General features: G+C 61.3%; 70 protein-coding genes, 2 other RNA genes and 1 pseudogene. 20 read left to right on the top strand and 53 right to left on the bottom strand.

All coding sequences use genetic code 11. The annotated features are described in order from the left end of the window. Positions 1–88: 88 nt before the first annotated feature. The 4 genes from recR to dnaX form a co-directional block, all read right to left on the bottom strand. Positions 89–691: a recombination mediator RecR gene (recR, locus tag LQ215_RS11010; protein WP_230149657.1), complete on the bottom strand. Its 603-nt coding sequence runs from the start codon at positions 689–691 to the stop codon at positions 89–91. 66 nt (positions 692–757) lie between these two features. Continuing rightward, the gene (locus LQ215_RS11015) at positions 758–1,792 is read right to left on the bottom strand and encodes an NADP-dependent oxidoreductase (protein WP_230149659.1); all 1,035 of its coding nucleotides are present in this window, start codon (positions 1,790–1,792) and stop codon (positions 758–760) included. 286 nt (positions 1,793–2,078) lie between these two features. Beyond that, the gene (locus LQ215_RS11020; RefSeq protein ID WP_003183512.1) at positions 2,079–2,417 is read right to left on the bottom strand and encodes a YbaB/EbfC family nucleoid-associated protein; all 339 of its coding nucleotides are present in this window, start codon (positions 2,415–2,417) and stop codon (positions 2,079–2,081) included. A 64-nt stretch (positions 2,418–2,481) separates the two neighbouring features. After that, on the bottom strand, positions 2,482–4,557 hold the full coding sequence (gene dnaX / locus LQ215_RS11025) for a DNA polymerase III subunit gamma/tau (protein ID WP_230149666.1): 2,076 nt from the start codon (positions 4,555–4,557) through the stop codon (positions 2,482–2,484). A gap of 143 nt (positions 4,558–4,700) precedes the next feature. Here dnaX and LQ215_RS11030 point away from each other — a divergent pair, with 143 nt between their 5' ends. Beyond that, a complete protein-coding gene (locus LQ215_RS11030; protein WP_230149668.1) occupies positions 4,701–5,471 on the top strand; it encodes a substrate-binding periplasmic protein in 771 nt (256 codons plus the stop codon). Here the strand turns inward: LQ215_RS11030 and LQ215_RS11035 are convergent. Further along, positions 5,417–7,162 carry a putative bifunctional diguanylate cyclase/phosphodiesterase gene (locus tag LQ215_RS11035; protein ID WP_230149669.1) on the bottom strand — a complete coding sequence of 582 codons (1,746 nt, stop codon included), beginning with the start codon at positions 7,160–7,162 and terminating at the stop codon, positions 5,417–5,419. The genes LQ215_RS11030 and LQ215_RS11035 overlap by 55 nt on opposite strands. Positions 7,163–7,500: 338 nt before the next feature. Between LQ215_RS11035 and LQ215_RS11040 the strand changes: the two genes are divergently transcribed. Further along, positions 7,501–7,815 carry a helix-turn-helix domain-containing protein gene (locus LQ215_RS11040; RefSeq protein ID WP_230149671.1) on the top strand — a complete coding sequence of 105 codons (315 nt, stop codon included), beginning with the start codon at positions 7,501–7,503 and terminating at the stop codon, positions 7,813–7,815. A 196-nt stretch (positions 7,816–8,011) separates the two neighbouring features. Continuing rightward, positions 8,012–8,518 (top strand): DUF4823 domain-containing protein, encoded by a 507-nt coding sequence (locus LQ215_RS11045; RefSeq protein WP_230149673.1) that lies wholly within the window; start codon positions 8,012–8,014, stop codon positions 8,516–8,518. Between the two features lie 179 nt (positions 8,519–8,697). Here LQ215_RS11045 and ffs (LQ215_RS11050) read toward each other — a convergent pair. Together ffs (LQ215_RS11050) and LQ215_RS11055 are read right to left on the bottom strand one after the other, a co-directional pair. Next, an RNA gene (gene ffs / locus LQ215_RS11050) (signal recognition particle sRNA small type) lies at positions 8,698–8,795 on the bottom strand. A gap of 9 nt (positions 8,796–8,804) precedes the next feature. Continuing rightward, positions 8,805–9,183, bottom strand: a pseudogene (locus LQ215_RS11055) (IS66 family transposase); the annotation flags it as partial. Between the two features lie 217 nt (positions 9,184–9,400). On the opposite strand from LQ215_RS11055, the gene LQ215_RS11060 reads away from it, so the two are divergent. After that, positions 9,401–10,249, top strand: coding sequence for a hypothetical protein (locus LQ215_RS11060; protein WP_230149675.1), 849 nt, complete (start codon positions 9,401–9,403; stop codon positions 10,247–10,249). Between the two features lie 145 nt (positions 10,250–10,394). Here LQ215_RS11060 and ffs (LQ215_RS11065) read toward each other — a convergent pair. The 6 genes from ffs (LQ215_RS11065) to LQ215_RS11090 all read right to left on the bottom strand — a co-directional run bounded on the left by ffs (LQ215_RS11065) (position 10,395) and on the right by LQ215_RS11090 (position 19,776). Continuing rightward, an RNA gene (ffs, locus tag LQ215_RS11065) (signal recognition particle sRNA small type) lies at positions 10,395–10,491 on the bottom strand. Positions 10,492–10,671: 180 nt separating this feature from the next. Next, the gene (locus LQ215_RS11070) at positions 10,672–11,832 is read right to left on the bottom strand and encodes a zinc-binding metallopeptidase family protein (RefSeq protein WP_230149677.1); all 1,161 of its coding nucleotides are present in this window, start codon (positions 11,830–11,832) and stop codon (positions 10,672–10,674) included. A gap of 128 nt (positions 11,833–11,960) precedes the next feature. After that, entirely contained in the window at positions 11,961–14,318 is a 2,358-nt protein-coding gene (ligA, locus tag LQ215_RS11075) for an NAD-dependent DNA ligase LigA (protein WP_230149679.1), read from the bottom strand. Positions 14,319–14,522: 204 nt separating this feature from the next. After that, positions 14,523–15,368 (bottom strand): cell division protein ZipA, encoded by an 846-nt coding sequence (gene zipA, locus LQ215_RS11080; protein ID WP_058545536.1) that lies wholly within the window; start codon positions 15,366–15,368, stop codon positions 14,523–14,525. A 257-nt stretch (positions 15,369–15,625) separates the two neighbouring features. Beyond that, positions 15,626–19,114, bottom strand: coding sequence for a chromosome segregation protein SMC (gene smc / locus LQ215_RS11085; RefSeq protein ID WP_230149681.1), 3,489 nt, complete (start codon positions 19,112–19,114; stop codon positions 15,626–15,628). 2 nt (positions 19,115–19,116) lie between these two features. Beyond that, positions 19,117–19,776 carry a GntR family transcriptional regulator gene (locus LQ215_RS11090; RefSeq protein ID WP_053186814.1) on the bottom strand — a complete coding sequence of 220 codons (660 nt, stop codon included), beginning with the start codon at positions 19,774–19,776 and terminating at the stop codon, positions 19,117–19,119. Between the two features lie 382 nt (positions 19,777–20,158). Here LQ215_RS11090 and xdhA point away from each other — a divergent pair, with 382 nt between their 5' ends. The 4 genes from xdhA to guaD all read left to right on the top strand — a co-directional run bounded on the left by xdhA (position 20,159) and on the right by guaD (position 26,450). Next, positions 20,159–21,613, top strand: coding sequence for a xanthine dehydrogenase small subunit (gene xdhA, locus LQ215_RS11095; protein WP_230149686.1), 1,455 nt, complete (start codon positions 20,159–20,161; stop codon positions 21,611–21,613). Beyond that, positions 21,606–24,005: a xanthine dehydrogenase molybdopterin binding subunit gene (gene xdhB, locus LQ215_RS11100; protein ID WP_230149687.1), complete on the top strand. Its 2,400-nt coding sequence runs from the start codon at positions 21,606–21,608 to the stop codon at positions 24,003–24,005. The genes xdhA and xdhB overlap by 8 nt, the downstream gene beginning before the upstream one ends. Positions 24,006–24,283: 278 nt before the next feature. After that, complete coding sequence (xdhC, locus tag LQ215_RS11105) at positions 24,284–25,126, top strand: xanthine dehydrogenase accessory protein XdhC (RefSeq protein WP_230149688.1); 843 nt, start codon at positions 24,284–24,286, stop codon at positions 25,124–25,126. Between the two features lie 19 nt (positions 25,127–25,145). Then, positions 25,146–26,450 (top strand): guanine deaminase, encoded by a 1,305-nt coding sequence (gene guaD / locus LQ215_RS11110; RefSeq protein WP_230149689.1) that lies wholly within the window; start codon positions 25,146–25,148, stop codon positions 26,448–26,450. A gap of 123 nt (positions 26,451–26,573) precedes the next feature. On the opposite strand, the gene LQ215_RS11115 is transcribed toward guaD, so the two are convergent. After that, complete coding sequence (locus LQ215_RS11115; protein WP_230149690.1) at positions 26,574–27,338, bottom strand: GntR family transcriptional regulator; 765 nt, start codon at positions 27,336–27,338, stop codon at positions 26,574–26,576. Between the two features lie 244 nt (positions 27,339–27,582). Here LQ215_RS11115 and LQ215_RS11120 point away from each other — a divergent pair, with 244 nt between their 5' ends. Next, complete coding sequence (locus LQ215_RS11120) at positions 27,583–28,773, top strand: benzoate/H(+) symporter BenE family transporter (RefSeq protein WP_046063834.1); 1,191 nt, start codon at positions 27,583–27,585, stop codon at positions 28,771–28,773. Between the two features lie 158 nt (positions 28,774–28,931). Here the strand turns inward: LQ215_RS11120 and LQ215_RS11125 are convergent, their stop codons facing one another. Then, entirely contained in the window at positions 28,932–29,276 is a 345-nt protein-coding gene (locus LQ215_RS11125; RefSeq protein WP_072407906.1) for a YggL family protein, read from the bottom strand. 231 nt (positions 29,277–29,507) lie between these two features. Here LQ215_RS11125 and dacB point away from each other — a divergent pair, with 231 nt between their 5' ends. Further along, positions 29,508–30,974, top strand: a complete 1,467-nt coding sequence (gene dacB, locus LQ215_RS11130) for a D-alanyl-D-alanine carboxypeptidase/D-alanyl-D-alanine endopeptidase (RefSeq protein ID WP_230149691.1) — start codon at positions 29,508–29,510, stop codon at positions 30,972–30,974. Positions 30,975–31,691: 717 nt separating this feature from the next. On the opposite strand, the gene LQ215_RS11135 is transcribed toward dacB, so the two are convergent. Then, entirely contained in the window at positions 31,692–34,076 is a 2,385-nt protein-coding gene (locus LQ215_RS11135) for a sensor domain-containing diguanylate cyclase (RefSeq protein WP_230149693.1), read from the bottom strand. A gap of 143 nt (positions 34,077–34,219) precedes the next feature. Beyond that, positions 34,220–36,490, bottom strand: a complete 2,271-nt coding sequence (rlmKL, locus tag LQ215_RS11140; RefSeq protein WP_122567895.1) for a bifunctional 23S rRNA (guanine(2069)-N(7))-methyltransferase RlmK/23S rRNA (guanine(2445)-N(2))-methyltransferase RlmL — start codon at positions 36,488–36,490, stop codon at positions 34,220–34,222. 531 nt (positions 36,491–37,021) lie between these two features. On the opposite strand from rlmKL, the gene rmf reads away from it, so the two are divergent. Then, positions 37,022–37,237 (top strand): ribosome modulation factor, encoded by a 216-nt coding sequence (rmf, locus tag LQ215_RS11145; protein ID WP_003223300.1) that lies wholly within the window; start codon positions 37,022–37,024, stop codon positions 37,235–37,237. A gap of 308 nt (positions 37,238–37,545) precedes the next feature. On the opposite strand, the gene LQ215_RS11150 is transcribed toward rmf, so the two are convergent. From LQ215_RS11150 to LQ215_RS11285, 28 genes are all read right to left on the bottom strand, one after another. Then, entirely contained in the window at positions 37,546–38,565 is a 1,020-nt protein-coding gene (locus LQ215_RS11150; RefSeq protein WP_230149695.1) for a quinone-dependent dihydroorotate dehydrogenase, read from the bottom strand. A 97-nt stretch (positions 38,566–38,662) separates the two neighbouring features. Beyond that, entirely contained in the window at positions 38,663–39,643 is a 981-nt protein-coding gene (locus LQ215_RS11155) for a hypothetical protein (RefSeq protein WP_230149697.1), read from the bottom strand. 432 nt (positions 39,644–40,075) lie between these two features. Continuing rightward, the gene (locus tag LQ215_RS11160) at positions 40,076–40,513 is read right to left on the bottom strand and encodes a hypothetical protein (protein WP_230149699.1); all 438 of its coding nucleotides are present in this window, start codon (positions 40,511–40,513) and stop codon (positions 40,076–40,078) included. Next, positions 40,503–41,219 (bottom strand): oxygen-regulated invasion protein OrgB, encoded by a 717-nt coding sequence (locus LQ215_RS11165; RefSeq protein ID WP_230149700.1) that lies wholly within the window; start codon positions 41,217–41,219, stop codon positions 40,503–40,505. The genes LQ215_RS11160 and LQ215_RS11165 overlap by 11 nt, the downstream gene beginning before the upstream one ends. Next, positions 41,191–41,757 carry a secretion system protein gene (locus LQ215_RS11170; protein ID WP_230149702.1) on the bottom strand — a complete coding sequence of 189 codons (567 nt, stop codon included), beginning with the start codon at positions 41,755–41,757 and terminating at the stop codon, positions 41,191–41,193. Before LQ215_RS11170 ends, LQ215_RS11165 begins: the two co-directional genes overlap by 29 nt. Beyond that, a complete protein-coding gene (locus tag LQ215_RS11175; RefSeq protein WP_230149704.1) occupies positions 41,744–42,466 on the bottom strand; it encodes an EscJ/YscJ/HrcJ family type III secretion inner membrane ring protein in 723 nt (240 codons plus the stop codon). The genes LQ215_RS11170 and LQ215_RS11175 overlap by 14 nt, the downstream gene beginning before the upstream one ends. Continuing rightward, positions 42,463–42,771, bottom strand: a complete 309-nt coding sequence (sctI, locus tag LQ215_RS11180; RefSeq protein ID WP_230149706.1) for a type III secretion system inner rod subunit SctI — start codon at positions 42,769–42,771, stop codon at positions 42,463–42,465. Before sctI ends, LQ215_RS11175 begins: the two co-directional genes overlap by 4 nt. Positions 42,772–42,828: 57 nt before the next feature. Beyond that, a complete protein-coding gene (gene sctF, locus LQ215_RS11185; RefSeq protein ID WP_230149708.1) occupies positions 42,829–43,089 on the bottom strand; it encodes a type III secretion system needle filament subunit SctF in 261 nt (86 codons plus the stop codon). 7 nt (positions 43,090–43,096) lie between these two features. Beyond that, positions 43,097–44,272, bottom strand: a complete 1,176-nt coding sequence (locus LQ215_RS11190) for a PrgH/EprH family type III secretion apparatus protein (RefSeq protein ID WP_230149709.1) — start codon at positions 44,270–44,272, stop codon at positions 43,097–43,099. A gap of 130 nt (positions 44,273–44,402) precedes the next feature. After that, positions 44,403–44,867: a transglycosylase SLT domain-containing protein gene (locus tag LQ215_RS11195; RefSeq protein ID WP_290369103.1), complete on the bottom strand. Its 465-nt coding sequence runs from the start codon at positions 44,865–44,867 to the stop codon at positions 44,403–44,405. Next, a complete protein-coding gene (locus LQ215_RS11200; protein WP_290369104.1) occupies positions 44,864–46,123 on the bottom strand; it encodes a winged helix-turn-helix domain-containing protein in 1,260 nt (419 codons plus the stop codon). Before LQ215_RS11200 ends, LQ215_RS11195 begins: the two co-directional genes overlap by 4 nt. A gap of 263 nt (positions 46,124–46,386) precedes the next feature. After that, entirely contained in the window at positions 46,387–46,653 is a 267-nt protein-coding gene (locus LQ215_RS11205; protein WP_230149714.1) for a phosphopantetheine-binding protein, read from the bottom strand. 81 nt (positions 46,654–46,734) lie between these two features. Next, the gene (locus tag LQ215_RS11210; RefSeq protein ID WP_230149716.1) at positions 46,735–47,832 is read right to left on the bottom strand and encodes an IpaD/SipD/SspD family type III secretion system needle tip protein; all 1,098 of its coding nucleotides are present in this window, start codon (positions 47,830–47,832) and stop codon (positions 46,735–46,737) included. A gap of 13 nt (positions 47,833–47,845) precedes the next feature. Then, entirely contained in the window at positions 47,846–48,943 is a 1,098-nt protein-coding gene (locus tag LQ215_RS11215) for a cell invasion protein (protein ID WP_230149718.1), read from the bottom strand. Between the two features lie 24 nt (positions 48,944–48,967). After that, complete coding sequence (gene sctE / locus LQ215_RS11220) at positions 48,968–50,740, bottom strand: type III secretion system translocon subunit SctE (RefSeq protein ID WP_230149720.1); 1,773 nt, start codon at positions 50,738–50,740, stop codon at positions 48,968–48,970. Between the two features lie 2 nt (positions 50,741–50,742). Then, positions 50,743–51,225 (bottom strand): type III secretion system translocator chaperone SicA, encoded by a 483-nt coding sequence (gene sicA, locus LQ215_RS11225; protein WP_230149722.1) that lies wholly within the window; start codon positions 51,223–51,225, stop codon positions 50,743–50,745. Positions 51,226–51,448: 223 nt separating this feature from the next. Then, positions 51,449–52,483: an EscU/YscU/HrcU family type III secretion system export apparatus switch protein gene (locus LQ215_RS11230; RefSeq protein ID WP_230149724.1), complete on the bottom strand. Its 1,035-nt coding sequence runs from the start codon at positions 52,481–52,483 to the stop codon at positions 51,449–51,451. Further along, complete coding sequence (gene sctT, locus LQ215_RS11235) at positions 52,458–53,261, bottom strand: type III secretion system export apparatus subunit SctT (protein WP_230149726.1); 804 nt, start codon at positions 53,259–53,261, stop codon at positions 52,458–52,460. Before sctT ends, LQ215_RS11230 begins: the two co-directional genes overlap by 26 nt. Before the next feature lie 4 nt (positions 53,262–53,265). Further along, the gene (locus tag LQ215_RS11240; RefSeq protein ID WP_014337351.1) at positions 53,266–53,520 is read right to left on the bottom strand and encodes an EscS/YscS/HrcS family type III secretion system export apparatus protein; all 255 of its coding nucleotides are present in this window, start codon (positions 53,518–53,520) and stop codon (positions 53,266–53,268) included. A gap of 8 nt (positions 53,521–53,528) precedes the next feature. Then, positions 53,529–54,188, bottom strand: coding sequence for an EscR/YscR/HrcR family type III secretion system export apparatus protein (locus LQ215_RS11245; protein ID WP_230149728.1), 660 nt, complete (start codon positions 54,186–54,188; stop codon positions 53,529–53,531). After that, on the bottom strand, positions 54,181–55,104 hold the full coding sequence (locus LQ215_RS11250; protein WP_230149730.1) for a FliM/FliN family flagellar motor switch protein: 924 nt from the start codon (positions 55,102–55,104) through the stop codon (positions 54,181–54,183). The genes LQ215_RS11245 and LQ215_RS11250 overlap by 8 nt, the downstream gene beginning before the upstream one ends. Then, positions 55,101–55,979, bottom strand: a complete 879-nt coding sequence (locus LQ215_RS11255) for a SpaN/EivJ family type III secretion system needle length determinant (protein ID WP_230149732.1) — start codon at positions 55,977–55,979, stop codon at positions 55,101–55,103. The genes LQ215_RS11250 and LQ215_RS11255 overlap by 4 nt, the downstream gene beginning before the upstream one ends. Further along, positions 55,976–56,431, bottom strand: a complete 456-nt coding sequence (locus tag LQ215_RS11260; RefSeq protein WP_230149733.1) for a type III secretion protein — start codon at positions 56,429–56,431, stop codon at positions 55,976–55,978. The genes LQ215_RS11255 and LQ215_RS11260 overlap by 4 nt, the downstream gene beginning before the upstream one ends. Then, positions 56,415–57,701, bottom strand: coding sequence for a type III secretion system ATPase SctN (sctN, locus tag LQ215_RS11265; RefSeq protein ID WP_230149735.1), 1,287 nt, complete (start codon positions 57,699–57,701; stop codon positions 56,415–56,417). The genes LQ215_RS11260 and sctN overlap by 17 nt, the downstream gene beginning before the upstream one ends. 65 nt (positions 57,702–57,766) lie before the next feature. Continuing rightward, positions 57,767–59,818, bottom strand: coding sequence for an EscV/YscV/HrcV family type III secretion system export apparatus protein (locus LQ215_RS11270; protein WP_230149742.1), 2,052 nt, complete (start codon positions 59,816–59,818; stop codon positions 57,767–57,769). 23 nt (positions 59,819–59,841) lie between these two features. Next, positions 59,842–60,948, bottom strand: a complete 1,107-nt coding sequence (gene sctW / locus LQ215_RS11275) for a type III secretion system gatekeeper subunit SctW (protein WP_230149744.1) — start codon at positions 60,946–60,948, stop codon at positions 59,842–59,844. Beyond that, entirely contained in the window at positions 60,945–62,540 is a 1,596-nt protein-coding gene (sctC, locus tag LQ215_RS11280) for a type III secretion system outer membrane ring subunit SctC (protein WP_230149746.1), read from the bottom strand. Before sctC ends, sctW begins: the two co-directional genes overlap by 4 nt. A gap of 58 nt (positions 62,541–62,598) precedes the next feature. Continuing rightward, entirely contained in the window at positions 62,599–63,336 is a 738-nt protein-coding gene (locus LQ215_RS11285) for a helix-turn-helix domain-containing protein (RefSeq protein WP_230149748.1), read from the bottom strand. A gap of 258 nt (positions 63,337–63,594) precedes the next feature. On the opposite strand from LQ215_RS11285, the gene LQ215_RS11290 reads away from it, so the two are divergent. The 8 genes from LQ215_RS11290 to cobA all read left to right on the top strand — a co-directional run bounded on the left by LQ215_RS11290 (position 63,595) and on the right by cobA (position 75,443). After that, positions 63,595–64,806: a CmpA/NrtA family ABC transporter substrate-binding protein gene (locus LQ215_RS11290; protein ID WP_230149749.1), complete on the top strand. Its 1,212-nt coding sequence runs from the start codon at positions 63,595–63,597 to the stop codon at positions 64,804–64,806. 14 nt (positions 64,807–64,820) lie between these two features. Further along, on the top strand, positions 64,821–65,396 hold the full coding sequence (locus LQ215_RS11295) for an ANTAR domain-containing response regulator (RefSeq protein WP_003199539.1): 576 nt from the start codon (positions 64,821–64,823) through the stop codon (positions 65,394–65,396). Between the two features lie 480 nt (positions 65,397–65,876). Further along, positions 65,877–67,088, top strand: coding sequence for a nitrate/nitrite transporter (locus LQ215_RS11300; protein ID WP_025212688.1), 1,212 nt, complete (start codon positions 65,877–65,879; stop codon positions 67,086–67,088). Between the two features lie 9 nt (positions 67,089–67,097). After that, entirely contained in the window at positions 67,098–68,768 is a 1,671-nt protein-coding gene (locus LQ215_RS11305; protein ID WP_230149751.1) for a bifunctional protein-serine/threonine kinase/phosphatase, read from the top strand. 424 nt (positions 68,769–69,192) lie between these two features. Next, the gene (gene nirB / locus LQ215_RS11310; RefSeq protein WP_230149753.1) at positions 69,193–71,646 is read left to right on the top strand and encodes a nitrite reductase large subunit NirB; all 2,454 of its coding nucleotides are present in this window, start codon (positions 69,193–69,195) and stop codon (positions 71,644–71,646) included. Continuing rightward, entirely contained in the window at positions 71,643–71,960 is a 318-nt protein-coding gene (gene nirD, locus LQ215_RS11315) for a nitrite reductase small subunit NirD (RefSeq protein WP_018605256.1), read from the top strand. Before nirB ends, nirD begins: the two co-directional genes overlap by 4 nt. After that, positions 71,960–74,677 carry a nitrate reductase gene (locus LQ215_RS11320; RefSeq protein ID WP_230149755.1) on the top strand — a complete coding sequence of 906 codons (2,718 nt, stop codon included), beginning with the start codon at positions 71,960–71,962 and terminating at the stop codon, positions 74,675–74,677. The genes nirD and LQ215_RS11320 overlap by 1 nt, the downstream gene beginning before the upstream one ends. Before the next feature lie 10 nt (positions 74,678–74,687). Continuing rightward, positions 74,688–75,443 (top strand): uroporphyrinogen-III C-methyltransferase, encoded by a 756-nt coding sequence (gene cobA, locus LQ215_RS11325; protein ID WP_230149757.1) that lies wholly within the window; start codon positions 74,688–74,690, stop codon positions 75,441–75,443. 829 nt (positions 75,444–76,272) lie between these two features. Here cobA and LQ215_RS11330 read toward each other — a convergent pair. The 8 genes from LQ215_RS11330 to ppsA all read right to left on the bottom strand — a co-directional run bounded on the left by LQ215_RS11330 (position 76,273) and on the right by ppsA (position 84,396). Further along, entirely contained in the window at positions 76,273–77,307 is a 1,035-nt protein-coding gene (locus LQ215_RS11330; protein WP_003199525.1) for an OmpA family protein, read from the bottom strand. 108 nt (positions 77,308–77,415) lie between these two features. Then, positions 77,416–78,006, bottom strand: coding sequence for an RNA polymerase sigma factor SigX (sigX, locus tag LQ215_RS11335; protein ID WP_025212681.1), 591 nt, complete (start codon positions 78,004–78,006; stop codon positions 77,416–77,418). A gap of 91 nt (positions 78,007–78,097) precedes the next feature. After that, positions 78,098–78,922, bottom strand: a complete 825-nt coding sequence (locus LQ215_RS11340) for a mechanosensitive ion channel family protein (RefSeq protein ID WP_003199523.1) — start codon at positions 78,920–78,922, stop codon at positions 78,098–78,100. A gap of 2 nt (positions 78,923–78,924) precedes the next feature. Next, positions 78,925–79,170, bottom strand: a complete 246-nt coding sequence (locus LQ215_RS11345; protein ID WP_214999147.1) for a CrfX protein — start codon at positions 79,168–79,170, stop codon at positions 78,925–78,927. A 63-nt stretch (positions 79,171–79,233) separates the two neighbouring features. Then, entirely contained in the window at positions 79,234–80,229 is a 996-nt protein-coding gene (locus LQ215_RS11350; protein ID WP_230149759.1) for a zinc transporter ZntB, read from the bottom strand. Between the two features lie 25 nt (positions 80,230–80,254). Further along, positions 80,255–80,746, bottom strand: coding sequence for a ribonuclease E activity regulator RraA (gene rraA, locus LQ215_RS11355; RefSeq protein ID WP_003199517.1), 492 nt, complete (start codon positions 80,744–80,746; stop codon positions 80,255–80,257). Positions 80,747–80,872: 126 nt separating this feature from the next. Next, complete coding sequence (locus tag LQ215_RS11360; protein WP_230149760.1) at positions 80,873–81,862, bottom strand: alpha/beta fold hydrolase; 990 nt, start codon at positions 81,860–81,862, stop codon at positions 80,873–80,875. Between the two features lie 158 nt (positions 81,863–82,020). Next, positions 82,021–84,396 (bottom strand): phosphoenolpyruvate synthase, encoded by a 2,376-nt coding sequence (gene ppsA / locus LQ215_RS11365; RefSeq protein WP_230149762.1) that lies wholly within the window; start codon positions 84,394–84,396, stop codon positions 82,021–82,023. A 184-nt stretch (positions 84,397–84,580) separates the two neighbouring features. Between ppsA and ppsR the strand changes: the two genes are divergently transcribed. Further along, on the top strand, positions 84,581–85,399 hold the full coding sequence (gene ppsR, locus LQ215_RS11370) for a posphoenolpyruvate synthetase regulatory kinase/phosphorylase PpsR (protein WP_230149764.1): 819 nt from the start codon (positions 84,581–84,583) through the stop codon (positions 85,397–85,399). The last annotated feature ends 92 nt before the right edge of the window (positions 85,400–85,491 follow it).

Below are 85,491 nucleotides of genomic sequence, written 5' to 3' on the forward strand. Positions count from 1 at the left end.
CGCGATAGCGGTGTGTCAGCCAACATAGATATTGGCTGGTCTACCGCTATCGCGAGCAAGCTCGCTCCCACAGGGATTTGTGCTGCTGTTACAACGCGATCGGCTTGCGCCCCGCAAACGAATGCGCCAGCGTCCCGCCATCCACCAACTCAAGCTCCCCACCCAGCGGCACGCCGTGGGCGATGCGCGAGGCGACCAGGCCTTTGTTGTTGAGCAGTTGGGCGATGTAATGGGCGGTGGCTTCGCCTTCGACCGTCGGGTTCGTAGCAAGGATGACTTCCGTGAACGTACCCGCTTCTTCGATCCGCGCGACCAACTGTGGAATGCCGATGGCTTCAGGCCCCAAGCCGTCGAGTGGTGACAGATGGCCCTTGAGCACGAAATAACGGCCACGAAAACCGGTCTGCTCCACCGCATACACATCCATTGGCCCCTCCACCACGCAGAGCAGGCTGTCGTCCCGACGCGGGTCGGCACATTGTGGGCAGAGGTCGTCTTCGGTGAGGGTGCGGCATAAACGGCAATGCCCTACGCCTTCCATGGCCTGGCTCAGGGCCTGGGCCAGGCGCGAACCGCCGCTGCGATCACGCTCGAGCAATTGCAACGCCATGCGCTGGGCAGTTTTCTGACCTACACCCGGCAACGTTCGCAGGGCATCGATCAGTTGGCGAATCAAAGGGCTGAAGCTCATGGAGGAAATGTCCGACATAACAACGAGACGCGGTTTATACCCGCGCCTCCGATTAGCGTCAAATACTCAATCCTGGGCGACCCGTACCACCAACTTGCCGAAGTTGCGCCCTTCCAACAGGCCGATAAACGCCTGCGGTGCATTCTCAAGGCCATCAACCACGTCCTCGCGGAACTTGACCTTGCCATCGCGCACCCAAGGGGCCATGGCGCTGATGAATTCCGGCTGGCGGTCGCCGTAGTCGTCAAACACGATAAACCCCTGGATCCGCACGCGCTTGGTCAGCAACGTGCGCTGCAACTGCGGCAAGCGATCCGGGCCGCTCGGCGCTTGATGATCGTTGTAGGAAGCGATCAGGCCACAGAGCGGGATCCGTGCCTTGGCGTTGAGCAGCGGCACGACGGCGTCGAAAACCTTGCCACCGACGTTTTCGTAATAGATGTCGATGCCCTTGTCACAGGCCCGGGCCAGCTCCTCGGTAAAATTCGCGCTCTTGTGATCGACACAGGCGTCAAACCCCAGCTCGTCGACCACGTACTTGCATTTTTCGCTGCCACCCGCGACGCCGACGACGCGCAGGCCCTTGATCTTCGCCACCTGGCCGACCACCGAGCCCACGGCACCCGAGGCCGCCGCGACCACCAGGGTTTCCCCGGCCTTGGGTTGGCCAATGTCCATCAGCCCCATGTAAGCGGTCATGCCCGGCATGCCCAGCACACCCAGGGCCATCGAAGGACTGGGCAGCCCCGAGGGGATGGGCATCACGTTGCGCCCGTCGCTGATGCTGTGGCTCTGCCAACCGGTGGCCCCTACCACCAGATCGCCCTCCTGGAATTTCGGGTGCATCGAGCGCTCCACGCGGCTGACGGCGCCACCGGTCATCACCTCATCGATTTGCACCGGAGCGGCGTAGGAAGGTCCGTCACTCATTCGCCCGCGCATGTAGGGGTCCAAGGACAGGAACAGCGTCTTGAGCAAGATCTGCCCTTGCGCCAGCTCCGGCAGCGTCACCTGCTCCAGACGGAAATTGTCCGCGGTCGGGGCGCCATGGGGGCGGGAGGCAAGGACAATGCGCTGGCTGGAAGTCGAAGCTTGTGACATGGGAGCGTCTCCTTGATCGTTGAGTGGCACGTATAGGGAGCAGACCATTGCCGAGGGGGTGGCGTTCGATGTTTGTTCGGTTGGACCGCAGTGACCGCATCGCGAGCAAGCTCGCTCCCACAGTGGACTGTGGTGAATACAAGATTTGTGCTCACTCATGAACCCTGTGGGAGCGAGCTTGCTCGCGATAGCGACCTGACATCCACCGAAGTATTTGGACCAGAAACAAAAATGCCAGGCGCGATGCCTGGCATTGTATGTAGCCCATCCCGAACGGGATGGCGAATCAGAACGGCAGTTTCATGCCCGGCGGCAGTTGCATGCCGGCCGTCATGCCAGACATCTTGTCCTGGCTGTTGGCTTCGATCTTGCGCACCGCGTCATTGACGGCGGCGGCGAACAGGGCTTCGAGCATTTCCTTGTCGTCTTCGCTCAGGCCTTCGACCACGCTTGGGTCGATGCTGACGCGCTTGATGTCGTGACGACCGGTCATGACCACGGTCACCATGTCGCCGCCGGACTTGCCGGTGACTTCGGCGTTGGCCAGTTCTTCCTGCATCTTGGCCATTTTTTCCTGCATCTGCTGCGCCTGCTTCATCAGGCCGGCCATGCCACCTTTCATCATGGGAATCACCTCGAAAGTACTTGGATAAACAACGCGCCCGGCCCGATCGACCCGGCGCCTTCAGTTATGAGCCCTGGGTAACCGGGGCCTCGACAGGTTCGATAGTATCGTGACGGACCACGGCGCCGAACTGTTGCATCATCTGCTGGATGAATGGATCACCGTGGATCGACTCCTCGGCTTCGCGCTGACGGTCCGCTCGGCGCCGGGACGCGGCCTGGGCCGGGGTCTCCTGCTCGGGCTTGATCAGCTCGATGGTCAGCGTCAGGGTGCGCTGGTGATACTGGTTCAGCGCATCGTTGAGGCGACGTTGCTGGGTCGCGTTGAACAGTGCGCTGTGGGCCGGGTCCAGGTGCAGCAGCCAGTGGTCGCCTTCCACGGCCATCAGCGTGCAGTTGGCGGCGATGCTGCCGGTCATGCCGCTGATCGGCAGTTTCGGGAACAGCTCCAGCCATTGCAGGGCCAGCCCGGTGGCCGGCATCGCCGCAGGTTCCGGCTCGGGCTCCGGGGCCGGCTCAGCGGCGTGCTCGCTGGCCAGGTCGTCCAGGTAGCTGTAGGCCGAATCCATGTCCGGCTCGATGTAATCCTCGTCCAGCGGCGGTTCGTCGTCCTGATCGAGGCCGGGCGTGGCGACATCGACGTCGGCCACGGTCGGCTCGGGCACCGGCGCGGCGACCCACTCCGGCGCATCGGGCACCACGCTGTCGGGCGTCGGCAAAGGCATCGGCGGCAACTCGGGCTGCTCGGCGACGGTCTCCAGGACCGGCTCCACGGCAGGTTGCTGGACAACCTCGGGCTCGATCGGATCGTTCCAGGGCAGATCGACGACCGCTTCAGCGACCGGTTCGGGCAGGGCCTCGACGACCGGTTCAGGTTCTGGCTCAGGGGCCGCGACAACGGGTGTCGGGGTCGGTGATGCCACAGGTGCCGGCGCTGCCGGAGCCGAAGCCACTGCCGGCGCAACGACGGGCGCGGCAGCCACTGGCTTGGCGGAATCAGCTGTGGCCTGGCTGATCCCCACTGGCTTTAGCGTTTGCCTCGGGGCGTCCGCCGTGTCGGCTGGCCGGAACGCCAGCATTCGCAGCAGGACCATTTCGAAGCCACCACGCGGATCCGGTGCCAGGGGCAGGTCGCGTCGGCCGATCAGGCCCATCTGGTAATAGAACTGCACATCTTCGGCCGGCAGGGCCTGGGCCAGGGCCAGTACTCGATCACGGTCGCCATGGCCGTTGTCGACGCCATCCGGCAAGGCCTGGGCGATGGCCACCCGGTGCAACACGTTGAGAATTTCCGAGAGCACGCCATTCCAGTCCGGGCCCTGCTCGGCCAGGTGACGCACCGCCTCGAGCAGCGCCTTGGCATCGCCTTCGATCAGCGCATGCAAGACGTCATAGACCTGGCCGTGATCGAGGGTGCCGAGCATGGCCCGGACATCCGCGGCCATGACCTTGCCTTCACCGAAAGCGATGGCCTGGTCGGTCAGGCTCATGGCGTCGCGCATCGAACCATCGGCGGCGCGGCCCAGCAGCCACAGGGCATCGTCCTCGAAGGGCACCTTCTCGACACCCAGCACGTGGGTAAGGTGCTCGACGACTCGTTCCGGCGTCATGTTCTTGAGGGAGAACTGCAGGCACCGCGACAAAATCGTTGCAGGAAGTTTCTGCGGGTCGGTGGTCGCCAGGATGAACTTGACGTAGGGCGGCGGTTCTTCGAGGGTCTTGAGCAGCGCATTGAAGGAATGGCTGGAGAGCATGTGCACTTCGTCGATCAGGTAGACCTTGAAGCGCCCACGGCTCGGCGCGTACTGCACGTTGTCGAGCAGCTCGCGGGTGTCTTCGACCTTGGTGCGGCTGGCGGCGTCGATCTCGATCAGGTCGACGAAACGGCCCTCGTCGATTTCCCGGCAGACCGAGCACTCGCCGCAGGGCGTGGAGGTGATGCCGGTTTCACAGTTCAGGCACTTGGCGATGATTCGCGCGATGGTGGTCTTGCCCACGCCGCGGGTGCCGGTGAACAGGTAGGCATGGTGCAGCCGCTGGCTGTCCAAGGCATTGATCAGGGCCTTGAGCACATGGGTCTGGCCGACCATTTCGCGGAACGAGCGCGGACGCCATTTACGTGCAAGAACCTGATAACTCATCGAAAACCGTCGCATCGAAGGAACATAAGCGGCTAATGCTAGCGGAGCAGGGGCGAAATTGCATCCGGTGTGCTCGTCTAATCTGACTAAGATTGGATCAGGGACTCGGTTGTCGACGCGGTTTTGCACAGTCAGGAGAGTTTATGCGCGCAGCCATGGGGGCGTTGCTGTTGTTGGGTAGCAGTTGCTTTGCCGAGGAAGCACCCTTGCGTTTCGCCGTTACCGACGGTTGGGCGATGCCCATGGTGCAGATCGAACGGGGTCGCCCGACCCAGGGCATCCTTCCCGATATAATGACCAGCCTGGCGACCCGGATGGGACTGCCGGCGCAATTCCATGTCCTGTCCCGCGCCCGGCTGGAGGGCGCCATGAAACACGGCGAGATCGACATGCGTTGCTACGTCAGCCCCGACTGGGTAAAGGACAGTGGCGATTACCTCTGGAGCGTCCCGTTGTTTTTCCAGCGCGACCTGCTCGTCGCCACGGCAAGCGCCCCTGCGGCGGTCACACTAGCCTCGTTGCCGGAACAGCCGATCGGCACGGTACTCGGCTATAGCTACCCGACCCTGCAACCCTTGTTCGACCGCGGCCAACTGCACCGCGACGATGCCCGCAGCCAGGAACAGGTGCTGGCGAAGCTGCTGGCCGGGCGTTATCGCTACGGGATCAGCAACCAATGGGCGCTGGACTGGTTCAATCAACGTCATACCGCTGATCGGCAACTCCATGAGGTGGCCGTGCTTCAAGAACAGCAGTTGAGTTGTTACGTGCGCAACGATCCGAACATTCCAGCGCAACGCATTCTGAGAACCTTGTTGAACATGAAGACGTCCGGGGAGATCGACGCGATCATCCAGCTCTACACTGGCCGCACTGACGCATCGCAGGCCAGGAGCGAGGCACCCTCGCCCTGATCGCCTGGCCGCTGCCATTGCGACGGCGGGATGAACCCCTGCACCCAGCCGGGTACCTGTTCGGGCGGCATGGGCCGGGCGATGAAATAACCTTGCGCCACCTCGCAGCCCAGGTTCAACAGCAATTGGCCATGCTCAAGGCTGTCCAACCCTTCGGCGACCACCTCACGACCAAACGCCCGGGCCAGGCCGATCACCGCTTCGGTCAGTGCCAGGTCGTCGCGGTCATGGAGAATATCGCGGACAAAGGTCTTGTCGATCTTGATGGTTTGCGTGCGCAGGTGCTTGAGGTCGTTGAGCGAACAGTAGCCCGTGCCGAAACCACCCAGCGAAAATCCCACGCCCAAGGCATGGCAGGCCTGCAGGCAGGCGCTGACGTGGGCAAGGTTTTCCACTGCAACGGATTCGACAATCTGCAGATCCAACAGGCGTGGCGGTACCGCTGGATGCCGTTCCAACACCTGCCGCAGCCGCTCGACAAAATCCGCCCGCTGGAAATGCCGCGCCGAGATATTGATACTCACCGGCCAGCCCTGCCCCGCTTGCTGCCATTGCTGCAACTGGGTCAAGACCTGCTCCATGACCCACTCGCCGATCTCGACGATCAGGTCGGTCTCTTCCACCAGCGGCAGGAACTCCCGAGGCGGCACCAGGCCACGTTGCGGATGCTTCCAGCGCAGCAGCGCCTCCAGGCCGACCACGGTGCCATCACGCATGTTGACCTTGGGCTGGAAGTGCAGCCGCAACTCGTTACCGGCCAGTGCCTGGCGGACCCGCTCGACGGTCTGGTAAGTGGCCCGCACTTCCTTGTCCCGGGACACATCGAACAAGTGGAAACGATTGCGACCGCTTTGCTTGGCCACGTACATCGCCTGGTCGGCGTGACGCAACAGGGTCTCGGCGTCCTCGTTATCCCACGGAAACAATGTGACGCCAATGCTGGCGAAGACCTTGATGTCCTTGCCGTCAATGCCATACGGCATGGAAACGGCGATCAAAACCCGGTTCAACGCGGCATGCAACTCATCCATCCCACACACATGGCGCAGCACCAGCACGAACTCGTCCCCACCCAGCCGCGCCACCACGTCCTCGCCACGCACGATACTGCGCAGGCGCCTGGCGACCTCCACCAGCAGCCGATCACCACTGGCGTGACCATAACCGTCATTGACCGCCTTGAAGCCATCGAGGTCGAGCATGCAGACCGCCAGGGGCAAGTTCTGCGCACGGGAAAACGCCAGGGCCTGGTCCAGCAGATCGGACAGATAGGTGCGGTTGGGCAATCCGGTCAGCACATCGTGACCGACCCGCCATTGCAGGGAATGCAGCAGACGACGCTTTTCGCTGACGTCGAAGCGAATCGCCAGGTAGCGCTCGATTTGCCCTGTCTCGTCATCGATCACCGGCACCAGGGTGGTGTCGACCCAGTGCAGCGTACCGTCCTTGGCCCGGTTGCAGATCTCCCCTTTCCAGACCTGGCCCTGGGCAATCGTGCGCCACATGACGCCGAAGAACTCGCCAGGGTGCTCTCCGGAATTGAGCAGGCGATGGTTCGCGCCCAGCAACTCATCGCGCCGGTAACCAAAAAGGCTGCAAAATTGATCGTTGACGTAGGTGATGCGCCCGCTCAGATCGGTTTCGGAAAAGATTGCGGCGGCGTCAACGGCTCTGCGGTACTTCTTATCCATCGAAGCAGTCATCCATGAGTCAGGCTCATTTGTCGCGCGCGGTTGCACCGCCTTCAAGACAGGCGAAAATCAACTAGGCTCAAACACATTGAGGAAAGCTGGAGCGCGGGCCCTGGCGATGCCAAGGGAGAGCTTCAGCCCTTGCCGTGTATCCCGGCAAGAAACGCAAGGCCCCGTCCCTGCACACACCCTGGCTTCTGAAGCAGGTCACCAAATACCCGTGCCAAAGGCCGATTCTACGAAACACATCACAGTTTGCAAAGCAAGGTGATGGATCCCGCGGTTGCCTAATGCGAAAATCTATCGTTAAGTTCTTGATTCTAAATGGGAATTAAGCGATGCAAATTTCAAGTTTGGGTCCAGCCATCAGACGCTACCGCAAAGTAGCGGGGCTTACTCAGGCTGAACTTGGCGAAAAAACCGGTTTTGACCCCAAAACCATCAGCCGCTTCGAAACCGGCACTTACACCCCCAGCGTCGAAGCCTTGTTCCTGCTTGCCAATGTGCTGGATGTGCAACTCAAAGCCTTTTTTGCCGACATGGGCGATGAGGACGAACAGCGGGCGTATCTGTTCGGTGTGATACACAAAGCCACCCCGAAGGACCTGGGAAAGCTGATCGCAGCGGTCGACCAGGCCTTGTCCAAGCCTTGATGCAACGAAAGAAGCCTGGCCTGTCGGTGCGAGACGGGCCGGGCATGTCTTTGCTCGCCTGCTCAATTCGAGGGTGAGGCAAGACATAATGTCACGTTGACATCGCCTGTCATGAACCCGGACTATCGACGCGCTGATTCCTGCGTCCCTATGACGCCTACCGACTCGTCGACACAATAAAATCCCCGGGGACACTGTGCATAAACTTTCGATCATTCTTGTCTCGATACTCGCCAGCGGCTGCACCGCCAAATACGCGCAACAAGAGGTATTGCCCAATCAGGGAAAACTTGATCGGCAGATGCCCGTCACCATTGCCATTCCGATCGACGGCCGCTACGAAACCACGCCCTACCCTGCCTCCGGTGATATGACAGCCGCCGCCGTCAAGACGGCCTTCTCTTATTACACCAATCGTGTGACGGTAATGGGCGGATGCCGTGAATTGAATTGCCTGAGACAGGACAACCCTTCGGGCTACTACGTCATCCCGGAAATCCTGCATTGGGAAGAACGCGCCACGGAATGGTCGGGCCTCCCCGACAAGATAGAAGTGAAGCTCGCCATTTATGGCCCGACGGGCGCACAGCCGCTGGGGTCTGCGATCTTGTCCGGTAAAAGTAAATGGGCGACTTTTGGCGGGGACCATCCACAGGATCTTTTGCAAGAGCCCATTGCTGAGTACGTGAAGGCTCAGTACTGACCGAAGGTCCGGTCCTGTCAATGCACAGGGCCGGCCTCCTTGTTGACGCTGACACTCGATTGCCCCGTCCGGCCAAAACCTGGACAGCAGAACGCACCGATCGGTATCGATCAGCGAAACAACAAGAAATTTGAGTTTGGCAAACCTTACGAACGAAGGCTCGGGCGTTATGGAGGCAACCCCACCAGCCACACCCCGGCACACAATGTTCCCGCTGTGGCTGCTTCCTTCCGGATCTGACCTAGGTTCACGGGCAATCGTTGGGGGGCGACGGAACCGATGGGGTCATACACAAAGCCATTTCGGCACGTCCCGCCCTACCTTTAGGCTGAACCTTTTGCGCTTCGACAAACTTGCGGCGTGCATGCACCCAGCACCCTAAACGCTCAACCTCATCCTGCGCACCCAATGCGCTGTAACCCACTTAATCGTCGGTCATCACATAGCCGCAATAGCCTTCGAGCAGGCGCGTCGGCATCTGCTGCGTACGACTGATGAAGCAGCCGAAAAGGACCACCGGCTTGTCGGACAGACTGCCGGTCTGCCCGATACCCGAGAGCGGCTGTTCGCCCCAACCAGATCCTTTCCCCCTGCACACAGGTTTCATCGCAGTGAACGGCGCGGCTTCCCAACAGCTGGTCGCGTAGCAGATTCAATAGTGGCTGAAAAAGCGTATGGCGTATGGCTATAGAGACAGCGAATTCCTTTTCAAATAAAGAACGACACTCCCGGCAAGCTATGAAATACCTAACCACCACTCATCCGAACTGTCAGAACTGACAGTAGACAAAAAAACATGCAAACAAAAAAATCACATAGCAAGAAACCGCTAATTGCTTGCAGCACCGCACCAACTCAAGCCAAATTTTCAGGATATCCAAGATGAAAACCAAATCAGTAACAATATCAAATAAGATTCCAATGACAATCATAGCCTCAAAGGCGCTTTTATTATCGAAGAGCCTGTATACCCGGACCAGCCTTACAGATCCAGAATGGAGACTAGTTGAAACATGGCAAGTTGAGCCAATCCGCTTCCCGACAACAACGGACATACGTCCCAACCATTACGGATTAGTAGTCGCTTATATCCCAAGCTCAATCACTTTAAAAATGAGCGACCCCGAAACAGAGGCCATATTCAAAATAGAAAAAACTGGTAACGAAGTTACTTACACGTCAATGAATTCACAGGGATCGGTCGCTGCTTCCTATGACTGGGGCATCACCACATCCGCAGTCCTTACCATCGATGGGCAAAGCCATTCATCTCACGGCAAGAAAAAAAAGTTTCATGAAGAAAATGGCATCCAGCACCTTATAGCAATTGGCGAAGAACAAGCCCGCCCTCTCGGCAATGGAAAAGAATCCGTTGTACTTCCAGACACGACATATTTTTCTTTTACAACAAATACCAGCTTGTACTTCTCAGCAGGAGAAAACCAACCCAGCTCCATCCATCAAATGATAAGTGAAAAACTAGTAAAAGTAGAGAGTCGTATCCTCCAAGGCTATGCTTCTTCGGGAGGAAGATATGCCCTGACCGGAAACAAGGACAAGCTTTACCCTGACGGCATATCAATCTTGAATATAGATGATGGATTTTCGGAGAGTGTTGCTACAATCGAATTCAACCATAACACCATAGATAGAACCGTTAAAATATCGGTTCTATCGAGCACAGTTAGAGTTTGCGAACTAATAGATTCAATGATTATCTTTGCACTATAACTTCGCAAATGAAACGCTTCGCCAAAGCACGGAGCGTTTCGCAAGCAATAAGCTGCGCTATTGAAAAAGGATCATTCCGCTTCAGACTGACCGAAAGGCATCTCATAAACCTTACGAACGAAGGCTTGGAGCGTTATGGAGGCAACCCCACCAGCCACACCCCGGCACACAATGTTCCCGCTGTGGCTGCTTCCTTCCGGATCTGACCAGGTTCACGGGTAATCGTTGCGGGGGGACCGATGGGGTCACCATAACGACGCCCGCCTGATGGCGAGCCGCGCCATTGTACCTATCTGGCAAGAAGTTACAACCGTTCGTGCCGGATTAAAAAACTGAAGATGTTCAAGCACTTGCTGTGGGAGCAAAGCTTGCTCGCGATGATGTCGGCACATCAGGCATGGATGCAGGCTGCTCTCACAGAACTACAACAACACCTCATCCGCCCGACCACCCTCCTCCTGGATCACCAGATGGATGAAGTGCAGCTTGGTGATCACTGCCGCCGGTACGACGAACGGGTAGAAATCCGGCTGGCCCATGCTGCGGGACAGTTCGTTGAGCATGCCAGCCAGTTCGATCCAGGCGTTGACGAACGAAAGAAAAGCCGCACCGCCTGCATGTTCGGCGTCGTACAAGGTCTCGGGCGGGAACGGCTGGTAGTCGAAATCCATTTCCCGGGCGCTCATGCCAAAACCCAGGGCGGTGTCCACCGCGTCCATCATGTGCAGGTAGTGGGCCCAGGTTTCCGCCCAGTCCTCCCACGGGTGCATGGTGGCATAGGCGCTGACGTAATGGGTTTGCCAGTCCAGCGGCGCGCCTTGCTGGTAGTGCCGCTCCAGGGCTTCGGCGTAGCTGGCGCGCTCATCGCCGAACAGCTCGCGAAAAGCCTCGAGCCAATGGCTGTTGGCGACCAGCCGGTCCCAGTAGTAATGCCCTACCTCATGCCGGAAATGCCCGAGCAAGGTGCGATATGGCTCGCGCATCTGCTGGCGCACGTATTCGCGATGGGCATCGTCAGCTTCCTTGATGTCGAGGGTGATCAATCCACTGGCGTGACCGGTGGTGGGTGGTGTGCCGTCGGGATCGACACCGATGAAATCAAACGCCAAGCCGACGTTTTCGTCGACGGTTTTCGGGAAGACCGGCAAGCCGAAAGTAATCAGCTGAGCGACCAGGCGACGCTTGGCGGTCTCGACCTTGCGCCAGCGTTCGGGGTTTTCCGGGATCGACAGGTCGGGAATGGTGCGGTTCAAGCTACAGGCGATGCACAGGGTATCGCGCCCATTGTCCGGCAGCAGCCAATTGCAGGCCGCCGGGGTATCGAGGTTGGCGCAACGGCGGAACAGCCCGGCTTGGGGATCGACATCCAGGGTCCAGGTCCCGGCTTGCTCGCCGGGTTGCAAGGACGTCAGGCGACTTTGCTCAGGTTGATAACCCAGCGCCGCCAGGCAGGCCAGGCATTGGCTATTGCGAAAAAACAACGACTGGCCGCAGCGGCACGGCCAGACCTTGCTGTTACGTGACCGATCGCCCAGGAACGGCGCGGCGATGCGTGAGCTCAGTTGTTCGAAGAAGCGGTACATGGCGATCTCTCCCTGGAGCCTGCAAGACTAGATCACCCCACTTCCATGATCGTTCCCACGCGTTGCGTCATAGTGCCCGATAAACCGTGGCGAGGGAGCAAGCTCCCTCGCCACAAGAGCCAACCCGGCTAAACCGTGATGCCATGCTGACTCAGAAAGACGACAAACGCCTCTTCATCCAGCACCTTGAGCCCCAGCTCGTTGGCCTTGGTCAATTTCGAACCGGCGCCCGGCCCCGCCACCACGCAGTGGGTTTTCGCCGACACGGAACCGGCAACCTTGGCCCCCAGGCTCTCCAGCTTGTCCTTGGCGACGTCGCGACTCATCAACTCCAGCGAACCGGTCAGCACCCAGGTGTGACCCGCCTCGGGCAAGCCTTCGACGACCTTCTTCTCGCTCTGCCAATGCATGCCGAAGTCCTGCAACTGTTGCTCCGCGGCTTCGGCCTGCTGACGGTTGGCAGCAACGGCAAAAAACTCGCGCACGGCGTTGGCCTGCTTTTCCGGCAACGCCTGGCGCATGTCCAGCCAGTCAGCGTTCATCACCGCCTCGAGTGAACCGAACTTGTCTGCCAGTTTCTGCGCCCCGCCCGGACCGACCGAAGGGATGTTCAGCTTGTCGAGAAAACCACCCAGGGTCGTGCTCGCGGAAAACTCGGCGCCCAACTCGCCCTGGTCCTGGATCTCGAGGCCGTGGCGCAACAGGTCCTTGATCACCTGGCGGTTGTGCGGGTCTTCGAAGAAGCTGTGGATCTCATGGGCCACTTCCAGGCCGACGTCCGGCAAGTACGTGAGCACCTGGGGCAAAGCCGCCTGCACGCGCTCCAGCGAACCAAGGGAGCGAGCCAGGACCTTGGCGGTTTCCTCGCCCACGTCCGGGATGCCGAGGGCGTAGATGAAACGCGCCAGGCTCGGCTTCTTGCTGTCGACGATGGCCGCCAGCAGGTTCTTGCTCGACAGTTCGGCGAAGCCTTCCAGGTCGACCACCTGCTCGAAGGTCAGGGCATACAGGTCGGCGGGCGAACCCACCAACCCCTCATCCACCAGTTGCTCGACGCTCTTCTCGCCCAGGCCTTCGATGTCCATGGCCCGGCGCGACACGAAATGAATGATCGCCTGCTTGAGCTGCGCACCACAGGCCAGGCGACCGACGCAGCGGTACACCGCACCTTCGCTGATGGTTTCACGGCCCTTGCTGCGCTTGATCAGCTGCGTGCGCTCGACATGGGAACCACACACCGGGCACTGCCGGGGGATCTCCACGGGGCGGGCGTCGTCCGGGCGGCGCTCGGTGATCACTTGCACCACTTGCGGGATCACGTCGCCGGCACGGCGGATGATCACGGTGTCGCCGATCATCAGGCCCAGGCGCGCCACTTCGTCCATGTTGTGCAAGGTGGCGTTGGCCACGGTCACACCAGCGACCTTGACCGGTTTGAGGCGTGCCACGGGCGTGACAGCGCCGGTGCGGCCGACCTGGAACTCGACGTCCAGCAACTCGGTGAGTTCTTCAGAGGCCGGGAATTTATGAGCGATGGCCCAGCGTGGTTCCCGGGCGCGGAAACCCAGTTCGCGCTGGGAGGCGATGCTGTTGACCTTGAACACCACTCCGTCGATCTCATACGGCAACGCGTTGCGCCGATCGCCGATGTCGCGGTAGTAATCCAGGCACTCGTCAATACCGTGGGCCAGCTTCAATTCACGACTGATAGGCAAGCCCCAGGCCTTGAGCTGCCTGAGGTTGCCGATGTGGGTATCGGCAATGTCCGCGGTCACTTGGCCGATGCCGTAGCAGCAGAATTCCAGCGGGCGGTTGGCGGTGATCTTCGAATCCAGCTGGCGCAGGCTCCCCGCCGCCGCATTGCGCGGGTTGGCAAATGTCTTGCCGCCCGCCTCCAACTGCGTGGCGTTGAGACGCTCGAAGCCGGCCTTGGACATGTACACCTCGCCGCGCACTTCCAGCAGTGGCGGCCAGCCGCTGCCCTGCAACTTGAGGGGGATATTGCGCACGGTACGCACGTTGACGCTGATGTCCTCGCCCGTGGTGCCATCACCGCGCGTGGCTCCGCGCACCAGCATGCCGTCCTGATACAACAGGCTGACCGCCAGGCCATCGAGCTTCGGCTCACAGCTGTATTCCACCGCCGCGCCGCCGCCCAGCAAATCGCCCACGGGCAGGTCGAGACCTTCCGTCACCCGCCGGTCGAATTCACGCATAGTGGTTTCGTCGAAGGCGTTGCCCAGGCTGAGCATCGGGATCTCATGACGCACCTGGCTGAACGCCGACAGCGCCACGCTGCCGACCCGCTGGGTCGGGGAATCGCTGGTCACCAGCTCCGGGTGCTGCTCTTCCAGGGCCTTGAGCTCATGGAACAAGCGGTCGTACTCGGCGTCCGGGATGCTCGGTTCGTCGAGGACGTGATAGCGGTAGTTGTGCTGGTCCAGCTCGGTGCGCAGCTGTTGGATGCGGGTTTCAACGGCGTTCATGGGTGTTCTCTCATAAAGCAAAAGAGCAGCCTAGGCTGCTCATTCTCAATACTTCGATCGCATGCAGGCACTATAGGAGCTGTAGGAGCTGACGAGTGCAACGAGGCTGCGATCTTTTGATCTTTCGCTCACGACCCAATCGTCAGTGGAAAGATCGCAGCCTCGTTGCACTCGTCAGCTCCTACAGGCCAGCGATCTTTGGCCTCAGCGCTTCTGGGTCAGTGCCCGGCGCTCGAATTCGACGATGCGCTGGCGGTAGTGTTCGATAGTCTGGGCAGTCAGCACGCTGCGCTGGTCATCCTTGAGTTCGCCATTGAGCTCCTGGGACAGCTTGCGAGCCGCGGCCACCATCACGTCGAAGGCCTGCTTGGGATGCCGCGGGCCCGGCAGGCCGAGAAAGAAACTCACCGCCGGCGTGCTGAAATGATCGATGTCGTCCAGGTCGAACACGCCAGGCTTGACGGCGTTGGCCATGGAGAACAGCACCTCGCCGTTGCCGGCCATGCTCTCGTGCCGGTGGAAAATGTCCATCTCGCCGAAACGCAGGCCGCTTTCCAGGATGTTCTGCAGCAACGCCGGGCCCTTGAAGCCGGCCGGGTCGCGGCAGATCACGCTGATCACCAGCACTTCTTCAGCCTGGGCCTGGTCCTTGTCGGCGCTCGAGGTTTTGTTCTCGTCCGGGAAGTCGCTGTCGCGACTGCTGAAGCTCGGACCACCATCCAGGTCGAGGTTCAGGTTCAAATCACCCTGGGACGGCTCGCTGTTGCGCTTGCCGCGCTTGGAACCCGATTCCCGTGGTTCACGGGCAGGCGCGCTCATCGACGGCAAGTCGTGTTCGTCCAGCTGCGGCTCCTTGTGGGTATCCAGCACCCGGGGCGGGCCTAGCAGTTCGGCGCTGTCATCCTCATCGGGCAGGTTCGACAGGCTGCGGTCCAGGCGAAACTTCAGTTTCCCCTTACCGCCGCGCATGCGGCGCCAGCCGTCGAAAAGAATACCGGCAATGACAATGATGCCGATGACGATCAGCCACTCGCGCAGACCGATTTCCATGTAATCCCGTGCCTCTATAAAAATGCTGAAAAATAAGGGGCTTAGCTATTTGCAAACCGCTTTAAAACGTGGCGCCAACCCTATGTTCTGAATGGCGTTTTGCCCACGCATACGAAAAATTGACATTAAACTAGCACGACCAAAGATAACTTTACACCGTCTGTCGCACAGGCTTGTGCCCAATCTGTGAATTGAACATCAACCCCCAGGGTAAAAACACCTACAGCGCTCTAAGTAAATGCCCTACAACTCGTTGATCAGGCATCCACCAGGGCCATGGCCTCCTCCACATCTACCGCCACTAGTCGCGAACAGCCCGGCTCATGCATGGTTACCCCCATCAACTGATCGGCCATTTCCATGGCGATCTTGTTGTGGGTGATGTAGATGAACTGCACTGTTTCAGACATCTCCTTCACCAGCCGTGCGTAACGTCCTACGTTGGCGTCGTCCAGTGGCGCGTCGACTTCGTCGAGCATGCAGAACGGCGCCGGGTTCAATTTGAAGATGGCAAAGACCAGGGCCAATGCGGTCAGTGCCTTTTCGCCACCGGAGAGCAAATGGATGGTGCTGTTCTTCTTGCCAGGAGGACGCGCCATGATTGTCACCCCTGTATCGAGTAAATCTTCGCCCGTCAGTTCCAAGTAGGCGCTGCCGCCACCGAAAACTTTTGGGAAAAGTGCCTGCAAACCGCCGTTGATCTGATCAAAGGTATCCTTGAAGCGGTTGCGGGTTTCCTTGTCGATCTTGCGAATGACGTTTTCCAGGGTCTCCAGCGCTTCCACCAGATCGTCATTCTGGGCGTCCAGGTAGCGCTTGCGCTCGGACTGCTGCTGGTACTCGTCGATGGCCGCCAGGTTGATTGCCCCCAGGCGCTGGATGCGCTGGGCGATGCGCTCCAGTTCCTCTTCGGCGTCCTTCTCGTTCGCCCCGGCCACCAGGGTGGCGAGCACGCCGTCGAGGTCGTAGCCGTCTTCCAGCAATTGATCCTGCAGGGCTTTGCGTCGCACGGTCAGGGCTTGCCACTCCATGCGCTGCTGTTCCATCTGGCCGCGGATCAGTTGCGATTGCTGCTCGGCCTGGCTGCGGCGCTTTTCGGCGTCGCGCAGTTCGCGGTCGGCATCCTCCAGGGCGATCTGCGCCGTCTTGAGCTCTTCGTCGACGCTCATGCGCTTGTCGAGCAACTCTTCGAGCTTGAGGCGCAGCTCTTCCAGCGGCGCTTCACCCTCCTCCAGATTGAGGCTCAACTGCTCGCGTTTTTCGGTCAGGCGTTCGGACTGCATTTCCAGCCGTTCCAATGCCTGGCGCGTGGAATCGTGCTGGGCCTTGAGCGAGCCCAGGCGCACCGCCAACTGATGGGCATGGTCCTTGTGCTGGCGTGCTTCCTGGCGCACCCGATCCAGGCGCTCGCGCAGGCTGTCACGCTGGGCCAGCAACAGTTCACGCTGCTCGGTGTCCAGCGCCATGGCATCGAGGGCCTCTTGCAGTTGCAAGCGCGCCTCGCCGATCTGTTCGTGCTCCAGCGCCCGCTGCTCACCCAGTTCGGCGATTTCTTCTTCGAGGCGGGTGCGGCGCAGCGCCAGCTGTTCGACCTTGGCCTTGCCGGCCGACAACTGCGCCTTGAGCTCGCCTTGCTGGCGCGCTTCATCCTGCAACAGCCGCCGCAGGTGTTCGCGACCATTCTCCTGCTGACGCTGTTGCGCCCGCAGGTTCTGCAATTCGGTTTCCAGGGCTTCGACGCTGGCCTCGCGCTCTTCGCGCTCGGCGCCCAGGCGCTGGATTTCCTGGCCACGGGCGAGCATGCCGCTCTCGGCTTCGCTGGCCCGACGCACCCGCAGGAAATGCCGGCCGACCCAATACCCGTCACGGCTGATCAGGCTTTCGCCGGCCGCCAATTGCCCACGCAGGGCCAAGGCCTGTTCAAGGCTGTCTACCGGCTTGACCTGCCCTAGCCAGGGCGACAAGTCGACCTGGGCCTCGACCTTGTCCAGCAAGCTGCCGGGGATTCGTACGCCATCTCCAGCCGGGCTGAGCAGGCGCAAATCGCCCTGGGTGAAACCCAACAAGTCGAAGCCACCGAAGTCATCCACCAGCACCGCTTGCAGGTCGGCCCCCAGCACGGTTTCCACCGCCAGCTCCCAACCGGCATCGACCTTCAGGCCCTCGGCCAGTCGCGGACGCTCGGCCAGATGCTGGTCGCGCAGCCATTCGGCGGCGCCGGTGCCTGGGTCCAGCGCGGCTTGCTGCAAGGCTTCCAGCGAGGCCAGGCGCCCATTGAGCCGCTGCAATTCGCCCTGGCCCTGCTGCTGGTTCTGCAAGGCCAATTGCAAGGCCTGGCGCAGTTGCTCGAGCCGTTCGACCTGGGCATCTTCGCTGGCCTGCAAGTCTTCGAGGGTGGCTTCGCTGGTCGCCAGTTGCTCGCTCAGGTCCAGAATCGCCGCGTCTTCCGGGTCCGCCGCGAGCAAGGCGCGCTCTTCGGACAGGCGACGCTGACGCTCGGCCAGGCGCTCCATGCTGGTTTCCAACTGCTGGATGCGCGACTGCTGGACTTCAGCCTGGCGCCGCGGCTCGGCCGAGGTCAGGTTGAAACTGTCCCACTGCTCTTGCCAGCCGTGCATGGTCAGCTCGGCTTCTTCCAGGGCCGCGGCGGCCTCTTCGGCGGCGGCGCTGGTGATTTCCTGCTCTGGCGTGAGCCGGTCCAGTTCTTCGCCAAGGGTCAGCAGCAGAGTGCGGTCGTGGCCCAGGTGCGATTCGGTTTCCAGGCGTGCCCGCTCGGCTTCCTTCAAGTCATCCTGCAACTGCCGCAGCCGTTGCTGACCATGCTGGATGCTCTGCTCGACCCGGGCGATGTCGCCCCCCACGGAATAGAAGCGCCCCTGCACCAGATTGAAGCGCTCGGACAGGTCGTGGTGCCCGTCGCGCAGGCGCTCGATGGCGGCGTCGGCGTTGCGTTGCTCGGCCACCAGGGCTTCGAAGCTGACTTCCTGGTTGCCGATGATCGCCTCACGCTGGCCGACCTGCTCGTTCAACGCTTGCCAGCGCAGGGCCGACAGCTGGGCCTTGAGCTGGCGCTCCTCGCCCTTGTATTCCTGGTACTTCTTCGCGGCCTCGGCCTGACGGTGCAAACGCTCGAGTTGGCGTTCGAGCTCTTCACGCAGGTCGGTCAGGCGCGCCAGGTTCTCGTGGGTGCGACGAATGCGGTTTTCGGTCTCGCGCCGCCGCTCCTTGTATTTGGAAATACCGGCGGCTTCTTCGATGAAGTTGCGCAGGTCTTCGGGCTTGGCCTCGATCAGCTTGGAGATCATGCCCTGCTCGATAATCGAGTAGCTGCGCGGGCCCAGGCCGGTGCCAAGGAAAATATCGGTGATGTCGCGGCGCCGGCACTTGGCGCCGTTGAGGAAATAGCTGTTCTGGCTGTCGCGGGTCACTTTGCGACGAATGGAGATTTCCGCATACGCTGCGTACTCGCCGACCAGGGTACCGTCGGAGTTATCGAACACCAGCTCGATGCTGGCCTGGCTCACCGGCTTGCGGCTGGTGGAGCCGTTGAAGATGACGTCGGTCATCGACTCGCCGCGCAGGTTCTTGGCCGAGCTCTCGCCCATCACCCAGCGCACGGCGTCGATGATGTTCGACTTGCCACAACCATTGGGCCCGACCACCGCCGCCATGTTACTGGGGAAGTTCACCGTGGTCGGGTCGACGAAGGATTTGAACCCCGCCAGCTTGATGCACTTGAGCCGCACGTTCAGGCCTTCGTCAGGGCAGAGACCACCAGGTCGCAACTGCGCTGGGCGTAGGCCGTGAGCACGATGCGGATCTGCGGTAAATCACGGGCCAGCACGGCGGCGAGCAGGCGCTGGAACAGGTCGAGGAACTCGCTCATTTCCGCCTTGCGCTGGTCCAGGGCCAGGAAATAGGCACGGCTCATGGCCGGTTGCAGGTTCTCGACGGTTTCCTGCAAATACGGGTTATTGGCAAAGGGATAGGCGGCGCGCATCACGCTGAAGCTTTCATCGACGAAGGTGCGGATGTCCTGGCGCGCGTAGGCGTCGTTGAGACGCTGTTGGATCGCCACGAACGGCGCCATGTCGGCCTGTTCTTTCCAGCCATGGGCCACGGCGTTGCCCAGCAGGATGTACAGCTCGCTCATCAGCGTGCAGAGGCTGCGCACCTTGTGTTCGGTGAGTTCGGTGACGTGGGCACCGCGGCGCGGCAGGATCGCGATCAAGTGGCGTCGCTCCAGGATCAGCAAGGCCTCGCGGACCGAGCCGCGGCTGACGTTGAGCGCCAGCGTGACCTTCTGCTCCTGGATGCGCTCTCCCGGTTTCATTTCGCCGCGAATGATGCGTTCGGCGAGGTGATGGGCGATTTGCTCGGCGAGGCTGTCCGGGGCCTTGAACGTCATGGTTGTCCTTCAAACTCTTCGATTTGCACAAGCGGCGCAGTGTAGCGCACTCGATACGTCATGGCGCAGGGCCTGTACCGGGTTTTTGGCACGATTCAAGCAAAAAAATAATGGCTTTCCTGCTGAAACAGAACCTGTGGAAGAACCTGTGGGAGCCGAGCTTGCTCGCGATAGCGCTCTGTCATCTTGCATCCATACTGAATGTAGCGCCGTCATCGCGAGCAAGCTCGGCTCCCACAGGGTTCTACAGTGTCCATAGATCGTTGTTCATCGACCAAGCGGCTTTTCTTGACCTTTAAGTCAGAAAATCGTTGACCGAAAAGTCAGAACTGATAAATTCAGCCCACGTCGATACAACAATAATGAGTCTGCGAGGCCTTCCGTGATCCAGTTTTTACTCAACCAGGAACTCCGTAGCGAGCACGCCCTGGACCCGAACCTGACCGTGCTCAACTATTTGCGCGAACACGTTGGCAAACCCGGCACCAAAGAAGGCTGCGCCAGCGGCGACTGTGGCGCGTGCACCGTGGTGGTAGGCGAATTGGAAACGGACGCCAATGGCCGCGAACGCATTCGCTACCGCAGCCTCAATTCGTGCCTGACCTTCGTCTCGTCCCTGCACGGCAAGCAACTGATCAGCGTCGAAGACCTCAAGCACCAGGGCCAACTGCACAGCGTCCAGCAGGCGATGGTCGATTGCCACGGTTCGCAATGCGGCTTCTGCACACCGGGCTTCGTCATGTCGCTGTTCGCCCTGCAAAAGAACAGCGAGCAACCCGACGCCCATAAAGCCCATGAAGCCCTGGCCGGCAATCTCTGCCGTTGCACCGGCTACCGGCCGATCCTGGCCGCCGCCGAGCAGGCCTGCTGCGCTAAGCAGCCGGATCAGTTCGACGCCCGCGAAACCGAAACCATCGCCCGCCTCAAAGCCATCGCCCCGACCGAGACCGGTGAACTCAACAGTGGTGACAAACGCTGCCTGGTGCCGCTGACCGTCGCCGACCTGGCCGATCTCTACGATGCTTATCCTCAAGCACGCTTGCTGGCCGGCGGCACGGACCTGGCCCTGGAAGTCACGCAATTTCACCGCACCTTGCCGGTGATGATCTACGTGGGCAACGTCGCCGAACTCAAGCGCATCGAACGCTTCGACGATCGCCTGGAGATCGGCGCTGCGGCCGCCCTCTCCGATTGCTACGAGGCCTTGAAAGCCGAATACCCGGACTTTGGCGAATTGCTGCAGCGCTTCGCCTCGCTGCAGATCCGCAACCAGGGCACCCTGGGCGGCAACATCGGCAACGCCTCGCCGATTGGCGACTCGCCGCCCCTGCTGATCGCCCTCGGCGCACAGATCGTGCTGTGCAAGGGCCAGACCCGCCGCACCCTGGCGTTGGAAGACTATTTCATCGACTACCGGGTCACCGCCCGCCAGGAAAGCGAATTCATCGAAAAGATCATCGTGCCGCGGGCCAGCGCCGAACAGGCGTTCCGCGCATACAAGGTGTCCAAGCGCCTGGACGATGATATTTCCGCGGTGTGCGCGGCGTTCAACCTGCGCATCGACAACGGCGTGGTCCGCGACGCGCGCGTGGCCTTCGGCGGCATGGCCGCCACCCCGAAACGCGCCACGCATTGCGAAGCGGTATTGATCGGCGCGCCGTGGACCGACAGCAGTGTCGAACGCGCCTGCCTCGCCCTGGCCGAAGACTTCACGCCGCTATCGGACTTCCGCGCCAGCAAGGAATATCGCCTGCTCAGCGCCCGCAACCTGTTGCGCAAATACTTCATCGAACTGCAAACGCCGCACATCGAGACTCGGGTGACCGCTTATGTCTAACCATCACACCGTAGAGAAGACCCAAGCCGAACTCGCCGAGCTGTTCGCCCGCGACCTCACCACCGGCGTGGGCCGCAGCGTCAAGCACGACAGCGCCGCCAAGCACGTGTCCGGCGAGGCGCAGTACATCGATGACCGCCTGGAATTCCCGAACCAGTTGCACGTCTATGCCCGGCTGTCGGACCGCGCCCACGCCCGGATCATTCGCATCGATACCACGCCCTGCTACGCCTTCGAAGGCGTGCGCATCGCCATTACCCACCAAGACATCCCTGGCCTGAAGGACATTGGCCCGCTGTTGCCGGGCGATCCGTTGCTGGCCATCGATGATGTGCAGTTCGTCGGCCAACCGGTGCTGGCTGTCGCCGCCAAGGACCTGGACACCGCGCGCAAGGCAGCGATGGCGGCCATCGTCGAATACGAAGACCTGGAACCGGTACTGGACGTGGTCGAGGCCCTGCGCAAGCGGCACTTCGTGCTCGACAGCCATACTCACAAGCGCGGCGATTCGGCCACGGCACTGGCGAGCGCCGAACATCGCATCCAGGGCTCGTTGCACATCGGCGGCCAGGAACACTTCTACCTGGAAACCCAGATCTCCTCGGTGATGCCCACCGAGGACGGCGGCATGCTCGTCTACTGCTCGACCCAGAACCCCACCGAAGTGCAGAAACTGGTGGCCGAGGTGCTGGGCGTGTCGATGAACAAAGTCGTGGTGGACATGCGCCGCATGGGCGGCGGCTTTGGCGGCAAGGAAACCCAGGCCGCCAGCCCGGCGTGCCTGTGCGCGGTCATCGCGCACCTCACCGGCCAGCCGATCAAGATGCGCCTGCCTCGTGTCGAAGACATGCTGATGACCGGCAAGCGCCACCCCTTCTACATCGAATACGACGTCGGCTTCGACAGCACCGGGCGCCTGCACGGCATCGCCCTGGAACTGGCCGGCAACTGCGGTTGCTCGCCGGACCTGTCGGCCTCGATCGTCGACCGGGCGATGTTCCATGCCGACAACGCCTACTACCTGGGCGATGCGACCATCAACGGCCACCGCTGCAAGACCAACACCGCGTCGAACACCGCTTATCGTGGTTTCGGCGGGCCCCAAGGCATGGTCGCCATCGAAGAGGTGATGGACGCCATCGCCCGGCACCTGGGACTCGATCCGCTGGCGGTGCGCAAGGCCAACTATTACGGCAAGACCGAGCGTAACGTCACCCACTACTACCAGACCGTCGAGCACAACATGCTCGAGGAAATGACCGCCGAGCTTGAAGAAAGCAGCCAGTACGCCGAGCGTCGAGAAGCGATCCGTCGCTACAACGCCAATAGCCCGATCCTGAAAAAGGGCCTGGCGCTGACCCCGGTGAAATTCGGCATTTCCTTTACCGCCAGTTTCCTCAACCAGGCCGGGGCCTTGATCCACGTCTACACCGACGGCAGCATCCATCTGAACCACGGCGGCACGGAAATGGGCCAGGGCTTGAACACCAAGGTCGCGCAAGTGGTGGCCGAGGTGTTCCAAGTGGAAATGGACCGCGTGCAGATCACCGCGACCAACACCGACAAGGTCCCGAACACCTCGCCGACCGCGGCCTCCAGTGGCGCCGACCTGAACGGCAAGGCGGCGCAAAATGCCGCCGAAACCATCAAGCGGCGCCTGGTGGAATTCGCCGCGCGCCAGTACAAGGTCAGCGAAGAGGACGTGGAATTCCACAACGGCCATGTGCGAGTGCGCGATCACATCCTGAGCTTCGAGGCGCTGGTGCAGCAGGCGTATTTCGCCCAGGTCTCGCTGTCGAGCACCGGCTTCTACAAGACCCCGAAAATCTACTACGACCGCAGCCAGGCCCGCGGCCGGCCGTTCTATTACTACGCCTATGGCGCGGCCTGTGCCGAGGTGATCGTCGACACCCTCACCGGCGAGTACAAGATGCTGCGCACCGACATCCTTCACGACGTCGGCGCCTCGCTGAACCCGGCCATCGACATCGGCCAGGTCGAGGGCGGTTTCATCCAGGGCATGGGCTGGCTGACCATGGAAGAGCTGGTGTGGAACGACAAGGGCAAGCTGATGACCAACGGTCCGGCCAGCTACAAGATCCCCGCCGTGGCCGACATGCCGCTGGACCTGCGGGTCAAGCTGGTGGAAAACCGCAAGAACCCCGAAGACACGGTGTTCCACTCCAAGGCCGTGGGCGAGCCGCCGTTCATGCTCGGCATCGCCGCGTGGTGCGCCATCAAGGACGCCGTGGCGAGCCTGGGGGATTACCAGCACCAACCGAACATTGATGCGCCGGCGACGCCGGAGCGGGTGTTGTGGGGGTGTGAGCAAATGCGGGGGTTGAAGGTGGTCAAGACTGAGGAAGCTGAAGCCGAAGTGGCTTCGCTCTAGACCGCGGCGCGGCTATCGCGAGCAAGCTCGGCTCCCACAGGGATTTTGTAGCCCTGAAATTCCCTGGGAGAGCTCAGGGATTATGTTAGCCCTGAAATCCCCCTGTGGGAGCTCAGGGATTATGTTAGCCCTGAAATCCCCTGGGAAAGACCAGGGATTATGTTAGCCCTGAAATCCCCTGGGAAAGATCAGGGATTATGTTAGCCCTGAAATCCCCTGTGGGAGCTGAGCTTGCTCGCGATGAGGCCCGAACAGACAACAGAGATGTCGAGGTGAATATGTACAACTGGATCAGCGCCCTCGCCGACCTGCAAGATCGCGGTGAACCCTGCGTGCTGGTGACGATCATCGAAGAGCTCGGCTCCACCCCGCGCAACGCCGGTTCGAAGATGGTCATCAGCGCCAGCCAGACGTTCGACACCATCGGTGGCGGACACTTGGAATACAAGGCCATGGAAATCGCCCGGCAGATGCTCGCCAGCGGCCAGCAGGACACCCATCTGGAGCGCTTCAGCCTCGGCGCCAGCCTTGGCCAGTGCTGCGGCGGCGTCACCGTGCTGCTGTTCGAACCCATGGGCCAGGTCCAGGCGCAGATCGCCGTGTTCGGCGCCGGCCACGTCGGCCGCGCCCTGGTGCCGCTGCTGGCGAGCCTGCCCTGCAAGGTGCGCTGGATCGACTCGCGGGAGGCGGAGTTCCCCGCACACCTGCCCCATGGCGTGCGCAAGATCGTCACCGAAGAGCCACTGGATGAAGTCGACGAATTGCCCGTCGGCAGCTACTGCATCGTCATGACCCACAACCATCAGCTCGACCTGGAACTGAGCGCCGCGATCCTCAAGCGCAACGACTTTGCCTACTTTGGCCTGATCGGCTCGAAGACCAAACGGGTCAAGTTCGAGCATCGCCTGCGTGATCGTGGTTTTGACAGCAGCACCTTGCAGCGCATGCGTTGCCCGATGGGCATCGGCGAAGTCAAAGGCAAGCTGCCTGTGGAAATCGCCGTCTCCATCGCCGGCGAAATCATCGCCACCTATAACGCCGATTTCGGCCAGCACACCGCCCGCGCCGAACCGATCGCCAAGCTGCTGCCGGCCTCGCGCCGCAGCCAGGCGAACCGTTGAACACTCGTTGAGAATTCCCATGCCCCTGACACGCAAAGCCTACCGCGCCGCCCTGCTCCACAGCCTCGCCGACCCGGCCGAAGTCGGTATCGAGGCGTCCTATGAATATTTCGAAGACGGTTTGCTGGTGGCGGAAAACGGCCAGATCAGTGCCATCGGCCACGCCCATGACTTGCTGCCGACCCTGGCAGCGGACATCGAAATCACTCATTACCCGGACGCGCTGATCACCCCCGGTTTGATCGACACCCACATCCACCTGCCCCAGACCGGCATGGTTGGCGCCTATGGCGAGCAATTGCTGGACTGGCTCAACACCTACACGTTCCCCTGCGAAAGCCAGTTCGCCGACAAGGCCCACGCCGATGCCGTGGCCGATATTTTCGTCAAGGAACTGCTGCGCAACGGCACCACCACCGCGCTGGTGTTCGGCAGTGTGCACCCGCAATCGGTGAATGCGTTTTTTGAAGTGGCCCAGAAGCTCGATCTGCGGATGATCGCCGGCAAGGTGATGATGGACCGCAACGCCCCGGACTACCTGGTCGACACTGCCGAATCCAGCTACACCGAGAGCAAGGCGCTGATCGAGCGCTGGCACGGCAAGGGCCGCCTGCACTACGCCGTGACCCCGCGTTTTGCGCCGACCAGCACGCCGGAACAACTGGCCCTGGCGGGTCAGTTGCTGGGGGAATATCCCGACCTGTACATGCAGACTCACATCAGTGAAAACCTGCAGGAAGTGCAATGGGTCAAGGAGCTGTTTCCAGAGCGCAAAGGTTATCTGGACGTCTACGACCACTACCAACTGCTCGGCGAACGTTCGGTGTTCGCCCACGGCGTGCACTTATGTGACGACGAATGCGCGCGCCTGGCCGAGACCGGTTCGGCCATCGCGTTCTGCCCGACCTCGAACTTTTTCCTCGGCAGTGGCCTGTTCAACCTGCCGATGGCCGAGAAGCACAAGGTGAACGTAGGGTTGGGCACGGATGTGGGTGGCGGCACCAGTTTTTCGCTGCTGCAAACCCTGAACGAAGCCTACAAGGTGATGCAGTTGCAGGGCGCGCGGCTGAGCCCGTTCAAGTCGCTGTACCTGGCCACCCTCGGCGGCGCCCGGGCCCTGCGCCTGGAGGACAAAATCGGGACGTTGCAACCGGGGACCGATGCGGACTTCCTGGTGCTGGACTACAACGCCACGCCGCTGCTGGGCTATCGCCTCAAGCAAGCCAAGGACATTGCCGAGCGGTTGTTCGTGTTGGTGACGCTGGGGGATGACCGGACGGTGGCGCAGACTTATGCGGCCGGTAAATTGGTGCATCAGCGGTAGATTTTTATTGCCTGTTAAATCGCCATCGCGAGCAAGCTCGCTCCCACAAGGGTTATGTGAACAACACAAATCCACTGTGGGAGCGAGCTTGCTCGCGATTGACGGTATGACTGATTCAACCCATCAAAGCTTAGCGGTCGACCGCCCCGGCTTCTTGCTCTGCAACAAATGCGAAAACACCGCATGCAAATCATCCGACGCGCTTTCTTCATCGAGGTTGAGCTTGCTGTCGATGTGGTCCATGTGATGCATCATCAGGTCCACCGCCAGCGTGGCATCGCGCGCCTCGATGGCGTCGATCAACTGGGTGTGCTCGTCATAGGAACAGTGGGAACGGTTGCCGCTTTCGTATTGGGCGATGATCAGCGACGTCTGGGATACCAGGCTGCGCTGGAAGCTGATCAGCGGGGCATTCTTCGCCGCTTCGGCCAGCTTGAGGTGGAACTCTCCCGACAAGCGGATGCCGGCGCCGCGGTCGCCACGGGAGAAACTGTCGCGCTCGTCGCTGACCATCTGCCGCAGCTCAGCCAATTGCTCCGCCGTGGCATGCTGCACCGCCAGTTCGGTGATCGCCCTTTCCACCAGGCGCCGGGCCATGAACACCTGGCGTGCCTCTTCGACACTCGGGCTCGCCACCACCGCACCGCGATTGGGCCGCAGCAACACCACGCCTTCGTGGGCCAGGCGTGACAGCGCCCGGCGAATGATCGTGCGGCTGACCCCGAAAATCTCCCCCAGTGCCTCTTCGCTCAACTTTGTACCGGGCGCCAGGCGTTGTTCGAGGATGGCCTCGAAGATATGCGCATAGACAATATCGTCCTGGGTTCCGCTGCGACCGGCCTTACCGGTTCGCGGTTGTTTCTTGAGGGGTTGCAACTGTTCGTTCATGGGCACTCGAGTCGGGAGAACTGCGGCGAATTGACCGTGACTGTAATACGGCACAGCGGGTCGCTGGCAAGTATCGCGTAAAATACAGCTCGATTGTACACAACCTCTGATGGCAACACGACTGTACGGCTGTTTGCGGGCATGGCTGTATTGCAATCGGCTACTGCGTTGAGTTTAGGCTTTAAACCCAAAGCCTGCGGCGCGATCGAGCCCAGCCAATCTACAACAAGGACCACCGCCCACCATGACCGAAGTCACGACCACGCCACTTCGTCCATTGGCCGACACCTCGCCTTCGGCCATTGTCGCCGGGTTCATCGCGATGATGACCGGCTACACCAGTTCCCTGGTGCTGATGTTCCAGGCCGGGCAGGCAGCCGGGCTGACCAGCGGGCAGATTTCCTCGTGGATCTGGGCGATTTCCATCGGCATGGCGGTGTGTTCCATCGGGTTGTCGCTGCGCTATCGCACGCCGATCACCATCGCCTGGTCGACACCCGGCGCGGCGCTGCTGATCACCAGCCTGGGCGGCGTGAGTTACGGCGAGGCCATCGGCGCCTATATCACCTGTGCCGTTTTGGTGACGATCTGCGGCCTGACCGGCAGTTTCGAGCGCCTGGTCAAACGTATTCCTGCCTCGCTGGCGGCGGCGTTGCTGGCGGGGATCCTGTTCAAGATCGGCAGCGAGATCTTCGTCGCCACCCAGCATCGCACCGGGCTGGTGCTGGGGATGTTTTTCACCTACCTGATCGTCAAGCGCCTGTCGCCCCGCTACGCGGTACTGGCGGCACTGTTGATCGGTACGGCGCTGTCGGGCCTGCTGGGGCTGTTGGACTTCAGCGGCTTTGCCCTGGAAGTCGCGACGCCGGTCTGGACCACGCCGCACTTTTCCCTGGCGGCCACCATCAGCATCGGCATTCCGCTGTTCGTGGTGGCGATGACCTCGCAGAACATGCCCGGCATCGCCGTGCTGCGGGCCGACGGCTACAACGTGCCGGCCTCGCCGCTGATCACCAGCACCGGCATCGCTTCGCTGTTGCTGGCACCGTTCGGCTCCCATGGCATCAACCTGGCGGCCATCAGCGCGGCCATCTGCACCGGCCCCCACGCCCACGAAGATCGCAACAAGCGCTACACGGCGGCGGTCTGGTGCGGGATTTTCTACGGGATTGCCGGGGTGTTCGGCGCGACGCTGGCGGCGTTGTTCGCGGCGCTGCCCAAGGAACTGGTGCTGTCCATCGCGGCCTTGGCGCTGTTCGGGTCGATCATCAATGGCTTGAGCATCGCCATGAGCGAAGTGAAGGAGCGGGAAGCGGCGTTGATCACCTTCATGGTCACGGCGTCGGGGCTGACGCTGTTCTCCATCGGTTCGGCGTTCTGGGGGATTGTGGCGGGGGTGTTGACCTTGCTGATCCTGAACTGGAGCAACGATTGAAAGCATCGCGAGCAAGCTCGCTCCCACAGGGGATGCGTGTCGTTCACATCACCACTGTGGGAGCGAGCTTGCTCGCGATAGCGGCCTGAAGGGCAACAGCTACCCGACAGACAGGCACAAAAAAACCGGCGCCCGAAAGGGCTGCCGGTTTCTGACCATCAAGCGACCGGATTGATCGGCTTTTCCGGGTACCAGACGTCCATCAGCGGGCTGACTTCAACGCTGGTCAGCTCAGGACGTGCCTTGAGCCAGGCTTCAACGGCAGCGCGCTGCTCTTCGGTGACCGAGCCACGCTTCTGCAGGCAAACCAGACCGTAGTCGTCGCCGCCGACGTAGCCCAGGCCGTTGGCTTCCATGGCTTCTTTCAGGAAAGCGTCGAGGAAAGCGTCAATAGCCTCATCGGCCAGATCTTCTTTGAAATCCAGGTTCAGTTCGAAACCCAGCTCTTGAAATTCATCCACGCACAGTTTTTTGCGCAGACGCTGGGAACGGTTAGTCGCCATTGGAACAATCCTCATAAGTAATAACGGCCGGCACTTTACCAGTTTGGTGCGTCGATTGCCCGACTGATCGGGCGGATCGGCCTACCGTCGGTAAAAAATCGCAGCCGAAGGGCTCAGGCAGGGCCCAAGCCGTTGCGGCTTGGGGCATAATGCCGACACTTTCATGACCGTTGAGGACGTTCATTTTCATGTCCTCGTCTTTTCCCCCTCGCCTGTAGGGTTTTATTTCAAATGATCAAATCTTTGCGTCCACTGCTTCTGGCCGGCTTTCTTCTTCCCCTGGCCCTCCCTGTCACCAGCCATGCCGCCACGATCAACACTGCCCTGTCGCCCAATGTGCAAAAGGCCCTCAAGGCCAGCAAATTGCAGGACGACGCGCTGTCCCTGGTGATGGTGCCGCTCAACGGCCCCGGCACCCCGACCCTGCACAACGCCGACGTTTCGGTTAACCCCGCTTCCACCATGAAACTGGTGACCACCTACGCGGCCCTGGAAATGCTCGGCCCCAATCACCAGTGGAAAACCGAGTTCTACACCGACGGCACCCTCAACGGCGGGATCCTCAACGGCAACCTTTACCTCAAGGGCGGCGGCGATCCCAAGCTGAACATGGAAAAACTCTGGCTGCTGATGCGCGACCTGCGGGCCAACGGCGTGCAGCAGGTGACCGGCGACCTGATACTGGACCGCGGCTTCTTCATCCAGCCGCAACTGCCCGAGTTCAACGACGACGGCAACGACGAAAACAAACCGTTCCTGGTCAAGCCCGACTCGCTGCTGGTCAACCTCAAGGCCCTGCGCTTCGTCGCCCGCAATGACGGTGGCCGGGTGCTGGTGTCGGTGGAACCGCCGATTGCCAGCATTCGCATCGAAAACCAGGTCAAGGCGGTCAACTCCAAGCAATGCGCCGGCGGCGTGCGCTACAACCCGGTGGCCCAGCCGGACGGCAGCGTGACGGTGACCGTCGGCGGCCAGCTCGGGGACGGTTGCAGCTCCCAGACCTACCTGTCGTTGCTGGACCATGCCACCTACACCGCCGGCGCCGTGCGGGCGATCTGGAAGGAACTGGGCGGCAGCATCCAGGGCAAGGACCGCCTGGCCGCGACCCCGAGCAACGCCAAGGTGCTGGCCCGGGCCTTCTCCCCGGACCTGGCGGAGATCATCCGCGACATCAACAAATACAGTAACAACACCATGGCCCAGCAGTTGTTCCTGAGCCTCGGCGCGCAGTTCCGTAACGAAGCCGACGGTGATGACGCCAAGGCCGCGCAACGGGTGGTGCGCCAGTGGTTGGCCAAGAAAGGCATCACCGCGCCGCACCTGGTGATGGAGAATGGTTCCGGCCTGTCCCGGGCCGAACGGGTCAGCGCCCGGGAAATGGCGGCCATGCTGCAAGCCGCCTGGCGCAGCCCGTACTCGGCCGAGTTCATCAGTTCGATGCCGATTGCCGGCACTGACGGCACCATGCGCAAACGCCTGAAGACCACCGCCATGGCCGGCGAAGCCCACGTCAAGACCGGCACCCTGAACACCGTTCGCGCCATCGCTGGCTACAGCCGGGACATCAATGGCAATACCTGGGCGGTGGTGGCGATTCTCAACGATCCGAAGCCTTGGGGCGCTTCGTCGGTGCTGGACCAGGTGCTGCTGGACCTGTATCGCCAGCCGAAACTGCCGCAGACGGCTTCGGCGCTCTAATCCAGCACAAACCCAATGTGGGAGCGAGCCTGCTCGCGATTCGGTAGGTCAGCAGATATCGATGCTGAATGACATATCGCTATCGCGAGCAAGCTCGCTCCCACAGGCAATGCTGTTCACTTAAGGAAGCGGTGCTTTTCCGAGGGGGGGGAGCGCTGTTTTCTTTGGGGTTGGGTTGGGTTGGATTGAGTACATATCCGTTGCTGCGGTAACGGCGGCTTAGGGTTCCGCCCTGACGGCGGCTCACTTTTGAAAAGCACAAAAGTAAGCAAAACGCTCCTGCCCCAACACTCGGTGCCTCGCTTAGGCTCGGCATACCCTCACTCCGGCGGGCCCACGGAGCAATGCCGGAGTGAGGGCATGCCGAGCCTAAGCGAGGCACCAAGTGGTGGGGTAAAAGCGTTTTGCTTACTTTTGACTGGGCCGGCTTCCGGGCTCTTCAAAAGTGAGCCGCCGTCAGGGCGGAACCCTAAGTGGCCGTGACCGCAGCAACGGATATATACACCTACCCTGAAGATCCACAGCCTTAAGTGAACAGCATTGCGCTCCCACAGGGGATTTGTGTCGAACACGAATGGTGTGCCCACTGAAGATCAACTGTGGGAGCGAGCTTGCTCGCGAATGCGGTGTAACATTCAAGCATTGCGTCGGCTGACACCCCGCCTTCGCGAGCAAGCCCGCTCCCACACCCTTCGCCCCAGCCCCAGTCAAAAATGGCTAACCCAGCTGCACCTCAACCCGATCCCGCCCGGCCTGCTTGGCCGCATACACGCCCGAGTCAGCCCTTAGCAGCAACGCATCGGCACCCTCTCCGGCGCGCCAGGTGGCGATACCAAAGCTGGCGGTGACAAACCCCACACCCTCGATGGGCGCCGCCCGCAAGCCTTCCCACAGCTCCAATGCCAAGGTGTAGGCGCTGTCGCTGTCGGTGTCCGGACACAGCACCACGAACTCTTCTCCACCCAGCCGGCAGAACACATCGGTGCGCCGCAAGCGTTGGGCGACGCGCTGGCAGACAGCCTGCAACACCCGGTCGCCCACGGCGTGGCCATGCTGGTCGTTGATGCGCTTGAAGTGGTCGATGTCGAGCATGATGACCGCCAGCCCCCCGGAACCGCGCTCGACCCGAGCCATCTCCGAAGTCAGGCGGTCCTGGAAATAGCGACGGTTGCGAATACCGGTCAGGACGTCGGTCACCGACAGGGCCCGCAGTTCTTCTTCCACCCGCTTGAGGTCGGAAATATCCGAGATATAGCCGTGCCACAACACCCCGCCGCCGGGCAGTTCCTCGGGCGTGGCCTCGCCGCGTACCCAGCGCAGGCCGCGCAAGGGCAATTGCACCCGGTACTCTTCCCGCCACGGGCTCAAGGTGTGGGCCGAAGCGCGAATCGAAGCGCGCACCCGCGTGCTGTCCAACGGATGAATGCGCGAGAAAATTGCCTCGGCGTTCTGCACCAGCACATCAGGTTCCAATTCATAGATGTCGCGAATGCCGTCGCTGGCATAGATCACGCTGAAGCGACCATTGAAATCCATTCTGAACTGATAGATCCCCCCAGGCACGTGGGCGCTGAGCTTTTTCAGCAACAGGTCACGGGCGGCCAATGCTTCGTGGACACGCTTGCGCTCGGTGATGTCGATGCAGATCGCCAGGTGTCCGACCCACAATCCCTGGTCATCGAGCATCGGTGTGGCGAGCATGTTCACGGTCAGGTGGCTCCCATCGCGGCGCACCAAAGTCCACTCCCGCGCCTGTTGCCCGCCCTGCTCGCCGCCCTCGAGCAGCATCGCGTGGCAGCTGGGAATCGGTTTGCCAAAACGCGCGCCAAGCTGGGCGGCCCGGGCCTGGAGCTCGCGCGGCACATGCAAGCTCTCCAGGGTCATGCTTTGCAGCACTTCGCAGCTCGGGTAGCCGAGCATTTGTTCGGCACCGGCGTTGAAGGTGGTGATGACGCCACGCAAATCCGTGGCGATGATCGCAACCTGGGTCGCGGCATCCAGCACACCGCGCAGCTGTCCGTGGGTACCGCGCAGCTCCTGCTCCCGGGCGTGCAATTCACGGGTGCGTAGTTCCACCAGTTTCAGGGCCCGCTGCCGCTGGCTGACCAGCACATAGAGCAAGGCGCTGAGCAGCAGGCTGAGCAAACCGCCGAGTATCACCATGCTGGTGACCGAAGAATGATTGGTGGACAGGAAAACCCGGCTGGGCCGCAGCTCTATCCGGTAATCGCGATCGGCCAGGCGCAGCAGGCGGGTCGCCGACAAATCGCCGTGGCCCTGTCGGTTGTGGGATTCGAACAGGGCCTCCTCCGCGTTTTCGGTAGACAGGTCCATGACACGCATCGAGAGATTGTCGTGAGCGGCCGCCGGCAGCCCATCACCCGCCAGTTGCCGCATGCTGATGGCCGCCACCACGTACCCGAACGGTTCGCTGGCCGATTCCCGGATGACCGGCGCAACCAGCAGGACCCCGCGGGCAAACACCGGGTCGGTGCCCATCAGCTCCAATGGCTGCGAAGCCACCACCGCGCCACGCTGGCGGGCCCGCTCAAGCGCGGCACGAGGCAACGGTTCGGAAAGCAGATCCAGGCCCAACGGCGCCCCAAAGGAAGCCTGGCTCTGGATGTAGAGCATCGGCGCATATTCGTCCCGTTCGGCGGCCTGGCGCAGGCCCCCGTTGCCGTCTGCCTCGCGGATCGTGAAATGAGTGGCCCCTTCGCCCTGCGCTTGTTGTTCGAACGATTGCCGTTCGTCGCGCAGCACCCTGGGCGCCCAGGCGAAAGCTCGGGTACGGCGCAATAGCGCGTCGGCGTAACCACGAAATTCAGGGTTGGAGACCCCTTCGGAGTTGGCAAAGAAGCGCCTGAGGCTGTCGAGGCGTTGCTCCTGGTCCTGGAAGTGCTCTTCGATGCGGCTGAAACGCTCCTCGGCTTGCAGCTCGAAGCGCTGGCGCAATTGCTGATTGAACAGGTTCATCATCGCCCAGGTCAGCACGCCGGTCAGGACCGTTCCGGCCAGCAGGACCAGCGAAGCCACCAGCCAGGCCGAAACGTCTTCGCTGATAAAGCCCAGGATCCTGGGGCGCACCTGATGCAATGCCATAAATACAACTCAGAAAGGAGCCAGGCATAGGCACAGCCCTGGACACAGCCTAATTTATAGCTATTCGCCATCACTTTGACCAGCCCTTAAAATAGGCCAGAAGCCTTGTATTACAAGGCTTCGTGGATCCAATCAGCTGCGAGTCAACGCGCCATGATCTTCCAGGCGCGGTGGATCTTGCCGTTGCGGGCGAAATCCGGATCAATGGTCTTGGCGGTGATTTCTTCTACCGCGTAGCGCTCGCCGAGGTTGTCCTCGAGCTGGAACTTGCGGAAGTTGTTGGAGAAATACAGCACGCCGCCCGGCGCCAGGCGCGCCATGGCCAGGTCCAGCAACTGCACATGGTCGCGCTGCACATCGAACACGCCTTCCATGCGCTTGGAGTTGGAGAAGGTCGGCGGGTCGATGAAGATCAGGTCGTACTCGTCACGGCTGGCTTCAAGCCAAGCCATCACATCGCCCTGCTCCAGGCGGTTCTTGTCGGAAAAACCATTGAGCGACAGGTTGCGCCGCGCCCAGTCCAGGTAAGTCTTCGACAAGTCGACACTGGTGGTGCTCCGGGCACCACCCTTGGCGGCATGGACGCTGGCGGTCGCGGTGTAGCAGAACAGGTTGAGGAAACGCTTGCCGGCCGCCTCTTTCTGGATCCGCAGGCGCATCGGCCGATGGTCGAGAAACAGCCCGGTGTCCAGGTAGTCGGTGAGGTTGACCAGCAGCTTCACGCCACCTTCGTTGACCTCGGTGAACTTGCCTTGGGCGCTCTGGCGCTCGTACTGCTTGGTGCCGCTCTGGCGCTCGCGACGCTTGATCACCACGCGGCTCTTGTCCACGTTCAGCGCCTGGGGAATCGCCGCCAGGGCATCGAACAGCCGGGCCGAGGCTTTTTCCGGGTCGATGGACTTGGGCGCGACGTATTCCTGGACGTGCACCCAGTCGTGGTACAGGTCGATGGCCATGGAATATTCCGGCATGTCGGCATCGTAGACCCGATAACAGTCAACGCCTTCACGCTTGGCCCACTTACTCAGCAGCTTGAGGTTTTTTTGCAGGCGATTGGCGAACATCTGTCCGCCTTCGCTCAACCGTGCCTGCTCGACCACAGGGGCCGGTGCCGGTGCCGGCTTGATCGGGTTGCCATTCTTGTTGTACTGGCGCTCTTGCGGTACTTCCGGGGCTTGATCGTAGGCGGCCTGTTCACGCTCGGCCTGACGCTGTTCCGGGGTGCGACGCTCACCCGTGACGAACTGATCCGGCAATACCTTGATCAGCAGCAACTTGCACGGCAAGGCGCCGTTCCAGAACGAATACTGCTTGTGGCTGCGAATGCCCATGCGCTTGCCCAGGTCCGGCGCGCCGGTGAACACCGCCGCCTCCCAGTTCAGGCAGGCCTGGCGCAGGCGCTCGCCAAGGTTCTGGTAGAGGTAAAGCAGGCTGGCTTCATCACCCAGGCGCTCGCCGTACGGTGGGTTGCAGATCACCAGGCCCTTCTGGTTCTGGTCTGGACGCGGCTCGAAGGTGGCGACTTCGCCTTGATAGATCTTGATCCACTCGCTCAAGCCTGCACGTTCGACGTTGTTGCGCCCCGGCTGGATCAGCCGTGGGTCGGCTTCGTAGCCGCGAATCCACAACGGTGGCTTGGCCAGGCCGGCGGCGGCGCGTTCACTGGCCTCTTCGTGGAGTTTCTTCCACAACGCCGGCACGTGGCCGAGCCAGGCGGTGAAGCCCCACTGCTGACGACGCAGGTTCGGCGCCATGTCGGCGGCGATCATGCCGGCTTCCACCAGGAACGTGCCGACACCGCACATTGGGTCGGCCAGCGCCCCGCCTTCAGCGGCAATACGCGGCCAACCGGCGCGGATCAGGATCGCGGCGGCGAGGTTTTCCTTCAGCGGCGCGGCACCTTGCTGCAGGCGATAACCGCGCTGGTGCAGGCTGTGGCCGGAGAGGTCGAGGGAGAGGATCGCTTCGCCGCGGTCCAGGCGCAGGTGGATGCGCAGGTCCGGGTTGAGCTTGTCGATGGACGGCCGCTCGCCCGATGGCGTGCGCAGCTTGTCGACGATGGCGTCCTTGACTTTCAAGGCGCCGAAATGAGTGTTGTCGATGCCCGAGCCGTGGCCGCTGAACTCTACGGCCAGGGTGCCATCGGCCAGCATGTGGTCTTGCCAGTCGACATCCAGCACGCCGTGATAGAGGTCTTCGGCGTCCTTCATCGGGAAGCGCTTGAGCACCAGCAGCACGCGGTTGGCCAGGCGCGACCACAGGCACAGGCGATATGCCGTTTCCATGTCGGCCATGCCGCGTACGGCCGAGGTGTGCTCGCGCGCCTCTTCAAGGCCAAGCCCGACGGCTTCCTCGATGAGCAGGCCTTCGAGGCCCTTGGGACACGTGAGGAAGAGTTCGAAACGATCGGACATGGGATTTCCAGAGCCTTTGGCTAAGTGGACCGGGCAACGCATTGCCGGGCCGGGTTCAATCAGGTGCTTTTCTCAAGAGCACCCGCGTGGCACGAAAGTGTGCCGTGCCACCCTCGCCGCTCAGGTTAAAAGAGCTTAGATGCGAAGGCAGATAAAAAATTCTGTGCAACAAATTGTGAAAACTCGACCCTTTCGTCGAATAGTACCCGAGTGCAACGGGAGGACATTCTCATTCGAAGGAAGGCCGCCCTGTTTGGCGCAGGGCCGATCATACAGGGGTCTTGCTCAAAAGCGGTCACCGAACATCAAGTTACTTATCGCCCCAACATCTTTATTGTTACGTGCTTATGACAAAACGATCATTCCATCCATGTGACGCTTTGGTTAGAACTCAACACAGGTTGACGTCGCAACGGCGTCAACACCTCGGCTCGTCACGCCGGCAACGAGCCACCAACGGCAGAATGATTCTGCCCCGGCCTCGATAGAGGTCGACGCTAAGTAACAGTCAACAAGTGAGGGCAACACCCTATGAGAAGACTTAAGCGTGATCCGTTGGAAAGAGCATTTTTACGTGGTTACCAATATGGCGTTGGTGGTAAATCCCGTGAGCTTTGCCCCTTTACTCTACCGTCAGTACGCCAAGCCTGGATCAATGGCTGGCGAGAAGGACGCGGCGACAACTGGGACGGTATGACCGGCACTGCGGGTATCCATAGACTCAACGAACTTCACGCCGTCGGCTGACACAGGGCTTAATACTCAAGAACTCGACAATTTGATACCCATATCGATTTAACCACGCACGTCCCATCCGGACGGCGGGCTACGGCCCAGGGGGCTCCTTCGAGGAGCCCTTTTTAATGCCTGGGTTTCATGAACTTGGGCTGCAAACACTGTTGTGGCAAGCCCCTGTGGGAGCAAGGCTTGCCCGCGATGAAGACAACGCGGTCTACCTGGAACCGAGGCGCCTGCATCGCGAGCAAGCTTTGCTCCCACCAAGGTTTACTCCCACAAAAAACCTGCTTGCCACCATAGAGCTGACCGCGCCTGAATCACCCCAACGCCGCAATGGCATCCACCGATTCACGAATCAACGCCGGCCCCTTGTAGATAAAGCCCGAATAAATCTGCACCAGGCTCGCCCCTGCGGTGATCTTCTCGGCGGCGTGGCGGCCTTCGGTAATCCCGCCCGCGGCGATGATCGGCAAGCGCCCCGCCAGTTCAGCGGCCAGCACCTTCACGGTGTGGGTGCTCTTGTCACGCACGGGCGCGCCAGACAAGCCGCCCGCCTCGTCACCGTATTCCAGCCCTTCGACCCCTTCGCGCCCCAGCGTCGTGTTGGTGGCGATCACCGCGTCCATGCCCGTGTCGATCAGCGCCTGGGCCACCTGGGTGGTTTCTTCGTCGGTCATGTCCGGGGCGATCTTGATTGCCAGCGGCACGTGTCGGCCGTGAATCAACGCCAGTTCTGCGCGACGCCGGGCCAGGTCGGCCAGCAGTTGCTTGAGCGAATCACCGAATTGCAGGCTGCGCAGCCCCGGGGTGTTGGGGGAGCTGACGTTGACGGTCACGTAGCTGGCGTGGGCGTAGACCTTGTCCAGGCAGATCAGGTAGTCGTCGACGGCGCGCTCCACCGGCGTGTCGAAATTCTTGCCGATGTTGATGCCCAGCACGCCCTTGTACTTGGCCGCGGCCACACGGGCCAGCAGATGATCGACGCCCAGGTTGTTGAACCCCATGCGGTTGATGATCGCCTCGGCTTGCGGCAGGCGGAAAAGCCGTGGCTTGGGGTTGCCCGGCTGCGGTCGAGGGGTGACGGTGCCGATTTCCACGAAACCGAAACCCAACTGGGCGAACCCGTCGATGGCCGCGCCATTCTTGTCCAGGCCCGCCGCCAACCCGACCGGGTTGGGAAACTCCAGGCCCATGACCGTCACCGGCAATTTCGCCGGGGCCTTGCACAACAAACCGTTGAGGCCCAAACGTCCACCCGCGCCGATCAGGTCCAGGGACAGATCGTGGGAGGTTTCCGGGGAAAGTTTGAACAACAGCTCACGGGCCAGGGTGTACATGGGTGGGTTTGACTCGTTCGAAGAAATGAGGCGCGGATTATAGCGGGGTAGCGGGATGGGAGCGAGCAACCGGTGGTTGCCGGCTCCTCGGCTTGGATCAAGGAACGGCCGTTTCATTCACAGTATAAGTGTGGTCAGTGCGTTTCAAGTTGCCAAAGATGAGTGGGAAGTAAAGAAGCGCCATCATCATGGCGAGGCAGCCATTGATAATATGACTTTGAGTATCGTCGCCCATTTCGGACTCACTTAACCATAACGCTACCGCGCCCCCGACCAGGTTGACAGCGTGACCAAACGAGAGACGCAGCCCCCCAAGAGTCAGAGCGTCCGCCAATTGGGCACCAGTGGGTCGTTGAACGCCAGCTCGCACCTCCAAGACCATTTGCTGCAAAGAATCCGGATCAGAAAATACCGAATCCAGTCCTCGCGTGGGTGATAGCACCTGCCAACTTTTGCAGAGAATCGAGACAGTCGTGTCGACTACCATCCCCAGGCCATTGAGCCCGGCTTGAATAGCGTCCGCCCCGAAATCGTAACCCAACTCTGCGGCCGCCCTGGCGGGACCACTCAACGGCAGAACGCTATTGAGCTCCCTCAGCATACCGAAGACGGCGCCATGAACCACAGCGGTAACCCCGGTTGTCGCGTAATTCGCGTCCCCTGAATTGTCTGTCAAAGGGAAGAAGGCTTCAGCCGCGGCTCTGGCCGCGATATAGACAACTCCGCCGGTCATTGCAGGAAATAGCTTCGAGGCCGCGCCCGAGAGACATGCCATGATCGTACTTCCCATCACCGCGCTCGCCATGAAGATACACGACACCCTCGAACGCCAGGTCGCCTCCCCTACGCACTCCCTGCGGATGGCCCCTATCAGGGTCAGCGCAGGGCCCGTCATTGCCAGCGCGACGGTCGCCCACGCCTGAGTAGCCTCGGGTGTATCGCCTTCGCGAATCGCGTGTTCGACGAGAGAGGCCACGTATTCACGCAAAAGGGTCGCCAGCACAATGATCAGCCCCGTACGCCCGACGACGTTCAGCAGATTGAGTCCCGGCCCCTTGGCGGCATCGAGCAGTTCCATGCCAGCCTCGATCACAGCCTTCAATCGACCTTCCCTACTTCCGGTGTCCGCGGCCCCTTCATTTATCAAGATGAATATCTCGTGTTCTTTAGAGCTGGGGGGCCTCTCACCCGTTTGGATGTAGCGATCAACTTGGCTCTTGGTCTCTTGATCTTGCTCACCCAAATCGTTCGACAATCCCTGCAAAGAAGGCTCTATCGCACCACTTAATCGCTCAAAACCCGCCGCTATTCGCCGGGGCGTTCCTAACGTCTCCACAGTAGAGCCCTCAACGCTCAACTTCGTGGGATCAAGCGTAAGTGAGTACCTGGCCGAGGTGTGTAGAGCCGCAACGCTTTCATGCCGCTGAGAAGCAGCGAAATTGTTATTTCCTCCCTCAATTCTCATGGTTATTTCCCTTTGTTGTTTGCCGTTAACTGCTCGGAGCGATTGTCACCACTCACTCTTCTCCCACGCCTCATCTTCCGTGGGCATGAACACATCCCGTATAAGGCTCTTGGTAAACAGATCCATCGAGAACGCCAGGCCATTGGCACCGCTGACTTCTTTATAAAGCAGCGACTTTTCCAGGCCTTCGTCTTTCAAACGAACCAAAACCTGCAGCGTGATTGCCATCAAGGCCTGGGCGGTGGGGTACGCCACCGTTGTTCCATCGGGCCCCCGCAGTGCGCGCAGAAACTCATAAATCACCTTCTCCCCTTGGCCCTCCATGGCCAGCAGCAATTGATACAAGTGCTCGAACTCAGGATCCGCGCGCTGGTTGCCGGGGGCTTGCTCATGGGCAGCCAATAGCCGCGATTCGAGCGTTTCGATCGACGCGTTCGTGCCGCGATCCAGCGGGCTGGAACCGCTCATGGGTTCAATCTTCATCGTGGGCCTTCGTAGAATCGATTGGCGTGGGACCGGCGAAGCTCGAACACAAGTCCTTCAGCGCCTGCATCGATGCCTGGTCGAGGGAACGAACCGCCGCCGGTAGGTGGGCGATACTCGCCAATAACCGGGATTCCAGTCGTTCCCGAGTGTTTTCAACGTCCAATTCCAACAGTTGATCCGCCAGCCGCAGCACATAGCGCTCTTGCGGGTGATATTCCAGCATCAGCTCGCCGGACCAGCGCGTGCGCAGGCGTTCGCGCAAGGCATGGCCGCGCGGGCGACAATGCACTGGCAACAACAGGTGCAGGATCGCGCCCGAGTCGCCCGAGTCGCCCGATTGCCTCGCCAGCCAGCGCTCCAGCATTTCATCCAGCCATTGCGGGTGACTCAAGGCTTGTGCGAGCAGATCGCGTGCGGCCCGGGCCAGATCGTTGCGCAATTGCAGCCCCAGGGCTTGTGACTTCAGCAAGCCGTCGGCCAGATGCTCGCTCGCTCGCAGGACGCCTTCGGCGTAGCCCTGTTGAAACGCCTGCGCATGCACCGCCTCGACATCGCGCTGGGCCTGCTCGACACACTCGCGCGCACGGCGTTGGGCCTCCCGCTGTAAGCGGTGACGACGGCGCGCGGCAGCGATGTCTTCGCGAGCCACGCGCACATCGTCCCCAGCGGGCAAGTCAGTCAGGGTTCGAATGGAGTCGAGCATGCTGCACCGCCAAAAAAAACAGGGTTGAATCAGGTTTCGCCACGGGCCATTGCCGGTGCAGGTGAACGACCGGCTCGCAGAACTGCAAGCACAGGCGCTCGAGCAAAAGAGCAGGAACGTGCTCGCTCCAGCTCCACAACGCATTGAGGCCTGCTGCTTGGACCTGCGCCATTGAAACCGGCGCGCCTTCGATCGGCAGCCCACCTCGCGGCCCCAGGTTGAAGCTGGCAAACCGCCGGACCGATACGGGCAAGCACAGCAGCGCCGCGCCTCGCGCCAGGTCGGGCATCAAGCGATAGGCGCCCATCAACACGGCGATATAGGGCAACTGCCGCCAATGGCGAACCCATTGTTTCGCCACGCCGCTAAGCGGCGTCGCAGGCCACGGGTCTTGCAGGCCCAGCCCCTCGAGCACAATCCGGTTGAGCACAGTGCGAGCCTCGGGCCCTTCGAATCCTGCCGGTACGAGCAGACGCTGGGGGTGCAGGTACCCCAAAGGCTCGGCGAGGATGTGCTCCAGGCACTCAAGGTCCGACATCACGCCGCCCCGCGCTTGACTGGCGGTAGGCCCAAGCGCCGCCACCGGCCAACAGCACCGCGCCGATCGCCGCCCACCACCACGGCCCCGACGAATACCCCGGCGTGACGACTGCTGACGGCGCCACATGCTGGGTCGGGGAACGCTTGGACAACACCACCGAGACGTTCTCGTACTCCACCGCCGCAAAACTGTTCTTGAGGAAACGCTTGATGTCGGTGATCAGCAACTGCGGTTCGACATCGCGCTCATGCAGCACCACCGCCGCGAGATGGACCGGCGGCGGCTTGCGCCCGCCCTCGCCCGCATCCAGGTCGTAACTGACATGGACCCGTGCCGACACCACGCCTTCGAGCACACTCAGGGACTGTTCGATGCGCTGCTCCAACGCCGAATACAAGCGGGCTTTTTCAGCACGGGGCGAGGCCACCAGGGAATCGGACGGAAACATCTCGGCCACTTGCAGGCGTGGCCGCGAAGGCAATGAATAGAGATTGAGCAGATCGACGGCAGCGGAAAAATCGAGGGCATCGATTTTCACCGCATAACCGGTTTTGCCGGTGTCGACTTTCACCGCCGCGATATTGTTGCGTTGCAGCACCGACAGCACTTCATTGGCCTGCTGCTGATCCAGGCCTTCCAGCAGGTTCGGCTGGCGACACCCCGCCAGCGCCAGGCACAACAACAGCAGCAGCGCGCCCGTCTTCATGACGCACGCAACAGGGTTTCTGCCGTGCCCACGGCTTTGCGCACCAGCACGTTGAGCAAGTTGATATCCACGTTGTACTGCCCGGTCAGCTCCTGCAACTGGGCCAGCACTTCCGGGTCGGTGATATCCGGGCGTTGCAGCAACTGATTGATCGCCGAGACGTCTTGCGTGCTGTCGACGGCGGAACCGGCGAACGCTTCGATCAAGCGCGATTCCAGGGACACGATCGGGCCTTCCTGCGGGCCACGCAATTCAACGAAGCCTGACCGCGTGATAAGCGACGAAAAAATACTTGGGATGGACATACGATGCACTCATGAAAATGGCCATCGTCACGCGATGGCCAGCCGAAGGAGAAAGTGTCAGCGAGCCGCCTGGATAATCGCCATGTCGATGTCCTTGAAGCCCTTGATCGTGTTGGTCTGCGCGTTGCGAAACACCGTGTAGGAGGAAAACGCGGCCTGGTAGGACGCTAGCAGCCCAGGGTCAGAAGCATTCACTTTCAGCGCTTTAAGCGCTTCATCCAGTTTGACCTTGAGGTCCTGTGCGCCAACCTCGAACGCTGCGGCTTGCCTGCCAAGAAAATCGTCGGGAAATGTGATGGGTAAACCGATTTCAGCCATTGCTCACCTATTGTGTCTGTTTGGAAAAAAACCAAGACGAGGAGCCCGTCTTGACATAGCCCTGTGGGCCGGTTTGAAACGACTTGCCCTTGAGCGCGTCGTCCTTGAGCTCGACAGCGAAATGCACGTAGCGATCACCCCACTGCCGGTAAAAACGGTCGACATACTGGCGAGCGGCGGCCAGTTCGGAATCCTGCAAGTTGCCTTCGATAGCAAAAGTGACACCGTTCTCATGATCGACACGGTCGTAGGCCAATGACAGGCGTTGCAACCCGTTCTGCGCCAGATCGGCCAGCAGGTTGTCATCCTGCATCTGCACCAACACGTCACGGGCATAAGGCGCGGCGGCCAGCAGCACATCGAGCAGCTTGGCCTGCTTGGCGGGCGTGAGCAGGTTGCGTTGCGTGCTGAGCAGCAGGCGCGGCATCGACGGGTCCTTGAGGTCCAGGAAATGCCAGGCCAGTTGCGGATCATGGTTGACCAGCAACTGCTCCAGCCGGCGCCGCTCCTGGTCCTGCATCAGCACCTCGCTGTTCAGGCTGGCGTGACGCGTCAGTACCTGCCGGCTCCAACCGGCATCGCGCTCGGAAGACACGAAGACATAAACCGCATCATCACGACCGCGCAGCACCCGGACCGGCGCACTGGCGCCAGTGACCAGGGCCCGAATATCGGCTTCGGGAGCCGGCCCCGGCATCGAGCCTATGCTGATTACGACGATCAACGCCGCCAGCCCCACGGCACCGGCAATCCAGCGGGTCCAATGAACACGCCATCCGCTGTACTCAGCAACGTCGCACGACCTGTCGTGCGCGGGACCGAGGCACTCCGGCGTCCAGGATTGATCCGCGGTACGCAAGGCCACATGCAGCCCGCCGAGCTGCACCCTGGCCTGGAAGTCGCAATGACGCACCTCGACCGAATCGCCGAGCAAGCGCAACGGCACACCGTCCGGCGTGGCCTGGTCGACCAGCACCTCGAAATTGCAACCACCTTCCTCCAAGGGAACGAAAATGGCATCCGTCGGTACGCTGGCAGAACGCGCGCCGTCCCCCAACACCTCCACTGCCCCGACGACGAACAGGGTCGTGCCTTCGCCGAGCGGGAACTCACAGCCCCGCAACGGACCGTTGAGGATCCGCAGGACGCAGGGCTGTAGCGGTTGGGCTGTCGGGACTGTCACCGTCCAAACTCCAGGAAGATCAAATGAGCGGGTAGATTAGAAAAGCCAATCGCAGGATTCCTGATCCAATTCTGCCGATTGCGTCCTGCACACGATCAGAATCCTCGGCCGGCCCTTGTTCACGGCGCCGTCATTCCCGGGCCTCGATCAACACCTGGTAGCGCTGCCAGACTTTGCGCGCATAGCGCAGTCGCGCCGCTTGCCGATAGGGTGAATTACCGACGTTGTAGGCGCCGACCGCCGTCCAGTTGTAGCCATAGCGGGCGATAAAACCGGCCAGCACCGACGCGCCGACCTCCACCGACAGGCACGGCTCATCCAGTAGGCGCTGTTCGGTGATGCCCTCGACACCGAGGTGCGACAGATGAATGCTGTTGATCTGCATCAGTCCGATATCGCGAGTGCCGTTACGGTTGTGGTTGATTGCACCTGGCGTCATGCCGGATTCGACATCGGCAATCGCTTGCAGCAGCTCGGGCTCGATAGCGTGCAATTGCCCTGCCTTGCTCCAGCACCAAGCGTGCGCCTGGGCCATGCCAAACCCCAGGCCAAGACACACTGGCACGCATAACCAGGTTTTCCTGCGCCGCTTCATGCCAGGCGCCTCTCGCTGATCCAAGTCAGCTGTTCGTGAATGCGCTCCCGCAAGATCTGCGCCCGGACACAACCCGGGTCATGCTCCAGGCACTGGTCGATCACATGCGCCGCCTGCTCGTTACGCCGCCAGAACCAGTGATGCCACGCGTGAAAGTACAGCACGTCAGCCTGATCGGCCGACAACAGGCAGCGCCGGAACAACACCTGGGCCGCCTGCTCGCAGCCGCGCAAACTGGTGAGCAACGCCAGGCGCGTCAACGCCGGGATACTGCCGGGGTCCAGCGTCAGCGCATGGGAGACCGCTGAATGCGCCTCTTCGATGGCGTGTTCCGGGTCCCCCTGGCCCATCAGCACCTGTCCCAGCCAAACATCGGTCAAGCCACACCAGGGCGGCGCGTACCCGGCATCGAGTTTCACACACTGCCTGAACAACACGAGGGCATCGCGCAGGCTTTGCACCGTGTGCTGCTGCACACTGCACAAGCCATTGAGATAGGCTACCGCCACCGCATACGACCCACAGCGCTCACCGACCGGACGCAACTGGGGTATGTGCTGCGCAACCAGGCATGTCAACACGCCAAGCGCCTCCCCTGGATCAAAAGCATCCAGCGTCTGCCCATGCAGCAAAGACTGATCGCGACCTCGGATCAACTCGACCGACCAGTGTTGCAGCCCTCCCGCGCCGATGAAACGCCCACTCAAGTAATAATCCGCCGACATCCGCCCGACCAACGACTGCCCATCATCCACTTCGCCGCAGGCCGCAATCACCCCAGAGGGAATGACATGCAACGCCTCGCCGAACGCCGTGGTCAGTTGGCGAATCATCAGGTCCTGCAGATCCAGCGCCGCGATCTCGTCCAGATTGCGCAACGGCAGGACCGCCAACGAAGGCGCAACCATTCTGGCCTGGCTCGGCACATCGAGCTCGACCGCGGAACCGGTGAATCGATATCCCTGGCCGTAGACCGTCGCAATGTAGCCCTTGTTTTCCTTGAACAACTTGCGCAACGCGTAGATACAACGGGTCAACGACTCCTCCGCCGCATCCATCCGAGGCCAGACTTGATCCAGCAGATAATCCTTGCTCACGACCGTACCCGCCGACTTCAACAACAGGCGCAGCACGTGAAGCTCTTTGGGGGGAACATGAACGCCTTGTCCGTCTCGAATCAGCGTTCCATCGCTTTGCAATAGCCACTGGTCAAAAACGAATGACTTGACTGGGGTTTGATCAGTTGCACTGTCCATACTTTGAGACTTCTCTACAGAAAGTTACCGAAGCGCGATTGAGCCTGTGGAGCACACAGGCGAGGGATGGCGAGCTGCGTGACTATAGGAAGATGCGTGAGACGATTCCGTAGGGTGTTGAATATTATTGGCGTAGGAAACCTCAACCAAAACCGTAGGACTCATCCAATAACATCAAGATATAAAAAGTCACCACGCAAAGAAGAGTGAAAAAACACTGTAGCGAACTTAAAAAACCGCCTGCCCAACTGAATCGGAGGCCATCAAGGACCACCCTCTGTACACCTCAGCACCGAATCGAAAATATCCTGCACCCTCCTCCAGGCCGCCACCTCATCTTCGGACAGCTCAATACCGAAAGCGCTATTCACTTCCAGGACCAGCTCGACCAAACTCATGGAATCGATATACAGGTCCTCGACCAATCGCGAACCACCTCCAATGACTCGACCACCACGAGAATTACCCGCCACCAATGACGTGATGATCACCTGAATACTTTCCAGGTGATCAACTGGATTGTCTGACATTTTATTTTCCTATAAAAAATCTGGCAGGCGTGAAAAACTGCACGCCAAGCCAGATTAAAGAATCAGCGCTATTCCTTGACCTTAAAAATTCAACATCGCCTTTAACATATCCGCGTACTGATTCAAGTGCGCCGACAAGGTCTTATTGAAATTGTCATGATACGAATTGGCGTTCGAATATTTCTGCGTGTAAGACTGCAACATGTTTTTCATGCTTTCCTCCTGGGCATTGAAACCGCTTTGCCAGGCGTTGAATTTAGCCGTATCCCAGGTCACCGTGTCCTCGGGTGGCAAGCCTTTTTTCATCGTCTCGAGCGGGCTTGTATCAATGACGACGCACCAGGTGCCATCGGCGTTTTGCTTGAGGCACTGCGGGGGCAGGCCCAGCGCTTCACGCCACTTATCGGCCTCTTCCTTACTGGTTCCACCTTTATCCGGATCCGGAAAAAGAACAGAGGCATCGTTAGGATGGGTGTATTTGGCGATCAGTTCAGACAACGCGGCGCGCAGCGCCTTCACATCCAACTTGACCTCCTTGCCGTCATTCGCCCCCTCGATCCAATCCTTCATCATCGCAGTGATTTGCGCGTTGAAGTCGGTAAAGAAGGCCGTGTACGCCGCGATGACGCGTTCATAACCGGCGAGGTAGCCGTGTTTGATCAAGCTGATCAGTTCGAGGAGTTTTTCGAAGAAATCATCCGATGAGTTTATCGTCTCATCCAAAGCCTCGACGATCTCAAGGGGCGGGTCCTGTTCTGGATGTTCTTTGAGGAGGCGGAGGATCCTGTTTTGTTCATCATTGAGCTGCTGGAGCTGACCTTCATCCTGAAGCCCTGTGTCCTGGCCGCTGGCCATCACGGCACAGCACTGGCGCACCTGCAGGGCCCACTTATTCGCTCGGTCTTGTTTGGAGTGAATCTGTTCGACAAGCTCCGCGATAACGTGCTGCGCTGTATGCTCGACGTCCGTGCCTGACAGTGACTTGTCAATGATTGACGGGGCCTTGAGCAGATGGCCCAGGCTGCGATTCATTGCGTTCATGGACTTTTCGAGCAGATGCGTCAGGGGATTGACCGTTTGAATCTCGGCGGCCACGTCCGCAGGCGACTCTACTTCCTTGATAGCCTCGCCGTTCGACAGCAATACAAAAGGCGAATGAATAAATTGCCTGATTTCCATATACCTCTCTCCTTTACGCTGTCACGGCACGAATAACATCGCTGCGCGATTGAAGAAGCTGCATCACGGTGTCCATCATTTTTTGCAGCAGCGCTGCATCGGACGCGTCTTTCTGGCCGATCTCATCGGCCAGGCTCTTCTGGCTGTTTTGCGCACTCAGCATCAGTACTTCCTTTTCGCGTGCGGCGTGTTCGGTCATGCGCACAGCGTTCGCCACCACTTGGCTCATGCTCATGGACATGGCATTGAGCGCACGGCCGATTTCCAGTTTCTTTTCGATTCCCTTGTTGCCCATCTGGCTTAGCCAGTCGGAGGTCTGGCCGAACTTCTGGGCCTTGAGGATTTCTGCGTCGAACCAAGCCTGCTCCTGAGGCGTCAGCGCCGTGCCCTGGGGTTTGAAGTCAACTGTCGTCGAGCGCCCGAAATCATCGAGGGTGTTGATCTTGTAAGTGGTTTGCGGGTCCCATTCATCGCGGTAGCGATCCCGCTTGAGGTCGCGTTCCAGATTGCCGGCGTCCAAGGCGTTGCGTTTGTGCAGGTCGATGTCCGCATGTTTCAACTTCTGGCCCTGGAACGTCTTGACCATGGCGAACCCGGCGATGGCGCCGGACACCACGGCCCCGGTAATGGCGCTGTTCAGCGCCGCGCGGCCGGACTCGACGATGGCTGCGCCTTGGGATTTACTCGCCTCGGAAGCCATGACGCTAAAGTGTCCGCGCAGTTGTGCATTGGCGACCCGCGCGACGTTCAGGGCAATGATCGCAGCCACCAGCACGTTGGCGTGCTTCTCCCACGCCCCTGGGTCGAAAACCAGGTCGTTGCGCACTTCGTCGTTGACCATGGACAAGGCTTCATCGAAGTCTTCCCGGTCCGACTCAGTGGGCTGATAGGCGTTGATCCGGCTTTCCAGCTCCGAAGCCGAAGGGGCGCCGAAGTTGCCGTTCTGAAGTATTTGTTTTGCAGCGATCTGCTCCAGGCTCGACGTGTCCTCGAGCAGCTTGCGCTTTGAAAATGAATCCTGGTTGATTGACTCTCCCAGGCCTGCGTCATCGATCAGGTCGTGGTTCATGACAGGGGGTGTGACTAGGGTTGGAACGTGAATAGAAGTCATCGCAGATACCTGTTGTCCGTGATTTCAAACATGCCGAACCATTTGCAGGCTGACAGCATGGCTGCGTTGCATATCGGCAAATAATTGCTCGACCTGGCGGGTTCGCTCCTGCATCGCCTGGCCGTAGTTGTCGACCACCTGAGTCAGGTAGGCGCTGATCTCCTCGCCGATCGCCATGCGTACCCGCACATCGGCCAGGTGCTCGGCTGCCTGGGCCTGGTGCTGGCCGCTTTTGATTTGCAGCCCGCCCTGCACCGCGACATTGCCGAATTCGGCAACGGCCTGGGCGATCTCCAGGTTGGCGGCGTAACGCGCCAGCAGTACCGGATCGGCGCCGTTGGTGATGAACCCGCGTAACTGCGTGAGCATCTGGGTCAGCGTGTTGCCGACCGAGCTTGCCACTTGCTTCATCGCTTGCATCGCGGCGGGCGCGGCCTGGGCGACCACTGACGCCAGTTTCGAGGCGACGGCACTGACCATCGGCCCGATCACCTGCACCCCGACCACGGCCACCAGCGCGACGGCTGCCAGTGTCGAAACGATGCCTTGGATCATGCCGGCGATTTGCGCGACTTTCTTGGCCTTGTCTTCATCCACGCCCAGGTCGATCAATAGTTTGGTGTAGAGCTCGGTGAACAGCTTGATGGCTTCCTGCATGACGGTGGTCAGCGGCTTCATGACTTCGCCCATGAACGACACGCCGGTCTTGTCCTGGATCACCGAGTCGGCAACCGCCACCGCCGCGCCGACCACCCCCACGGCGATGAGTACCGGGTTGGCAGTCAAGACACCGGCGGCGATGGTGGCAATGGTCAAGATTGCCCCGATGATCTTGCCGATGCAGCCCATGGTCTTTTGCAGTGCCTCGGCCTTGCGGACTTCTTCCAGGTATTTTTCCGACTCGCGCTCCATGTGTTCCTGCAGCCTGGCTTGCAGTTCCTTGAAAAGCTCCTGGTTGAGCTCCTCTTTGTTCTGCGCTGAATCACCCAGCAGTTCGATGATTTTCAAACGGTTCAATAACGCCAACGCGCTGCTGTTGAGGGCCTTTTCATCGATTTGCTTGTCCGTAGCAAGGCGCTGGACGCTGGACCCCGTTACCTGCGCCAATACCGTGTTCACGGTTTTGGCGCAGGTATTGGCAACCTCGATCAACTTCAGATGAGCATCGGTCGCCACCTTGAGGGCTTGGGTATGGCTCGCCACTTCGCTTTTGAGTTGGTCACGACGGGCCAGCTCCTGAGCGTATTCGGGCGATTCGGGGTCCAGCTGCGCCAGCCGTGCCTCGCTTTCATCCAGCAATCCCTGGAAATGCAAGACCCGCTCACGCAATTGTTCGAGGTGTTCCTGGCTGCTGCCGACATCGCCTTCGGCTACGGCCATGGCTTCGACGGCCGCGGTGTATTCAGCCGACAGGTTCTCAAGGGCCTGCCGCTTGGCGCCGGCCATGCTCTGCAGCATCGCCAGGCGGTTTGTCAGCTTCTTGACGTCGACCTCGCCGATCAGCTCACTGATCATCGCCATCAACAACGTGAACAGATCACCGTCGGTTTCCTGCTTGTTGCCATCGGCGCGCGGCGGTGGCGCAAGCAGCAACGGTCGGCCGGCGCTGGCGACGGATGAACCCTCTTGGCTTTCGTATTTCACTGACATCAGGTCGGCCAGCGCTTTCTGCCCGGCTTCCTGGAAATCCACGGTCCTGGCGGCCTTGCTGGCAGCCGCACCGTATTTCTCAAAAGCCTCGCTGCGACTCATGCCCCCCTCCAATCCGGGGCTTGGGGTATTTCTGATTTCACTCATGTTCAGTCCTCCGAACATTGCTGTTCCATGTGGGCCAGGGTGTCGAGATACACCTTGGCCTGCACGCGCAGATCGTCTTCCGTGGCTTGCTCAAGCACGTATTCGAAACACAACCGGGCCTTGCCGACCTTGCCCAGGGCCAAATGACACTGGCCGGTGTACAGCATCGGCCGATAGTCGTTCTTGCCCTGGGCAAAGGCGATCGCGTACAGATCGATTGCTTTTTGGTGGTTTTGCTTGAGTTGGTGCACCGCAGCCAGTCCCATCCAGTAATGGCTGTTGTAGAAGTCGTAGATGCACAGGAAGTGAAAGAACTTCTCGGCATCGTCCAATCGCCCCTGTTCATAGAACTGGAAAGCGAAGGCATAGAGACTGTCCATGTGCTCGTCACTGAGGCCTTGCACGTCTTTCAACGCCGCACCACCGAGCACTGCATCGACGACGTCCAGAGCCACCTGCTCGTCTTGTTTGTTATCGCGACTCATCAGCCACACTCCTGAAAAAACGTCAGCGTCGCTGACCGATGCATTGAGCCAAAACGCCGGCAGGCACGCTGCCAAATTGCGCTCATGCGAGGGGATTGATCTGTGGGAGCAAGGCTTGCCCGCGATGCAGGCGCCCCGCTTCCCCGCAGACCGCATCGTCTTTATCGCGGGCAAGCCTTGCTCCCACAGAGACCCTTCTCGCCACAAGGGTTGGGGTTGGGCCTCACGCCTGCTCGACCTGCTCGAGCCAGATCAGCAACCGCAACACTTCCTCGATTTCCTGCACCTGGAGAAAGCTGTAGCGTTGGTGGGTCCTGAAAATGCGGCGGGCCAGGGCGATGTCGTTGATCACCGGCACACCCACTTCCTTGGCGTACGCTCGAACCGCCAGCGCACGCTGGTTGGTTTCCATCAAGGAGATAAACGGCAGCAGCGTGATCTCCGGGCGGAAATACACGCCGATGGCAATGTGGGTGGGATTGGCGATGATCATGCGCGAGCTGCGCACATCGGATTTGACCTGCTCCGACAACAGCTCCATGTGCAAGTCGCGGCGGCGCCCCTTGATCTGCGGGTTACCGTCCTGCTCCTTGTGTTCACGCTTGACCGAATCCTTGTCCATCATCTGGTCTTTCATGAACAACCAGTATTCGCTGAGGGCATCGAGCACGACGATCAGCAGGACGCAGGCGAGGAACGCCAGCACCAGCACCAGCAACAAATGCCCCCAGATCGCGAACAACGCCGGTGCCTGGACGAACAGTTGGGCAAACAGCAATTGCCGCTGGGTGATCCAGACAATCCACAGCGCCATGGCGAAACTGCCCAGGTACAACAGCGCCTTGAACGTGTCCTTGACGGTGCGCAGGCTGAACAGTTTCTTGAAGCCATTGACCGGGTTCAGTGCCCCCAGATTCAGTTTCAACGCTTCACTGGCCAAGACAAAACCGCTTTGCAGCAAGGCCGGCAACGCACTGGTCAGCGCACACACCAGCAGCAATGGCAGCAACGCCTTGAGGCCAACCAGCACCAGCATCGCCGAGTAGGCTTGCAGTTGGGCGTCGAAATCGCTGGCGATGATGCGCCGGTAGACCTCCATGATCTCGCTCAGCGAGCTGTTGAAGACCATGTAGGTGATGCCGCACAGGGTCAGGCAGGTGATGATCAGGTCCTTGGCCTTGAACGTCTGCCCTTTGCGCGCGGCATCCCTGAGGCGCTTGGCGGTGGGTTTTTCAGTCTTCGAGGCGCTGGATGACATCACCGTCCTCCCCGCCGCGCAGATACTGCGCCGCCCCGTCGGACGTCCTGCCCATGCGCAGGACTTCGTCCGGCAGGTGCACGCCGAAGTACAGCATCAAGACCACCAACGCCACCAGGCTCTTGACCGTCAGCGACACCGAGAAAGCGTTCATCTGCGGCGCATACCGCGAGAGCAACCCAAGCAATACCTCGCTGACCAACAAGGTCGCCACCACCGGCGCACTGATGACCAGCGTCTTGCTCACCAGCGCATCGAGCAATGAATAGAGAGCGGGCAGGTGCAACTCACAACTGCCTGCCGGCGGGCAAAGGCGATAACTGTGGCCGACGGTTTCGAGCATCAACAACATGCCGCCACCTTCGAGATAAACCGCCGCGGCAAACAACTGGAGAAAATTCGCCAGCTCCGAGGTGTCGACACCGTTGGCCGGGTCCACCGTGCTGCTGAGCATGGCCCCGCGCTGGTTGTCGATCAGGTTGCCCATGGCATGCAACACCCAGAACGGCCAGCCCAGCAGCACGCCCAGCAGCACGCCGATAGCCGCCTCACGCAGCATCAGGCCGAGAAACGCCAGGCTGTCGAGCGCTGGCATGGGCATGCCGACGTAGCGCCAGAAGCCCAGCGCCACCAGCACAATCACGGCCTGACGCGCGGCACCGGTCAGCACACCGCCATTGAGAAACGGCAACATGAAAAAAATCGGCGCCAGGCGCGCCACGCCCAGGACTGCGGCGGCGAACCAGGCATGCAGCTCGAAGAACAACGTCACCGACATCGGCCTAACTCAACGCCAGGCGAATGACTTCACGACTGAAATCCAGCAAGGTTTCGCCGTACCAACCCGAAAGCAGGAACAGGCACGCCGCCACCGCCAACAGCTTGAAGCCAAACGGCAGCGTCTGTTCCTGCAACTGCGTCACGGTCTGGATCAACCCGACCACCAGGCCGACCACCGTGGCGACGATGATCGGCCAGGCCACCATCAGCAGGATCAGGTACAGGGTTTTGTTGCCGGCATAGACCAGATCGTTCATCGGTGCGCCTAGGCCAACAAGGTCAGGTATTGCCTGACCAGCCCGGTCGACAGCAACGCCCAGCCGTCCAGTGCGACAAACAGCACCAGCTTGATCGGCACGGAAATGATCACCGGGCTCATCATCATCATGCCCAGCGCCAGCAGGATGCTGGAGATCACCAGGTCGACGATCACAAAGGGCAGGTACAGATAGAAGCCGATCTTGAAGGCACTTTTGTTTTCACTCAGCGCATAGGCCGGCAGCAGCGAAAACAGTGAGGCCTCGACCTCTTCATCGGCAGGCAGGCCCGTGTCGGTTTCAGCCTGGAGCGCTTGGGCCCGCTCGAAAAACTGCGCCAGCTCCGGATCGGTGTACTTGCGCAGATAATCCTTGTAGCCGCCCAAGCCGTTCTCGGCGAAATCCACCACCGACGCGATGTCGGTAAAGGCCACCGCCTCGCGCTTGTAGTAGTCATGGCCCTGCTTCATGACCGGCGTCATGACGAAAATCGCCAGCATCAGCGCAATCGCGTTGAGCGCCATGTTTGACGGCACCTGCTGCAAACCCAACGCGTTGCGCACGATGACGAAGACGATGGAGAACTTGAGGTAGCAGGTGCCCGCCGCCACCAGGAACGGCAGCAGCGAAGCGAACGCCAGCAGGGCGATCAGCGAAACATCATTCATCGTCGCAGGCCCGATAGACCTTGAGCAGTTCGACGCCCAACTGCCCATCCAACTGCACCAGTTCCCCCTGGGCCACTGGCTGGCCGTTGGCGCGCACCTCGATGCGCCGTGCGGCATCTTCGGCCAACGGGATCAGTTGTCCCTCGATGATGCGCGACAGCGTTGCCAAATCGGTTTCGTGGGCAGCGAGCAGGAACTCCAGGCGCACCGCCAGCGCGCCCAGGTCGATAGCCGTGCCGGCTTCTGGCGAGTTATCTGGATGGGTATCGGTCACGGTCGGTTGCATGTGTAGACCCTCTTGGGTAAAGGTAAAAGTGCCGAGGCAACGGTCGGCCAGACAACACCGCTGAATGGGCTGGACGATGCGCAGGACATCGCCCTCGACCAGGCGCCTGCGGCTGGCAAGACTCAGGTGGCTGACGCCGAGCAGCAGTTCCAGGCGCAACGGCAGTCCACCCAGCCACGAGTCGACGCCCAAGCGCTCGCTGGCAACGGATACCGGCGGCAATTGCAGCAACCACACGCGCCCCCGCGGGGTTTGCAGCCATGGCAGGTCCTGGACAGGCAATCGCGCCGGGGCGACGTATTCGATCTCGGACAGCGTCCGGTAATGCAGCTCGTCCACCTCCAGCAGCAAGGGGCGCGGCGCGGCGCGGAACAATTCGATGACATTCGTCGACGACGCTTGCACCGTCAGCCAGGATTGCAACTGTGCAAACGCGCGATGCAGCCAGTCATGGGCCGCGATCAGCCCTTGCCAGTCGCCGCCGTCACCCCGGGCGCAAAACCGCAAATAGCCGGAACACTCTGGCACCCGGCCCAAACCCGCATCGCGCCCGGCACGCCGCCAGCGTTGAATCGCCTGGGTCTGGGCCTGCGCCAGGGGGGCGACCCGACGTAACTGCAAAGCGCTCATGCCGGACGCTCGCCCTGTTCGTCCTGCTCCTCATCCGGCGCCTGACGCGAACCCTGGCGCGACTGCTCACCGCCACTGTCATTCAATCGCCAGGCCGGCTCCCGAGCCAGCTCGAAAGGCGCCTTGAGTTGCTCGAACACCTGGGCATTGCTTGGGCTGAGCGTGAGAGTCGGTTCCTCAGGTAGCCGACTGATCGTGATCTGTCCGCTGGCAGCCCCTCGACTGAACGGGACTTGCAGAAGGCCCCGGCCCGCCTCCGGCAACGCCTCGATCATGACCTCAAGCGCTGGTGGCAAAGCGGGTGAAGGCATGGCCGCAGGTGCAACCGATGGCCCATGGCGCGGGCCTTGAACACTTAACGGCGCTTGGGGCAGCTGTTCGTCGATACGGGGGGCCGACCGTGCCCGGTGAACAATGACAGGGTCGAGAGGCAGCGGCTCGATCGACACCCCACCCCTCGGCGCAGTGGTTTTATCGATGGCAGCAGCAACTGACTCCAGGTGTTGCGGCAACGGACGTTGCGTAGGCTCGCTGAACAACCGCCCTGTCTGTGGAACGTCCCTCGCCTCCCGGCCCGTCAAACGCCTGCCATCGGGTTCAACCACCGCCGTTTCCCGGACAATCGGCCGCGCTTCATCGCGATCGAGCACCCGCGTTTCCTCCCCCACGCTCATCGCCTGCCCCGCCAGTACACGGGCGGTTTCCACCGGCCGCCGCTGCTGCCGAACCAGCGCAACCACAAGGTCCAGCACGCCTTGTGGCAGTTCATCCTCTTGTACCGGGACGAGGTGCTCTTGCAGCTCATCCAGCACCTCTTCATCGACCGGCTCCAGGGCGTGGACCGGACGGGTTGGCGGCACACCGACCTCTTTCATCGCCGAACTCCAATCAGCTCTTCCAGCTCTCGCTCTTCGCGGCGCACCGCCTCAAGCCGTTGTTCACGCAACAGCTGTTGGACGGAGCACTCATACTTGTCATGTTTGCGTTGCAACCCACGCAGCTGTTCGCGCTGCACCTGCAACTGCTGCTCGACCTGCCGGCGCTGCTCATCCACACGATCACGCTCGACGCGCAGCAGATCGATGCGCCGACGGATCACCGCCTGGGTTCGCAACAAGGCCAGCAATTGCCCGTGATTCAGCACGCAGTCATTGGCCCGATGGCTGCTCAACAAGCGTTGCAGCGCAGCTTCCTGTTCCTCGAAACCGGACTGTTCCTGCAACAGCGGCTGCAATTGGCGCTGGACACGCAACAGCGCCTGCTCGCCGCGCTGCCGACGAAACTGACTGAAGGCCAGCAGGCGCCGTCGATCAAGCAATGATTTCATGCAGGCTCCGCAAGGTTTCATCCGGTTCGCTACGTTGATCCGTCGGCTGGCGCAACCATTGGCTGAGGGCATCGCGACGATGCAGCGCGTGGTCATTGGCCGCGTCCACGCCTGGGCTGTACTCGCCCATGTCAAGAAACACCTGCAGTTGCTCCAGGCGCGCCAGGGCGTCCCGGGTCGCGGCCGCCAGTTGCCGGACCTGTGGCGAAGTGACCTGCGTCGCCACCCGGCTGACGCTGCGCAAGACATCAATGGCCGGGTAGTGCCCCTTGGCGGCCAGGGCCCGACTGAGGTAGACGTGGCCGTCGAGAATGGAACGAATCTCCTCGGCGATCGGATCCGGCTCGTCGTCACTTTCCAGCAGCACTGTGTACCAGGCCGTGATGCTCCCCGACGCCGTCACGCCGGGACGTTCCAGCAAGCGCGGCAAAGCGTCGAATACCGAGGCCGGATAACCACGCCGCGCCGGTGCTTCACCGGCGGCCAAGGCCAGGTCGCGGCGAGCACGGGCGTAGCGGGTCAACGAGTCCAGCAACAACACCACGCGCCGACCCTGGTCGCGAAAGTACTCGGCGATGGTGGTGGCCTGCAGCGCCGAGTTGCAGCGATCCACCGAGGAAAAATCCGAAGTGGCGTACACCACCACGCAACGGTTGCACATGGGCGATTGGCGCAAATGCTCGATGAACTCGGTCACTTCACGCCCGCGTTCGCCAATCAGGCCAATGACAAAAACCTCCGCGTCCGTATGTTCGATCAGCATGTTGATCAAGGTGGTTTTACCCGAGCCGGCGGCGGCAAAAATGCCGATGCGCTGGCCGACGCCACAGGTCAGCAAGCCGTCGATGACACGAATGCCGGTTTGCAACGGCTCCGTCACCGGCCGTCGCTGCTGGTACGACGGCGGGGCCGCATCCACCGGACAGTCCCGCTGGGCGCTCGATGTCGACGGCGCCAGGCGCTCGACGATAACGCCCTGGGGATCGACCACGCTGCCGAGCAAGGCGTCACTGCAGGTCAGTTGCAAGGTCGAGCCGGTGGGCACGATCATCGATTCCCGGGACAAGCCTTTCGCCTCGCCCAGCAAACTGAGCAGCACCGCGCCGGGCGTGAAGCCGATGACCTGCGCCCTGGCGGCGACCTCGGGTGAACGCCAATGTCGACGCACCTCACAGATTTCGCCCACCACCACCTCGCTCAGTGCGGCTTCGATCAAGGGGCCGCTCAAACGCAGGGGGTGGGCCGCCAGCCGTTCCAGACGCAGGCTCATCGAGGCAGGATATCCAGCAGCGTTTCGGTGACCAGTACCAAGGTGTCCAGCATGGGCAGCTCTCCTCAAAGCGTCTTGATGACATTGACCGAGACGGTCTCGGAGACTTCGCCGAACGACATCACGTCCAGCTCGCGGAAACGTCCCTCGATCAGTTTCTTGATGTAGCGCCGCACGTCGACCGAACACAGCAGCACCATGTCCTTGTGGGCAACGTGCACGCTGTCCAGGCCGACACTGAGGCGGTCCATCAGCTCTTCCGACTCGGCCGGTTCCAAGTTGAGAAAACTGCCGCCCGAGGTTTGCCGGATGCCCCGGCGCACCACGTCTTCGAACTCCGCCGACAACAGCAGCACACGCAGGTCGTTGCCTTGGGCAAACTTGTTGCTGATGTAGCGGGCCATCGCACCGCGGACGTGCTCGACCAGCGCCAGCACATCCTTTTCCCGGGAGGCCCAATGGGCCAGCGACTCGAGGATGAGCTTCATGTTGCGCACGGAGATGCGCTCGCCGATCAAGCGCTGCAGCACCTCGGCGATCTTCTGCACCGTGACGTGGCGATACACTTCCTTGAGCAGGTCCGGGTAGCGCACCTCCATTTCGTCGAGCAACTGCTTGGTTTCCTGCACGCCGAAAAACTCCTGGATGTTGCGCGCCAGCAGCGTGACCAGGCAGCGATAGCATTCTTCGTCGGCAGGCCGCAGGTGATAACCCAGCTGCTGCACCCGTTCCCGGTCAGCGGCAGTGACCCAGACGCCACCGAGGCGATTGCTGTCGTTACCGCGCACCAGGGCAAAACCCAACGGCTCCAGCTCCGGCGAATAATCCAGTAGGCGCCAGTGATCGAAATGAATATCGAACTGCTCGGCGCGCACTTCATTGATCAGCACCGCCACTTGATGAACCGGCAGCGCATCGCTGCCCCGCAGCCGCGGTTCGGGAATCCGCAGCCCGTAATCGACGAAGAACTGGCTGCGAAAGCGCGCCGCCCACCGCGCCTTCTCCAGCACTTGCAAGCGCACCGTGGGCACCAGCAGCATCAGGGCGATGGTTTCGGTCGCCAGGTTGTCGACGTCATCGAGCAATCCAGACTCGCCCGGCCCCGCACCAGGCTCGAGGGGTTCGCCGCGGCTTTCGCCCGGGCTGGCCTGGCGCAGGGACTTGCGATGGCGCACATACACCACCAGCCCCAGCACACTGGCAATCGAGAGGAAGGTCAACAGCGGAAAACCGGGCAACATGCCCACGCCCACCGCCAGCAATGCGGTGACACCGAGCACGAACGGATTGCCCAGCATCTGGGTGAGCATGTTGCGGCCCAGGTTGCTGTCATCGCCGTTGACCCGGGTGACGATGAAGCCGGCACCGATGGCGATCAGCAGCGCGGGGATCTGCGCGACCAGGCCATCGCCAATGGTCAACAAGGTGTAGGTGGACAAGGCCGTGGACATGTCCATGCCCAGTTGCCCGACGCCGATGGCCATGCCGCCGATGAAGTTGACGAAGATAATGATGATGCCGGCGATGGCATCGCCCTTGATGAATTTCATCGCGCCGTCGAAAGAGCCGTACAACTGGCTTTCACGCTCCAGCACGCTGCGTTTTTCACGGGCCTGGGCGGCATCGATGGCGCCGGCCTTGAGGTCGCCGTCGATGCTCATCTGCTTGCCGGGCATGCCGTCCAGGGAGAAGCGCGCCGCCACTTCGGCGACCCGTTCCGAACCTTTGGTGATCACGATGAACTGGACAATGGTGACGATGGAAAAAATCACGAAGCCCACCACCAGGCTTTCGCCGATCACAAAGTCACCGAACGATGCGATGATCTCGCCGGCATCGGCCTGGCTGAGAATCAGCCGGCTGGTGCTGATCGACAGCGCCAGGCGGAACAAGGTCGTCAACAGCAGCAGCGCCGGGAACGTCGAATAGCTGAGGATGCGTTCGATGTAGAACGAGCCCATGAACACCAGCAACGAGATGACGATGTTCAGGCCGATGAGAAAATCCACCAGCACCGTCGGCAAGGGGATGATCAGCATGGCGATGATCATCACCATCAAGGTGAGGATCAGCAGCTCCGGGCGCGCGCCGACATTGCGCAAGAACACATTGAGCATTCAGGCCTGGCTCCGGGACAAGATCATGGGCAGCCACCGAGCAAACGCTGTTCGATGCATTCGTGGGCATAGGCGACGTCGGCCAGGCGAGCGAACTGGAGGGCCAGGCGTTGTGGCGCCTCTTCGTCGGCAAACAGCGGCGTCGGCAATTGCAGGCTGAGCCGACGCACGGCCTGCAACACCGTCGAACGCTCCCGGTGGGCACTGAGCAGCACACCCTCCCCCAACGCCCCGAGCAACAACTGGTCGAGGTCATCGGGGTAGGCCAACACACCGAACATAAACACCAGCCAATCGGCCTCGTGGGGGTTGTGCCGACAAAGCAGGGCATCGCCGAGCACGGCGCCGATAAACAGCGCATCGGCCGAGCGCAGACGCTTGAGGTCGGTGACCCGGGTCAACAGTTGGCCGAACTCGATGCGCGAGCAACTGGGGTCCTGGGCGCTGATGTCGGTGAGCAACGCGGCTTCGATGAAGGCCAGCACATTCGTGCGCTGTGCCGGGCCGTACAGGGCAATCCAATCCTGGTAGCAATTGAGCGGGCCTTCGTCGGACTCGAGGAAATCGCGGTAGGTCTCGCGCAGCAGGCCGGCCCGCACGGCCATGCTCCTGCCGAACATCCTGGCCTTGAGCGCCGCGTTGATCCCGGCGTTCATGCGCCTGGGCGAGCCTTGGGCAACCACCGTCTGCAACAGCGTTTCGAGCCGTTGGCGGGTGCGGGTTTCCAGGTTGCGGCGGCGCAACAACGCCCGCAGCACCAGCGCCAGGTCACTGTCATCGGGGAACAGGCTGCGCGCCATCTGCAGCAACCAGGCCACGGGCTTGTCGGCCAGCCGCGCCAGGCTCAACACCTGCCGCGCCTTGGGCACGGTGTCATCCTCGAGCACGCGTTCGAAGGTGTCGGTCAGTGTCTCGGACTTGAGTTCGAACAAGCGTCGGCCACGGAACTGCGTCAGCGCCGCCGACAGTTCGTCGCTGATCTGCACGATGCGCTGCGCCACCGCTGCCGTTGCGCCGTCGTCCGGCGCCGCCTCGGCGTCGACTTGCGGCTGTGGATGCTCGGCGGCCTTCTCGGCGTTCAGCCGCGCCTGGGCGGCCCGACCACCCAGGGAAACCGGGGGCAGGATCATTGCTCTGACATCCGGAAGTACATTCGACGCACGCGTTCGTGCTGCTCGGGGGTCAGCAATGGCATGCCCGACTCCACGGGCTCAAGCGCGTCGCGGATCTCCTTGGGCTGGATCAGGAACACCCGCACCGTGTTGGCCGAGCGGCCCTGGCGATAGCTGAACAAACGGCCGATCCACGGAATCGATCCCAACACCGGCACACGGCCGATCTGCTCGCCGTGATCATCACGGGTGAAGCCACCCACCAGCAGGCTCTTGCCCTGGGGCACTCGCGCCACCGTGCTGATGCGCGTGCGTCCGACCGTCGGCAACGCACTCTGTTGCTCACCGCGGCCGGGGTTCTCGACTTCGTTGCCGTCCTCGATATTGAGCGACATCTCGATCTCGTCCGCCTGGGCGAAACGCGGCAGCACGCTCACCAGCGTGCCGTAGGTGATGTGTTGCAGATCGACGCTGCGCTCCCCCACCAGCGGGGCGTAGAACGTGCGGTTGTTGTCGAAGATTGCCGGCACGTTTTCCTGCGTCAGGATTACCGGGCGCGAGACCACGTTTGCACGATGGGTCCGCTCCAGCGCCATGACCTGGGTCACAAACGAGGCGCCGTCGAGGGTGGTGGCCGAACCGGCGTTGAGCGAAGCGCTGAATTGCCCGCCGGACTTCACGTTGCCCTGCCAGTTGATGCCCAACTGATTGAGTTCGTCCTTGTGCAGATCGATGATCCACAACGACAACTCGACATGGCGTTTCGGCGTGTCCAGGGCATTGACCAGGTTCTCGATAAAGCGCACCTGCTCGGGCAGCCCCTTGACCAGCAAGCTGTTGGTGTCCGGGTAGGCCACCACCCGAATGTTGCCGGCGGCCACCTCGCGCGCAATGATGCGTGGTGCCGTCGGATCCTGATCCGAGGAGGCTCCCGCCAGGCCTTCCAGGGGAAACACCGGCATCGACCCTCGCGGCCGCTGCCCGGGGACTTGCGCCACCGACGGCTCGACCTGTTGCGTCTCGCCACGCAGCAAGTCCTCGATCACAGTGGCGAGCCCGGGGATGGTCACCTTGTCGTCGCGCAGTTCATAGCGGCGGTCGCTGACGAAGGTGTTGCGCACATGGATGACGCCAATCTGCTGCTTGCCCAGCAACAGCTCCGAACGCTGGTTGTCCATCAGCCCGGCCGCTTGCACCACCAGGTCGACATACATCGGCGGGCCCGACACATGGAATGTCCGCAACCCGTCGTGATGCAGGGGATAACGTGCGTCGTGCAAGCCCGAACGCCCAAGGAAGTCCTGCAGCTTGGCGACCGTCAGCGTCTGCAGCGACATCATCGCGCTTTTGATTTCCGAGGCGTCGTACAGATAGATCGCCTGGCCATCGCTGTACCAGATCAACCCCATCTGCGTGCTGACTCGCTCGAACGTGCGTTGCGGTATGCGCAGATCGAACGTACCGCCAATGCGCTTGGCCGCCGCGACCTTGCTGACGATGACCGGCTTGCCCAATGACCCGGACAGTTCGCTGAAAAAGGTCCGCGCGCTCTGTTCGCGGGCCTCGAAAGTATAGACATCGGCTCCAACGGCAAAGGATGCGAGCAGCATCACAGCGCTAAGGCAGACGGTTGAAAGGGCTGGGTGCAACGATCGACGGCTCATCGACTCACTTGCCTGGAAGGTAGGTGATGTCCGCCAGGCTGCTGGGTGCGAAACCCACCAGCTCGCGGATTTCCTTGGAAAAATGTGACGAGGAGGCAAAGCCGAACTCCAGCGCGACATCGGTCAGCGAGCCGTCCTGAAGACTCATGTTCAACAGCGCCTGGGCCGTGCGCCAGCCACGCAAGGCCGGCTTGGCCGCACAGCCCAGGGCCTGCCGACAAAGCCTGCGAAAATGCGAAACCGATACGCCGTAGCGCTGCGCCAGCGTGTTCAGTTTTTCGCTGTGGGTGCCTTGCTCCAGCAAGAAACGCACGAGCCCGTAGCTCTCGTGATGACGCAGCAGGTGGGCGACCGCATGATAGGCCGGGGTATCGCTCATCGCTTGGCCGATGTACCAGCGTTCGAGCCGCTCCGGGGAACCGACGATTTCTCCTGCCACCGGCAACAAGGCCCACGGCGCAACGTCCGCCCTTTGCCCGGCTTCAGCGAAGGCATGGCTCATATCGAAAAAAGCCTGCAGCTTCACCAGCGGCGCCGCGCAAACCGGTCGTGCGTGCAACTCGCCGCCACTGGACTGCAGCGAATCGCTCAGCACCATCAGCCCTTCCCAACCGATCGGCAGGCAGTGACTGAGTCCAGCGCGTGCAGTGCTCAGTTGAACCGGGCTTTGGCCGACCCGCAGGTGCAGCACGCGTTCGCTTAGATCAGGTAATGCCGTGGAGCGAATTGAATGGTCTTGCACACCCGCCTCCTTTACTGCGTGCCATTGAAAGGATCGACAGGATGAAAGACACGAGGCCTGGAATCTTGATGGAAAGCTGATGAGGGCAGGCTGGCATATGCCTTGCACCCTGTCTGTTCATCGGTGCTCAGGCCAATGGCGGAATGAGTGCCACACTGTTTCAAAGGACACGGTTTCAAGAGCCAACGGCGTCGTCCTCCAGCCTGCTCTGGCAGTGGCTCGGGCACGGCGCTTTTTTATGCGCAAAGGTGAAGCACGATGAATGAAGTTCCAGCCACCCCCCTGGCCTGGGTCAACGGCAGCGATGCCCCGGAAAAGAGCGCGGTCAACCTCGGGTTCATGGCCTTGAGCGACTGCGCCCCGGTGGTCGTGGCTGCTACCCAGGGCTTCGCCCAACCCTACGGCCTGACCCTGAACCTCAAGCGCCAGGCCTCCTGGGCCAACCTGCGCGACAAGCTGGTCAGCGGTGAAATCGATGCCGCCCACAGCCTGTATGGGCTGATCTACGCGGTGCACCTGGGCATCGGCGGGGTCGCGGCGAGCGACATGGCCGTGCTGATGGGGCTGAACCAGAACGGCCAGAGCATCAACCTGTCCCACGGCTTGCAGGCCCAGGGCGTGACCAGTCCTGAGGCACTGGAACGGCACGTGCACCAAACTCGCCCGAAACTGACCTTCGCCCAGACTTTCCCCACCGGCACCCACGCCATGTGGCTTTATTACTGGCTCGCCGCCCAGGGCATCCACCCGTTGTCGGATGTCGACAGCGTGGTCGTGCCTCCGCCGCAAATGATCGCGCACCTGCAAGCCGGGCGTATCGACGGGTTTTGCGTCGGCGAGCCCTGGTGCGCCAGCGCGGTGAAGCAGAACCTCGGGTTTACCCTGGCGACTACCCAGACCATCTGGCCCGACCATCCGGAAAAAGTCCTGGGTTGCACCCGCGCGTTCGTCGAGCAATACCCCAATACCGCCCGGGCCCTGGTGATGGCGATCCTCGAAGCCAGCCGCTTCATCGAACAAAGCAACGAAAACCGTCGCAGCACCGCTCAACTGTTGGCTGCGCCTGAATACCTCGACGCCCCGCTGGACTGCATCGAGCCGCGCCTGCTGGGGATTTATGCCGACGGCTTGGGCAACAGTTGGCAGGATCCCCACGCCATGCGCTTTCATGGCAACGGCGAGGTGAACCTGCCGTACCTGTCCGACGGCATGTGGTTCATGACCCAGTTCCGCCGCTGGGGCCTGTTGCGCGAAGACCCGGATTACCTGGCCGTGGCCCGGGACGTCCAGCAACTCAAGCTGTACCGCGAAGCCTGCGCGGCACTGGACATCGCGTCCCCGCGCCAGGACATGCGCAGCAGCCAACTGATCGACGGCATCACCTGGGACGGCTCGGATCCGGCCGGGTACGCCCGCAGCTTCAAACTGCACGCCTTGAGCGATGCGGCTCCCCTTCACGCCAGCCGCTGACAGGAGCCACGACCATGCTGCGTATCCTGCTGATCAACGACACCGCGAAAAAAGTCGGCCGCCTCAAGGCGGCCCTGATTGAAGCCGGGTTCGAAGTCATCGACGAATCCGGCCTGACCATCGACCTGCCGGCGCGCGTCGAAACGGTGCGTCCGGACGTGATCCTGATCGATACCGAGTCACCCGGGCGCGATGTGATGGAGCAAGTGGTGCTGGTCAGTCGCGACCAGCCACGACCGATCGTCATGTTTACCGACGAGCACGACCCCAATGTGATGCGCCAGGCGATCAAGTCGGGCGTCAGCGCCTACATCGTCGAAGGTATCCACGCGGCGCGCCTGCAACCGATCCTCGACGTGGCCATGGCCCGCTTCGAAAGCGACCAGGCCCTGCGCGCCCAGCTCCTGGCCCGGGACCAGCAACTGGCCGAACGCAAGCGCATCGAACTGGCCAAGGGCATGCTGATGAAGATGAAGGAATGCAACGAGGAACAGGCCTACACCCTGATGCGCCGCCAGGCCATGAGCCGCCAGCAGAAGCTGATCCAGGTGGCGGAGCAGATCATTGCCATGAATGAGCTGCTGGGCTGAAAGCCCTGTAGCGCCTGCCTTGCCCCCATCGCGAGCAGGCTCGCTCCCACATGGGGTCCCGGGGTGGACTTCATATTTGTGGAGACCACAAATCAACTGTGGGAGCGAGCTTGCTCGCGATTGCGATCTAACGTCCAACATCGATATCGACTGACCCGCCCCCATCGCGAGCAAGCTCGCTCCCACATGGGGCTCGGGGATGGACTTCATATTTGTGAACACCCCAAGTCACCTGTGGGAGCGAACCTGCTCGCGATAGCCACCCTTGTTGGCACAGATCTCGCTTAAGCAACCCCACAGGTAACCAACGGCGGTTGCCCCACCTACGACAAAGACGTCGCACACCCTCCTTGCCTCTCTGGCGATCCGGGTTGCGGCGTTTTTTTGTTTTGGCCCTTCGGGACCGGTGGTGCGACCACAGGCGGCGCACTGCTCAAAGCACTGACTCATTTCTCGAGACTTTTACAGCTGAGGTGCGCGATGAATTCAAGCTTCTGGAAATCCGGCCATACCCCGACCCTGTTCGCGGCCTTCCTCTACTTCGACCTGAGCTTCATGGTCTGGTACCTGCTCGGTCCCCTGGCGGTACAGATCTCTGCCGACCTGCACCTGACCACCCAGCAACGCGGGCTGATGGTGGCGACGCCGATCCTGGCTGGCGCCGTGCTGCGCTTGTTCATGGGGCTGCTGGCCGACCGGATCTCGCCCAAAACCGCCGGCATGGTGGGCCAGGTGATCGTGATCGGTGCGCTGTTCTGCGCCTGGAAGCTGGGCATCCACAGCTATGAACAAGCGTTGCTGCTGGGCCTGTTCCTGGGCGTGGCCGGCGCTTCGTTCGCCGTGGCCCTGCCGCTGGCGTCCCAGTGGTATCCGCCACAGCACCAGGGCAAGGCCATGGGCATTGCCGGTGCCGGTAACTCGGGCACCGTGCTGGCTGCGCTGATCGCACCGGTCATGGCCGTGGCCTTCGGCTGGACCAACGTGTTCGGCTTCGCGCTGATCCCCCTGGTGCTGACCCTGGTGCTCTTCGCCTGGCTGGCCAAGAACGCCCCCGAGCGGCCAAAAGCCAAATCCATGGCCGACTACCTCAAGGCCCTGGGCGACCGCGACAGCTGGTGGTTCATGTTCTTCTACAGCGTGACCTTCGGCGGCTTCATCGGCCTGGCCAGCGCCCTGCCCGGCTACTTCAACGACCAATATGGCCTGAGCCCGGTCACCGCCGGCTACTACACCGCCGCCTGCGTCTTCGGTGGCAGCCTGATGCGGCCATTGGGCGGCGCCCTGGCGGACCGTTTCGGCGGCATCCGCACCTTGCTGGGCATGTACACCGTGGCGGCCGTCTGCATCGCCGCCGTGGGCTTCAACCTGCCGAGCTCCTACGCGGCCCTGGCCCTGTTCGTTTGCACCATGCTCGGTTTGGGTGCGGGCAACGGCGCGGTGTTCCAACTGGTGCCACAACGCTTCCGTCGCGAGATCGGCGTGATGACCGGGCTGATCGGCATGGCCGGCGGCATCGGCGGCTTCGCCTTGGCAGCGGGCATGGGCGCGATCAAGCAGAGCACCGGCAGCTATCAACTGGCGCTGTGGTTGTTCGCCAGCCTCGGTGTCCTGGCCTGGTTCGGCCTGCACGGCGTCAAGCGTCGCTGGAGAACCACGTGGGGTTCGGCCGCTGTCACCGCTGCTCGGGTATAAGCTGCAACCATGAGCCTGCAACTGAGTTTCGCCGAAGCCAGTGCCATCGGCCCGCGGGAGGAAAACCAGGACGCCCTGCGCCTGGTCACCCCCGCCCCGGCCCTGGCCGCCAGCAAGGGTTACCTGTTCGCCATCGCCGACGGCGTGAGCCAATGCGCCGACGGCGGGCTGGCCGCCCGTTCGACCTTGCAAGCGTTGGCCCTGGATTACTATTCCACGCCGCAAACCTGGGGCGTGGCCCAGGCGCTGGACCGGCTGTTGCTGGCGCAGAATCGTTGGCTGCAAGCCAACGGTGGCGGACAACCGCTGCTCACCACTGTCAGCGCCCTGGTCCTGCGGGGCCGGCGTTTCACCCTCGCGCATGTCGGCGATTGCCGGGTCTACCGCTGGCACGCCGATCACCTGCAGCGGGTCAGTGAGGATCACGTCTGGGAACAGCCGGGCATGCAACATGTGCTCAAGCGCGCCCTGGGCCTGGATCAACACCTGATCCTCGATTTTCTCGATGGCGAGCTGCGCACCGACGAAACCTTCGTGCTGCTCAGCGACGGCGTCTGGGCGGTCCTCGGGGACACGGCCATCGCCGGCATCCTGCGCGACCAGCCGGACCTGGACCTGGCCGCGCAGACGCTCGTCAACGCCGCGCACCTGGCCGGCAGCCAGGACAACGCCAGCGCCTTGCTGGTGCGGGTCGATGCGGTGGGCGAAGCGAGCATCGGCGATGCGCTGATCCAGTTGCAGCAATGGCCCCTGCCGCCTGCATTGAAACCGGGCCAGGTGTTCGAGGGCTGGCAGGTCGAAAGCCTGCTCGGCCACAGCCAGCAATCGTTGCTCTACCGAGTACACGACGGCCAGGGCCAACCCTGGTTGCTGAAAACCCTGCCCGTGCAGCTACGGGACGATAGCCGCGCGGGGCAGGCCTTGCTTTCGGAAGAATGGTTTCTCAAGCGCGTCGCCGGGCGGCAGTTTCCCGAGGTCCATGGCGCTCCCCAGCGTCAGCATTTGTATTACGTGATGCGGGAATATCCGGGGGCAACCCTGGCCGAGCTGTTCAACCAGGGCGGGCCGCTACCCCTGGCCCAGTGGTTGGACTTGGCGCAGCGGCTGGTGCGGGCGGTGGGCCTGTTGCATCGAAGGCAGATCTACCATCGCGACATCAAGCCGGAAAACCTGCACCTGGGTGACGACGGGGAATTGCGTCTGCTGGATTTCGGCCTGGCTTACTGCCCGGGCCTGTCCGAGGACCAGGCCAACGTCTTGCCCGGCACCCCCAGCTACATCGCCCCGGAAGCCTTCGGCGGCACCGCGCCAACGGGGCAACAGGATTTGTATGCCGTCGGCGTGACCTTGTATTTCCTGCTGACCGGGCATTATCCCTACGGCGAAATCGAAGCCTTCCAACGCCCGCGCTTTGGCGTACCGGTCAGTGCCAGCCGCTATCGGCCGGACCTGCCCGAATGGCTCGGGCAAAGCCTGGAACGCGCCGTCGCGGCGGACCCGGGCCAGCGTTTTGAGACGGCCGAGGAATGGTTGCTGCTGCTGGAACAGGGCGAACGCCGCAGCTTGAGCGTCAGGCCCAGGCCGTTGCTGGAAAGGGAGCCGCTGAAGGTCTGGCGGACCTTGGCGCTGGTGTCGCTGGTGGTGAATCTGGTGCTGCTGTTTCTAGTATTCCACTCATAACCCGTGGCGAGGGAGCTTGCTCCCGCTGGGCTGCGAAGCCGCCCCAAAAAACCGGCAACCGCTGCGCGCTTGAGCGGGAGCAAGCTCCCTCGCCACAAAAGCTTTTTCGCCAATCTCTCCACGCTCCATTACCGGGCAACACGCTTTGATTCGGTGCAATAAATCCCCCTCCAATCCGCTCAACCAGCCCGCCACTCAATAAATCCGCACCTTCGAGCCAGTTGGCACAACCACTGCATAACCTCTTTCACCATACATAAAGCAACGCCTCCAACGATGAAGGCGGTGCTTCCCGAGAGAACGGGACCAGGACAAAGGCGTCCTCGCTAGCTTGCTAGCGGGACGCCTTTTTTTGTTTTCGTAAAAATGACCGAGCCAGTCCGATCGCCGTGATGAAACGGACATGCGCTTGCGGAGAACCCTGATGAAAAAACTCAAACTGGTGATGATCGGCAACGGCATGGCCGGGGTTCGAACCCTCGAGGAACTGCTCAAGCTGAGCAACGAGCTGTACGACATCACGGTGTTCGGCGCCGAGCCCCACACCAACTACAACCGCATCCTGCTCTCGCCGGTGCTGGCCGGCGAGCAGACGTTCGAAGAGATCGTGCTCAACGACCTGAGCTGGTACCTGGACAACAACATCAAGCTGCTGCTCAACCGTAAAGTGGTGGAGATCGACCGGGTCAAGCGCCGGGTCATCGCCGAAGACGGCAGCGAAGCCGAATACGACCGCCTGCTGATCGCCACCGGCTCCACGCCCTTCATCCTGCCGATTCCTGGCAACACCCTGGAAGGCGTGATCGGTTACCGCGACATCGCCGACACCCAGGCAATGATCAACACCGCCAAGACCCACAAGCACGCCGTGGTCATCGGTGGCGGCCTGCTCGGCCTGGAAGCCGCCAACGGCTTGAAGCTGCGGGGCATGGACGTGACCGTGGTGCACCTGGGCGAATGGCTGCTGGAACGGCAACTGGACAAGACCAGTGGCCAACTGTTGCAGACCGCCCTGGAAAACCGTGGCCTGACATTCCGCCTCAGCGAGCAGACCCAGGCCTTGCACGACGCCGGCAATGGCCGGGTCGGCTCGGTGCAGTTCAAGAATGGCGACATCATCCCCGCCGACCTGGTGGTGATGGCCGCCGGCATTCGTCCCAACACCGAACTGGCGGAAAAATCCGGCATCCCGTGCAACCGCGGGATCCTGGTCAACGACACGATGCAAACCTACGACCCGCGCATCTACGCCATCGGTGAATGCGCCAGCCACCGTGGCACCGCCTACGGCCTGGTGGCACCGTTGTTCGAGCAGGCCAAGGTCTGCGCCAACCACCTCGCGCAACTGGGTTTCGCCACCTACAAGGGCTCGGTCACCTCGACCAAGTTGAAAGTCACCGGCATCGATTTGTTCTCTGCCGGCGACTTCATGGGCGGCGAAGGCACCGAGACCATCACCCTGTCCGACCCCATCGGCGGCGTCTACAAAAAACTGGTGATCAAGGACGACGTGCTGGTCGGTGCCTGTCTGTACGGCGATACGGCGGATGGCGGCTGGTATTTCCGCCAGATCCGTGAGAACCATGGCATCAGCGAGATCCGCGATCACTTGATGTTCGGGGAAAACGCTCTTGGAGACGTAGGTCATCAGGGCCAGGACAAAGCCATGAGCATGGCCGACAGCGCCGAAGTCTGCGGCTGCAACGGCGTGTGCAAGGGCACCATCGTCAAGGCGATCCAGGAACACGGGCTGTTCAGCGTCGATGACGTGAAAAAACACACCAAGGCCGCCAGTTCCTGCGGCTCCTGCGCCGGCCTGGTGGAGCAGATCCTGATCAACACCGTCGGCGGCGCGGCGGACGTCAAGCCGAAAAGCGAAAAAGCCATCTGCGGTTGCAGCGACCTCAACCATGGCCAGATCCGCCAGGCGATCCGCGACCAGCACCTGCTGACCATCGCCGGGGCCATGAGCTACCTGAACTGGCGCACCCCCAACGGCTGCGCCACCTGCCGCCCGGCGTTGAACTACTACCTGATTTCCACCTGGCCTGGCGAAGCCCACGACGACCCACAGTCGCGCCTGATCAACGAACGCGCCCACGCCAACATCCAGAAAGACGGCACCTATTCGGTGGTCCCACGGATGTGGGGTGGCGTGACCAACCCTTCGGAGCTGCGGCGCATCGCCGACGTGGCCGACAAATACAACGTGCCCATGGTCAAGGTCACCGGCGGCCAGCGCATCGATTTGCTGGGCATCAAGAAACAGGACCTGCCCGGCGTGTGGAAAGACCTCGACATGCCGTCCGGCCACGCCTACGGCAAGTCCATCCGCACCGTGAAGACCTGCGTGGGCAGCGAGTTCTGCCGCTTCGGCACGCAAAATTCCACCCAACTGGGTATCGAGCTGGAGCACGACCTGTTCAACATGTGGTCGCCACACAAAGTGAAACTGGCCGTCTCCGGCTGCCCACGCAACTGCTCGGAAGCCGGCATCAAGGACGTCGGCATTATCGGTGTCGACTCCGGCTGGGAGATGTACATCGGCGGCAACGGCGGGATCAAGACCGAGGTCGCCGAGTTTTTCGTCAAGCTCAAGACCGCCGAAGAAGTGCGTGAATACAACGGTGCCTTCCTGCAGCTGTACCGCGAGGAAGCCTTCTACCTCGAACGCACCGTGCACTACATGCAGCGGGTCGGCATGGAGCACATCAAGAAAGCCGTGCTGGAAGACTCGGAACGGCGCAAAGCGCTTCATGAACGCTTGAAGTTCTCCCTGTCGCTGGAACAAGACCCGTGGAAACAACGCCTGGAACAACCCCAGCTGAAGAAAGAGTTCGAAGTCATCCCCGTGAAAAACCTGGAGGTGCCGGCATGAACTGGCTGGATATCTGCGCCCTGGAAGAGATCAATATCCTCGGTTCGCGCATCATCAACGGCCCGAAAGGCGATATCGCGATTTTTCGTACCAGCGACGATGAAGTGTTCGCCCTCGATGACCGTTGCCCGCACAAGGGTGGCCCGTTGTCCCAAGGGTTGGTCTACGGCAAGCGCGTAGCCTGCCCGCTGCACAACTGGCAGATCGACCTGGAAAGTGGTCAGGCCCAGGCCCCGGACGTGGGCTGCGCCCATCATCATTCGGCTCGGGTCGAAAACGGCCGGGTGCAGTTGGCCCTGCGGGACGCAAGCTGATGAACCGCCAGATCACTGCCTCGACCTGCTGTTATTGCGGGGTCGGTTGCGGCGTCCTGATCGAGCATGACGGCGAGCGCATCCTCGGCGTCAGCGGCGATCCCGCCCATCCGGCCAACTTTGGCAAACTGTGCAGCAAGGGCTCGACCCTGCACCTGACCGGCGACCTCGCCGCACGCGCGCTCTACCCCGAACTGCGCCTGGGCAAAGGCCTGGCCCGGGCCCGCACCGACTGGGACAGCGCCCTGGATCACGCCGCCAGCGTCTTCGCCGAGACCATCGCCGAGCACGGCCCGGACAGCGTGGCGTTCTACATCTCCGGCCAATTGCTGACCGAGGACTACTACGCCTTCAACAAGCTCGCCCGGGCATTGGTGGGCACCAATAACATCGACAGCAATTCGCGGCTGTGCATGTCCTCCGCCGTGGTGGGCTACAAGCGCAGCCTCGGCGCCGACGCCCCGCCCTGCAGCTACGAAGACCTGGAGTTGAGTGACTGCGTGATGATCGTCGGCAGTAACATGGCCTACGCCCATCCCATCCTCTTTCGCCGCCTCGAAGAAGCCAAATCCCGCCGGCCACAGATGAAAATCATCGTCATCGACCCCCGGCGCACCGACACCTGCGACCTGGCAGACCTGCACCTGGCGATCCTGCCGGGCACCGATGTCGCCTTGTTCCATGGGATTTTGCACCTGCTGCTGTGGGAAGACTGGATCGACCGCGACTTCATCAAGGCCCACACCGAAGGCCTGGCGGAGCTGAAAAACCTGGTGCGCGACTACACCCCGACGATGGTCGCCCAACTGTGCGGCATCAGTGTCGAACAACTGCACCAGTGCGCCGAATGGGTCGGCACCTTGCCGAGCTTCCTGTCGTTGTGGTGCATGGGTTTGAACCAGTCCACCGCCGGTAGCGCGAAAAACAGCGCCCTGATCAACCTGCACCTGGCCACCGGGCAGATCGGCCGTCCAGGTGCAGGGCCGTTCTCGCTGACCGGTCAACCCAACGCCATGGGCGGACGGGAAACCGGTAGCCTGTCGAACCTGCTGCCGGGCCATCGCGAAGCCGCCAACCCGGAGCATCGTGCCGAAGTCGCCTACTACTGGGGCGTCGAGCAACTGCCCGCCACCACTGGCCTGAGCGCCATCGAGTTGTTCGAGCAGGTTCGCAGCGGCAAGATCAAGGCCTTGTGGATCGCCTGCACCAACCCAGCCCAATCGATGCCAGACCAGACAACGGTACGTGAAGCCCTGCAAGCCTGCCCGTTCGTGGTGTTGCAGGAAGCGTTCCGGACCACCGAAACCGCCGCGTTTGCCGACCTGCTGCTGCCAGCGGCCAGTTGGGGCGAGAAAGAAGGTTCGGTGACCAACTCCGAACGGCGCATTTCCCACGTCCGCCGGGCCATCGGCGCACCGGGCGAAGCACGGCCGGACTGGGCAATCACCGTGGATTTCGCACAACGCCTTGAGAAACATCTGCGCCCGGGCCAACCCAGCCTGTTCGCCTTTGAAAGCCCGGCCCAACTGTTCGATGAATACAAACAGCTGACCCGTGGCCGCGACCTGGACTTGTCCGGCATCAGCCACGCCCTGATCGATCAACTTGGCCCTCAGCAATGGCCCTTCCCGGACGGCGCCACGGTCGGGACGGCGCGCCTGTACGTGGATGGGATTTTTCCTACTGACAGCGGCCGGGCGCGCTTTGTCGCCGACCCCTATCGCGCCGCCAAGGAACTGCGTGACGCCCGCTACCCGTTGACGCTGAACACCGGCCGCTTGCGTGACCAGTGGCACGGCATGAGCCGTACCGGTACCGCCGCGCAGTTGTTTGGTCATGTGAACGAGGCGGTCCTCAGCCTGCACCCCGACGAACTGCAACGCCATCGCCTGCAAGCGGGTGACCTGGTCAACCTCAAGAGCCGTCGCGGCAGCGTGATCGTGGCCGTGGACAGCGACGACAGCGTGCGTCCTGGCCAGGCGTTCCTACCCATGCACTGGGGCGACCGGTTCCTCAAGGGTGGCGTGAATACCCTGACGCAACCGGCCTTCGACCCCTTGTCGAAGCAACCGGAACTCAAGCACAGCGGCGTGCGCCTGGAACCGGTGAACCTGCCCTGGCAACTTTTCGCCTTGATTGAGGGCGATGTTCAACAGCATTTGGAGGCCCTGCGCCCCCTGTGCGAGGCGTTTTCCTACGTCAGCCTGAGCCTGACTGGCCGTGAGCGTCCCGCGTTGCTGATTCGCGCTGCCAGCACCGTTGCCCCTGAACCGCAACTGCTTCAGGCCATCGACGAACAATTGGGCCTGATCGATGGGCCGGTGCTGGCCTACGACGATCCGCGTCGCTCCATCGGTAAGCGGGTGCGCATCGAAAACGGCCGCATCACCGCCATTCGCCTGGCCGGCGAAACCCTGGCCCGGCACTGGCTGCAGAACCTGTGGCTGGAAGGTCGCGCCGATGAACAACTGCGGCGCTGGCTGCTGGCGCCTCTGAGCGCGCCACCGGGCAATGTCGGCGCCGCAACGGGTGGCAGTAAAACGCTGTGCAACTGCATGAACGTCAGCCAGCGTGCGATCTGCGCAGGTATTGAGCGGGGCCTGGACTTGCAAGGGCTCAAACAGGAGCTGGGCTGTGGCACGCAATGCGGCTCCTGCGTACCGGAAATCAAGCGCCTGCTGGTTGCCACTGCGCAACCGCTGGCGGCTATCTCGTGAGGAAAACACTATGAGCGCAAAAGTCTGGCTGGTGGGTGCAGGTCCTGGTGACCCTGAATTGCTGACCATCAAAGCCGTGCGCGCCTTGGGCGAAGCCGACGTGGTGTTGATCGACGACTTGGTCAATACCGCGGTACTGGAACATTGCCCCGACGCGCGCATCATTGCCGTGGGCAAACGCGGCGGCTGCCGTTCCACACCCCAAGCGTTCATTCATCGATTGATGCTGCGTTATGCCCGCCAGGGCAAATGCGTGGTGCGTCTCAAGGGCGGCGACCCATGCATCTTCGGCCGCGGCGGTGAAGAGGCGCAGTGGCTGCGTGAGCAGGGTATCGAAGTGGAGATGGTCAATGGCATCACCGCCGGCCTCGCGGGGGCGACCCAGTGCGATATTCCACTGACCCTGCGCGGGGTCGCCCGGGGCGTGACGCTGGTGACGGCCCACACCCAGGACGGCAGCAGCCTGAACTGGCAAGCCTTGGCGCAAAGCGGCACGACGCTGGTGGTGTACATGGGTGTGGCGAAACTGAGCGAAATTCGTGAGCACTTGCTGGCCGGTGGCCTGGCGGCGAACACGCCTGTCGCCATGATCGAAAATGCGTCCCTGCCCCATCAACGTGACTGCCGCAGCGACCTGGCCTCGATGGAAGCCGATGCCAGCGCCTTCCAACTCAAGAGCCCGGCAATCCTGGTGATTGGCGCGGTGGCGGGTGCGGCCGAACTGGCCGCCTCCCCGCCGGCCTGGGCCCAGGTTTCAGCCCTCTGACATAGATCCCCTACCAATGTGGGAGCGAGCCTGCTTGCGATTGCGGTGTATCAGCAGCCTGGATGGTGACTGACACACAGCAATCGCGAGCAAGCTCGCTCCCACAATGGGATCTGAGTTCGACCGGGAGAACCAGGCCGGCTGTTAGGCCGCCTCGCGAGCAAGCTTTGCTCCCACAGATCGGATGGGCGTACGACCGGGAGAGCCAGGCCGGCTGTCAGGCCGCCTCGCGAGCAAGCTTTGCTCCCACAGATCGGATGGGTGTCCGACCGGGAGAGCCAGGCCGGCTGTTAGACCACCTCGCGAGCAAGCTTTGCTCCCACAGATCGGATGGGTGTACGACCGGGAGAACCAGGCCGGCTGTTAGGCCGCCTCGCGAGCAAGCTTTGCTCCCACAGATCGGATGGGTGTACGACCGGGAGAGCCAGGCCGGCTGTTAGGCCGCCTCGCTTTTGATTTTGATCTGGGACGCCCCGTTAACCACGCTGGCCGAACGCAGGCATTGCGCAGTGGGCAACCCGGCATGGATGCCGGGTTAGCCGCGCTGGGCCATGGATGGCCCTTCGCGGCGGGCCCACGGAGCAATGCCGGAGTGAGGGCATGCCGAGCCTAAGCGAGGCACCGAGTGGTGGGGCAAGAGCGTTTTGCTTACTTTTGCGCTTCTCAAAAGTGAGCCGCTGTAAGAGCGGAACCATAGGCAGCCGTTACCGCAGCAATGGATATGCACCCAATCAAACCGCCTCCGAAAACTATTTCCCCGCTGATTTTCATAAATCCCAGGCAAAGAAAAGCCCGGCCTAGGCCGGGCTCTTCCAAAGCTGTGGGCTAATTACTTAGCTTGGGCTTCAACCTGCGCTTCTACGCGACGGTTAACTGCACGACCAGCTTCAGTGGCGTTGTCAGCAACTGGGCGGGATTCGCCGTAGCCAACAGACTGAACGCGGGACGATTCAACACCGTACTGGTTGGTCAGAACTTGCTTAACGGCGTTTGCACGACGCTCAGACAGCTTCTGGTTGTAAGCGTCAGGACCGACGGAGTCAGTGTGACCTTCAACAGTGGTGCTGGTGGATGGGTACTGCTTCATGAAGTCAGCCAGGTTCTTGATGTCGCCGTAGCTGTTAGGCTTGACAACCGACTTGTCGAAGTCGAACTTCACGTCCAGCTCAACACGTACGACTTCAGCAACAGCTGGGCAGCCATCAGCGTCAACGGTTACGTTGGCTGGGGTGTCAGGGCACTTGTCGACGTTGTCGCACACGCCATCGTTGTCGCTGTCGGAGCAGACTTCAGCCGGAGCTGGAACTGGAGCAGCAGCAGGCTTGGAGCCGCCACCGAAGTTCACACCGATACCGACGCTTGGAGCCCACTCGGTGTCGCCCTGGTCGATGTTGTACTGCGCTTCAACGCCGGCACGGGCGTAGAAGTTCTCGGTGAAGTACAGCTTGGCGCCGCCACCAACGTTGGCGAAGGTAGAACGGTTACGACCGTTGCTGCCATTCTGGTCGATGCTCTGGTCGGAGAAACCGGCAGAGACGTAAGGACGCAGCATGTCGCCTGGGTTGTTGAAGTGGTACAGAGCGTCCAGAGCGGTGTTGGCGCCTTTGACGTTGGTGCCGTCGTCAGTACGGGCGTTGTGCACTTCGTCGTAGGCCAGACGCAGTTCAACGTCGTCGGTCAGAAAGTAACCAACCGAACCGCCGAACAGGTTGCCATTGTTCTTGAAGTTACGAGCGCTGTCGAATTGTTCTTTCTTGGCGAAGCCTTCGATTTCAACTGCGCCTTGGCCTTGTGCCAGAGCGCCGAACGAAGTGGCAGCAATCAAAGAACCAATGGCAAAGCCCAAGGTGTTTTTCAGTTTCATCCGTTAAATCCCCATCTGGTGATTGTGAAGCAGTCCCGCAAACCGGGGGACAACTCGGCGGCAAGTCTATCAGAACTTGCCTACACGTAAGAGATATTTGCGCCGAACTTAAGTTTCAGCAATGCCCGCAAATTTCTCACGCAATTTGTCGAGCGCGCGCTTGTAACGCATTTTTGTCGCGCTCAAACCCATATGCATTATGTCTGCGATCTCCTGGAATTCCAGCTCTGCGACAAATCGTAGCACCAGAATTTCCCGATCGATCGGGTTCACATAGACCAGCCAGCGATCGAGTCCCCCCTTTTCCTCGGGCTTGGGCGCCTTCTCTTCCGACGCTTCCTCCAGAGGATCCAGGCTCAGAGCGTCCATCAAGCGACGCTTTCGCCGTTCCTTGCGATACTGCGTGATGCATTCGTTGTAGGTGATGCTGTAGAGCCAGGTCTTGAACTTCGATTTCCCCTCGAAGTTCTTCAGGCCATACAGCACCTTCAACATCACCTCCTGACAGACATCGTCAGCATCGCGATCGTTCCCAAGATATCGTGCACAAACGTTAAATAATGTTCTCTGGTAGCGGCGCATCAACTCTTCATAGGCGCGCGTTACGTGAAACAGCTCGGTATGCGCGCGCGCGACCAACTCCTCATCGGAGAGATCACGGGGGTCGTAGCGCGTAGATAGCGATTGGGGTTTGTTCAAAACAAGTCGGGCCGACAGTCTAGGTCAATGTGCGCCGCAGCCTGCGATAGCAGGCATTTTGCGGCGGCATACATTAGCAGGGTTTGCCGGGTTAGCGGCTACTCACATGCTGTTCCAGCAGGATCCGATTGGAAAGCGACACCAGCTCGCCCTCCTCGGTCAGCAATGTGGTCTTCACCGTGCCAATCTCTTCGATCTGGCCTTCGACCTCGCCAACACGCACTTGTTGCCCAACCTCATACAATTCACGCACATAGATTCCCGCCAGGATCTGACCGGCGATTTCACGACTCCCCAACCCCATTGCCAGCGCAACCGCCAGACCAACGGTAATCAAAACGATCACGATCACGTGGTTGAGCAGGTCAGTCTTGACCTCCAACTGGCTGATCGCCACCGAAATACTGATGATAATGACCAGGCCCTGGGCGATACGCCCCACGCCTGCGGCATAGTCCAGCCCGACGCCTTCGGCCGCGCCGCGCACCAGCCCATTGGCCAGTTGCGCCAACAGAACGCCGACCAGCAACACCAGCGCAGCACCAAAAACCTTCGGCAAATACAATGCAAGCATATCGAGCGTAGCCGAAACTCGCTCAAGGCCAAGGGATTCTGCTGCGGAAACCAGGAAAATCAGCAATACGAACCAATAGACGATCTTGCCGACCAGGGTCGAGATCGGTACCTGGATGCCACCACGGGACAGCAACTTGGTCAGGCCGGTGCCGCCCATCAGGCGATCGAGGCCCAGCTTGGCGAGCAGCTTGGACAGCAGCGTGTCCAGCAGCTTGGCCACGACAAAACCCAGCAACAGCACCACCAGCGCGCCGAAGAGGTTCGGGATGAAGTTAGCGACTTTGGTCCACAACGCAGTCATTGCCGTGACGAGGCTCTGGGTCCAGAGATCAAGTTCCATATTCAATCAGCCTTATCAGCGGTGCGAGTAACAGGTTTACGGCGGGAAACCGGCGAGACATGGGCCGATCCGTTATTCAGGGCGATCATCAGCGCGGGCAACCAGCGGCCCAGCAGGCTGAACAGGTCGCCTGCGCCGACCTGGCGGTTGGCGGTTTTCAGTACACGTCCCAGGCACGCATCGTCGTCCCGGCTGGACGGCGAAGCATTGAGCATGTCGCGCAAAGACTGTTCAAACGGATCGTGCATACGCACCTCTCGTGATGTCTGTGGAAGACGCGATCAAATTTCGTCGGGTCACATGAAACCCCATCACACCCAGCGCAAACGGCGAAATAACCACCACTGCCCCAGCGCCACGCAGATCATCAGCAGGCAGGCGACCATGAAACCGTAGGGGCTTGCGGAAAACGGAATGCCACCAACGTTGATGCCCAAGAGGCCGGTGAGAAAGCTCATCGGCAGGAAAATCCCGGTGACGATGCCGAAGCGGTACATGGTGCGGTTCATGCGCACCGAAAGGCGCCGGTCCTCGGCCTCCAGCACAAGCCCCACGCGCTCTCGGGTCAATTCCAGTTCCTCGAGGTAACGGGTCAGGCTGTTGTTCAATTCGTTCCAGTAGTCGCCGTCATCGTCGCAAAACCATGGCAGTTTGAGCCGTGTCATCTGGCCGAAGATGTCCCGCTGTGGCGCCAGGAATCGCTTGAGCCCGGCAGCCCTTCGACGGATGTGCAAAATGGCGTCGTGCTCGGGAGCATACCGTTCGTCGGCGTCGAGTTTTTCTTCCTCGCCATCGACGATTTCCGAGAGGCAAGTGACCAGGTCCTGCACCTTGTCGGTGAGGTATTGGGCCATATAAAGGATGAGTTCAGACGCCGTTTTCGGCCCCTTGCCCTCGGACAGCTGCGCCAACAGCTCATCGGTGGCGCGCAACGGACGCAGGCGCAGGGAGATCACCCGCTGGGCGGACGCAAAGATCCGTACCGACACCATGTCTTCAGGCTCGGCCCCCGGGTTGAGGTTGATCCCCCGCAGGAACAGCAGCAGTTCGGCATTGGGCAACGGCAACAAGCGCGGACGGGTGTTCTCTTCGAGCAGCAGGTCGCAGTTGAATTCGCTCAGGCCGCTGGATTTGCGCAGCCAGGTGTGGGTTTGCGGATGACTGCGATCCCAGTGCAGCCACAGGCTTTCATGGGCCTGCAGCTGCAAATCGTCGAGTTCGGTCCGGGCTATGGAACGCGCGCCGCCTTTACCGTCCAGCACCAGGGCATGCACCAGCCCCCATTGCGCGTTTTCTTCCTCGAACATCCTCATCCCTTATGGCTGTACGGCTTCATTCAGGCATTTTCAGCGGGCTAGGCGAGACGATCACGCCGTTATTGTCGGCATAGACATACTCGCCCGGGCGAAACGTCACGCCGGCGAAGGTCACCGGCACATTGAGTTCGCCGACGCCACGCCGGTCGGTCTTCATCGGGTGACTGGCCAGGGCCTGGACCCCGAGGTCCGTCTGGGCAATGATGTCGACGTCGCGGATGCAACCGTAGACCACCAGCCCTTCCCAGCCGTTCTTGGCGGCTTTTTCCGCCAGCATATCGCCCAGCAGCGCCCGACGCAGGGAACCGCCGCCATCGACCACCAGCACCTTGCCGTTACCCTTGAGTTCAACCTGCTCCTTGACCCGCGAGTTGTCCTCGAAGCACTTGATGGTCACGATTTCGCCGCCGAAGGAATCGCGGCCGCCGAAATTGCTGAACATCGGCTCCAACACCTGCACCAGTTCCGGGTAGGCGTCGCACAGGTCGGGCGTGAGGTAATGGTTCATCGAACAACTCCTGAAAGGCTGGAACGTCAGACTGAATGAGCAACCGTTTGTGACTGGAACCGCTTGAAGCGTCATATCTTAGCCGCAAGCCGACAAGAGCGAAATGCCCTTGTCAGAGCCTTCGCCTCAAACCGCCTCGGCCAACTGGGGCTGTGCGGCCAGCAAAGGGGCCTGCTGGTCCTTGAGCCAACGTGCCACCAGCGGCCAGACCTCAAGATGCGCAGCCTTGCTGACCAGCATCTCGACGTGACCGAAGTCGTTGGTGAACCCCTGCTCCCGGCCCAGGCAGACAAACTGCTTGTGCTCGGAACCGAACTGATCGAAGAGTTTGCGGCACGCCCAGGTCGGGTCCTGGTGATCGCCCGCGGCACTTACCGCCAACACCGGCAACTGGACATCGGCCAACCCGGCCCACCAGTTTTTCTCGGCATCGCCGAAACGTCCGAACAGGCCGTACCAGCGCATGCTTTCCAAGGCCAGGCCGATGGGCTCGTCCTCGGGGCCGCGCTTGAGCCGTGAACCGGACAATTGGGCAAAACGCTTGAGAATGAAGCGGCCGCTCCACTCCACTGGCGGAATCTTCAGCGGCCAGTAGGTGCGGCTGACCTGGGTACCAAAAAACGCCGCCGAAGCCACCGCCGGCTCACCCAGGTAATGGCCGCCCAAGGCGGCCGCCAGCGTGATGCCACCCAGGGAATGACCGATCCAGTGGGGCACTTGCCCGCTCTGCTCACGCACGAAGGCGCCGATGGCCGGCAAGTCGTAGCGGGCGTAGTCGGCCACGCGATTGTTTCGATAGCCCAGGTTGCGCTGGGACAAGCCATGGCCGCGCATCTCGGGAATCCAGACATCGAAACCCAGGCGTGTCAGGTACGCGCCCAGGCCCAGGCCCTTGGGTGAATACCAGAAGCGCCGATTGGAAAAACTGCCGTGCAACAGGATCACCGGGACCCCACGGGTTTCGCAGGCGTCGGCCATGCCCAGCCGGGTAACGGCCAGTTCGACGCTGGCGTCCGGGCTGTTGCCGGGTTTCAAGCGATAGACATCTTCGCTCAGATCACCGCGCCGCTCGGCGCTGATCAGGGCGACAGGAAAGAGGTTGCTGCTGCTTTGCATGATCTTCTTGCACAAAAAAAAGACGACTGTGGGAGCGAGCTTGCTCGCGATGGCGGTGGATCAGCAAAACAATCTTGGCTGACACTCCGCTATCGCGAGCAAGCTCGCTCCCACAAAGGTTACCCGGTTTACATTACCGGTGAGGCCCCTTCACTCGATCAGACCGCCGCCTGACCCTCAGCCAGGAAGAACCAGGTTTCCAACACGGAGTCCGGGTTCAACGAAACGCTTTCGATGCCCTGCTCCATCAGCCACTTGGCCAGGTCCGGGTGGTCCGAAGGACCCTGGCCGCAGATGCCGATGTACTTGCCCGCCTTGTTGCAGGCGGCAATCGCGTTGGCCAGCAGCTTCTTGACCGCCGGATTCCGCTCATCGAACAGGTGCGCGATGATCCCGGAGTCGCGGTCCAGGCCCAGGGTCAGCTGGGTCAGGTCGTTGGAACCGATGGAGAAACCGTCGAAGAACTCGAGGAATTCTTCAGCCAGGATCGCGTTGGACGGCAGCTCGCACATCATGATCACGCGCAGGCCATTGTCGCCACGGGCCAGGCCGTTTTCCGCCAGCAGGTCGACGACCTGGCTCGCTTCGCCCAGGGTGCGGACGAACGGCACCATGATCTCGACGTTGGTCAGGCCCATCTCGTTGCGCACGCGCTTGAGGGCGCGGCACTCGAGCTCGAAACAGTCGCGGAACGCTTCGCTGATGTAGCGCGACGCACCACGGAAGCCCAGCATCGGGTTTTCTTCTTCCGGCTCATAGAGCTTGCCGCCGATCAGGTTGGCGTATTCGTTGGACTTGAAGTCCGACAGGCGCACGATGACCTTTTTCGGCCAGAACGCCGCCGCCAGGGTGCTGATGCCTTCCACCAGCTTCTCGACGTAGAAACCGACCGGGTCGTTGTAACCGGCAATGCGCTTGTCGACGCTGTCCTTGATTTCCTGCGGCAGGCCGTCGTAGTTCAGCAGCGCCTTGGGGTGCACGCCGATCATGCGGTTGATGATGAACTCCAGGCGGGCCAGGCCCACGCCAGCGTTCGGCAGTTGCGCGAAGTCGAAGGCGCGGTCCGGGTTGCCAACGTTCATCATGATCTTGAACGGCAGGTCCGGCATGGCGTCCACGGAGTTCTTCTTGATGTCGAAGCCCAGTTCGCCTTCGAAGATGTAGCCGGTATCGCCTTCGGCGCAGGACACGGTCACGCCCTGGCCGTCCTTGAGCAGTTCGGTGGCGTTGCCGCAACCGACCACTGCCGGGATCCCCAGCTCACGGGCGATGATCGCCGCGTGGCAGGTGCGCCCGCCGCGGTTGGTGACGATGGCGCTGGCGCGCTTCATCACCGGTTCCCAGTCCGGGTCGGTCATGTCGGAGACCAGTACGTCGCCGGCCTGGACCTTGTCCATCTCCGAGACGTCCTTGATGATCCGCACCTTGCCGGCGCCGATGCGCTGGCCGATGGCACGGCCTTCCACCAGCACGGTGCCGGTTTCCTTGAGCAGGTAGCGCTCCATGACGTTGGCCTGGGTGCGGCTCTTCACGGTTTCCGGGCGGGCCTGCACGATGTACAGCTTGCCGTCGTCACCGTCCTTGGCCCATTCGATGTCCATCGGGCACTTGTAGTGCTGTTCGATGATCATCGCCTGCTTGGCCAGTTCGCTGACTTCGGCGTCACTCAGGCAGAAACGTGCGCGCTCGGCCTTGTCCACATCGACGGTCTTCACCGAACGACCGGCCTTGGCTTCGTCGCCGTAGATCATCTTGATGGCCTTGCTGCCCAGGTTGCGGCGCAGGATCGCCGGGCGACCAGCTTGCAGCGTGCCTTTGTGGACGTAGAACTCATCCGGGTTCACCGCGCCCTGCACGACGGTTTCACCCAGGCCGTAGGCGCCGGTGATGAACACCACGTCACGGAAGCCCGACTCGGTGTCGAGGGTGAACATCACGCCGGCGGTGCCGGTTTCGGAGCGGACCATGCGCTGCACACCGGCGGACAGGGCAACCAGCTTGTGGTCGAAGCCCTGGTGCACGCGGTAGGAAATGGCACGGTCGTTGAAAAGGGAGGCGAAGACTTCCTTGGCGGCACGGATGACGTTTTCCACGCCACGGATGTTCAGGAAGGTTTCCTGCTGGCCGGCGAAGGAGGCATCCGGCAGGTCTTCGGCGGTGGCCGAGGAACGCACGGCGACAGCGATGTCGGGATTGCCTTCGGACAGCTTGGCGAAAGCGGTGCGGATCTCGGCGTTCAGTTTCTCGGGGAACTCGGCTTCCATGATCCATTGGCGGATCTGGGCACCGGTCTTGGCCAGGGCATTGACGTCATCGACGTCCAGGGCATCGAGCGCATCGTGGATCTGCTTGTTCAGGCCGCTCAGTTCCAGGAAATCACGATAAGCCTGGGCGGTCGTGGCGAAGCCACCTGGCACCGATACGCCGGCACCGGCGAGGTTGCTGATCATCTCGCCCAGGGATGCGTTCTTGCCCCCCACATGCTCCACATCATGGACGCCGAGCTTATCGAGGGAAACTACGTACTCTACCAAGGTGATCTCTCCACTAACTGTGTTGGAAAAGCTCAAGGCACCGGTGGCTCCAGGGGAGCAATGACCGGCGATATGGCCTGGACCTGGAAAATAAGTGAGAATGCGGACCACTGGCGGCCCGCAAATCGCGCCTATCATATCCAAGAATCGTCACTAGCTCACTAGCTTAAGGCCCAAGGCGCAAATGAAACGATCTGCTTTCTTTATCTCCGACGGCACCGGCATTACGGCCGAAACGCTAGGCCAAAGCCTGTTGGCACAATTCGAAAACATTACCTTCGCCAAACTGACACGCCCGTACATCGACAACGTCGACAAGGCGCGGGCCATGGTACAGCAAATCAATAAAGCCGCCGAAACCGACGGTTTCCGCCCGATTATCTTCGATACCATCGTCAATCAGGACATCCGTGAGATTCTCGCAACGTCCAATGGTTTCATGATCGACATTTTTTCCACCTTCCTGGCGCCCCTGGAGCAGGAACTGAGCGAGCATTCCTCCTACTCGGTCGGCAAATCCCACTCCATCGGCCACAACTCCAACTACATGGAGCGGATCGAGGCGGTCAACTTCGCACTGGACAACGACGACGGCGCGCGCACGCATTATTACGACAAGGCCGACCTGATCCTAGTGGGCGTGTCGCGTTGTGGTAAGACACCGACGTGCCTGTACATGGCGATGCAGTTCGGCATCCGCGCGGCCAACTATCCGCTGACCGAAGACGACATGGAGCGCCTGCAACTACCCAGCGCCCTGCGCGCCCACCAGCACAAGCTGTTCGGCCTGACCATCGACCCGGACCGCCTGACCGCGATCCGCAACGAGCGCAAGCCCAACAGCCGCTATTCGAGCTATGCCCAGTGCGAGTTCGAAGTGCGCGAGGTGGAAAACCTGTTCCGGCGGGAGAATATTCCGCACATCAATTCCACGCATTTTTCCGTGGAAGAGATTTCGGCGAAGATCCTGGTGGAGAAAGGGGTGGAGCGGCGGTTCAAGTGAGGTAGAGGCCTGAAGCAAAAACCTGTGGGAGCGAGCTTGCTCGCGATTGCGGTGTGTCAGCCGCATGAATGTTGCCTGACACTCCCCAATCG

Source organism: Pseudomonas brassicacearum, from assembly GCF_918698105.1.
In the GTDB taxonomy this organism is placed as follows: Bacteria; Pseudomonadota; Gammaproteobacteria; order Pseudomonadales; family Pseudomonadaceae; genus Aquipseudomonas; species Aquipseudomonas brassicacearum_F.

Coding starts and splice junctions, on each gene's coding strand:
- xdhB (WP_230149687.1), top strand. CDS start 21,606: ATGTCTAACCATCACACCGTAGAGAAGACCCAAGCCGAACTCGCCGAG.
- nirB (WP_230149753.1), top strand. CDS start 69,193: ATGAAAAAACTCAAACTGGTGATGATCGGCAACGGCATGGCCGGGGTT.
- LQ215_RS11330 (WP_003199525.1), bottom strand. CDS start 77,307: ATGAAACTGAAAAACACCTTGGGCTTTGCCATTGGTTCTTTGATTGCT.
- sctE (WP_230149720.1), bottom strand. CDS start 50,740: ATGAGTGAAATCAGAAATACCCCAAGCCCCGGATTGGAGGGGGGCATG.
- ligA (WP_230149679.1), bottom strand. CDS start 14,318: ATGAACGCCGTTGAAACCCGCATCCAACAGCTGCGCACCGAGCTGGAC.
- LQ215_RS11230 (WP_230149724.1), bottom strand. CDS start 52,483: ATGTCATCCAGCGCCTCGAAGACTGAAAAACCCACCGCCAAGCGCCTC.
- LQ215_RS11160 (WP_230149699.1), bottom strand. CDS start 40,513: ATGAAGATTGAACCCATGAGCGGTTCCAGCCCGCTGGATCGCGGCACG.
- LQ215_RS11245 (WP_230149728.1), bottom strand. CDS start 54,188: ATGAATGATGTTTCGCTGATCGCCCTGCTGGCGTTCGCTTCGCTGCTG.
- sctF (WP_230149708.1), bottom strand. CDS start 43,089: ATGGCTGAAATCGGTTTACCCATCACATTTCCCGACGATTTTCTTGGC.
- xdhC (WP_230149688.1), top strand. CDS start 24,284: ATGTACAACTGGATCAGCGCCCTCGCCGACCTGCAAGATCGCGGTGAA.
- sctN (WP_230149735.1), bottom strand. CDS start 57,701: ATGAGCCTGCGTCTGGAACGGCTGGCGGCCCACCCCCTGCGTTTGAGC.
- ppsR (WP_230149764.1), top strand. CDS start 84,581: ATGAAACGATCTGCTTTCTTTATCTCCGACGGCACCGGCATTACGGCC.
- LQ215_RS11150 (WP_230149695.1), bottom strand. CDS start 38,565: ATGTACACCCTGGCCCGTGAGCTGTTGTTCAAACTTTCCCCGGAAACC.
- LQ215_RS11240 (WP_014337351.1), bottom strand. CDS start 53,520: ATGAACGATCTGGTCTATGCCGGCAACAAAACCCTGTACCTGATCCTG.
- zipA (WP_058545536.1), bottom strand. CDS start 15,368: ATGGAAATCGGTCTGCGCGAGTGGCTGATCGTCATCGGCATCATTGTC.
- sctC (WP_230149746.1), bottom strand. CDS start 62,540: ATGCTGCTCGCATCCTTTGCCGTTGGAGCCGATGTCTATACTTTCGAG.
- LQ215_RS11320 (WP_230149755.1), top strand. CDS start 71,960: ATGAACCGCCAGATCACTGCCTCGACCTGCTGTTATTGCGGGGTCGGT.
- LQ215_RS11090 (WP_053186814.1), bottom strand. CDS start 19,776: ATGACGTTCAAGGCCCCGGACAGCCTCGCCGAGCAAATCGCCCATCAC.
- LQ215_RS11170 (WP_230149702.1), bottom strand. CDS start 41,757: ATGTCGGACCTTGAGTGCCTGGAGCACATCCTCGCCGAGCCTTTGGGG.
- LQ215_RS11015 (WP_230149659.1), bottom strand. CDS start 1,792: ATGTCACAAGCTTCGACTTCCAGCCAGCGCATTGTCCTTGCCTCCCGC.
- rmf (WP_003223300.1), top strand. CDS start 37,022: ATGAGAAGACTTAAGCGTGATCCGTTGGAAAGAGCATTTTTACGTGGT.
- LQ215_RS11060 (WP_230149675.1), top strand. CDS start 9,401: ATGAAAACCAAATCAGTAACAATATCAAATAAGATTCCAATGACAATC.
- LQ215_RS11070 (WP_230149677.1), bottom strand. CDS start 11,832: ATGTACCGCTTCTTCGAACAACTGAGCTCACGCATCGCCGCGCCGTTC.
- LQ215_RS11035 (WP_230149669.1), bottom strand. CDS start 7,162: ATGGATAAGAAGTACCGCAGAGCCGTTGACGCCGCCGCAATCTTTTCC.
- dnaX (WP_230149666.1), bottom strand. CDS start 4,557: ATGAGTTATCAGGTTCTTGCACGTAAATGGCGTCCGCGCTCGTTCCGC.
- cobA (WP_230149757.1), top strand. CDS start 74,688: ATGAGCGCAAAAGTCTGGCTGGTGGGTGCAGGTCCTGGTGACCCTGAA.
- sctW (WP_230149744.1), bottom strand. CDS start 60,948: ATGATCCTGCCCCCGGTTTCCCTGGGTGGTCGGGCCGCCCAGGCGCGG.
- LQ215_RS11210 (WP_230149716.1), bottom strand. CDS start 47,832: ATGGAAATCAGGCAATTTATTCATTCGCCTTTTGTATTGCTGTCGAAC.
- LQ215_RS11360 (WP_230149760.1), bottom strand. CDS start 81,862: ATGCAAAGCAGCAGCAACCTCTTTCCTGTCGCCCTGATCAGCGCCGAG.
- dacB (WP_230149691.1), top strand. CDS start 29,508: ATGATCAAATCTTTGCGTCCACTGCTTCTGGCCGGCTTTCTTCTTCCC.
- rraA (WP_003199517.1), bottom strand. CDS start 80,746: ATGAACCATTACCTCACGCCCGACCTGTGCGACGCCTACCCGGAACTG.
- guaD (WP_230149689.1), top strand. CDS start 25,146: ATGCCCCTGACACGCAAAGCCTACCGCGCCGCCCTGCTCCACAGCCTC.
- LQ215_RS11350 (WP_230149759.1), bottom strand. CDS start 80,229: ATGTTCGAGGAAGAAAACGCGCAATGGGGGCTGGTGCATGCCCTGGTG.
- LQ215_RS11340 (WP_003199523.1), bottom strand. CDS start 78,922: ATGGAACTTGATCTCTGGACCCAGAGCCTCGTCACGGCAATGACTGCG.
- LQ215_RS11345 (WP_214999147.1), bottom strand. CDS start 79,170: ATGCACGATCCGTTTGAACAGTCTTTGCGCGACATGCTCAATGCTTCG.
- LQ215_RS11300 (WP_025212688.1), top strand. CDS start 65,877: ATGAATTCAAGCTTCTGGAAATCCGGCCATACCCCGACCCTGTTCGCG.
- LQ215_RS11115 (WP_230149690.1), bottom strand. CDS start 27,338: ATGAACGAACAGTTGCAACCCCTCAAGAAACAACCGCGAACCGGTAAG.
- LQ215_RS11135 (WP_230149693.1), bottom strand. CDS start 34,076: ATGGCATTGCATCAGGTGCGCCCCAGGATCCTGGGCTTTATCAGCGAA.
- LQ215_RS11260 (WP_230149733.1), bottom strand. CDS start 56,431: ATGAAATCATTGCTTGATCGACGGCGCCTGCTGGCCTTCAGTCAGTTT.
- LQ215_RS11255 (WP_230149732.1), bottom strand. CDS start 55,979: ATGAAAGAGGTCGGTGTGCCGCCAACCCGTCCGGTCCACGCCCTGGAG.
- LQ215_RS11200 (WP_290369104.1), bottom strand. CDS start 46,123: ATGGACAGTGCAACTGATCAAACCCCAGTCAAGTCATTCGTTTTTGAC.
- LQ215_RS11250 (WP_230149730.1), bottom strand. CDS start 55,104: ATGAGCGCTTTGCAGTTACGTCGGGTCGCCCCCCTGGCGCAGGCCCAG.
- LQ215_RS11270 (WP_230149742.1), bottom strand. CDS start 59,818: ATGCTCAATGTGTTCTTGCGCAATGTCGGCGCGCGCCCGGAGCTGCTG.
- LQ215_RS11165 (WP_230149700.1), bottom strand. CDS start 41,219: ATGCTCGACTCCATTCGAACCCTGACTGACTTGCCCGCTGGGGACGAT.
- LQ215_RS11120 (WP_046063834.1), top strand. CDS start 27,583: ATGACCGAAGTCACGACCACGCCACTTCGTCCATTGGCCGACACCTCG.
- sctI (WP_230149706.1), bottom strand. CDS start 42,771: ATGTCCATCCCAAGTATTTTTTCGTCGCTTATCACGCGGTCAGGCTTC.
- LQ215_RS11155 (WP_230149697.1), bottom strand. CDS start 39,643: ATGGAACTGCTCGATGCCGCCAAGGGGCCGGGACTCAATCTGCTGAAC.
- LQ215_RS11215 (WP_230149718.1), bottom strand. CDS start 48,943: ATGACTTCTATTCACGTTCCAACCCTAGTCACACCCCCTGTCATGAAC.
- LQ215_RS11020 (WP_003183512.1), bottom strand. CDS start 2,417: ATGATGAAAGGTGGCATGGCCGGCCTGATGAAGCAGGCGCAGCAGATG.
- sctT (WP_230149726.1), bottom strand. CDS start 53,261: ATGTCGGTGACGTTGTTCTTCGAGCTGCATGCCTGGTTCGCCGCCGCA.
- LQ215_RS11205 (WP_230149714.1), bottom strand. CDS start 46,653: ATGTCAGACAATCCAGTTGATCACCTGGAAAGTATTCAGGTGATCATC.
- sicA (WP_230149722.1), bottom strand. CDS start 51,225: ATGAGTCGCGATAACAAACAAGACGAGCAGGTGGCTCTGGACGTCGTC.
- LQ215_RS11295 (WP_003199539.1), top strand. CDS start 64,821: ATGCTGCGTATCCTGCTGATCAACGACACCGCGAAAAAAGTCGGCCGC.
- LQ215_RS11125 (WP_072407906.1), bottom strand. CDS start 29,276: ATGGCGACTAACCGTTCCCAGCGTCTGCGCAAAAAACTGTGCGTGGAT.
- LQ215_RS11290 (WP_230149749.1), top strand. CDS start 63,595: ATGAATGAAGTTCCAGCCACCCCCCTGGCCTGGGTCAACGGCAGCGAT.
- LQ215_RS11195 (WP_290369103.1), bottom strand. CDS start 44,867: ATGAAGCGGCGCAGGAAAACCTGGTTATGCGTGCCAGTGTGTCTTGGC.
- rlmKL (WP_122567895.1), bottom strand. CDS start 36,490: ATGTCCGATCGTTTCGAACTCTTCCTCACGTGTCCCAAGGGCCTCGAA.
- LQ215_RS11030 (WP_230149668.1), top strand. CDS start 4,701: ATGCGCGCAGCCATGGGGGCGTTGCTGTTGTTGGGTAGCAGTTGCTTT.
- LQ215_RS11040 (WP_230149671.1), top strand. CDS start 7,501: ATGCAAATTTCAAGTTTGGGTCCAGCCATCAGACGCTACCGCAAAGTA.
- nirD (WP_018605256.1), top strand. CDS start 71,643: ATGAACTGGCTGGATATCTGCGCCCTGGAAGAGATCAATATCCTCGGT.
- LQ215_RS11175 (WP_230149704.1), bottom strand. CDS start 42,466: ATGAAGACGGGCGCGCTGCTGCTGTTGTTGTGCCTGGCGCTGGCGGGG.
- recR (WP_230149657.1), bottom strand. CDS start 691: ATGAGCTTCAGCCCTTTGATTCGCCAACTGATCGATGCCCTGCGAACG.
- LQ215_RS11305 (WP_230149751.1), top strand. CDS start 67,098: ATGAGCCTGCAACTGAGTTTCGCCGAAGCCAGTGCCATCGGCCCGCGG.